The following is a 115,343-nucleotide window of genomic DNA, read 5'->3' on the forward strand; positions in this document are numbered from 1 at the left end:
CAGCCGGACCATGGAGCGAACCCATCTGGGTAGATATAAAAAGCATCGACCCTGATATTTTCTGGGATGAGGATGGTAAAACTTACTTTGTCACACAAGGAGACGAAGGTATCCGTGTGACCGAGATTGATATAAAAACAGGAAAAGTAACAGGTCCCGAAAGACTTGTTTGGGGCGGTATAGGCGGACGTTTTCCCGAAGCCCCGCATATCTACAAAAAAGATGGTTTCTATTATCTGCTTTTAGGCGAAGGCGGAACGGAATATATGCACAGCGCAACAATCGGGCGAAGTAAGAATATATATGGCCCTTACGAATCTTGCCCGCTTAATCCCATACTTACACATGCCAACCGTTTAGGACAATCAAATCCAATTCAGGGAGTAGGACATGCCGACCTTATACAAGCCAAAGATGGTTCGTGGTGGATGGTATTTCTCGCGTTTCGAGTTACCCATCAATGGGCATATTATCATGTTCTGGGCAGGGAGACGTTTCTCGCTCCGGTAGATTGGCCCAAAGGAGGTTGGCCTCAGGTTAACGGAAACGGAACTGTATCTCTGAATATGGAAGTCCCTATCCTACCCCTTCATCCTTTTGAACAATCTCCCGTGCGAACTGAATTTAATAATGATAAACTTGGTTTCGAATGGCAGTATTTACGAAACCCTGTACGGGAAAATTATTCTCTAAGCGAGAAAAAAGGATTTCTGAGAATAAGTACATCTCCCTATACTTTAAATGAGACAGAATCTGTATCCATGATTTGCCGCAGGCAGACAGAACACGATTTCACCTCTGCAACTTATTTAGAGTTCAATTCGTCGAATGACAATGAAGAAGCGGGAATCACTTTAATACAGAATAATACACACCATTACGACTTATTCATCAAAAAAGAAGGAAAACAAACCATTGTTCGGTTACGGGCAAATGCCGGCTCACTCAGGTATGTGGTAGCAGAACAAGTTATTCCCGATAACAAAGCATTACTCAAAATAAAAGGAACTCCGTCTCAATATATCTTTTACTATGCTGATCCACAGAACGAGGAATACAAAGAATTGGGAAAATTAGACACCCGCTACCTCAGTACCGAAGTAGCAGGAGGTTTCACTGGAGTTATGATAGGAATATATACTTCATCAAATGGTAAAGTGACCAAAGCTAAAGCTTATTATAAATGGTTTGATTACGAAACCGAAAACAAATAAATCACGGATCATTTGAAAACTCAGGCATAAAAGACATCTATTTATCTTTTATGCCTGAGCTTTTTTATATACTTACCGAATAATATCCAATCGAAAACGCTACATTATTTTTCAGGAAAAGTAAGCAGTGAACAGCCGTAACCCTGTAATTCAAAGGAAGCTGAACGAATGCTCTAAGGTTCCACATAAGCGGTTACTGCTGACTCACTTATAAAATAGACAAAAAGGTCTGAGGCCTTAATACTAGTTTATTTATAATTTTATTACCTTTGTTTCAAGTCAATAAAGAGAGTCTAATACCTATTTTCCACGAAAAGTGGTCTAAATTGTTTTTACAAAATAGATGAATAGCTTAAACACCCTTAACTTCAAGAAGTTTTATCTTGCATACTACAACAAATGTTTCTTGTTTGCCAAATCGTATGTACACAACGAACAGGTGGCAGAAGACATTGCTTCTGAAGCATTGATAAAATTATGGGAGCTATCGAAGACCGATGAAATAGAGAACCCCTCAAAATTGCTATACATTATCCTGAAAAACAAATCTCTCGATTATTTAAAACACGAAAAAATAAAAAACAATGTTCTGGAATCCATTTCAGTCCATTCGAACCGGGAACTCGAAATCCGTATATCGACATTAGAAGCAAGTAATCCCGATAAAATCTTCGCCACCGATATACAAAATATAATTTACTCAACTATATCTGCCTTACCCGAGCAAACAAGAACTATTTTCGAAATGTTGCGGTTCAAGAATATGTCTAAGAAAGAAATCGCGGAATCTTTCAACATCACTATCAAAGGCGTTGACTACCATATATCTAAAGCGCTATCTCTCTTACGCGAAAACCTGAAAGATTACTTTCCAATATTCCTATATTTATTTATTAACATATTTTAACTATAACAATACTAGTAACCTTGCCGAATGAATCGTTTTTAATATTGTAAAGGGGAAATTATACCTTTTTAAATATTAAAGTAAAACCATGAATCACGATATCTTACAACGATATATAGAGGGAAATTGTACTCAGCAAGAAAAAGAAGATGTATCAATATGGCTTGATGCAGATGAGAAACATATGGAGGAATTCTTACTCTTAAGAAATATCTACGACGCTTCTATATGGACCAACAGCAACTTTATGCAAAGAAAAGACGATGAACAAATCTTTGAAAAGAAACGTTACAATATCAGAAGAATACACTTACTAAAAGAGGTAGCCAAATATGCGGCTATTTTCTTACTGGCACTGGGTTGTTATCATCTATTTCTGTCCCCGGAATCGGATACAACAGCCAATACAACATTACAAACAATTTATACACCTGAGGGACAAAGAGCTGAAATCGTACTATCTGACGGAACTAAGGTATGGCTGAATGCAAATTCGAGTCTGACCTTTCCCGACCAGTTTGCAAAGGCAGACCGTACCGTAAAGTTAGACGGTGAAGCTTATTTCGAAGTGACACATGACGACACTAAAAAGTTTATTGTACAAACCGGCCTATATCAAGTTAAAGTACATGGGACAGAATTTAATGTCGATGCATATAGTAGCAGTAATAATTTTGAAACAGCACTTATAAAGGGTACAGTCGAAGTAATCTCCAACTCTACACACGAAAGTATAATGCTGGCACCTAACAACAAAGTTCATGCTGAAAATAATAAACTGATATTATCAAATATCGAAACACAAGACCAGTTCTTATGGAAAAAGGGCATCTTATATTTTGAGAACCAAAATGTTGAGGAACTTCTAAAAAAACTCGAACTTTATTATGACGTCAAAATCGAAGTCAAAAACAAAGAAATATTACAGCATCATTACACCGGTAAATTCTGGACCAAAGATGGCATAGAACATGCCCTCAAAGTTTTACAGTTACGACACAATTTCAAATACACTAAAAACATGAATCATATAACCATTTATTAAAATATGTAAGAATACACCAACAATCTAATCCTGATTTTTATAATTGAGTAACCTAAAATCCCTAAAATCCAAAAGCCTATGTAAAAAAATAGTTTATAAAAAGACAGAAGATGGTGCGAACATCTTCTGCCTGAGAGTCAATGCATGACAAGAAAAAACCGGAAAGTGGTGCGAACACTCTCCGGCTATAAGTCAATACATGACAAGATTGAGTAAATCATTTAGTATTAACTTCATTTACATTACAAATGTATGAAAATAAAATTAACCGGGAAAAACCGAATACTATTTAAGCAGCTGCAAAAGAGCACACTACAAGCAAGATCTGTCTCTTTGCTATTTATTATAGCAATAAGCTGCTTATTTTCATTAGGAGTCTACTCCCAACCGTCCTCAAAAATCAATATTGACGCACAAAATGTCAATTTAAAAAATGTTATCAGCCAGATTGAACAGCAAACCAGTTATCTGTTTGTCTATAATCCGACCGAAGTAAACTTGAATCAGGTAACGTCTTTAAACCTAAAGGGAAAATCTGTTAACGAAGTTTTAGCTGCCGTTTTTAATAAAACCGATATCTCCTACCGTATCGAAGGGAATAATATCATGCTTATGAAACGCTCTGCCAATACGCAAACAGATAAAAAGATGGTTTCGGGTATTATTGTCGACGAAAATAATGATCCTCTGATCGGAGCTACCGTCAGTGTAAAAGGTACGACAGAAGGTACCATGACCGACGTAGACGGTAAATTTGAACTAAATGCTCCAAGAGGAAGTACATTGGTTGTTTCATTTATGGGATACAATCTCGAAAACATAACAGTTTCTGCACAAGACAAATACGACGTTAAATTAACTCCTATATCCAGAGAGCTCGATGCGGTAATAGTAACTGCATTAGGTATCAAACGTTCTCAGAAAGCATTGAGTTACAATGCTCAGGAGATAAGTCAGGACGATCTTACACGTGTAAGGGATGCCAACTTCGTAAATGCACTTTCCGGTAAAGTTGCCGGAGTACAGATCAACGCCAGTTCTTCGGGTGTCGGAAGTGCCAGTAAAGTGGTTATGCGTGGTGTAAAAAGTATTGACCAATCGAATAACGCCATGTACGTGATAGATGGTGTACCGATGTTCAATACTACATCTATGTTTAAAACAACTAAAGATGAGCTGGGTAGCAAAGAGTTCGGTTCATCCGGAAGTTCGGAAGCTGCTGCCGATATCAACCCCGAAGATATTGAGTCTTTAACCGTACTGAACGGAGCTGCCGCTTCTGCTCTTTATGGTAGTAATGCTGCAAATGGGGTAATTTTGATTACAACCAAAAAGGGAAAAGCAGGCAAAACAACTGTTTCTTTTACTCAAAACACAGAGTTTCTGACACCTTTCGTGTTACCTAAATTCCAGAATTCGTATGGAACAGGTTCCGGTGGTGTAAACACTACCAGCACCGATCTGAGCTGGGGGTCTAAGCTCAACTCAAGTAATTACATGGGATACGATCCGCAAAGCGATTATTTCAGAACCGGTGTAGTTACAACCGAAGCCGTGACTCTGTCTACGGGTAATGACCGTAATCAGACATATGCCTCAGCCGGAGCCGTTAATTCGGAAGGAATTATACATAATAATACATATGACCGTCTAAACTTTTCGATTCGCAATACGACATCAATGTTGAATGATAAGATGACTCTTGACGTAGGAGCAAGCTATATCAAACAGAAAGATAATAATATGACCAACCAGGGGGTATATCAGAACCCGTTGGTATCGGCTTACCTGTTCCCCAGAGGAGGAGACTGGAATGATGTTAAGATGTACGAAGAATGGAATCCTTCGCGTAAGATCAATACACAACGCTGGGACTACGGTATCGAGACATATAATGCCCAGAACCCATACTGGATCAATTACCGTAACCTTCGTAAAAACACGAAAGACCGTTATATGATCAACGCCAGCTTAAGTTACGACATATTAGACTGGTTGAATATATCGGGGCGTGTACGTTCAGACTTCTCTCAAACTAAATACACCGAAAGATTATTTGCATCGACCAATACAACTCTGACTGAAGGATCTAGCACCGGTTACTATGGCGAAAGATCGACAAGGGACAGACAAACATACGCCGATGTATTGGCAAACATAAATAAATCTTTCTCTGAAGACATCGTTCTTTCGGCTACAGGAGGAGCATCTATTTCTGATGTAATGCAAGACTACTTGAATGTAAGAGGCCCACTTATGGATGGGACTTATGAAGGCGCTATTCCTAATGTGTTCAATGTAATGCAAATAGACAGAAATAAACTAAAACCGGAACAAAATAAGTTCCAGGATCAGACACAGTCTGTATTTGCAAGTGCCGAAGTTGGTTACAAAGGGGCTTACTACCTTACACTGACAGGACGTTTCGACTGGCCGTCACAATTGGCAGGGGAGCAATCTTCTAAAAGCGGATTCTTCTATCCTTCAATAGGAACATCTTTCATCCTGTCCGAAATATTTACGATGCCTAAGCAAGTCAATTATCTGAAATTAAGAAGTTCATTTGCGTCGGTAGGTTTGCCGTTCGCCCGCCATCTTGCACAGAGATACCACACATGGGATGAAGATACCAACGGATATAATCCTAACTATGACCACTTCCCCATTACGTTTCTCGATCCTCAAAAGACCGATTCGTGGGAAATTGGACTAACAACTAAAGTCTTCAAAAACTTCAAATTAGACATAGGTCTTTATCATGCCAAAACGTACAATCAGGTTTTCAACGCCAACCTGTCGGCTTCATCAGGATATGACCACTATTATGTACAATCAGGTAGTGTGACTAATAAAGGTATCGAAATGTCTTTTGGTTATGAAAACACTTGGGGAGCATTCTCATGGTCTTCGACCTATACCTTAAGTGCAAACAGCAACAAAGTAAACGAACTGGCTAATAACTATGTGAATCCTACAACAGGCGAATTGTATCCTGTAGAAAGTCTTATTCTCCCAACATTAGGAGACGTTAGATTTATTCTGAAAAAAGGAGGCACATTAGGTGATATTTATTCTCTATCTGATCTGCAAAAAGACTCTAACGGCAATATCTATGTAGATTCTAACGGTAATATAAGCAAAATAAGTGTAGCCGATAATCCTATAAAGCTGGGAAGTGTACTCCCCAAAGCCAACATGTCGTGGAGAAACGATTTTTCTTGGAAAAACTTCAACATGGGATTCATGATATCTGCACGGTTAGGTGGTGTGGTATACTCCGCAACACAGGCAGTTTTAGACAGTCAGGGTGTATCTGAAGCCTCAGAAAGTGCTCGTGACAATGGTGGAGTTGTAATTAATGGAACTGATGTGATCGATGCCCAAACATGGTATTCCAAAATCGGAACAAGTTCCAATATCGCCCAATATTACACATATAGTGCGACCAATGTGCGCCTGCAAGAAGTATCGTTCGGATATACTTTCCCTAGAGCTCAATTGTGGGGAATAGCAGATGCTACTATCTCTCTGGTAGGACGTAACCTATGGATGATCTATAATAAAGCGCCATTCGATCCGGAAGGTGTAGCTACAACTGGTAACAACTATCAGGGTATCGATTATTTCATGATGCCAAGCACCAGAAGCATGGGATTCAATGTCAAATTAAGATTTTAAATAATCTAATAATAGAGCAATAATGAAAGCACATAAATATATAACAATCATACTATTGTCGTTTACGACTATCCTCTTCACACAGTGCACCGATGCTTATGACGATTATAATAAGACCGGTGTTAACGATGACGAAGGAGAAAGGGATGCCTACTTCCTGAGGCAGCATATGGTTAATATGCAGAACTGGGTTATACCCAGCGTAGAACATGCCAATCAGTTTACAGAACAATTGCTTGGAGGTCCATATGGTGGCTATTTTGCAGATGCAAGCCCCGGATTCAACAACCGTAATTTTTCGACCTATACTCCGGAAAATGCATGGATCGTTCCAACCTTCGATAATGCATTGAAAAATTCCATAACATCTTACAATACCATCGTTTCGATGACCGAAGACCCGATATTCCTTTCTGTAGCAAAAATACTGAAAGTGATGACAATGTCTAGGGTTACAGATGTCTATGGACCGGTACCTTATTCTCAGCTAGGATCAACCGGAGCTTTAAATGCAGCTTATGATTCGCAAGAGAAAATCTACGAGACTATGATTTCGGAACTCAACGAGGCTATTGAAGAATTAACACCCAACCAGACTTCACTTTTCTCTTCCAAAGCCGATCGTTTTTACGGAGGAAAAGTATTGAATTGGATCAAATTAGCTAATTCTGTAAAACTCCGTTTAGCCATAAGAATGGCAGACGTAAAAGCCGATTTAGCTAAGTCAACCGCCGAATCTGTAATCAACGACCCCATCGGGCCGATTACCTCTAATGCCGACAATGCTGTTTTATTACTAATATCGGGACAATCGAACCCATATCAGACCGGAATGGTTGAGTGGAACGGGGGCGATAGCCGCATAAGCGCCGATATTACATCGTACATGAACGGATATAACGACCCACGCAGGGAAAAATATTTCGACGTATCGGAAGCATTCGGAGGTATTTTTGTAGGATTCCGTTCCGGTGTTACAATTCCAAGCCCTCAGGCTACAGTCCAACAGTATTCGAATATGAGCGAAAGTATGCGTAAAGAATCAAGCATGCGCATCATGTGCGCTGCCGAAACCGCATTCTTAAGGGCTGAAGGTGCTTTGCGTGGATGGAGCATGGGTGGAACAGCGAAAGAACTATACGAATCGGGCATTACCCTTTCTTTTGAGCAGAATGGCGTATCCGGTGCGGCCGCTTATATCGAGAATAATACTAATACACCGGGCAGATATATAGACCCATTGGATAATTTCACCTTCTCGGGAGCAACTTCTACCGTAAAGATCGCTTGGGACAATGCAACATCTGCTACAGCTAAAGAAACTAATCTCGAAAGAATTATTACCCAAAAATGGATTGCTATTTTCCCTAATGGAATAGAGGCATGGACCGAGTTCCGCCGTACAGGATATCCAAAACTGATGCCGGTAATAACAAACAACAGCAGCGTGGTTAGCACTTCACGTATGGCCAGAAGACTGCCTTACCCTCAAAGCGAATATACCGGTAACCTGACCAATGTTCAGTACGCTGTTTCCAATTATCTGAATGGCGCTGACAACATGGCTACAGACCTATGGTGGGCTAAGAAAAACTAATTTAATTACAATCTATTAAATTATGGAAAAGAAAAACTTAAATAAAATACTCATATTTCTGTTATCGTTTATAGCGGGAGGTTTCTTACTTACCTCATGCAGCGATTGGACTGAAGATAAAAGCGTAGACATTAACCAGCCTACACATCCGGCATATAGCAAATATCTGGAAAAACTGAGAGCATATAAAAGTTCAGACCACAGCTATATATATGCATGGTTCGACAACAGCGAAAAAGCACCTTACAGCCGTGGGCAGCACATGTACGATATTCCTGATAGTGTAGACGTTGTAATTCTGATGCATCCTGCATCATTAGCCGATTTTGAAGTAAAAGAAATGCAATCGCTAAAAACCGACAAAGGAACGCAGGTTGCATATTCGGTCAGCTACGATGCAATTCAGAAAACATATGAGCAAATGGTAAAAGACGAAACCGAGAAGAATGAAAACTACGAAGCTCCTGCATTTCTTTCTTACCTGAAAGAAAAGGTAGACGATTTGTTAGCCTTATCTTCAACTTACAGTTACGATGGAATTATTGTCAGCTATAAAGGACAAAGTACTGTCTACATGACTAATGAAGAGAAAGCTGAATATACTAAAAATCAGGAGGCTTTCCTTAGCCAAATATCAACATGGTACAACGGCAATAAATCCCGATTTATAGTATTCGAAGGTAGTCCGCAATTCCTTCTGGACAAAACACTTTTAGCATCATGTAAGCATATTATATTCAATAATATGAATGAGACATCGGCCAACGACCTCTCTGTCGAAGTTCTGGAAGCAATGGATACAGATGTACCTACCGACCGCTTCATTGTTGCAGCCAGTGCAACATCTCTCGATCCTTCCGATAAGAAAACAGGATATTATGGCGACAATCGTGCTATCATAGAAGCAGCTTATTGGGTAACTGAAAAAGGAAACGGATATACTAAAGCCGGACTGGGTATTTATAATATTCAGAATGATTATTACAATATCACAAATGTATATCAGTATGCCAAAAAGTCAATTAATATTATGAACCCTGCTCCCATAAATTAAACAGAATATGAAACAGACAATATTATATATGATTTCTCTGGCATTAACTGCAAGCCTTTTTTCCGGTTGCAGCGACAGTGAGGAGTCTTTTGATAACAAAATCTATATAGCATCCACTGCAAAGACAAGCAGTATCCTGCTAAAAGGGAATGATACCGATCAGGCCAGCTTTCATGTAGCAATGCCTAAGACCGAAACCAAGAATATATCTTTCTCGATAACAGCAGAATCCTCGTTGGTTAAGACCTATAACGAAGCATACTACGACAATGCGATTTTACTACCCGGCGAATATTATAAAATATCAGATTCGGAAGTCGTTATAAATGCAGGAAGTGTTACTTCTACCGATATAACCGTATCATTTAATAAACTGACCGAACTCGACCGCCAGTTGAAATATGTGCTTCCGGTATCGATCAACAGCTCTAATGTGGGTATTTTACAAAGTGCACGTACCATGTATTATGTGATCAAAGGTGCGGCTCTTATCAATGTTGTTGCAGATATTGAAGAGAACAACGTATATGTAGACTGGAAAGATAACAGTGATTTTACAGCTATGCGTAAATTTACGGCCGAGGCTCTGATCTATCCACGTAATTTTGACAGAATGCTTACCACTATAATGGGTATCGAAGGTAAATTCCTGATACGTGTTGGTGACTCAGGCATACCGTCCAATCAGCTACAGGTTGCAACATCGGAAGGTAATTATACAAATTCGGATTTGCTTATCCCTACAAATACATGGACACACATAGCGGTGACATACGATGCTGATGCTAAAGAAGTAACTGTATTTATCAATGGTAAAAATATGCTCACGACTTCGGTTAGTGCTAATATCGGCGCAGTAAACTGGGGAGTGCCACATTCCGACGAATCTGATGGAAAACCCCGTTGTTTCTGGATCGGTTATGCATATGATAACAACCGTTATCTGGCCGGACAAATAAGTGAATGCCGTATTTGGAACAAGGTTTTAACAGCTACTGATTTGAATGCTCTCAACCACTTCTATTATGTAGATCCTGCCTCGGAAGGATTGATCGCCTACTGGAAATTTGACGATGGTGGCGGAAATACCGTTAAGGACCATTCTATAAATGGGAACGATGCAACAGCATCCAACGATCTGAAGTGGACGAAAGTAGAACTTCCCGTAGAATAATTGTTTCATTTTTTTAATATCTAAAAAACAAAATATGAAATATTTAAATCATATAAAATATTACCTGCTGACAATGTCGGTTCTGTTTGTTGCATCGTGCTTTACAGCTTGTAACGATGATATTGACCTGGCAACTAATGGCAACTACGATAATATAGAAGGTATATACGGTACCGTAAAAAACGTCTCCGGTGCGCGTGAATTATCTACCATCACCATTTTCGGAAATAATACAGGTACCGGTCAATTATACTTTGAATTGACAGAGAAAGCTTCGGATGCCGTTAAGGTTCAGCTAAAAATAAGTAAAGAAGCTCTGGAGGCTTATAATACAGCGAACGGAACATCTTACGAGATTTATCCCGAATCGCAAGTTACTTTCGCAAACGGAGGTACACTGAATATTGCTGCCGGTGCGCAAAAATCAGAAACTGTAGATATTACTGTCGCTTCCAATAACGGTGTAGGTAAAACATATGCCTTACCTATATCAGCAGAAGTCACAGTAGGTGGAGTTGCTGTTTCCAAAGCAAATCAAAGTTACATATATTTGATCAAGCCATATGGAGCAATACCTAACTCAGACAAAGGAACAGGTATAAAATCTATTCTTTATATCGAAGTAAATGACGAAAACCTGCTGAATGCCGGTGAATACATGATGGTCGGCAGCGGAAAACCATTCTTCGATGTGGTGAACATCTTTGCTGCTAATATCAATTACAATAGCGAAACCAAGAGAGCCTATGTTAATTGTAATGAGAACATTTCCTACCTGTTGCAACATGCCGACGAATACATCCGTCCATTACAGGCTAAAGGAATCAAAGTATGCCTTACCATTTTAGGAAACCACGACGAAGCAGGAGTTGCAAACCTTTCCCGCGAAGCCGCAGCCGATTTTGCACGTGAACTGAAATCGTATGTAGATGTATACGGGTTAGATGGTATCGACTTCGACGATGAATATTCGAAATATAATTCGGAGAACCCAAGCCCAGGATTCGAAGCACCTTCCGGTTCTGCTGCTGCGAATCTTGTTTATGAGTGCCGTAAAATCATGCCCGACAAAATTATCTCGGTTTATGATTATACCAACTACCTTCCCTCAGGAAGCATAGAAGGCAAAGAAATAGGAACCTTGATAGACTATGCTTATTGGGGAGCCTACGCCAACTGGTCTGATCGTCACGAAAAGATTACAGGAATGACAAAAAAACAATACGGACCATCGTCATTCAACCTAAATCTCTCTGCCAGCAATGGCGGTTACAATCTGGAAGACGTAAAAGCAGTCAGAAAAGACGGATACGGAATCCAAATGTATTATAACCTGAAAGTAGGTTATGACTATAGCGGAGCTTTAAACCAAATGGCAAAAGTACTTTTCGACGATGAAGTTGAATGGACAGGGGTTACTTATACTAAAAACTCCACCTCGGGTATTAAGAACTCTCCATCCTATAGTTCATACTTGGGAGAGTGGAAAACTACCTCAGCCAACAGTCTGTATTACTACTATCCGGGACCTTGGTGGGACTGGAGCGGAAGTATGTCTACAACTCTGAAATTCGAGCAAAAAGTTGCAGGAGAAAGCTACAATGTTTACGGTTGGTATGGAACTGAAAATGATTTGCCGCTGGTCATAAATTATAACAGCAAAACAGGCTGGATAGAGATGCCTCTTCCTCAAAAAGCAAAAGATACCAAAACCGGAGAAGAATGGCTGTATATGGGAAGATACCAATATCCTTACAGTTCTGCGTACTGGATGAATTATCCGGAACAATATGTTGCCTATTCCGGTGTTCTGAACAATGACGGAATCAACATTCAGGCTACTCCGGTTTCGGGTTACCGTTTAACCCGGACGATGTCTGCTGTACAGTTGAATACTGCCGGTACCGAAATTGTCGCTGTGAAAGGCGAGTTGGACAAAGGCGTCGTATGGCAACCATACAGCCTCGGAAAATAGTTATCACATAACATTCAATAATTCTTACCATGTGCAACGTTTGTTGCACATGGTATTGATAACGATAATTTCGATTTTATAATCTCTGTAAAACTCTGATTATCGAGCTAATTGTTATTCTCCATCACTTTGTGATAATATGGAGTCAGATCTCCTCTTATTACAGAAAAAACATTATCTATGAAGGGAAGTTTGTTATTGTTAGCAGCTATATTATCCTTATTGCCGATACAAGGGCAAAATAAAGATTATACAACCTATGTCAATCCATTGGTTGGCACACTGAGTAAATACGAATTATCGTCAGGTAACACATATCCTGTTATAGCCCGTCCATGGGGTATGAACTTTTGGTCTCCCCAAACAGGAAAAATGGGAGACGGCTGGGTATACACCTACGATGCCAATAAAATAAGGGGATTCAAACAGACCCATCAACCAAGTCCGTGGATAAATGATTACGGACAATTCTCTATAATGCCGGTCACAGGCAAACCGGTCTTCGATGAAGAAGAGAGAGCCAGCTGGTTTTCGCATAAGGCAGAAAAGGCTCAACCTCATTATTATTCAGTATATCTGGCTGATTATGATATCACAACAGAACTATCGCCTACATCACGGGCAGCCATGTTCCGTTTTACTTTTCCTGAAAATGAAAACTCATTTGTCGTTATCGATGCCTTCGATAAAGGCTCTTATATAAAAATCATTCCCGAAGAAAATAAAATCATAGGCTATACCACAAAAAACAGTGGTGGTGTACCCGATAATTTCAAAAATTATTTTGTCATTATATTCGACAAACCCTTTGAATATAAAGCCACTGTTCAATCGGGCAATATATCCGAAAATAACATCGAGGTCACCGGAGATCATGCGGGAGGAATTATCGGATTCTCTACAAAACGGGGCGAGCAAATACATGCCCGCGTAGCGTCTTCTTTTATCAGCCACGAACAAGCAGATAGAAACTTGCAAGAACTCGGAAACATGACTTTTAGCTCATTAGTTGATCAGGGACACCAAGAATGGAATGATATACTTGGCAGAATCAATATTGAAGACGATAATCTGGATAATATCAGAACATTTTACTCTTGTCTTTACCGCTCTGTGCTTTTCCCCCGTTCGTTTTACGAAACGGATAAAGAAGGAAAAACCGTACACTACAGCCCTTATAACGGCAAAGTATTACCTGGATACATGTTTACCGACACAGGATTCTGGGATACATTCCGCAGTTTGTTTCCATTTCTCAACCTGATGTATCCGGAGATGAATGTTAAGATGCAGGAAGGATTGGTCAATACATACAAAGAAAGTGGTTTCTTGCCGGAATGGGCTAGCCCCGGGCACAGAGACTGCATGGTAGGGAACAATTCCGCATCAGTAGTAGCAGATGCCTATCTAAAAGGATTAAAAGGGTATGATATAGAAACACTATGGCAGGCCGTCATTCACGGAGCTAACAGCGTTCACCCCGAAGTCAGCTCTACAGGACGTAAAGGTTTCGAATATTACAATAAACTGGGATACGTGCCCTATGATGTAAATATAAATGAAAATGCTGCCCGTACACTCGAATACGCTTATAACGACTGGTGTATCTATCAACTGGGAAAAAAGTTGGGAAAACCGCAAAAAGAAATAGAGGTATACAAACAAAGAGCCTTTAATTATAAAAACCTCTTTGACAAGGAACATAAATTGATGCGCGGAAAAAATAAAGATGGCTCTTTCCAATCTCCATTTAATCCGCTAAAATGGGGCGACGCATTTACCGAAGGAAATTCGTGGCACTACACATGGTCAGTATTCCACGATCCACAGGGGCTCATCAATCTGATGGGTGGTAGGGATGGCTTCAACCAGATGATGGACTCGGTATTCAATGTTCCCCCATTGTTCGACGACAGTTATTATGGACAAGTTATTCACGAAATACGAGAGATGCAGATCGTTAATATGGGTAATTATGCACATGGCAACCAACCATTGCAACATATGATATACTTCTATAACTATTCGGCCGAACCATGGAAAGCCCAATATTGGACACGGGAAGTTATGGATAAACTTTACAATGCCAACCCCGACGGTTACTGTGGAGACGAAGACAATGGTCAAACATCCGCTTGGTACATATTTTCGGCACTCGGGTTCTACCCTGTATGCCCGGGTACAGACCAATATATTGTAGGCTCTCCCCTATTCCGTAAAGCAACTTTATCACTTAGCAACGGCAATAAAATAGAAATATCAGCAGATAATAATAACAAGAACAGCCGCTATATAAAATCGATGAATGTCAATGGCAACATCTATACCAAAAACTATTTGTCACATGACATATTAATAAACGGGGCTACTATTAATTTTCAAATGACAGAGACTCCTAACAAAGAAAGAGGAACAAGCGAAACTGATTTGCCATATTCTTTCACCAATGAAGTAACCGACAAGAATATCTCAAAAATAAAAAAATAAATTATGAATAACTTAATCTCCTTAAGAACAGGTATCATAAGCATATTTACATTATGTACAACAGCTGCATTTGCTGGGCTATCTCAACCAGAAATAGCTTCTATACAAGACAATACAACTGTAAATAATACCGATTATAAATATAAAGACCAACGTCCGGCAAAAGCCGAAAGGCTATTTACATCTAAAGCAATAGAGAATGAAATCATCCGGGTAAAAAAGCTGCTGAAAAACCCGAAACTTGCATGGATGTTCGAAAACTGTTTTCCTAATACACTGGATACAACTGTACGTTACCGCAAAACTGATGGTAAAGATGATACAGTTGTTTATACCGGTGACATTCACGCCATGTGGCTTCGCGACTCGGGAGCACAGGTATGGCCCTATGTACAACTGTCTAATACCGACCCTGAATTAAAAGCGATGCTTGCAGGTGTAATCCGCCGCCAGTTCAAGTGCATTATAATTGATCCGTATGCTAATGCCTTCCTCGATCCGTATGATCCAAATCCCGATCATCAGTGGCAGTCGGACCTGACGGATATGAAACCCGAATTACACGAGCGTAAATGGGAAATCGACTCACTTTGTTATCCGCTGCGCCTTGCCTATCATTACTGGAAAACGACAGGTGACGCAAGTATATTCGACAACGAATGGATTGCGGCCATCGAGAATATATTAAAAACATTCAAAGAACAACAACGCAAAGAAAATCTGGGACCGTACAAATTTCAGCGTGAAACCGCCAGAGCATCCGATACAGTAATGAACGATGGCTGGGGCAATCCTGTAAAACCGGTAGGGCTAATTGCCTCTACCTTCCGTCCGTCTGATGACGCAACTATCTATCAATTCCTGATACCGTCCAATTTCTTTGCAGTAACATCACTTCGGAAAGCCTCGGAAATATTAGCCGAAGTTAATAAGAATAAACCACTGGCTGATGAGTGTACGGCTTTAGCTAACGAAGTTGAGGCCGCACTGAAAAAATACGCCACAGTTGAACATCCTGAATTCGGAACTATCTACGCATTCGAAATCGACGGTTACGGAAGTGTAAACCTTATGGACGATGCCAATGTGCCAAGCCTTCTGGCAATGCCTTATCTCGGAGACATAAATGTGGACGATGCTATCTATCAGAATACCCGGAAATTTGTTTGGAGCGAAAACAACCCATACTTTTTCAAGGGAACTGCCGGAGAAGGCATAGGCGGCCCTCATGTATCGCATGTCAGCCTGAATATGATCTGGCCGATGAGTATTATGATGAAAGCTTTTACCTCGCAAGACGACGAAGAAATAAAAACCTGTATAAAAATGCTGATGGATACCGATGCCGGTACTGGTTTTATGCACGAATCATTCTATAAAGACGACGCAACTAAATTCACCCGCGAATGGTTCGCTTGGCAGAATACCCTGTTCGGGGAGTTAATACTTAAACTCGTAAACGAAGGAAAAACAGATTTGCTGAACGACATACAATAAAAAAGACAATATATGAACTTAAATAAAATATCAGGTTTTATAGTTGCTTCCGTAGTGCTATTGGGCGCCTGTTCAGGTAAAAACACAGAAGACTCCGGCCTACAGAATCTCACCCAATATGTCGACCCTTATATCGGAACCGGCGACCACGGGCATGTATTTATGGGAGCAAATGTTCCTTTCGGATTCGTACAACTCGGACCTACAAATATCACAGAAGGTTGGGATTGGACATCAGGCTATCATATCACAGATTCTACAATCTGGAGTTTTACACATACACACCTGAATGGTACAGGCATAGGTGATCTGCTTGATATAGCTTTTATGCCCGTTATCGGAGATGTAAAATTGGGTAGAGGCGTAATCGAAGACCCCGCATCGGGCATGTATTCACTTTTCAGCCACGAACGGGAAACAGCTAAAGCAGGATATTATGCCGTACATCTCGACAGGTACAATATCGATGTAGAGCTGACCGCAACAAGCCGGGTAGGTTTTCACAAATATACTTTTCCTGCATCTACCGAATCGAAGGTTATAATAGACCTGAAAAGTAAAATGAACTGGGATAAGCCAACCGATACTTATCTCGTATACGAAAACGACACTACAATATCCGGCTATCGCTTTTCCGAAGGATGGGCTAATGATCAGCGAGTTTTCTTTACAGCTCACTTTTCTAAACCAATCAAAAAGTTTCTCTTATCTGAAAACGAAGATCCGGCAAGTGCTAAGGAAGGAACAGAGCTAAAAGCAGCAGGTGTATATGGACAGGTTCTGTTCGACACAAAAGAGAAAGAAGAAATATATATCAAAGTGGCTCTTTCTCCTGTTAGTATCGAAAACGCCAAACTCAACATGCAGACCGAACTACCGGGATGGGATTTTCAGAAAACTATTGCGAATGCGGATAAAGCATGGAACGAAGAGTTGAACAAAATTCAGATAAAGGTTAGCGATGATAAGGTGAAACGAACTTTCTATACAGCTCTTTACCATACGATGATAGCACCTTCAGCGTTTTGCGATGTAAACGGAGACTATTACGGTTCTGATCATCAGATGCATAAAAAAGGAAATTTCAAGAACTATACAACCTTCTCTTTGTGGGACACTTATCGTGCAGCTCATCCATTGATGACGATAATACATCCCGAAAAGGTCAACGATATCATCAATACAATGCTTACCATCTATCAGCAACAAGGAAAACTACCGGTATGGCACCTGATGGGTTGCGAAACCGATTGTATGGTAGGTAATCCGGGAATCTCAGTTGTTGCGGACGCAATACTCAAAGGTTATGACGGATTTGATAAAGAACTGGCATATGAGGCTATGAAAAATTCTGCCATGCTTGATGAAAGAGGCTTGAATTATCTGAAAGAATACGGATATATCCCCTATGATAAAGAACCGGAAGGCTTGTCTAAAGCAATGGAATATTCTATTGCAGACTGGGCATTGGCACAGGTTGCTAAGAAAATGGGCAAAACCGAAGACTATGAATATTTCAAGAAACGGAGTACAGCTTATACCCATTACTTTGATAAAGAAACCGGTTTTGTGCGGGGTTTATCTTCTGAAGGAAAATTCAGGCCAAATTTCAACCCGTTCGAATCGGTACACCGAGACAACGACTACACCGAAGGTAATGCCTGGCAGTATACATGGCTTGTGCCTCACGACTTGCAAGGATTAATGAATTTATTTGGAAGCAAAGATGCATTTGTTACAAAACTCGATTCCCTTTTCCTTGTAGAAGGAACTTTGGGTGAGCATGCATCTCCTGATATCAGCGGACTCATCGGGCAATATGCGCACGGAAACGAGCCCAGTCACCATATCCTATATATCTATCCGTATATCGGCCAGCCATGGAAAGCTGCTGATCTGATACGTAAGGTTATGTCGGAACTTTATCATGACCAGCCTGCCGGATTATCGGGTAACGAAGATGTCGGACAAATGTCGGCATGGTATATACTATCAGCTATTGGATTTTATCAGGTCGAACCGGCCGGAGGAAAATATATTTTCGGTAGCCCGATAGTTGATGAAGCCACTATAAGAGTAAAAGATGGAAAAACATTTAAAGTAATCACTAAAAATAACAGTCCCGAAAATAAGTATATACAGGACGTATCCTTAAATGGAAAACCTTATGATAAATATTATATATCATTCCAAGACATAGAAGCAGGAGGTATACTCGAATTCACAATGGGTAATACCCCTTCCAAAACATGGGGTACAACTGTAGACATTCTGGATATCACAAATAAATAACAGTATAAGGACTTTATAACCAATTTATAAAATTCCAACAGCAGGTCGACAATCCATAGAGTCTTACTTTATAAAGAATTTGGAAATAGGTATAAAATTCGACTCACACAAATGCTCTTTTAGATGATGTTTGTCCGACCGGTTGGAAATATTAGGGGCGAATAGCTATTCGCCCCTATAAAAATAAAAAACTTATACTCCTGTTATTTCTTAATTGTAAATAACAGTCAGTACTTAATCTCACATTTTCGAAGCATAGCCGGTTATTGTTTTTTACTTACAAAACCGACAAAAAGGTCTGAGACCTTAGAACGTTAATAATATAATTATGATATGAGAAAACACATAGTATTAATACTTATATGTTTGGTCACTGCAGGCTGGTTACCGGCACAAAACCGTTACGAATTAAATTCGGGCTGGAAATGCCACCCCCTGAGCCAAACAAAAGACAGAGGAGAAAACATTTCCAATCCGTCCTATTCCATATCCAAATGGAAAAATGCGGTTGTCCCGGGAACGGTACTTACTTCTCTACTGGCAAATAAAGAGATACCCGATCCTTTTTATGGAATGAACAACGAAAAAATTCCGGATATATACGACACAGGACGGGATTATTATACCTATTGGTTCGTGAAAGATTTCCAAGAAAACACACCGGTAAATGGCGAACAAATATGGCTGACATTCAGAGGTATAAATTATAGTTGTGAAATTTATCTGAACGGACAAAAAGTAAATAAAGAAAAATACGAAGGGATGTTCCTTCGCAAAACTTTTAACATCACCGGTCTCCTGTCTAAAAACGGGAAAAACCGTTTAGCTGTGATTGTTTATCCACCTGATCCTGTTGGTAAACCCAATGGAGGGCAAGGCGGAGATGGGCGCATCGCTAAAAACGTAAGCCACCAATACGTTGCAGGATGGGACTGGATACAACCGATACGAGACCGAAATACTGGTATATGGGATAAAGTTTATATAGAGAAGACAGGATTGGTAAACCTTAAAAACCCGCATGTAATAACCCTTGTTCCGGGAAAAAGAATTCCGGGTGATAAGCAAGATGAGGCTGTTTTAAAAGTGTCAGCAGAGCTTCAGAATGCAGGTAATGCCAAAATATCCGGGACTCTGAAATATGAAATAAATGGAGATATAGTAACTCAAAAAGTTAGCGTCGACGCTAATTCGGAAATTGAGGTTTCAATGCCTGATTATACAATCAAAAATCCAAAACTCTGGTGGCCATCGGGCTACGGTAATCAGGATTTATACAAAATAAAGATCGAATTTGTTGATGAGAGTAATCAGAAAACTCAGGATTTCGAAATCGTACAGTTTGGCGTTCGTGAGATACAAACTGAATGGAACAGTCATACGAGAAGTAAAGAAATTTACGTCAATGGGCAACGTATCTTTATTAAAGGCGGTAACTGGATCATATCCGATGCTATGCTCCGTTTCAGCAATGAGCGCTACGATGCCGAAATACGTTATCACAGAGACATGAATCTCAATCTTATCCGTATTTGGGGTGGTGCGTTGACCGAACGTCCTGAATTTTACGAAGCTTGCAATAAGTACGGAATGCTTGTCATACAGGATTTCTGGTTTTCGGGCGATTGTAATGGACGCTGGCTCGATCCGTTGAAGGCTGAAGACCAATGGACCAGGCGCAAATATCCCGATAATCATGGCCTGGTATTAGAGTCGGCCATCGACATGATAAAAATGATCCGTAACCATGCATCACTCGCGATGTGGTGTGGTGGCAATGAGATAAAACCGCCTGTTGATATACTGCTACCATTGCGTGATACCATTCTCCCTAAATTGGACGGTACACGCTGGTTTATAGACTATTCCAACTCGGACGAATGGTCATACAATTTCCTTGGAGGAAATGGAGACGGCCCGTACACCATACAGCCCATAGAATCATTCTGGGAGAAACAAACCTGGCCTTTCAATTCGGAAGTCGGCTCTGTAGGTGTTGGAGATTACGAGTCGCTGTTACGCTTTATCCCTAAAGAAAACCTTATAGCTCCACGTTATAATCCGGATGCAAAGTTCAAGGAGGATGTTGACCCTGTCTGGACATACCACACATACTCGGGTGTGGGGTATGAGAACCATATCCTACCCTACGGCGAACCAACGGATATAAAAGACTTCGCGATGAAAGCCCAACTTGTAAACTACAACCAATACAGGGCTTTGATCGAAGGGTTTAGCTCTCATATGTGGGAGTGGTACACCGGTACTATTATCTGGAAAACCCAGAATCCATGGACATCGATGCGCGGACAGATGTATGATTATTACCTCGACCCGAATGCGTGCCTTTTCGGTTTACGTAAAGGAAGTGAAATGATACATATTATGTGCAATCCGGTAACCAAACAAACGATGGTAGTGAACAACAGCTTCGAACCGTTAAATGATATGATGCTGGTAGCCAAACATTATGACTATGCAGGAAATGAAACCCTTCTGACTCAGGAAGTCCTTTATATGGAAGCTTCCCACAGTAAGAAAATCATTCCATTACAAAAGCAATTAGAAGAAAAGCTGAAAGAAGACGGAGGATTTCTTTATCTACAACTGCTTGACAGAAATCAGAAATTGGTAAGTGACAATTTTTATTGGTATCCGAATGCTAAGGGTGAATATACCGGATTGAATAAGATGAACAAAACAGAGATCAAGGTTACTTCCCGAATCGCTGCATCAGGTAAAATGGAAATAAGTATTACAAATGCAGAAAAAGGCCCGGTTGCTTTTTTCAATCGTATCGCTATAGTCGATTCGAAGACAGGAGAGCGCATACTTCCGGCATTTTATAGTGATAATTATATTTCTGTAGTTCCCGGAGAAACAAAAAACATAACTGTTGAATATACTCCACAACCGGATGTAACCCCCAAAGTAGTAGTTTTAGGTTGGAATACAGAAAAGTGACAAAGTCTCCTTCTTACACACCTTCTGTATATTGAAAGAGGGCTGGCAGATTGATTTCTGTCAGCTCTTCTTATATTATAACTGAAGAAACATCACTTTGAAATAACAAAAGTTTTCTTCTCTTTCCCAATATTACTGATAACCAGCTTTTTCCAATGAGACGGCATCGCAGTTTTTTGTTGTACAATCTTTCCATCAGGCAGAATATCGATCCCACCAAATCCCATTATCACAGTTTGTAAAACCCCTCCGGCTCCTGTAATAAAATAAGGATTAGTGCCACCTTTCGTTTCTGCCATTACCCGGAAGGGAGGTAACAGATTAGGCTTGTACGAATCGTTGAACCATTTGTTTGCGCTATCAGCATCTCCCAAACGGCTATACAATAGAGAAAAGATAGCCTGAGTCATTGCCGGGGTATCTTTTTCCGGAACCTTTGCCTCGTAATACTTCAAGTCCCGTCTTATCTGATCTTTGTCTGCTATAACTTTAAGCGGATACGCCAGAAGATTAACATCTGCCTGTTTTATGTTTTGACCGGTATAAGTATCATGTTCGCGGGTAACACCATTTTCCATTGTAGAAAAAACTAAGTTACTGGCAATATCCAGCCACTCATTTTGTTGCGGCAGATCTAATACTTTTGCACACTCATATGCATACAACAGGTTTAACTTGGCAATAGCATTTGTATAGGCATTATTATCAACATTCTCAGCCCATTCATCTGCACATACCACATTTTTTATCTCGTATTTCGCACCCTTACGGCTAACGCGGCTTACCCAGAAATCCGCTGTATTTTTAAGTATAGCCCACCCTTTTTCTCTCAGCCACGTCTTATCTTGTGTTGCCAGATAGTAATGCCACGCGGCAAAAGCGACATCGCCGGTGATATGATGCTCGTAAGTACCCGACAATGCCCATACCGGAGTCTCCTCCTCTCCACTCGAAGCACTTTCCCACGGATACATTGCTCCTTTATATCCATATGACAAAGCATTCCGCTTTGCTGCATCAAGCCTATTGAATCTGTATTCAATCAACTCTTTAGCCATTTCGGGTTGAAGTACCAATAACGGAAGAAACATAAACATCTCTGTATCCCAGAACACATGTCCGTTATATCCCAATCCGCTAAGCCCCATCGGCGACAATGAGAAACCCGAACCCGCCCGTGTAAATGAATACAAATGGTACATCATATTATGTATATCTTGTTGAGCCTGATCGTCTCCTTCTATAATAATATCACTCTTCCAGAGTTTTTCCCATTCGGCGCAGTGCCGTGCAAGCAGATCATCGTGTCCCTGCAATCCTGCATATATGGCTAAACGCTCAGCCTGATTATACGGATCATTTATATGTTCCGAAGAAATGAGCGTCCCAACCAAAGTAAAGCTGTAAGGTTTGTTTGCTTTTACTTCTTTTACAAATTTCATCAAATGCGAATCATTATCCCGTATCTCATGCAAGACCCGAGGTTCTTTACTATGTTCTTCATTGAACAAAAATGTATTCGTGGCGGCAATCGTAATTTTCCCCGACGGGCTTTTGGCTATCGAGGTAAGTAACGGGAGATATGCATGCGACGGATTTATCTCATTATAATATAGTTGATTGTCACGCAAAGCTGATGGAGTTTTCAGCACATTCTCCACAACCAGATGGGTATCCTTCAGCGAAGTCACTTTCACATCCATCATTACATTGTATGGCAAATGACGCAAAGCATAATAAGAATATTCGACCGAAGCGATATCCTTGAAATCAAAAGAAGCTGTGAACATTCCGGTTTTCATATCCAACCTTTGCTTAAAATTAGATATGTTCGATCCATTTACATTTTCCCAGCCTATAGATAAATTCAGATCGAGTAAGTTAAAATTAGGCAGAAAATTACTTGTACGCCCTCTCCCATAATAGTCGTATACTCCTGCTAATATAACTTCCTTTACTTTCAAAGGTTCCGGAGAAGATACAACTCCTATCATACCATTAGAAACGCTTATTCCATAATAGTTTGCCGGATCTATTTTATCGGCTTCTATTACCCATGGATTCTGAGACTTTATTGAACCCAGACCAGCCAGTATAAGTAGATATATTAAGAGAGTCTTTTTCATTTTATTTCTTTTATACTGATGGCAATGCCTCCACCCGGAGCTAATCTCTGTTTCAATTTCGTTTTACTATCTATCACTTTCTTCGAGATAGTATAACTCTGGGGATTCGTTTTCCAGCTGGCATCCTTTCCGTCAGCATAGATTATAGCCTCGTATTTCTTATTTACAGGCAAAAAAGAGCAATCGATAATAGCTTCCCTGCTATTTTCGTCAGTGATACCCCCGACAAACCATTCGTTTCTATTTCTTGCTTTACGGGCAATAGTTATATAATCGCCCGGCTCTGCTTCCAAAATATATGTATTGTCCCAATCCACAGCTACATCTTTAATGAATTGGAAAGCATCGGGGAATCTTTCGTAATTTTCTTTCAGATCGGCAGCCATTTGCAATGGACTATACATCGTTACATACAATGCCAGTTGTTTAACTAATGTAGTACTTAATTTCGCCTTATTGGAGCCATATACAGACAAATCGCCCTGAAAAATTCCGGGTGTATAATCCATAGGCCCTCCCACAAGCCTTGTAAAAGGTAGTATTGTTGTATGATCGGGTGAATTTCCGTTAAACGATTCGAATTCCGTTCCACGAGCTGATTCCTGAGCGAGCCAATTCGGATAAGTCCTGCATAATCCGGTCGGACGAGCAGCCTCATGCGAGTTTACCATGATTTTATAATCAGCGGCTGTCTTTACCACATAGCTATAATGATTTACCATCCACTGCCCGTCGTGATATTCGCTACGTGGAATTATAGGGCCTACATAACCTGTTTTCACCGAATTGTATCCATTATCAACCATAAACCTGAACGCATCGTGTAATTGGCGTTCGTAATTAATTACAGAGGATGTTGTTTCATGATGCATTATCACCTTCACGCCTTTTTCCGCTGCATAACGATGTATTTCTTTTACATCGAAATCAGGATAAGGCTTTGTAAAGCTGTAAATAGATTCTTTCATGTAAGCTGTATTATCTTCCCAACCTTCATTCCAACCTTCGACCAGAACCGCGTCAAAACCATTTTTCGAAGCAAAATCAATATAGTCTTTTACATGATTTGTATTTGCACCGTGATGTCCGTTCGGTTTTAGTTTAGAATAATCTGTTTTACCTATAACAACATCCCAATAACTGGTATATGCCCACGTAGAACCACCTCCCGTAAAGTACTCCCACCATACACCAACGTATTTCATAGGCTTAATCCACGACACATCTTCAAAATCGCAAGGTTCATTCAGGTTTAATATCAGATTAGAACTTAAGATATCGCGGGCATCATCACTTACAATAATTGTGCGCCAAGGAGTAGTCGCTCCGGTTTGAAAATATGCTTTGTTCCCGTTCTTATCGGGAGTAAGATGTGCGCTCAATGAGAATGTTTTATCATCCACATTCAGGTGCATTGCCGGATAGTTAACCAACGCAGCTTCGTGTATATTGATATATAAACCATTATCCGTTTTAATCATCAAAGGTGTCTGGACGGCAAGGCTGGACGATGGGGCTTTAGCTGCCAGAGGTTCTTTTCGTACGTTATCTATCAACCCCGCTACTTCCGTAAGTTTCGATGTTGTTACCGGAAACTCATTTGTATCATAATCAGCAGGTATCCAAAATGCTTTACCATCGCCTGCAAGGTTAAATTCTGTTTTCTCGTCTTTTATAATAAAGTGACGTAGTTGCTCCTGAACCGGAAACTCGTAACGGAATCCGAGACCATCATCAAACAAGCGAAAGCGAATATCAAGCTTCCAATTCGTCCCTTTTTGAATAAGTGACACCAACATTTCGTTATGATGATCTCTTATCTCTTTATTCTCTCCCCAAACAGGATTCCAAGTTTGGTCTGACGATCCGTTACTAACACTTATAACAGAGAATCCTTCGGAAAAAGGACGGGGAGCATTGTTAATAACAAACCCCATCTTACTTTTTTCCATGACAGTCTTTCCTTTATATCGAAGATTGTATACAGGAGTTCCATTATCATTCAGTTCGAATGTCAAAATAAGATTATTATCAGGAGACGTTAAGACCTGAGCCGACAATGTACTTCCGATGAAAAAAAACGCAAATAACAGAGAGAGATACTTATTCATAGTATGTTTTTATTATTGTTTTATAGATTACCTAAAACAAAGAAATAAAAGGATCGCATCAAAAACGACTGATTAACCCGGAATAAGAAATGTTAAACAGAATACATTCCTACAAACAAACAACTTACGCACAATATACAAAATAAAAATTAAGATCGAATCAGACCATAAAAGGTTTCTAAAACGGTCTTCTACTCTCCTTTCTTTATACGCATTATTTTATATTCAAACTCTTCTTTAGGCACAATGGATTTACTCTTTATTCTAGCTTTATAGACATAAATAGTATTTACCGATAAATTTAGGAATCTGGCAATTCTTTCATTTTCATTTATACCCAACCGTATTAATGCAAAGATTCGCAGTTCGGGGGTAAGTATATAAGGATCTTCTAACCGGATTTGTTCCTCCAGAGGGAAAAGCTCATTAAAGTCATGTATAAAATGCGGAAACAGCTTTAAGAATGCAGAATCAAAAAATGAAAAGATACTCTCTCTTTCCTTCTTCAAGTCATACTCGATACGAAGCTTGTAAATATCTTCATATTGACGCGCTTTAAGTTTATTCTCAAGTTTTTTGAAAAGGCTTTCTGTTTTATCTAAAAGCTCGGATTTACCATATAGCGATTGAATTATATACTGATCTTTTATTTCATTCGACTCTTTCAACTGGCTATTTACCGTATTCAGTTTTTCGTTGAACACCGATAATTCGTCCAACTGATCCTGAATAATCCTTTTTGCGTCCTTCAGTTTTTTCTTTTGCTTATAATTTACTACTAATAAAGCCAGAAATAACAGGGACAACACACTGACGACAAATAAGGATAATGAGAGGCGGTCGCGCTGTTCTTCTATAGCATTCAGCCGTTCGTTTTCGATAATAGGCAAAATCGAATTTATATCCATTTTACGATGGCGCGCATTATAAAAATTGGCATCTTCGAGCGCTATTTGTATATACCTGCTTGCATTTTTAACATCCCCTTTTCTATACAGATATCTGGCCAGTGATGTTTTAGAAGTTGTCTCTGTAGTTGCTGTTCTTATATCCAATATCGAAGATAGGGCCATATAATATACAGCATTCTCAATATCATTCTTAAACATATAAAGATTACCCAAATGCGATGCATTTATTGCTAACTGATGCTCGTCAATACCAGGCATATTAATCAGACTGGAGTAATTAGTAATTTTTTCATCTATACTAGAGTTGATCTCCTTCATAGAAACAATATTACGATATTCGTATGAGTCGGGAGAAAGATGCAAAAGAGCAGAATCGCAATATTGTACACTTTTATTTTGATAATCGGACTTATATGGTTGAGACGTATTATAATTGACCAGATCGAGGAATAACCTTGCACACTGCGAGTAATATACAGCCTTCAACTCATCCGATACAGACTGTACATTGGTCGAGTTTATTATATCTACAGCTTCTTTAAACAAGCCCGATGACATAAAGCAAAACAATAAATTGCAGTTTGCTTTAACTTGCAACTCATTGTTATTTAATCCATCAGCTATATATTTTGTTTTACCGGCATATACATATGCCGAATCATACTGATACGACTTATATTCATTATAGATCTCATTATTCAGAAAAAACTTGTCATTATCGCTAACTGCATTGAATAAGGATAGCTTTAAATTTGTTATTCTGTTCTCTTTTGCCGAATAATAAATACTTCTGTTTTTAATCTCCTTATCTAATACATGTAATATAGAATCACTTTTTGTTTGCGTATAAGACGAACAGGCAAATAGTGATATAAGAATTAAGAAGATAAGTCTTTTCATTACAGGGTATAAGATTATATTCAGTACAAATTTAATATTAAAAAGCAGAGGAATATATATCACCCGTAGTATTTGAAAGAGTACCTATAGAAAAATTATTCTTGACAAATCTACACTATATAGAAAATACAATTTCATAAAAGCCCAACAAACAACATATTAAAGTAAACCGATCGAATTACAATATATACAATTCTAGAAATCAACAAAGAATCTTCTTTCCATTAGAAAAAGATATCCATTTCAAAAAACAATGCTTATATTCTTTTTTTAAAAAGAATAAGTAATACCTCCGTTTAGTCTCACTCCAGACCAGTTAATATTTGGAGAATAAGGAAGCTCCTTAAATTCTGATCCTGAAGAAATATCATACCCCAACACGACCTGTAATCCAATATTTGAAGTAAGATGATACTTAAAGCCTGCTTGTAATAATACACTTATTCCATTAGCATTAAATTTATCATCTTCTGAGTCTAGAGTGTTTTCTTCAACAATTAAATATCCAGTATGTTTAACCTGAGAGAATGTTACACCTGGCGCAATCTCACCAAAAAGAGAAAATAATTCTTTGCCCTTGTTTGAAGTAAACGTATAAAAATAGTTTCTGTAATAAAAACTGCCCTTATAACCATTTAAGATGAATTTCATTTCATAGCTACCAGAGTAATCAATTTTAGATAACTTACCACCTGTTGTGTGATACTCCCCTTTGATTCCAAATTCATGTTTTGCTATTCTATACCCAACATTAATAGAATTATATATGTTTCCTGGAAAATCATCCATATTCTTTGCTCCAATTGTTGATGCAGGAGGTGTAGTTTGGATACTATTCAACATATCCTTCATCTCTCCCATATTATAAGTCGCATATCCGAAAGAATATCCAACAGTTAACTGAGCTTTCAGAGTTGAACAAATAACAATAAGTACAGATAACAAAACTATTTTCTTCATTATTCTTAGCTTTAACATTGCATAAAATGGTTATAAAAAGTTTTTCTAAATAATACAGTTTAATTTTTGATGTAGGGTTTCAAGTCTAAATAATAAAGAGCTCCACTAAACGCATTCAACAAAATATTATCGTATAACCTCGGCTGAATATTAGTTATGGCAGGCAAAGTCAATAGAGTTCTATCTAGTTGAAAGTTCATAATAGTCACCATCTCATTTTCTCTCTCCAATACAATATTTCCGGTAAATGGGTCTTCAGTTATAAATTTTCCATTTATTGGCCCTATTCTTTCTCCCGTTACAATATTTAGTTTATAAAAATTATCATCCTCTATCATATACAAAATCTCATTTTGAAACTGACTAAAGAAACTATCTTTATATTTAGAGAGATCTACTTTTGTTTTACTTATTACTTGAAGTTCTGTTTGTCCCACTTTATATCCAATAGCTAACCCTGCCATACTACAAAGTATATCTCCATCCTTAGATAAAAAAGCAGGACCATATCCAAGTTGTTCACTATACATAAACTTATTAGTAGAAATATCATAAATCTTCAATGTTTTACCTGAATTTCCCGATTCACAAGTTACAACTCTATTATCTTTACTTAAACATAGAATAGAATAAACAGTAACTTGCGTTCCCTGAGTCAATTTTGCATGAACAGTAGATATTGAATCTAAACCCTTATTCAGAATCATAAATTTTTCATGTTCTGCAAAAACCAGTTTTTCTAAATAATTAGAATAAGCAAGATTTTTTTTACCCCAGTCCCACAGAGTCAACACAGATCTACTCCTTAATATCTGCATTTCTTTTAGATCAACAGATAAAAGTTTTCCTTCGTCATAAACATAAAGTTGTGAATCCTTCAAGTTAAAATCAAAGTCCATAGGATAACGAATATTTCCTATCTTTTTAGATGTAATATTTTGCATAGAGTATGGGGTTCTTTCTATAGATCCTGTAAAATCAAGTGGAATAGTGTGTAATTTCACATCCAGATGGACGGGAAAAGAATAATTGTGTTCAATCTCAATCTCAGTTTTTTCTCCACAATCTATTATAGTACCATCTAAATACTCCAAAGCATATCGGCATCTGTATTTGTTATCACCCCATGTCACTTTTATTTTATTAAGACCTATCGGTTCAGAAACTATATTATATGATGGATAATCGTCCTGTTTTGTATAATAATTATACTGCCATACCATTCGGTCATTTTTAAAATAAGGCATTACCAGATATCTCCTATATCCGGATGTATAACTTTCGTCAATAAAGAAAGTCTGAGTAGGATCTGTAATAGTAGTTACCTTTTTTTCAGTACCATTTTCATCACGATAAAACACATCATAGTAATCTACCTCAACTTGCTCCAGAGGAGGCAGCGCCCAGAATACCTTTAAATATCTTTCATCAGTGATCTCGTCTTTAAAGTCCAATGTAAAGCTCGCATTTTTAGATATTTTGATCTTATAATTATAATCTCCAACATATTTCTCATATCCTAATTTCTCAGCAATACTATTACTTCCTGTTGCTAGCTCTACTTTTATCGTAAGCTGTATCTCTTCATTATCCGAGTATCTCTCTGGATTAATTTCTATTATTCCATCCGAATCCGGCTGTATTATCTCATTACCTAGCTTTATTTCATGCTCCAATATATTTTTAGACTTAAAGTCGTATAAATAATGCAATTTTGTTGGCGCATATATATAAATGGTCTGCCCATTGGATATCCCATCCAGATTTATATCAATTGTAATATCCTCAGGCTTCTGAACATCATTATGATATGACTCTTCATTATTATATTCACAGCCTCCCAGCAAAAAGAGTATAACAAAGCTGGTTAGAACAAATATGTTTCTCATTGACATTATTACTTTATATAATTAGTAAGATCGATATAATATGTTTGAAAATCAGCATAAATCAACCGATTATTTAAAAAATACCAAGATCCATCAAATTTATTTAGGGGCAACCGTCCCATAATCCTTGACAAATCCTTATCATATATATTTGCAATAAAGTTTTCAGTATAATCTTTATCTAAGATAACCATATTACCATTTACCGGATCTTGGGCAACAAAATCACCTTTTACATTAACCTTTTGAGTAAGAGATGGAATGTCAAATACTAAAAAATTATCCCCCCCACCTAAAAGCAGTTCGTGAGGGTTTACAGAGCTAAATTGACATAAAGAGTACCTGTAATTATCATTAGTATAGTTATAAATTAACTGAGCAGAAGATTCTCTTAACTCATAAATTTTCAAATGTCCTTTATAAACTTCACTCAAATATTTTCCATCGCGGGATATACTTATATTTGATTCTCTCCCCATTAATTCAATAGAATAAATTAAATCCCCATTCTGCGAATTATAAGCATAACATTTATTTATTAATTCTGTTAAATCACTATTAAACTCCAATTCTGTAAAAAACAATCGATAATTATCTGTTAAATAAAGATTATCTTCTATCAGTTTATCTGCCAGGACAAACGGTTCTTCATAACGGTTATTACTGTATATATAAATATTATACGTGGAGGTAGGAGTAGGCCATGTATATTTATAGATAGCTATCTGTGAGGTTGTTTCATTAGATGCAATGGCAGTCTTATTATAACCATTAATTTCAGGTAGAGTATAACGCTTTTTCAGGCTAAAATTGGAGATGTTATATACTATAAGCTGTCCAAAATGATCATAGAAATAATATTCATTTTTCTTCATATTCAAGGCCAAAGGTGCAGTCATTTGCCCCTCAGCATAAGATAAATTAACCCCAATTGCAATACCTTTATCATATTGTTCATAAGGCAGATCATAAGGTAACATATAAAATGTAAATCTATTAGCATCAGCCGGAAATCTGAAGCGCTGTATAACAATACTTTTTTGATTATATGCAAGTTGGTTCTGCTCTCCATTTGCATCTATTAGTAAATATTTACAATTATAATTAGTCAAATCCCAATACACACGCATCGTCTCATTATCTATAATCTCATATTTAAATACAGGATCTTCCAACTCTTTATATTTAGGTATAAAGTAAAATGTCTCCGAATTAATATAGTTTACATCTTTATTTTTATATTCGACTGATAGAGTATAGGTTCGATGTCCCCAGAAATAGCTCCTATCAATAAAACTAGTTATATCAGGGTCAGCTATTTCTATCTGATCATATTCTCCTTTTACATCATTCAAAAAAGAAAGAGTATATTTCAAAATATATGCGTTATCAAGTATTGGTTTTTCCCAATGCAGTTTCAAGAAACCTTCCTCCGAAAATCCTCCTTGAAGATTAACTTCAAATTCCTCTGTTAACTTTATAAATTTAACATAGTATTCATATTTTCCAACATATTTTTCATATCCGAGTAAATCACTAATACTTCCCGTATGACTTTTTAATTCAACATCAACAGTTAATTTATGAACCGAGTTATCATAAGCCTTCGGATATAAAACTATATAGTCTTCCACATATTCAAATTCCGAATCTATACTTATTACATTCTTCAGAATATTCTTTCCCTTAGAATCAACACGATAATATAGCTTGGTTCTTTCATATATGATAATTGTATCATTCGGATTAACATTTGCAAGATTTATATTTATATCTATACTATCAGACTTCTGCTTTATATCAACGTTATAAACATCATCACTAACATATTCACATGAATAAAAAACGATGAAAAAAGAAATAATAAATAAGATGAAAGTTTTAGATTGTGCTTTCATTTTCGATTAGACATTATGTTAATTAGTAATTGTAAATATTTACAAATATATGTAAATATTTACAATTACCTAAAATTAAGCAAAATTAACTCAGTGTGTGAGCATGGCAAGAAATCACAAGACGAAATCTATTCTTTAGAATGGCATTATCCAAACCCCTGAAATACATGTAGTAAAATTAGTCATCAACATCCTTTCGTAAGAATTAGTAATAGGTAAAGAAAAAAAATCGATTTCTGTAGATGATATTCGAAATGTTTGGCTCAAGTATAGCTTACAGAGCTCTCAATTACATATTAAGATACTCTAACACAGTTATTTACAAGATATACACATCTTAACAGTCCTTAATCTTGTAGTATTAGAGAAAACTAAGGAAGAGAATAAAGAAATCTGGTAATCATAGAGATAATCTACTAGTTTAGTTTAAATCTTTGCTATTTCAAGCTATAAATCTTCTGATTTCTTTCCGGCTCTTCAATATAACCAGTTTTGCTTCTTTATTTATATCTAATAGATCATACACACGAGGTCTTATCTTTCTGTTATAATTCCACACATATCTGAGAAATTCTGTATCCAGCCTCTCTTTGCAACCGATAGTCATATCATCTCGCGTACCACTGCTTTGTATAATCCGTTTCAAGACACTGAACAAGCAAGTCCATTTATCTATATCTAAAAAGACAATCAAATCTGCTTCTTTTAGTCTTATTTCCATTGAACTTATATAATTCCCATCCAGTATCCACCTTGGTTTAGAAATTAGGGACAACACTTTATCATTCCATTTCTCTTTTTCCGGACACTTCCAATCGGCTTCATAATACTCTCTATCCAGATGAATTAAGGGTAAGCCGGTTCTATAGGCCAGTTGCTTAGCCAATGTACTTTTTCCGGCACCGCAATTACCTATTATCATAATTTTATTCATCATTCACGACTTTCCGGTAAACCACTCTTTAAACTCTTGTACCTTGGCTTTACTAACCAATATCTTTTCGGTTTGATTCCGCTTTAAATTGACAGACAAACGGTTATTAAACCACAAGTCCATATCTTTAATAGAATTTCTTGAGATCAGATACTGCCTGTTTATACGGAAAAACTCTGCGGGATCTAAACTTTCGGCCAATTCGTCCATAGCAAGACTGAATGTGTACTCTTTTCCGTCCGTCGTCACAGCCTTAACAATACCTTCCCTGATATAAAAGTAAAGTATATCTTTTACAGGCATCGGTAAGAGTTTGTCACCTTTAACAGGTACAAGAAAATGTGTTCTAAAGCTTGTTTTTGTCAGCAACGAGTCTATAATACCTTTATAATCGGCGAACGGTTGTTGACCAATATTAGAAAAGCTCTTTAGCTTGTCCAGCGCCTTCCGTATATCTTGCTTTCCAATGGGTTTGAGTAAATAATCGAGACTATTAACTTTAAAAGCTTTTAGTGCATACTCATCATATGCTGTAGTGAATATAACCGGGCATTTAATATCTGCATACTTAAATATCTCAAATGCAGAACCATCTGCCAAATGTATATCCATAAAAACCAATTCGGGACATTCATTCATCTCAAACCATTCCAACGAATCTTTGATACTGTCCAGAACTGTTATAATCTTTAATTCGGGGATCTCGTCCGCAAGAAGTGTTGTAAGATTACGTACAGCTGCTTTTTCATCTTCTATAATAATAGCATTCATATTATATTAAAGGTATTGCTACAGAAAAAAACTGATTATCCTTTTTTATATCGATCTCTTTCCGGAACATCAACTGATAACGTTTATCCAAATTAGACAGCCCTATCCCCAAGCCGTTATAAGGTGTACGTTTGGGTTGTATCCGATTACTTACGATAAGATGGTCTTCTGTTGTTTCGATATTTATGGATAAGGGATTACGGTTACTTATCTCGTTATGTTTTACAGCATTCTCTATTAATAATTGTATAGCCATAGGTGGTATAAGGCAGTCTTCGTATGCTCGATCAATTCGTACATTGAATATCAGATTATCTTCATAACGCATCTTCAATAAAAAAATAAAAGACTGTACAAATTCCATTTCTTCCCGTACAGTCACGCTTTGATTCTGGTTTTCCTGTAATGTATAGCGTAACACATGAGATAATTCCTGTACATAATCCTGTGCCTTGGAAGGAGAATCGGGTATTAAAGACTGTAAGGTATTTAGCGAATTAAACATCATATGAGGATTCAATTGATTTTTTAGAGCCTCATATTTATTGATAAGGCTTTCAGCCTGCAAAGCCTGGTAGTCGGCTTGTATCCGCTGATTATGCCTTATCAGGAAAATAATATAGCTACTGCCCACAACAATTAGAGCAATAACAAAATCGCGCAGAGGGTGAAGATAATTATGCGCGATAGCCTCCACCGCAGGAAAAAGTCCTAATGTATGCATATAGAAAAACAACCGCGAAAGCAAACCACTCAAAAACCAAACAAGGATCAAGGTATAACAAGTCTTTTTCCAACTCATCAGTTTAGTTATACCGTTAAGATTAAATATAAATATACTCAACCCAAATAACAGTAATAACGATACAATAGTAAAAACAACTTCGCTAAACACATCAACCCTCGACATTCCGTAAAAAAGATTATCCGGATCATTGTCTATCAGGGTAATTATCTCCGGTAAATGCATCAAGATGGCTACTATCAGCGATATACCCGCTAATAGCAAAACATATTTATTTTTACTGATAAGTTGCATTAAACAAAGATAGTTTTTATTTCTTTTTTATCTGTGCCGTAACATACATACCGGGGCGAAATCCTGTATTCGAATTATTTACCTTAGCATATACATTTAATGAGCGGCTTACCGGATCAATTTCCTGCCCTATAGATATCACTGTGGCATCAAACATGATATTGCCAAGGCTATTAGCCCGAAATGTAACCGGACTTCCAGCCGAAAGATATTCGAGATCTTTTTCATAAGCTGTTAAACAAAGCATGGTCTGGCTCTTGTTCACGATCTCACAAATAGCTTCTCCCGAATTAATATATTTACCCAGATTCGCTTTAGTCCCGGTAATATATCCGCTAATCGGCGCTGTTATCAATAGAGATTGTATGATGCCGCTTTTTTCAATATTTTCGGGAGATATTCCTAATATTCTTAGTTGTGCGGCAGCAGCGGCTTTCTTTGATTTCATCGAAAGATAATCCGCTTTACTCTCCTGAAAGCGTTTCTTTGATGCAGCTTCCTGTTCACTTAGTGTCTTCTGCCGATTATACTCAGTTTCTAAAAATTCTAACTGTGCTGCCGATTCCAGATAATTCTGCTGCAAATTTATAAATTCCGGATTTTCGAGCTTAGCGATCACACTTCCCTTATTGACATACTCTCCCGGTAAGAAACTGATAGACCGCAAAGTTCCTCCCATCATTATAGTCACAGAGGCATGATTTTGAGGAGAAACTATAATAGTTCCGTTCAGAGATACATTTTCAGGTGATACCATTTTTTCTGCTGTTTCATCCTGATCTGCTACTTCCTCTGTTTCAGCAACCACCTCCTCTTTTACTGTTGACAGAGCTTTATTGTCTGTTGCTTTTTCATTAGATTGGCAAGCCAGAAGTATCAGACATATTACGGGCAAAAGTTTATATTTCATTTTCATATGATCATATTTTAAGAAATTGTAAGTATTAAATGATTTCAAAACAGATAAAAAGCACTGAATCTTCTTTCTATTTTGTATATAATTCCAATTCGAGCAAAGAGACATTATAATTGTATAAAGCTTCCAGATACCCTAATTTTATGTCTCTTACGGTATTAAAACTCTGAATAAACTGCATTATGTCAGTATCACTTTCATAGAATTGGAGTGACGCACTTTGCATCAGAGCATCGGCTTCGGGTAACGCACCCTTCCGATAATAATCGACACTCTCTTTCTGCTGTTTAGCACGGGCTAAAAGTTCGTCTATTTTGTTCGAAAACTCTTTCTTTTGATACTCATTTTCAATTGTAGAAATATAATAATCTATCTTCGCCTGTTTGATACGGCTTTTCTGCTGATTGAAAAACAAAGGAATTGATATCCCTACAGTCCACGAATCAAGACCTGTCAGCGGAGCAATTTTTTGCCTTGAATATCCTAAAGAGATTTCCGGAAAAAAACGACTCTTTTCTATGCTTATCTGAGCCGCTTTCTCTGCGGATAAACTTTCAAGATAATTTATATGCGACAGAGAAAGGGATTTTATCGGAAACATATCCAACGGAACTTCTACAAAAGCCGTATCTGCCGGTATTAAATCAGTTTCCGAATAACACACCCATGCAAGACGACGGGTTGCAATACGTAATTCTTCCTGTGTCTGTAGCAAACGTGTAGACATATCTGCGGAAAGTGCCGTAGCCGAGTTTCTATCCAGCAAGGTAATATCTCCTTGCTCATATCTCAGTTGTGTAGCTTTCCGTAGCCGTTGAATCCATTCATTCTGCTCCTCGTACAACGATAACTGATGAGTTACATACAGATAATTTACCCAAGCACGTTTTACTTCGGCTATAATTTCTTTTTTTACAATTTCTTTATAATTCTCACCTGTTGTTACCTGTTTAGATACCAAAGCATTCTTATAATAAGGAGTTAATAAAGAACCGAATGACTGATTAATCTGAAATTCATTATCGTTCTTATCAGTCCCATTCAACTGCCCCCATGAGTAAGAAAAAGACGTGGCAGGAATTTCCCAAGCTTCTCCCCGCATTGCCTTTGTCCGCTCAATGGAAGCATTAGCCGATGTTAAGCGAGGATGATTTTCCAAAGCCATAGAAACAGCCTGATCCAATGTTACCTTTACCTGAGCATTTATTCCTAAATAGGGTAATATCAGCAAGATCAAACCGGCAAAAATCTTTTTGTACCATCCTTTTCTTTTCCATACTACCGTACTGTTTACTGTACGATAAAGAACCGGTATAATAATTAGGGTCAACAATGTTGATATAATAAGTCCACCGATTACCACTGTCGCCAATGGGCGTTGCACTTCAGCACCTGCGGATGTGGCTATTGCCATAGGCACAAATCCTAGTGAGGCTACAAGACCGGTAAGGAAAACAGGACGCAGCAAATGAGGGCAGCCCTTCTCTATTATTTTGTGAGTAGATAGTGCATAACGGTTTTTCATACGCAGGGCATTAAAGTGATTTATCATCAAAATACCATTCAAAACTGCAACACCAAAGAGAGCAATGAATCCTACCCCGGCAGATATACTGAATGGAAGGTCTCTTAACCATAGAGCCAATATTCCCCCAATTAATGAAAGGGGTACAGTTGTAAATATAACGAGTGTATACACAATACTCCTGAATGCAAAAAACAGTAAGAGTAAAATCAGCATCAGCGCTACCGGTATTACTACGGTTAATGTAGATATTGCATTCTGCAGATTTTCGAATTGACCGCCATATTCGAAATAATATCCCGGCTTAAGTTTCATATTCTCATCTAAAGTGGTTTGTATTTGTTCTACGACATTCTGGATATCGCCATCGCGGACATTTACCCCTATAACAATACGTCTTTTGGTTGCATCCCTATTGATTTGCAATGGTCCCGAACGGTATTCAACATCCGCAACCTCAGTAACAGGGATCAGGCTGCCTTCTGCTGCCCGTACATATAATTTGTCCAGATTCAATTCGGGCACTTTATCATTATTCAAACGTACCACAAGGTCGAACCTCCTTTCATTCTCAAAAACAACACCTGCTGCTTCTCCTGCATATGCAGTTCTTATTATTGTATTTAATTCTTCAATATTCATTCCATACCGGGCTATTTTAGCCCGGTCATATTTCACTATCAATTGAGGTAATCCCATTGTCTGTTCAACTAATACATCGGCTGCTCCGGGTACTTGCTCTACAAATCGTGCCGCTTCTTTTGCTTTCTTATAAAGTTCCTCAGTATCTTCTCCATAAAGCTTTATGGCAATATCGGCTTTTGTTCCACTCATCAACTCATTAAATCTCAGCTGAATCGGTTGGCTGAAATTAAATTCGACATCAGGAATAATATCCAATGACTCTTTCATCTTTTCTACCATTTCGGCCCGGCTATCTGCAGTAGTCCATTCTTTGAAAGGCTTCATTATAATCATAATATCTGCATCTTCTACAGCCATAGGATCGGTAGGTACTTCAGCTGTTCCTATTTTAGAGACCACATGCTTTATCTCAGGAAAATTTTTCAAAAGTATTTTTTCAGCCTGGTCTGCAATTTCAATGCTTCTAGAAAGGGAACTTCCGGCAGGTAAAGTCATCTGCATGGCAAAATCCCCCTCATCCAATGTCGGAATAAACTCTGCCCCAAGACGATTGAAAAGAAGAAGAGAAGCCCCTAAAGCTGTAAAAGCTATAATTACGGTTAATCCTGCAAAACGGATAGACTTATTCAGTACCCGTTTATAAATACTATTCAATTTATTGAAAAAACGATCTGCAAAAGTCAGCTTATTGTTGATAGTACGTTTTAGGAACAGAGATGCCATCATCGGTACATAAGTCAGAGAAAGAATCAGCGCGCCGATGATGCAAAAAACAAGAGTCTTTGCCATTGGGGTAAAGTATTTCCCTTCAATTCCTGTCAAAGTAAGAATCGGGAAAAACACAATAAGTATGATCAACACAGCAAACGTTGCACTGCGTACAACCTCTCCGGCACCGGCTTCTACTTCCGCATCCATTTGTTGCGGGGTCAGTGTGCGCCCTGCTAACCGGCTACTGTATATATAAGCGAGTATACCCTCTACTATTACAATCGAGCCATCCACCACTATACCAAAATCTATAGCCCCTAGACTCATCAGATTAGCCGAAACACCGAACAAGCGCATCAGTATAAAGCCAAAAAGCATAGAAAGAGGTATCACGGAAGCAACAATCAGTCCGGCACGTACATTTCCTAAAAAAATGATAAGTACCAGAAACACAATCAACGCCCCTTCAATAAGATTAAAGATAACGGTAGAGATATTTCGGGTTACTAATTCGGAACGGTTAAGATAAGGTTCTATAGTAACTCCTTCCGGCAGTAGTTTTTGAACTTTCTCCACTCTGGATTCCAATTCTTTAGTAACTGCACTTGCATTTGCCCCTTTCAGCATCATGGCTATACCGCCTACACATTCTCCTTTTCCGTCTTTTGTCATTGCGCCGAAACGTTTCGGTGAGCCAAACCTTACACTGCCTATCGCATCTATATGTATAGGTATACCTCCACGATTAGCAACAACAATCTGCTCTATATCGCTTATATCCTCGATCATACCTTCGCTCCGGATATAATAAGCTCGATTGACCTTTTCGATATAGCTGCCACCTGTATTTTGATTATTACTTTGTAGGGCAGTATACACATCACCTATAGTTATATCCATTGCATACAAAGCATCCGGATCAACTGCAACTTCGTACTGTTTCATATATCCCCCGAAGCTATTGATCTCGACAATACCGGGAATACCTGATAAATGTCGCTTCACAATCCAATCTTGTATCGTACGCAATTCCATTGCATCATACTTGTCTTCGTAACCAGGTGCTACATTTAACACATATTGATATATCTCCCCCAGCCCTGTAGTTATGGGCATAAGTTCAGGTGTACCCAACTCTGACGGAATTTCATCGATTACTGTCTGTATCTGTTCGTTGATCAACTGGCGTGCCGCCAGAGTCGGAACATCTTCTTCAAACACGACTGTTACAAGAGATAGCCCGAAGCGCGACACCGAACGGATCTCCTTCACATTCATGATATTACTCATTGCTATTTCTATAGGAAAAGTTATCAACTGTTCGACCTCTTGCGGTGCCAAAGTTGGTGAAACCGTCACTATCTGAACCTGATTATTGGTAATATCGGGAACTGCATCTACGGGCAAAGTAAGCATGGCATAAATTCCCCCCAGTAACAGAAAAAAAGTAGTTAAGGCTACAAATAACTTTTTACGTATTGAGAACCGGACGATAGATTTAAACATGTGTGTCTTATATTTTGTATTTGTATAGACACAAAAATAAAGCCTATCTTCAGCCGATGACTCTTAAATATACCGAACCGGAAATTTTAAGGGGTGAACGGAAGAAAATAGATTGTGAGTAGTTTGCAAATATATTTTAGTATATTTGTATCGAAATCGCAACAACAACATTTTGGGAACAATCCTTTTATATATACTGGCATAAGTCAGCTTCAACATACCACAAGCTGATGTTTTTCATTCGGGACAACTTCATCCGAATCGGTATATCATTTAAATCATTCAAAATATAAATTATTTACGGTGTCACCGGCATCCGTAAAATCCTGTATTAATTTAATGCGGCGTACACTGCTGTGTTGAAGCAGGATATAACTCCGAAAGGATTGTTCTTATATGAAAACCGTTAAACATTATACATGGGAAGTTACCGCCTTAACAACTCCCCTAATAAAGAAAAAGTGCAGTAAATGTAACAAAAACACCCTTTTTTATTGTAGTGATAAGTTCCGGCTAAACTCACAAAAGAAGTATCTGGATGTATGGCTTATTTACAGATGTAATGATTGTGACACAACTTATAATCTGACCATCTTATCGCGTACAAAACCTGATATGATAGATAGAGTTCTTCTTCAAAAATTTATGCAAAACGATGATCAGCAGGCATCGCAATATGCGTTGGATTCGGACGTGGCAAAAAGAAATCAGGTAGAACACGATTACAGTCAGATGGAGTACAATATTATCAGAGAAGAATTATCATTGTCGCAGATCGCAGAAATCGACTCCGATTTTGTTGAGTTCGAAATAAAACTCGACCATAGCCTGCCTTTGAAACTGAATCAAATTATCAGAACGGCATTGGATATATCGGCAACCCGCTTGGATAAGATGTTAAGCCTGGGCATTGTTTCTGTATTGCCAACTGGTACCAGCCAAAAACAAAAGGTAAAGAACGGTATATCAGTTATTGTAGATACTCTCAAACTAAAATCACTTTTGCAAGAAATATCTAATGAGTAACACTTAACAGATCATGTAGGGATAAGAGTTATTCCTACATGATTATTTCCATATTTCATTTGCAGTAGATAAAACCTGTATATTGTCGAAACCGCTTGTCGATATGCTCAATACACTTGTAAACAGTTAACAATTTTCAATAAAATATACAAAAAGAAAAATAAAATTGTTTTTTTTCATTAAAAGCATCCGATATGCTATTTTGTTAAAAAATGAATTGCTAATTTTATAAAATATAGAATTTTGCTAATAGCCAATAAACACTTTTACTTAACATCAGACTTACACTATATGGAAAATCTTCTTATGAAGCTTCAATGTAGAATTAAGGGATCCAGAATATATAATGCATCATCAGGGGAAAGGCTATATATTCCATATTACATTGACCGCACACATCCGGTTAAAGTCAAAGTTTTTTTTGAGGTAATCAATGCGCGTCTAAAACTTTTCGTCGAGATACAATCTAATACATATAGTAAAGACTGGTGCCTTTGCAAAGCCGAGCAAATCGAAGATTCTCTGAAAAGTCAGTTACACGAAATAATACACGATTGCGAAATTAAACGTAATCAGTACTGTTTGCATAAGCAATTGGAAGATGATATCGAGCCCGAACTTTCGGATGTTTCGCCAGTCGAAACAAAAGCAATTCGTTTCTTATGTCAGCGGAAAGTAGGCGCTTTGATCTCAGATTCGCAATCAAGCCGGTGGCTAGTCGCAATTAGGTTAGTACAGAGCCGTTATCGGGCAATGCAGTTGGAGAGATTGATCGTTTTCATGCCCAAAGAAGACATCAGACAATTTAAAGATTTATATTCTTCGATTTGGAAAAACAAAACATTTCCTGCCCTTTTTATCAGTATCGAGAGCCTCAGCCGTAATTTCCAATTATATGAGAGACTGGCGTCTTATGCAAACTCTGCGACAATGATACTGATCGACAGTTGTCATTTATTTAAATCTCCCCTATCCGTCCGGTCACAGAGAATGGAGAATATAGCTAATAAATGCAATTATAAACTGATTATGACAGACTCTCTGATCACCAATCAAATACATGATGTATACATGCAATACAATATACTGGATAGCCTAATCCTGCGGTATTACCGTTGGGAAGATTTTTCCAGAATGCATATCATATTCGGCGGATTAGATAATAATCATATATTAGGATATAAAAATATAGGTTATCTTGTTGATAAGATCGAACCTTATACTTTCAGCCTTGAAAATGAAAAAACAAACAAATGTAAAGCGAAGATAAAGACATATACTTACTATTGCGACCTGACTTCGAGGCAGAAGTATCACTATTCGAAGAAAAAAACAGAACTACTACTACTCATCGAGAAAAACGAATTAACTATACACGATGTTTTCAGGACTTTTATCTCCCTCCAAAAAATCGTCTGCGGATACCCGCTGGGAAAAGACAATATTCCGGGATCTTCGGAAACAAATAAGCTCCTCCTGTTTAAAGAAAACGTAGAAGAAAATAGTATTATCTTCTGCAAATATCTGTTCGAGATAGATATACTATTGTATTTTCTGGGTAGGAGGAATTGCGCTGTTATAAGAAATAAAGAAGATCACAGTCTGGAAAAGGATTTGTTTCTGCAGAAAAAGAAAAAGTATCTAATTTCCACATTGTATTCTCCGGCAACTAAGCTAAGCGGTATAGCAAATTGTCACAATATAGTTTTTTTCAGCTTATCTTTCCATTATGCCGATTACCGGCGTTGCTTTACATATATAGCAGATTGCGGTATATCCGGTGTAGTTGTAAAACGCTTTGTTACCAATTCGGGGATAGACAAGATTATTGTAGAGAATCTGAAACGGAAAAACAAATTAGCCAAAGAATTACACAGCTTACTGGCAGATAAAAACAGACTTGCCGAATTTATAAAATGTTTATAAACTTAAGACAACACATACGATGAACGCACCTGATATTAAAGCACAAACTTATCATATCGAAAAAGTATGGGGAACCGACAACCGTTTATATAACCTTATCGGACCTTTTGTTATGAATCCCACTGTTATCCGGTTGAATGGTGGCTATCCTTTCAAGAATACCGAAGATCATATCTGGTATATAGCAATGAAAAATAAGAATATGGTAATCGGCTTCTTATCCGTTCATAACAAGAATATTTGTAATGATTTTACCTGGCAGGATAATAATGTGTTAAGAATACTGATAGACAAAGCTCTTTCGGATATGAATACGGGAACTATGGTCTCTTTTACTGCAGTCGAGCGCGAACTCGAACTTCTCGAATCCCTCGGTTTTTCGCTCGAACAAAAATATACCCAATACTTCAAGATGGTTAAGACCGTATAATACCCAAGAGTTATGCTGTATAAGAATGTATATCAGAAAACGATGGAGCGCATCGAGTATATTTTCAGCCACTTCGATAACATATATGTATCTTTCTCGGGTGGTAAAGATAGTGGGGTATTGCTCAACCTGACTCTCGATTATATGCGTACCCATCATATAACTAAAAAGATCACGGTATTGCATATCGATGTAGAAGCGTCTTATCAGACAACGATGAATTTTGTAGAAAAAATGTATCTCGAGAATCTCGATCTGATTAATCCATATTGGGTATGTCTTCCTCTTATCACAACAAACGCTGTTTCAATGTACGAACCTTACTGGATATTCTGGGACTCGAAGAAGAAAGACAAGTGGGTACGCCCTATGCCGAACCATCCATTTGTTATAAATGAAAACAATAATCCTTTCGGGTTTTACAAAGAGAATATGACTTTCGAAGAGTTTGCTCCTAATTTTGGAGTCTGGCTCAATAAACATACCAATTCGAAAAGAACGGCTTGCCTGATTGGTATTCGTTCGGACGAAAGCCTGAACCGTTATTGGGCTATACACAGAGAGGACAAATCTCTATTCGAAGGGAAGAAATATTCTACACAGATTTCCGAATCCTGTTATAATTTTTATCCGATCTTCGATTGGAAAGTATCTGATATCTGGGTATACAACGGAAAGTTCAATAAACCATATAATCAGATTTATGACTTATTTTATAAGGCCGGAGTACCTCTTTCGAGGATGCGAATTTGCGAACCATACGGAGATGAGCAAAAAGCGGGATTGAATCTGTTCAAGATACTTGAACCCGAAACATGGGTACGCCTCGTAGACAGGGTCAGCGGAGCCAACTTCGGAAATATATATTGTGGCACCAAAGCCACAGGCTCAAAAAAAATTATACTGCCTGAAGGACATACTTGGAAAAGCTACTGCAAATTCCTGTTAAAAACTTTACCGGAGGAAACCCGTAAAATATATATGACCAAGTTTATCCGCTTTATCCGTTACTGGAATAAAACAGGAAGTCCTGTTGCTAATGAAGATATAGAACAGTTAAATCCGGATATGATTGTTAACACATACACTTTCAGTAATCGCGGGAAAGGAGATAAATACGTTGTCAGATTCAAAACAATACCGGATGTATTGCCTGGTCTGGATAACAAAACCGATTTCCTATCATGGAAACGTATGTGTATGGCTATTCTAAAGAATGACATTACATGCCAGTCTCTCTCATTCTCTATAACCAAACGGCAGATTTTACGCCAGCAGGAGCTACTCGAAAAATACAAAATACTATTATGAAACCAGATACAACCGACATAAACAAGACTATACAATCTCTTACTAAAGAGATTTGCACGCTTATCGGACAACTATCCGATTTAGATTATAAGATTGACACCCTCAACTATATACGTCTGATGTTACATAAGGTCAGCCCATTAAAGCACCAGCCTGTTGATTTTGTGGCTTGGGAAAAAACAGCGAATATAGAAGGCAACGACTATAACCCCAACAATGTAGCCCCTCCTGAAAAGAGATTATTAATAACCTCGATAGAAGAGGATGGCTATACGATGCCAATTGTTACTTGCCCCGAAGACGGATTGTTCAGGATAGTAGATGGTTTTCACCGCAGGCAGGCTGAGAAACATTCTTTAAAAATATCGCAAAACACTTACGGACGTTTGCCTGTCACCTTTATACGCGAATCGAAACGTGAACTCGACGACCGGATGGCCTCAACAGTACGTCACAACAGGGCCAGAGGTTCTCACGATATTGATATGATGGCTAATATCGTCAAAGAACTGATATCGATCGGCAGGTCTCCGGGATGGATATCCAAACATGTGGGAATGGATCTGGACGAGATTCTTCGCCTAAAACAAATAACAGGTATTGCATCGCTGTTTGCAGATAAGGACTTTTCTTACAGTAAAGAAATCGGAGATTAGCCCGGGCTTACTTTCCTTTTCAGCCAAGTATGTTTATCTAATTATTTACAGATTACCTGTAATATCATAAATATCTTTTATCTTTTCGAGCTCTCCATCTAAATCGAAATGCAAATCATGGAGCCGGGCGTCTTTGATATCGAATACCCATGCGGCAACTTTAGGATACCCTTTTTCGTAATATGACTTCTGTACTTCTCCTATTTTCAGAATGTTGCGACATTGTTCATAGGTATTAAGCTCGACAAGGCGGCGATGCTTAGCATCTTTGCTTTCAATAGCATCGAGCTCTTTTTTGTGAAGATGGTAAACATCCCGTATAGTTCTTAGCCAAGGGTTGAGTATACCGTAGTCCGATTTTGCCATAGCAGCTTGTATACCTCCACATCCGTAGTGACCACAAACGATGATATATTTAACTTTCAGATATTCCACACCATAGTTGATAACCGAGAGAGCACTCAGGTCTGTGGTTATAACCATGTTCGCAATATTACGGTGAATAAAAACTTCTCCCGGTTTTAACCCCATAATCTGGTTTGGATGAACCCTGCTGTCTGAACAGCCGATATATAAAAAATCGGGATGCTGGTCTGCAGCTAATAATTTAAATAATCCGGGATTATCTACTTTATTCTTTTCAATCCAGCTATTATTAGACTCAAATATTTTATCATATTTTTCCTGATCTGTCATCTTTTCATCTTTTATTTGCGTCAAAGATAATATTTGTAGAATAAATAGAAACTTTTTTTTAACGTACGAAGTCTCCTTCTCTATTTACCCGAAAACGTCCGAAATAAAAAACTCCCGAAGAATCCGGGAGTTCGTTTTAAGTATTCTTAATTTTCTTCTATTATACAAATTCTTTTTTTCTAAAGTCAGATGACTCTCTTATTCTGATAATTCTAAGCTATTTTTAAATAAAGAATGTCAATCAGCAGTTGAAATGCGATCTTTTTTCAGCTGTGGCAGTCTTTATAAAAAGGTGACAATGACTAAACAAAGGTGACATCTGTCTGTTACCTGAATGTCACTTTTGTCACCTATTTATTCTATTGTTTATCAGTGAATTACTCCTCATAAAGTGACAAAGGTGACAAAAGTGACACCTTTGTCTCATTTTTTTTCTCCGTACTTTTTAGTTTTTTTTCTCATTTTCAGTATTTCAAAGAACCTCCTTTATATATAGATAAATTTAAAACTGACTCTTAATAATTGAAAGAAGTTCTTTATTTTTTGCTCATTTACCAATAAGCCTTCGGTTGACAGGCAGAAACGAAATTGTGTATATCAAAGAACGTTTTCAACTACTCATTCACATTAATAAGAAATTGGTTTGTATATATATCGTAGAAAATCAATAACCTCCCAGTTTCAACCACACTGACATATCATAATTTCCACGGTTATTCCATGCATAATAAGGTATCAGGGAAATATTTATATCCTGCATGCCGGATTTAACTTCATGGTACAGTCTATTATTCCAATCCGTACTTTGTTTCTTTTTAGCGATTCCTTCTAAAGCTACAACTTTGGAACCTTCCATATAAATAGGCTTTGGCTTAAGTTGAATATTAGCAGGAATTACGACATCGTAAATAGAAGTATTGGCAGGCAAATCTATCGATTCCAAACAATAAACCATGGGTCCGTACATTACAGCTGTTTGATTACGGGTTTCTTCTACCAACGGATTTGATTCTACCAAACGGGCGTGCAAAGGCATATCCAATACAATTTCGTCTCCTTTTTTCCAAGTTCCTTTTATCTCGGCATATGTACCGGATGTAATCTTAGTATCAGATTGTTTTCCATTGATCAAAATGCTCGCACCTTTTGCCCATTCGGGAATTCTCAGGAAAAAGGAATAGGCCTTTTCCGGAGCTTTGTCTATAATCAGTTTTATAGTACCATCCCAAGGATAATCCGTATCTTGAATAAGGCTTATTTCATTCCCGTCAGTTGTTTTTGTATTTAGCGTATTACTTCCATAAATATTACAATACAACCCCTTATCTGATACAGCATAAGCATAACTGTTAGCTTCTGCGATAGTACGAACTGTATTGGGCGGACAACAGAAACAAGTTATGTATTCTTGTCTGAAATTACCCCAACGTAAATTGTAAGGAAAATCAGCTGTTTGGCTCAAAGGGTTTGTATAAAGATATTTCTTTCCATCCAGACTAATTCCCGATAAAATACTATTGTAATAAGTCAGTTCCATTATATCCGCATACTTGGAATCGCCCGACAACTGTAGCATCCTGAAATTCCAAAGCATATTTCCGATATTGGCACATGTCTCATTATGTGCTGTTTCCTGAGGCAGTTGATATGCCCGTCCATACGATTGGTGCACTTTTTGTATACTGTCGGGCTCATAAGCTGTACCATCAGGAGATGTTCCGTCATACAAGGCTCCACATCCTCCTGTAATATACATTTTCCGGTAAGTAACATCGTCCCATATCGGATTCAGGCAATCCAGTAATGTTTTATCACCTGTTTCCAGATATACATCAGCTACACCTGCATACAAATAATTGGCACGCACGGCATGCCCCATTGCTGTTTTCTGTTCACGGAAAGGGATCCGATCCTGATTATCGTCCGTTCCATTCTCTACCATTCCCCTGATATCTATAAGGCTTTTAGACAATTCCAGATATTTGGGGTCACGGGTAGTACGGTACATCTCCACCACTCCCATATAATGAGAAGGGCAAATAGCACTACGTGCCAGTTCATTGGTTGCAGTTTTATAGAAATTATACAGAAAATCGGTCGTTTTAATAGCGATATCGAGCAAAGACCTTTTTCCTGTAGCACGAAAATGTACACATCCGGCAGTCATTAAATGTCCCATATTATAGGTCTCGAAATGAAGACGTTCTTCGAATCCTTTTTTAGCTCCGGGATTGTTCATATCGGCAACGATGGTTGCAGTATGGATATATCCGTCCTCACGTTGCGACAAACGGATAGTTTCGATAAACTTGTCCATCAACTGGTCCAGTTCGGGATCTTTGGTGATAGCATAAACCGCAGCTACACCTTCGAGCCATTTATACATATCGCCATCAAAGAATGGAGGGTCTTTGTGTTCACCTTTTTCAAAACCTGCCGCAATCTCAAAGTTGCGGTATGCATGGCTTAATTCCGGATCATCAAAGATTCGCCACATATTAATCAACATTGTATCTTTACAGACATCGAACCGTTCCGCCCAAAAACCTTTCGTCCATGATACATCATTCAGATTTAAGTTATGCATCTTTGCATAAGGGCTTTTCATAGTATTAGTTAACCCGCTTGATTGAGAGTTTACCGAGATAACAAAACTCCCGATTAATAATAAGGCTAATATATTTTTTATCTTCATACCAATAATTTATAGTTTACACTCAAAGTCGTGCTTGCCTGAGCTTACTGTTCTTTTACTTCCATCAGGCAAGATTACATTTGCTCTGGTATTTCCGGGGACTTCTACCGATAAGAGAAATTTTCCATTCTCTCGTTTCCAGTCAACTACGATCTTACCGTACAATGTCTCATGAGATGTTTTTAGCCACTTAAGGTCTCCAACTGGCTGGGGCTGAATATTAAACTCCTTAAACCCGTCTTTTACAGGCTCTATCCCTGCCAGACTTCTGAAAAACCATTCATCGATCTGCCCCATCATAAAGTGATTCCACGAAGCGCCTTTTCGGGGATCCCATTGTTCAGTCAGGGTCGTAACACCGTATTTTACCTGAAACCCATAGCCCGGTGCATCCGTATGATTGTGCATCAGATACATCAGTTCATTCTCTCCGTTCAGAGCCAATACCTGAAAAAGATAACGGTTGCCGACGTCGCCTGTTGTCAGGCGATTACCATGTTTACGTATATCAGCTTTCAGGTTTTCCATCACAGCCTGTTTGTATTCCGGTTCCACCAATCCCATATATATAGCAACGGCATTACAGAACTGGCTTCCCGTACCGTATTGCTTTGTTTCTTTATTAAAAAACTTTGTATTGAAAGCATTCCGTATATGATTTGCCAGTGCACGGTATTTCTTTTCATCACCCGATTTACCTAACATCTTTGCTGCTTCCGCAACAAGATGTGCAGCATAATAGTAATGTGCAGTTGCCGAAACTTCAACCGGACTATTCTTCGAAAAACCAGCCCGATGTTCACCATAATCATACCAATCGCCTAACCCATGGGATACGATATAACCGGTCGAACGAGAGGTCATATGATTCACATACCCTTTCATCACATCGAAATAATTTTTTATCAATGAATCATCGCCATAAAATTTGTAATACAGCCATGGATCAATAATAGCAGCAATCCCCCATTCGGGCGAATCGTGAAAAACATCGAGGCTCTCATCAAATACAACATACTGAGGTACGATTGTCGGGATAAAACCTCCCGCATCCTGGGCATCTCTGATATCCTGCATGATTTTAGGATAGAATTGTGTCATATCCCAGTTATAAAGAAGACCGGGGCCATTCAGGTGTGTTTCTTCGAGCCATCCTAATTTTTCGCGGTGAGGACAGTCTGTAAATACAGAGTGCATATTGCTTCTTACTGCATTTTTTATAATCTCATGAGCTTTATTGAATATCTCATTCGAACATTCGAAATGCCCTCTCTCGGGTGTCGAGTTATAAACGAAATGAGATTTAATATCTAATACAACAGGCCTGTCGGATTCGGTTGTCAGCATATCCGCTCCATCAACTTGTATATATTGAAAGCCATAATAGGTAAACTCCGGATGCCATTCTTCAATTCCTTCACCTTTCAGCGTATATGAATAGGTATGAGGCCCTCCCGACTGTTTTTGCGAAACTTTACCTGTTTCCGGATTGAGGAGCTCCCCCACCGTGAGTTTTATTGTCTGGCCTTTTTTGCCCTTTACTTTTATGGCCGGATACCCCGACAAATTCTGTTTCATATCCAACACATATGAAGTGTCTATCTTTGACATGGTAACAGCACCATATTCTTTCATTTTCCGCACGCTTGTAATTTGCTGCGGACGCAATGTTCCCTTAGGTGCCCCTTGCATAACTACCGGACTCCAGTTAGAATCACTGAAATCGGACTTGTTCCAATTCTTTTGTTCTAAACGGGCATCGTAGTCTTCCCCTCCGTAGATATCGTTAAACGTAATAGGACTTAATGCATATTTCCACGACTCATCCGAAACTATTGTATCGGAAGTCCCGTCTTTATAATAAATGTGCATTTCCAAAAACAAAGTGGGTGGGCCGAAAGATATCCACAATTTACGATACCGATTCCCCATCGCATTATAGAAGCCGTTACCTAAAACTACCCCTATTGCATTGTTACCTTTTTCTAGTAATGTATCTACCTGATAAGTATTGTAGTAAACTGTCTTATCATAATCGCTCCAGACAGGAGTAAACACATCTTTACTTACTTTTTCTCCATTAATAGATAAATTGTAGTGTCCAAGTCCGGAAACATGTACAATAGCTTTGTCTATTTCTTTCGGGGTATTAAATGATTTCCGCAGCATTATACTTTTCAATGCTAACGGATTGACTCTATCGAAAACGTCTTTATTTTCTTTATTCTTGAAGGATGGCCCGTGAAAGTCGCGTCTCCCTATAGGAAGATTAGAATCTTCGCGTGTTATCGCACCTATCCATTTTGCTTTGGTTTGAGATAAGTCAGGAGCCATATCGAAGTAAGAAGAAGCCTCGTCTGTACCGTTACCTTTCATATTCCAGACTTTCACCGTCCAGTCATACCGTTTTCCCTTTTCCAAAGGTTTTCCCGTATAAGGGACTAGTTGGCTTTGACCGGAAGCCTTCTTCCCTGAATTCCAAATCGTTTTACCATTTTGCAGAACTTCTATCTGATAGAAAGCCTGGTACTCTCCATCTGCTGCCAATTTCCATCCGAAGCGGGGAGTAAGATTTTCAACATTCAGTGGCTCATGCCGCATTTCACAATAAAGATTTTGAATCTTCACGGGAAATGCGACCGTCGCACACAATAGTAAGCATATACTTGCTATTAGTTTTTTCATACTTGTATTAGATATTATAAACTAATCTTTCGAGTTTATTTGATTTAGCTACAACTTTGCCATCCAGTAAGATATAAAAACCCTGTCCTCTCTTGTATTTTTCGCCGGTTTTATCCCAAACAACAGTAACAGTTTTTCCCTTATACGGAACATTATCAAGACAGAACCAATCCCATTTATCCTGAGGAACAAGTGGGTTTACCTCCAATACATTATCAAGTCTGGGTTTTAAACCTATCAATCCCGAAATAATCAAATCATTAAAAGTCGAATGATTATAATAACGGCTACGCTCCTGATCTCCTTTTAGCCAGTATCCGGTGACTTCATCCAAATATTCACCTATATAAGGTCTTCCGCGATGATGTTGACTTTCGACATACAACTCCATGTGGTGGAAATATACGCTGTCGTTTACTACATTTTGTTTGTAATTATTCAGTAAATTAGCCATAGCTGTCAACGTCTGCGATGTAGCAAAAGGCCATATAGCACCGTCCCATTCACATTTGCAACAGCCATGCGTACGGAACTCAGGATGGCGACGTTCGGCTGTAGTCAAACCATAAGGAGCAGAAAAACCTCCTTCGTCCTTCACTTGTCCCCATGCCTGCGCATAATTGGCTTTGTCATCCGGCAGATTGAAATACCATGGAAGATATCCGATAGCCTCACGTACCAAAGCAAACTCTCCGGGCTTTCTCAATGTCTCGAAAAAGAGACTATCATTATTCCAGAGTTGGTTTTGAACGAGAGTTTTTATTTCCAAGGCTTTTTCGTCGTATTTCTTCGCTGTGTTTTCATCTCCTTTTACACGGGCAATTGCGGCCAGAGCTTTCGCATTTCCGTACATATAAGAATTAATTGTCGGACGGGCATATTGTTTGCGGCGTCCACCACTGATAGTTTCTTCCATACCGTCCTGCACATCTCCCTGCCAATACAATCCGCTTGGCAAACGATGGTCTCCTTCCCATAATGCATATTCTTTTTCCAGATCGGGGAACATATCCAACAAATAATTCTTATCGCCATCAACAAGGTATTTATTGTAAAGAGCATTTGCTGTCCAACTACTGAAGTTTCGCAATTTCTTCATCGGTTGCCCTTCATTTCCCCTGAACCATACATGTACATACTGATTCAGATACTCAGGATTCCGCAACCAGCGGCTTTCATATATATGGTGTCCCAGAGCGCAGGATATAAGATTGTATTTATCTGCATAAGTCCGGTTAACCAGAAACTCGGTCATAACATAACCGGCAGGTGTTTCCTTGATATGTTTCCTGAGCGACCACCAACGGTAATAGAACATTTCTTCGAAGTTCTCCTGCGGACATTCAAATAATGGAATATTAGCTTTCATCCATTCCCATGACTGAGAATTAGGAATTGCCTGTGCAATATTTTCGTCTTCCATTGTGTTGAAATAATCAACATAATGTTTGAAATTATCCACATCTAAGATTGCCGATTTTTTAGAAGAATCGGATGTTTTCAGATAAGAAATATAATACTCGGCACGGGGTTCGTCTGTCCCTGTATCAGGCATATCCGTAAACCGGTCGGCCGGCGTATTAGGTGTAGGTTCGATTGGTAAATCTCCTGTACGAAACACCACTCTGGTGATAGATTCTACCGGATTGAAAAATAGTCTTGCAGGTATATTTTTGTCATTGATCTTCATAGTCAGGCTACGTGTTGCGGTAGTAAGGGATACCGAAATATCATAGACTTTTCCTGCCTCATACGGAGTCAATGTATTATAACGTGAACCTGTTTTCAGTTTCATCAGACCGTCATTATCAAATATAATGCGTGTACAAGCCTCTCCTTTGGAATTCTGAAATTCGATCTGCAAATTTCCTTTATCATTCTGAGCCGGTAATACAGCGAAAGATGCATCTAATGTTTTAGATTCGGGAACTATTCTTTCCGCTTTGGCGTAATCGAAATAATCCCAGTCTTTCAACGATAGCCAGCGTTTTCCATCATTCCATTTTTCAATTTTCACAGGAGCCCATAGGGGACTATATATATTCCAGACATCCAATTCACGGCCTTCAGGCATCGTGTCAAAGGTTTCATCAGCGTGACTTATTGCTTTGTCTGTAATAGGAACAGGAACACGGGCCACCCACATATCTTCCTTATTCATACTGTAAGTCACCCACATATCGCCATTGGGCGGAGTTCCGTTATTCTCCTGAATACCTCTTACATACTGGGGGCCTCTCGATTTGTAATTTCCGCCATAACGCATAGGAGTAAGATCTCCATGCACCAGATAAAGTGTATTATAATTCAATCCGTCTTCGCTGGTAGATACAGCCAACGGCCAACGGAACTCCGAAGGATTATAAACAGTCGCGTATTTACCATCCGAAGTCTTTTGTCCCCATATCTTAGCGTTGCTATTTACAAATCCGGGAGCACGGTATGCATTTTCGGGCCAAGTTTTTCCCCCGTCCTGACTGATCGCCGTAAGTGCATGTTTCCACAATGCTGCGATACGTCCATCTGGTAAAGTATAATAACTGAATGCCTTATACGGTTTTTTCAGCGGAATAAGCGGATCGTTGCGGTCTGCCTCTTCGACCCATTGCATCATATACAATGGATTGGATAACAGCTCGTCACAAGCTTCAATAAACCCTTTGTCTTTACTCTTTTTATAGAATTTATAATCTGTATTCTTCTCATTGAAATTATGACTGTAACGGATAAAATAAATATCTCCGAAAGAACCGTCTTTTTTGATTTCGCGCACAACACGCCCTATTCCGTTGCCATCATTGGGATCGTCTTTCATATCCAGACAAACTCCATAGTAACTCATAGCCAACAGACGTCCTTTAGCAGATGTAAAGAAGCCTACTCTTTGGTGTGTGATAGCATATAAATCTTTTGCCACTCCCTCATAATCGGGCTTGGTATATCCATCGGGAACTTTATATTTCGGAAAGAGCGGTAGCGGTTTAGACCAGTTATAACCATCTTTCGATGTTTGCAGCATAGTTTGCCCGGGGGGCACGTGCTCGCCCACAGGCGCATTCAAATATTCGAGATAAAATGTGCCGTTCCAATATGCCAGCATGGGAGCATGATTGTATGTCCATCCCAAACCGTCGCTACCCTCTCTGTCCGGATGCTCGCGGCTTGCCCTCAATGTCTGAATATTATGGGTACCGACCGCAGGACTTAATTGCCCATGATGGTAATCAACATTCGATAATGTTTTCCCTGTATAATGTACTCCATCCTGAGCCTGTAATTGCAACAAGCTAAAAATACAGAATGAAGAAAGTAAAATCGCTTTTTTCATAATTAGTTATTGGCTTTAGCTGAGATAAGTCCTTTTAGAATGCTTTCTTTAGCTTTAAAAATTGTTCCGTGCTTATGTCCTTCGGGTACGGATATTTTATCGTTCACATCGGTAAATGTTTTGAAATCTTTGGTAGATACGGCATCGTATGATTTCTTTTCGTAAGCATCGAAGTAGATCAGCCATTCGTCTCCGACTTTTACAACCGAAGGACCTTCGGTGAAATTAACTGTAAACTTCTCTGTCGGATTTTGGTATGGCCCGGTTGCTGATTTTCCGAAGGCAGCGTGCATATTTCGTTCGGGACGAGTATTATCCTTGAATACCAGAACATAGTCGGCAGGGGCCTTTTTCACAATAATGGCATCGATAGAACTGTAACCCGGATCATATAATAATTCTGCCTTGGTAAAATCTTTGAAGTCTTTTGTCTTCGTGTAATACAGGCGATGGTTATTGTATTCGTCTTCTATACCTTTCTCAAATTTGAAGGGAATAGTAGAAGACCATACAACGACGAAATCTTTGTTCTCATCATCATAAAAAAGTTCGGGAGCCCACACATTTACAGTCGTTGTATCAAAAGCCATCACGGGAATGTACTGTTGAGGAGACCAGTTAACCAAATCTTTGGAAGACGCGTATCCAAATCCGGGATCGCCTTTCCAGCTGCAAGTCCATACAAGATGGAAAGTTCCATCGGGACCTGCAACAATACTGGGATCGCGCATTACCTTTTGGATACCTGTTTCAGGTTTCAGAAATACACCGGGGATACTGTCCCATTTATAACCGTCGTAGCTATAAAGAAACCTCAACCCATCTGTCGCAGGCTCTCTGAAAGAAGTAAACATATATACTTCTTTATCCTCAGTCGTGGTTACATCCCTACTGTTTTTTTCTTTTTTATTCGTGTTACATGCCAACATCATAAGCCCTATCAGCATGAATAAAAATGTTTTTCTCATATGGTTTTTATTTTTTCACCAGCCAGGCTACACTTGCCTGCCCTGTAGGACTTGTCAGTTTTATAGTATTATTGCCTTTTATTTGTTGTTTAGCCTTAATTACCTCTCCTGATTGGGGATTAATCCAAAACAAGTCAAACTTCGATTTTGCATTTAGATTCAAGTCTATGTTTCCGGTTTCGGCATAAATGATATAACCTCGATCCGGATTGCCAAGTACATATTGATTTTCTGTATTCAATTCAGTGAGGACAGACATAGAAGATGCCTGTTGTAAAAAAGCGTCGTCTTTGATAGCAGGTAAACACGCCAGCGAACCACCTGCCATAAAGGAAGCCCAAGCCTGTGAAGGATATGTATCGGCATAATAAACAACAGCTTTTTCAGGATATTTGGTTCGGTACTCATTAACGGCTCTGTAAACGGACGCAAAAGAATGCTTGCCTGTTTTTGTCAAACGCGCATGTTGACGGGGTGCCAGGTTTTGCCCTCCTTTTGGTTCATAAGTCGTATTATCATCTCTATAAAACCAATAACGAATATCTATTATATCTACAATTGCAGAACGGACAGGGTCAGCCAAAATCGCATCCTGTACATCTTTGGTTGTACTAAGCGCTATCAATTGTTTTTCACCTGTTTCTTTTTCCCATTCGGCAATAACATCCAACCAAAATTCAACAAAATGCAGAGGACCAGTATACTCGGCGCTTATCAGTTGGATAACACCATTTTGTCCCCTAAAATTATCCAAACATTGACGAATATATTTCCGATGAAGTTCTCTTCTCACCGGATGGTTTATATCGTAAAACTGCTCAGCTAAGAATATCCGTTTGTCCCCTGCATATGGAGCCGGTTCCGGAAAACCTGTATTGTTAATGTTATTCGCCGGACGCCACGGACTGTCAGCCCAGTGCGCTCCCGCCTCAATGATATTATGTTGAAAATAGTTCTGGTGCATCAAAATTAAACCTTCCCGGTCTGCTACTTCTACAAACCTGTGAAGGCGCCTCCAATACCAATCGTTATATTTTGTCAGGTCATATTTGCTCAATCCATCATAAGCAGTACCCTCTCCGCTACGGGCAAAAGGTTGCTCATAGAAAGGAGCCCATACATCACCATTGATACGTCGGATACGTTCATGGTCGTCCCTCCGGCGTTCGTACCACAAGCCATAGTTATGATCTAATACTGCAATGTTATTCCGTTTCATTATTACAGCAACAGAGTCAATATCGTCTGTTAAGCCTGTTCCTGTTCTTCCCGGTACAAAACGTGTCACATGCGGTGATGCCGATTTGTTTAAATATGCAGGTTGAACAGTACCGTTCCACCACTGGATAGTATGTTTCAAACCTGTTTGTACTTCATTTCCTCTTACCAGCCATCCGTTTTTTATCATTAACGGAGAAGTTTTAGCTGCAGGTTTGTATATCTGCTTCAATACTTTGGTATTGCCTTCCTTATAAAGGAGAGATTCGTCAAAAGAAACAGGTATATTATTGCCAGCCTGAAGTTTGTCAATCCATTCAAATAGGGTCAGAGCTGGAGTATACGCCTCTTTTGTCAATTGCATAGCAACCTCTATCGGGGGAGAACTGGAGGCCTCTCCGCTGAAAGGTAATAAATTCGCCCTATCCGTATATTCGTTTCCTAACCGTTCTGTTAATTGCTGATAGTACAAACTTCTGGGTTGGATATGATTGTTGCTTTCGTTCCAATATCCATTTCCCGAAAATTCCGACCAAGATCCGATAGCCCAGTTTTGTGCAGTTGGCGGTGCAAAATTTTCAATCAGAGAAGCCGAACACTGCCAGAACACACTATTGGCTGCCGTCCATCCGGCACCCTGCCCTTCCTGCATCCTGTTTTTATAGCTTAAAGCGTTACCGTCTATATTCACAACATCGAATAATACACCCGATGCCCAACTGTCGATAGCGCCGCTAAAGCTATATGGCAGTCCCGAATAACATTGTACAAAGGCATTCGGCCCTGCTGCACAAAATCCGACCGCAAAATCGTGATAACCTTGTTCTGCATATAATCTTTGAAACAGGCATTGTTGCCCCATTGTGAAGAATGTATACCGACGTTGTCCTCCAATTTCGGATACGGGTTCCTGCGATTTACAATTTTCGACTGTAATACGTTTCGATGTTTCGAGGATCATTACTGCTGAACCTGCAAAATGCTTGAAATTTGTATTCCTCACCCAGGCATCCGATGTATTTTCAATAGTAATAGCCATCCACGAATGTGCTTCATCTTTCAGGTTAAGTTTATCATATTCCGATACCAGTGTCAAATTCTCAACACCAATATTAGAAATACGCCCGTCCCAAAAATAAGGGACGATATATCCGCCGCCATATTGAGCATCCAATGCTGTCGTAATAGGGGCGTCGATTGTTATTTTATTGTTATTGACGGATGTTATAGTCCTGTCCCAATAAATGTTATGTTCATCCGCTTTCCAGCCCAAAGCTGTTATACCTCCACCAAAATGTACTGTACCAAGCTTATCGATCCATTCTTTAGTAGAAGGTCTTTTTATTAATATTTTATCTCCTGTTTTTAAGTTGTGATTTGCCGGTAATGTAACGGACATAGAGTTTACCGGAACATAAGTATCATTAACTGGAATAGCCTCTTTTATAACTCTGTCATTCTCTCCCAATATACGTATCAATGTACGACGATCTTTACCCGTTGCAGTCAGCCTTGTTCCCTTATCACTTGTTCCACTTCCTCTTAGAATAACTCCCGAATTTCGAATTAGCAAACTTCCCGATACTTTATATTCTCCGCTTTGTAGTAATACCGTACCTCTGAATCCGTTTGTATCGGGGTTCAACGAACCAACGTAATTCAACGCTTTTTGAATTGCTTCTGTTGCATCCCCGTTCGTAAGGGGTACAACAACCTTTACTTCAACATTCGGGATAGGTTTTTCTCCTGCCATATATCCTGCATATGAGAAATCAGGAATACGGTTTCCCAAACTATCAGGTTGATAAGAAAGCTTTCCTTCCTTAAACTGAATAGGAGGAATCGGAGTGGGAACATTCTTTTTTTGGGAAAAAGTATTTGTTCCTGTTAAAAGAAAAATAAGAAAACAAACGGATATTTTTTTCATAGCGCTTAAGTTATATATACTATATCAAACAATCAAAAAACGAATGAATGTATTATAGTGTACCACCCGCAGCTTTAACTCTTTCTTCCCACGCCGCACGCTCTTTTTGTATATCGTATCCTTGTTTTGACAGATAATTATTAATTCGTCCTTTATATTTACCGAACCAGCCATGTTTATCTTTCGACGACGATGCACTCATCGCATGCTCACGAGCCTCAACCAACCATGCATACAACTGTCGCTTCTCAAAGTCTTTTAATGAAGGAACCATATCGCAATACGATTTATAGGTAACCATAAGCACCCCATAAGTCATGCCATCTTTCACCTGATCAATTTGCTCATTTGTCAGGTCTGCCGATAAATTCCCTAAAAATGCACACTGTGCATTATATAATTGAGTCATTTTCTCATTAGACAAAGCTTGAGATGCTTCTTCTAATTTTGCTTTATCTGCTATTTTCCCTTTAGCTGCTTTGATGTTATTATCATATCCATCATTTATTTCACCTAAAGCTTTATATTGATTTACCAGAGTTTCTATAACCCTGTTATATTTTTCCGAATCAGTGATACCTAGTGTCTTTACAATTTTATCTGCTCTACCTGTCAGTACTTTTGTATATTCTGCATCATTCTGAGAGAAGGCAGACATACAAATGAAAAAACCTGCTATAATACTTAATAAACTTTTCATATTTTTCTCCTTGACATATTTTCTAAAAATGATTAACGGTACACGGTTAAATCATGCACCGTCAATCATAGAAACTAATCTAAAAATGCTCAAAACAAACTTTTCTTACCTGTTAATGTGTCGTAATTATTATCAGGATTTGTCCAATCTACTTTTTTTGTAGGATCAATCCCATTAATATATTTTTCGATGTTAGTGTAACCATCTCCATTCATATCTTTGACAGCATCTGACGGGTCATTTGGATTTAATCCGTATTTAACTTCCCATGCATCAGGTATTCCATCACCATCACTGTCTTTATATGGAGTTCCTTTATATTCGGGATATCCTCCTACCTGAGATATATCGGTAATGACACCGTGTTTATACGAATCGGCAGGCAGACGGCGATGTTTAAACTGATAAAAGCTATTAGGATCAAGCCCTTTTTCATAATAAACATTTCCGGTTTTCACCTGTTCGATAACGCGTTGGTCTACTATATCACGTTTAGGGAATGTAGCACCTACATTATCCATCACAAAATTATATGCTTCTTGGGCCGACATTATAGGGAATGGATTCTGAATAGGGAAAGGCTTATCCCATTTCATGTTTTCAGTATATCCTTCGGTATCTTTCTGTTCTTGTACCTGAATACCTCCTGCCCAGTTATCTTTTGTAACTTCAGGAAAACCTTCCATAATATTACCATTAGCATATACACGCCCGAAAACATAATAACCTAATTTGCTACGTCCCGATTCCGGTTTTAATATTCTATGTCCTACGGGCGAATCTTTCGGAGTGAGTGGACCCGGTTTATAGTAATTGTTGATAATATTATAAAGGGCTGTATAGTCACCTCCATCCACAGAGCGGTGTACCCAGTTATAAATTACATTATTCACGAAGTTGAAAACTCCGTTCCAGCCAATAGAAGGATTACGTCCTGCATTATTAGCCCAAAGGTTACGCATAAAAGTACAATTTTCGCCACCAAGAGTACTACCAAACGCATGATTATAAGTATCCAGTGCCTGAGAAGATATTGTATTCTGGATAGTAACATTTACAGTGCCCAATTTCAGGTGTTTTGATCCATCTCCCGGATCGAACATATGGCGATAGAAAGAAATGTTTTCGTCCAATCCCCAACTTGTCGAGCAGTGGTCTATCATAACATTTCCTATCGGATTCCCTCCAAAAGAGTCATCGCGGCGACCTACATTAGTCTCTCCACGACGGAAACGCATATGTCGCACAACGATATCATGTGTATCTGCCCAAATGGTTTCTCCGGCAATACATATTCCATCTCCCGGAGCTGTTTGTCCTGCAATAGTAATATAGGGCGCACGGATAATAACCGGCGTTTTTAATCTGATTATTCCCGCAACATTAAATACAATAATACGGGCTCCTCCTTGTTCACAAGCTTCACGGAAACTTCCGGGGCCACTATCGTTCAGGTTTGTCACAACTATAACTTTTCCGCCACGACCTCCGAAACTATAAGCACCACCACCCTGAGCACCCGGAAATGCAGGAATATCTGCCTGAGGTAAATCGGTAGGACGAGCAGCCCAAGGAATATAAGGTTTCCCTTCTTTAGCCTCTTTCTGTATAATCGGCAATGCTTTTTCCCAGGCTATGTCAGAAAGACGTTGATTTTCTTTCATCATTTCGTCCGTTGCCTTTTTTACATCATCAGGAACCTGAGGATACTGGGCATAAACTAATGTTGTAGACGCACACATTAGCAAAGTAACACATGGAATAAATAAATTCTTTTTCATTATTAAATATTTATGATATACCCTGTGGTCTAAAGATCTCAAAGTATTGTTTTACTACTTTTTAGTTTGAGATTGTTTCAAACTTCTGCGGAATCAAATCCGCAGAAGTTCATTATGTTATAGTTTTTTATTCCTGATATCTGGATGTTCCGTCTGCACTGTTAGCATCCAACCAACCAATGGTTTGAGTTAACCATGTATTTTGCGAAAGCGCTGTTCTGTCAAGACCATATATATAATAGCGTTGACGCCATAAAATATTAACAGGTTCATTGTTATAGTTATCCATCGCAACCTCAGGTTCAACTAAAACAAAATGATCTTGATAAAACTGAGCCAGAGTTTTCAAATCCGCATCAAAGGTACCGGCATCAGGGTTTACTGCTGTAGGACGTATGCTCAATAAAGGATCATCTCCTGATGTTGTACTTACATTGTATTGCAGATAATGTCCTGTCCGGCATGTACTGTTAAGAGGAGTCACGCCCAATTTAGCACATGTATTGTTTGCGCTTACAATTGCAGTACTATTATCGTCATTATAAAGCATCCAGCGTTGAATATCAAACCAACGTTTTCCCTCATAAGCCAATTCGACTTGTCTCTCATATAAGCAAGCTCTTAGAGCATCGTATTTATTAGAGAATGTACCGAGCCCATAATTCGCCGAACCTTCAGGGATACCAACACGTTTACGAATACGTTTCAAATAAGCCAAACTGTTAACTTTATCATCTTTAGCAGCATAACACTCTGCAATATTCAATAATAATTCAGCATAGCGGTATTCCATTATATCTGTTGTTGAATATTTGAAATCGGCATTATCCGCTTTCGGATCTGACATCTTACGTACAAACGCCGGACTATTTACTCCTGTATTTCCATCACTGTAACTAAAGCTGCCATTATCACCCCAACGATATGCCCAAACTTCATCTTCTGTTCCTTTATAATCCCACTTGCTTCCGGAGAATGCAAATGTACGGTAGAAACGGGGATCGCGGTTCAGGAAGAATTTGAATTCATCATAACCTGAAGTCGGATCATCGGGGCGTTTTCCGTCTTTCATCGGGAATAGGTCTATCATTTCTTTAGGAGCCTTCAAGCCTCCGCTTCCGCCTTGGCTTAGCAAACGAATACTGTTTTCCCAGCCATTATTTTCCGCCGCACTTGTATTTGACGATAATAATTTAACCATAATTGCTTCTTTACAGAAAGTAGCACCTTGGTCTATCAAAAACATCTCGCCCCAAGCCTTAGCATTATTTCCAGGATTATCTTCTCCATATAAACCATATTCGGTACCAAGAGCCTCTTCTGCTTCTTTTCCTGCGGCCAAAGCAGCAGCCCAACGTTCGTTGTTTGGATTGTCCCAGTCTTTATTGAAAAGAGGACTAGCATAAGTAAGTAAAACACGGCTCTTCATCGCCAAAGCAGCAGCTTTCGAAAAACGTCCGCGATTAGCTGCATCCCAAGTCATCGGCAATAAGCTGGCAGCTGCATCCAAATCTGCAATAATCTGTTTCACAACTTCAGAAACAGAAGCCCTTGGGTGTTTGATCGACTCATCGATAGACGAAGCTATTTCTACCTCGGTCACAATAGGTACCTCACCATACATTCGCATCAAATCGAAATATTGTACTCCCCGTAAGAAATACATCTGCCCTTTGGCAAGGTCTTTTGCGCTCGTTGTTACAGTGCTTCCTGCTAATTCGTCTACCCTTTCCAGTAAGAAATTGCAATTCCTTATTTTTGTATAGGTATAATTATTTGTACCGCTGGTTATTGCGCCTCCAAAATAATTAGGACATTCGTCTGTTTTGGTTTTTTCCATTTTAGGATTGAGCAAATCAGTTATGCCACCCTTTTCCTCTGTCCATGAAGTACGGTCTTCCCAAAGTCCTACTATATTCTTACCGGGGCTATTATATCCATAATAAAAGTCATAATATATTCTATCGACATACCAACCAATAGTCTGATCGGTCAAGAAAACTGTTTTTTCATCAAATTTACCATACTGCTTCTTATCTTCGAGAAAGGTATCACTACACCCGCTAAATAAGATAAGGCCGCTTAGTAATGTTGCACATAATATTTTAGTTGTTCTCATGTTCTATTCTTTGTTAGCGATTCTTAAAAAGTTAGATTTACTCCTAATGACCAAGTTCTCAATGTAGGATACATAGATTTTGAGCTATCATACATATTCCGGTATTTTTTAGGATACGGATTATAGAAATCCCAAAGGTTTGTTCCTGTCAGACTTAACTTGGCAGATTCTATTCTCAAATTTTTAATCCACTCTCTAGGTAAAGTATAGCCTACACTCATATTTCTGATATAACAACGGAAAGTACTTACAGTCCAGAAATCGGATTGAGCAAGCTGGTTTACATCGCTATATCCTATATTAGGATATTTTCCGTTAGGGTTTAATTCTTCATCAAACATATCAGACCAGTAAGATTCGGGAGACCAAATCATCTGATTACTACTGGTCAGCAATTTATAGTTATCGATTGTACGCACCCCACCCCATGATGTGGAAATTAGAGCACTAAAACTGATTCCTTTCCACGATGCACCTATCTTTGTATTAAAACCATAAGTTTTGTCGTTATTCTTTAACTTAGCTAAATCTTCTTTATCTGCAATTTGTCCGTTTGGAGCAGCCAAATTACCATCGGCATCTAAAGCTCCGCTAATATCCTGATAAGCTAACATACCCGGTTTTAAACCCGATTTGTCTGAAATATTAAAAAATTTCGGTGTAGATCCTGCAGCCGTTGCATTCTCTGTCAGATAATTCCAGTACGCATCGATATCCGCCTGATTACGTAAAATACCGTCACCTGTAGATGTTCCACGCCATACTTTATATCCCCATACAGGCATAAATGTTGAAGATCCTACCCGAAGAGTATTAGCTGAAGGATAACTAGGTGGAAGATCAGGCCATTCCTTTACTTTACTTCCGCTAAATCCAAAATCAACTCCAACATTATAGTTTACAGGTCCTACCTTATCACGCCAATTGATAGATATTTCTGTACCATAAGCATCGATTCTACCGAAGTTTTCTTCAGCATACGAGCCTCCCACTGTGATAGGAACACCTATGATAGAAGCCATTTGTTGATTAAGGATATCATCATTGATATCATAGTAATAATCTATACCTGCGCTCAAACGTCCGTCAAGGAATCTCATATCCAAACCGACGTTCCACTTATCAGTTTTGTCCCAATGGGCGCTACGGTTGGGCACTTTATCCGGAGTAATACCGTTACCAAGTGTTCCTCCGGCAGTACCAAATTGAAATCCTTTGTCTGTGTTATTTGTATATTGTTGTATCCACGCCCAAGCTTTGATATTGTCTTTACCTGTGCGCCCCCATGAAGCTCTTAATTTCAAATAATCAAACCAACGGCTTAAGTTGGCACTTTCTTTAAACCAAGGTTCTTCAGAAATAATCCAACCTGCTGAAATACCTGGAAAGAATCCCCAATAATTTTCAGGAGCAAACTTGGTAGACGCATCCGAACGGAACATAAACTGAGCCATATAACGGCCTTCGTAATTATAATTTACACGTCCTAAATAAGAAAGAGACCCTGATTCGCTTCTATAATGATAGCTGTTGGAAGATAGTGTACCTGCAGTAGCATTAGTTCCTAAGTACGGAATACTTGGATTTTCGTATAATTGTCTGTCGCTTATCCATTCTGAGTCTGTACGCTCTATAGAAAACATAGCAGATACGTCATGTTTTCCGAATGTACGGTCATAGTTTACATAAAAGTTCATTTGACGATTGCTGTTTACTACGTCATCATAAACTATACGCGATTGCTTGTCATTTAATTTAAATGCATAATCGTCAACACTGGTCCACGCACTATAAAGGTGTTTGTTTTCCTTTGTCATCTTACTACCCAAGAATGCAAGAGTAAAAGGTAATTGATTTTGTTCAGCTTTATGATTGCTTCGCATTGTAGCGTAAGAAGCCTTTACACTTAATCCTTTGACAAAAGGAATTTCGTACGACAAAGAGAAATTGGCTGAATAACCGAAATCTTTATTCTCTTGCATCGAACCATCTTCCATTATACTGAAATAGTTCCATGATGCAACCTGATTATTAGATGTGGCATTCCCTGAAGATGCATGAGAGCCTAATGCCGGAGACGTAAAATAGGTATTACCATCATCCAAAGTCACTTCCCACGGAATATATTGAGGCATATGCAGTAACAGGTTATAATCGCCCTGCTCACCGGCATTCTGTCCATAAGCAGCGATAGAACTACCATTCTTTGTAAAGGATTTTTCCTGTGAAGTCTGATTTGCAGATACCGAAGCAGTAAATTTCAGATTAGAGGCTAATTTAATTTCTGATCCGGCACGGAACGTCCATTTTTCATAATCCTGTTTTCCTAAGTTAGCACCTTGTGTAAAGTAACTACCTCCCGCAAAATAAGTAGCCCGGTCCGACCCTCCGTTTACATTTATAGAGTGAGTCATTGTAGTTGCAGAAGACCATGCTTTATCTAACCAATCATAGTTAAGCCCTTTCATCTCTTCCAGTTCAGTCTGGCTGAATAACTTATCTACTTCGCCAGCTTTAACCTTACCAGCTGCAACCAATGCACTGTTTGACCAAACGCCATAATCATAAGCATTTAGAGTTTTAGAATGACCTACAGCATCATTATAACCAAATTTACCGGAATAACTAACTCTGGGAACACCGGGTTGACCGCGCTTAGTCTTAACCAATATAGCTCCTTGAGAAGCACGTGTTCCATAAATTGCCGCACTGGCATCACGTAACACTGTAATACTTTCTACTTCCGAAGCATCCAAGAGATTAAATTGTTCCAATGTTGGCTGTCCTGTATTAGGGTCAATTTGCATAACATCATCAATAATGATAAGAGGAATAGATGTTCCTCCATCTTTAGAGTATGAAAATGATTGACGGACACTCAAACTTGCTGCATCTCCGGGACGTGAACTACCACCGGTTACCGATAGTCCGTTGATTTGTCCTGCTAAAGCCTCGGCTAAATTCGAAACAGGTAATTCTTCGATAGTACTGGCTGATATCTGGGTAATAGCTCCGGTTACGTTTTTCAATTTTTGAGTACCGTAACCTACTACCACTACTTCATCCAGACTCTGAGTATCTTCTACTAATGTAATAAGAACAGTAGATTTACCTCCAACCTTTACACTCTGGGACAAATACCCGAGGTAAGAAACATGAAGTGTGGCATCCGATGGTACCGACAATGTAAATTTTCCGTCTAAATCTGATATAGTTCCCGTAGTGCCGCTTTTGACAGAAGCTCCTACGATGGGCTCTCCGGATTCATCTGTCACAGTACCTTTTACGTTCAATTGTTGCGCGTATATAGCAGGAGCAAATACTACACAACAAAAAAGCAACATGATTGCTTTCGCGTAAAGGTTCTTAGACAAAATCTTTGCGTGTTTGTACAAATTTGAATAAGTGTCTCTCATGATTTTAATTATTAAATAAATACCTACATTTTTAAGGATACATTAATTGTTTTTTCATAAAAAAAAGATTCCTAGATGTTCAAAAGGAAGGATAGTGATATAAAAACTAAAGTTTCAATCATTCAAACTATCCTGTCCTGTGCTAATTGCGACAAAACTATTAAAAAAAATAGTTAAGAAGGGAAAATAAATTAATGTTTAATAACATATTCACTAATAATTTGTAGATAATAAAAAAATTCCTTTCTTTGTTAGTCAGGATAGTTCAGGATAGATCACTTATGGTCTGTTGCAGGACTTCAATAAAAAGTAAATGTATGATTGTTGAATTTGATCAAAACAAGAGTAAGGTTAGACAGGTGGCAGATGCTATACGCACAGCCATTTCTAACGGAGAGTTTAAGGAAGGGGATATTCTTCCCTCGATTAATAAAATAAGCAGTAGGTATAGTATAGCACGGGATACGGTATATAAAGCTTTTCAGGACTTAAAAGAAAAGGGAATTATCGAATCTGCCCCGACTAAAGGATACTTTGTGTCTAATACGGTAAATAACATCTTCGTACTATTAGATATTTTCAGTCCTTACAAAGAAGATTTATATAAAGAATTAACAGCTAATCTGCCGCTCAATTATAAATTAGATTTATACTTTCATCATTACAACAAAAGGTCGTTCAATAATATTATACTGGATAGTCTGGGCCGGTATGATATGTATTTGATTACAAATCTGCAAAACGATGTTTACTCGGAAGTATTGGACAGACTGGATAATAGTAAAGTATTATTATTAGACTTAGGTAAATTCAAGAAAGATAAATTCTCTTATGTTTGCCAGGGTTTTGATACTACACTATATGATTGTCTGACATCAGCTTTAGATAAATTTAAAAAATACAAAGAAGTTTGCTTCGTTTTCAATTCAAAATCGGAGCATCCAAAAAGTTGTATTCCATACTTTGAGAAATTTTGTAATGACAATAACTTAAAATATAATATAATCACACGTGACCTGAGCCCTTTTGATATTACACCCGAAACAGCTTATCTCGTTGCCCGTCATATCGACATGATACAAATAGTAAAAACATGTAGATTACAGAATTACGAGTTAGGAAAGGATGTAGGACTAGTGACTCTAAATGATGCACCTATGCTTGAGGTAATAGAAAACGGCATCACCTGCATCTCCACAGATTTCAAAGAAATGGGAAAAGTTGCTGCTGAATATATTAAAACAATAAGTAAGGTTCAAACTTATATACCTACAAAACTTATACTAAGAGGTTCTCTTTGATATGTAAAGATGTTCCTTAAATATAATGCCTGAAAATCATGAAACGCATATTTTTATTTGTCTTTTTCATTTGTGTGTGCGTCTACAGCACGCAAGTTGTAAGTGCGAACAATTATCAGCCGGACTTTTCTGTTGCCGGATTTTTTGACCTCAAAAACTCCGGACGTGAAGTATACAACTTTAATGTCGGATGGCGGTTTCACAGAGGAAATGTACAAGGCGCTGAAAAAATAGATTTCGACGATTCCGGATGGGATGTTGTCTCTACACCGCATACTGTACAGCTAATGCCGGCCGAAGCAAGTGGAGGCCGCAATTATCAGGGAATCGCTTGGTACAGAAAACATTTCACATTAAGCGAATCGTTGAAAGATAAACAGATTAATATTTATTTCGAAGCTGCAATGGGCAGGTCTATCGTCTATCTGAACGGTAAGAAAATAACTGAACATTTAGGCGGATATTTACCTTTCAGCATTAGTTTGACGGAACACGGTATTAACCCCGGCGACAAATGTCTGATTGCTGTTGTTGTCGATAATTCAAATGACAAAAGTTATCCTCCGGGAAAACCTCAAACAACGCTCGATTTTGCATATCACGGAGGCATATACCGTGATGTATGGATGATAGCCACATCTAATGTTCACATTACAGATCCTAATAAAGAGAACAAAACAGCCGGAGGCGGAGTATTTGTCCAATATGGAGAAATAAGCAAGAAAAAAGCGGAAATTATCATTTCGACAGATGTTGTCAATTCTTCCAATAATTCACAAACACTTATTGTTGAAAATATAATAACCGATAAAAACGGTAAAGCACTAAAGACCGTAAAAAACAATCTTCAATTAAAGCCAAACGAATCGAAACAAACACAGCAGAAAATAGCCCTCGACAATCCTGTTCTATGGTATCCTGACGCTCCCTATTTATACAATGTAGAAACCCGTATTTTAGCCAAAAACGGGAATCCGTTGGATGGAGGCATTACCCGGATCGGAATCCGCAAAGTAGAATTCAGAGGAACGGATGGTCTTTGGCTGAACGGAGAACCTGCCGATAAACTGATCGGAGGAAATCGTCATCAGGATTTTGCTTATGTGGGGAATGCAGTACCTAACAGTCAGCATTGGAAAGATGCCAGGAAGTTGAGAGATGCAGGATGCCGTGTAGTCCGTGTGGCTCACTATCCTCAAGATCCATCCTTTATGGATGCTTGTGATGAATTAGGCATATTCGTTATCGTGGCGACTCCCGGATGGCAATTCTGGAATAAAGATCCCCAATTTGCAGAACTGATATATGATGATATTCGCAATATGATCCGTCGCGACCGCAATCATCCCAGTGTATTGATGTGGGAACCTATATTAAATGAAACATCTTTTCCTTTAGAGTTTTCATTAAAAGCCCGGCAAATAACTCATGATGAGTATCCGGGTTCGTTTTGTGTGGCTGATAATCATTCGAAAGGTGTAGCCGATAATTATGAAGTAGTCTACGGATGGCCCAAAGATGTCGGAAACTTCAAGCAATGTATTTTTACCCGTGAATTCGGGGAGAATGTTGACGATTGGTATGCTCATAATACCAACAACCGGGCTTCGCGCAGTTGGGGCGAAAATGCATTATTAATTCAATCTCTACAATTGGCTAAAGCATACAATGAGATGTATCCCGAGAGCCGCCAGTTTATAGGCGGTGCGTTGTGGCATCCTTTCGATCATCAGCGTGGATACCATCCCGATCCGTATTGGGGGGGAATAATGGACGCGTTCCGTCAGCCTAAATATTCCTATTATATGTTTAAAAGTCAGGTGCCGGCAAATTTACAGCACCCATTGATGGAAACAGGGCCAATGGTTTTTATTGCCCATGAGATTTCCCCGTTTTCAAGTCCGGATGTAACTGTATTCACCAATTGCGATGAAGTCCGCCTGATTGTTTATGGCAAAGATACACTTACGCAAAAAGTACCGAGAGAAAAATACGGAATGCCTAATCCTCCCGTGACTTTCAAGGATGTGTATTATTTCAATGAAATGCGGGTATATCCGTATGTAGAGAAGCAATGGCAGAAAGTGTCATTTGTGGCGGAAGGACTGATAGACGGCAAAGTAGTATGCAGTACCAAGAAAATGCCCTCGCGAAGATCTACCAAGCTTCGCTTGTCAATAGATAATACAGGACAACAGTTAATAGCCGACGGTTCGGATTTTATACCTGTGATCTGTGAAGTAACAGATGACGAGGGTAATGTCAAAAGATTAGCTAAAGAACGTATATTCTTTACTATAGAAGGACAAGGCGAGATAATCGGAGATGAAATAATCGGGGCAAATCCAAGAGATGTCGAGTTTGGTTCTGCTCCCGTGCTTATCCGTTCGACTATTATCCCCGGAAGAATAAAAGTAAAAGCCCGTGTACTTTTCGAAGGAGAACACGCTCCTATTCCGGCTTCTATCGAATTTGAGAGTATAGCTCCAAAACAGACATTGGTATATTCCGAGAAACCGCAGGTGAATCAATCAACTGCATATACAAGTTCTTACAAAAGACAGTTGAGTGAAGAAGAAAAACAAAAAATTCTGAATGAAGTGGAAATTCAACAAACCGAATTCGGAGAAAAGAAATAAGATATAAAATAAATAAGACACAATTACAATGAAAAGTAACCATTATCCCAAAATCGGCATACGCCCGATAATAGACGGACGTAGAAAGGGAATCAGGGAATCTCTGGAAGATACAACTATGAATATGGCTAAAAATGTAGCCAAACTATATAGTGAGAATTTGTTTTATCCTGACGGTCAACCGGTCGAGTGTGTGATAGCAGACACTTGCATCGGAGGTGTAAAGGAAGCTGCCGACTGTGCAGAAAAGTTCAAACTGGAAAATGTCGGTTTGACTGTGTCGGTAACCCCTTGCTGGTGCTACGGCTCGGAAACCATAGACATGGATCCGATGATACCTAAAGCTATCTGGGGATTCAACGGTACAGAACGTCCGGGAGCTGTGTATCTGGCTGCTGCCCTTGCTGCTCATAATCAGAAGGGATTGCCTACTTTCGGTATCTACGGAAGAGATGTACAGGATATGGGTGATCCGCAGATTCCGGCTGACGTGAAAGAAAAATTGCTACGCTTTGCCAAAGGAGGACTAGCTGTGGCTCTGATGAAAGGAAAATCATATCTGGCTATCGGTACGGTTTCCATGGGGATAGCGGGTTCTATAGTAGATGCCGATTTTCTTCAGGAATATTTAGGAATGAGAACCGAATATGTGGATTGTTCCGAAATATTGAGACGTGTCGAACAAGAAATATATGACAAGGATGAATATCAAAAAGCCTTCGGATGGACTAAAGAAAAATGTGTTGTAAACGAAGGTGAAGACTATAATCCCGAACATCTGAAAAGAAACAGGGAACAAAAGGATAAGGATTGGGAGTTTGTCGTGAAGATGACCATGATTATGCGTGACCTGATGAAAGGAAATCCTGTACTCGGTAAGATGGGTTACGGAGAAGAAGCTATGGGACATAATGCTATCGCCGGAGGATTTCAGGGTCAGAGACAATGGACTGACTTTATGCCGAACGGAGACTTTTCGGAGGCTATCCTCAATTCGTCGTTTGACTGGAATGGCATTCGTGCACCGCACATTTTTGCTACCGAGAACGACCATTTGAATGGAATAAGTATGCTTTTCGGAAATCTGTTGACTAATACGGCTCAGATATTTGCCGATGTCAGGACATATTGGAGCCCCGATGCGATCGAACGGGTTACCGGCTGGAAACCTGAAGGCTTATTAGTTGACGGTGCTATCCACCTGATAAATTCCGGTTCGTGCACTTTGGATGGAACAGGGAAACAGAGTAAAGACGGAAAGCCCGCAATGAAACCTTTCTGGGAAATAGATAATAGTGAAGTAGATAAAATGCTGGATGCTACACATTGGTATCCGAGTTCTCTCGAATATTTCCGTGGAGGAGGTTATTCTTCCAAATTTTTGTCGGAAGGCGGTATGCCTGTAACTATGTGCCGTTTGAATATTGTTAAAGGTATTGGCCCTGTCTTACAAATAGCAGAAGGCGTTACAGTCGGATTACCCGATCATGTGTTCAATACCATTGACAAACGCACCGATAAAACATGGCCCAGTACATTCTTTGTACCTCGTGTTACCGGAAAAGGGCGTTTCAAGGATGTGTATTCGGTAATGAATTACTGGGGATCCAATCATGGTGCGATAAGCTATGGACATATTGGCGCCGATTTAATATCTTTGGCATCTATGCTGTCCATTCCCGTATCGATGCACAATATCGACGAAGATAAAATTTTCCGTCCGGCTTCCTGGGCTGCTTTCGGTCCCGAAAACGATAATGCTGATTACAGGGCTTGCGCAGCTTACGGTCCACTATACAAATAAATAACAACTTTAGTATCATGATTCAAGATTCGAAAAAGTACCCGTGGCTGGTAGTTGCCATGTTATGGTTTGTAGCACTTCTGAACTATATGGACAGGCAGATGCTATCTACTATGCGTCCATTCATGGAAGGTGACATCAGTGAACTTGTTTCTGCTGCTAATTTCGGACGGCTGATGGCCATATTCTTATGGATATATGCATTTATGAGCCCCGTTTCGGGACTTATTGCTGACCGGCTTAACAGGAAATGGCTCATTATCGGAAGTTTATTTACATGGTCGGGAGTCACCCTGTTGATGGGATATGCCCAGACTTTCGATCAATTGTACCTCCTGCGGGCTGTAATGGGTATCAGCGAAGCTTTCTATATTCCTGCGGGGCTTTCCCTGATAGCGGATTACCATCAGGGGAAAACACGTTCAATAGCAGTCGGATTCCATACTACAGGTATCTATCTGGGACAGGCCTTTGGTGGTTTCGGCGCAACAATAGCCGGAAGTTTCTCATGGCAGTCAACTTTCCATACTTTTGGCTTGATCGGGGTCCTTTATTCTATAATACTGATCCTATTCTTAAAAGAAAAGAAAGGATATACAATTGATAAGACGGAAAAAAAATCATTTACCGCCGAACTACAAGGAATGTGGAAAGCACTGATCGTGCTTTTCGGAAACATCTCATTCTGGGTTATCCTGTTCTATTTTTCGGCACCGAGTCTACCGGGATGGGCTACCAAAAACTGGTTGCCTACCCTATTTTCCAATAGCCTGAATATAGAAATGGAACAGGCAGGTCCTATGTCGACTATAACCATTGCAATAGCTTCATTAGTAGGAGTACTGATCGGAGGATTCTTATCCGACAAATGGGTACAAAAGAATCTGAGAGGACGCATCTATACCGGAGTTATAGGGTTGGCCTTCACAATTCCTGCTCTATTCTTATTGGGATTCGGCGATAATCTGGTAACGATAGTATCGGGAGCACTATGCTTTGGTTTGGGATTCGGCATGTTCGATGTGAATAGTATGCCTATTCTATGCCAATTCGTTTCGCCCCGTTACAGGGCAACAGGATACGGGCTGATGAATCTGGCAGGTATTTCCGCCGGAGCGGTTATCACAAGCGTGTTGGGCAAATCGATCGATGCCGGGAACTTAGGGAAAGATTTTGCGATGCTGACAATAGTTGTTGCAGTAGCTATCGTGCTTAACCTGATCTTCCTGAAACCGACTACTGTAGACAAAACGGATTAAACTAAATATATAATAAAATATTCTAACCTAATATGAACACACCTAAAAAGACACTTAGGGGAATTGTCCCCCCCATGATCACACCTCTGATAGACACAGATACTTTAGATACAAAAGGAGTTGAAAATCTGGTCGAACATCTCATAAAAGGAGGTGTAAGCGGAATTTTTATTCTAGGAACAACAGGTGAGGCTCAGCATCTGAGTGTCAAAATCAAAACAGAACTTATAAAAAAGACTTGTGTTTGCGTAAACGGCCGGGTTCCCGTCTTGGTCGGGATTACTGATACTTCTGTATATGAGAGTATAAAATTAGCGGAAGTAGCAGCAGAATATAAGGCGGAAGCGGTAGTTGCCGCTCCCCCGTATTACTTTGCTTTGGGACAACCCGAGTTAATCGAATATTACACACTTTTAGCTGATAAATGCTCTTTGCCACTCTATCTGTATAACATGCCCTCGCATACCAAAACCATGATAGAACCCGGTACAGTGATGGCATTATCCAAACATAAAAATGTAATAGGACTGAAAGACAGTTCGGCAAACGGAGTTTACTTCTGTAAGCTATTGTCCATGTTTAAAGATCAACCCGAATTTGAATTGTTTGTTGGACCAGAGGAAATGATGGCTTCTGTTGTGCTGATGGGTGCAAGCGGAGGTGTATCGGGAGGAGCGAATGTTTATCCCGAAATCTTTGTCGATGTGTATAATGCTGCGGCGAACAAAAATGTAGATAAAACTATCGAACTACAAAATAAAATGATGCTTGTCAGTCAGGAATTGTACGGTATAGGGCGATTCGGTTCGAGTTACATCAAAGGAATAAAGACAGCACTTTCGTTGAAAGGTATTTGCAGCGACTTCCTTGCACAGCCGTTCAATCTGTTCAAAGACCCAGAGAAAGAGAAAGTAAAAATTGCCGTAGAAAAACTAGACAAATTACTGAAATGAAAAAACACTGTTTATTAAGTCTTCTTTTATGCCTTTGTACACTTACGAAAGCAGAGGTTATCAACCTGAAAACCTTCGGAGGAAAAGCGGACGGGAAGACATCAAATACAGCTATTATAAAGAAAGCAATCGAAAAGCTTTCAACCGAAGGAGGAGGGACGCTTTTCTTTCCTGCGGGGACATACCTGACAGGGCCTATTGTCCTGAAAAGCAATATCACTCTTGATATAGAGGCTGGAGCAACTATTAAATTCTCGGATGATTTTTCAGAATATACTCCTTTTGTCGAAATGCGATATGAGGGGGTAGTGATGAAAAGCTTCTGCCCGATGATTTATGCTTATGAACAGCAGAATATTACCATAAAGGGTGAAGGTACCATTGATGGGAATGGTAAAAAATGGTGGTACGGTACTTTCAGTATCGAAGGAGCTCACAAAGATGAGGACTTCAGAAAAGAGTTGGCCGGCTATCAGGACATGTGGAGTAAAGAGAATCCAAACTTCACTATCGAAGAACAATCAGATTGGAAGCGAACTCTGGGAAAGCGATTTTTCCGTCCACCTTTGATGCAACCTTATAAGTGCAAAGATTTCAAGGTAGAAGGAGTGACGATTATTAACTCTCCGTTCTGGACTATCAATCCCGAATTTTGCGAAAATGTAACTGTACAAGGTGTTACTATCAATAATCCCGATGCGCCTAATACGGATGGTATAAATCCGTCTTCTTGTAAAAATGTGTTGATCTCGGACTGCCATATTACTGTGGGAGACGATTGCATCACCCTCAAATCAGGACGTGATTTGCAGGGCAGAGAATACGCGACACCTTGCGAAAATATCACTATCACTAATTGTGTGATGCTGGCAGGACACGGAGGCGTTGTTATCGGTAGCGAAATGTCGGGCGATGTGCGTAAAGTAACCATATCCAACTGTGTATTCGATGGTACGGACAGAGGTATTCGTCTGAAATCAACTCGCGGAAGGGGCGGTATTGTAGAAGAAATCAGGGTTAGCAACATTGTAATGAAAAACATTGTGGGAGAAGCTATTACTCTTAACCTTTTCTATTCTAATGTTCCTGCGGAAGAATTCTCGGAACGCACACCTGTATTCAGAAATATACATATTTCGGGATTAACCGGTTCGGAAGTCAACACAGCATGTACGGTTCTTGGAATAGAAGAAGCTCTTATTTCTGATATTTCTTTCAGTGACATAAATATCGACGCCAAAACAGGTTTTGTAATCAATAAAGCAAAAGATATTACCTTGGATAATGTACGGGTAAATACCGAGATTGGTGCAGCTTTCAAAATCAGCGATACTGAAAATATCCGCATCAATAATGTTTACAGCCCTAAACCTTTGGCCGGTAAACCGGTGATGGAGGTAACGGATGTGAAAGATATGTTTATACAGGGATGTTTTCCTGAAAAAGGAAGTTCTTCTTTCATCCAGTTGGACGGACAACAGACAGACAATATTATCCTTGTCAATAATTATCTGAACAGATTATCTAACCCTATCGTGAGAGCTGCAACACTAAATAATTCAGCTAATATTATAGAAAAATAAAAGTCACAGACCTGTTTGTAATTTACACATAACTAGAGGTTTACTTATGAAACGGATATTTTTGACCATATTGGGAATTTTCCTTTTATCCGGAGGTTTTGCTCAGGACAGGCAAACTGCGGATAGTGCTTTTGTACGCCCTCTGTTAGACGTACTAATGGATATTGAAAAACAGTTCGATATAACGATCAAGTACGATAAAAAGATGATCGACGGCAAGATGCTGAAATATGCGGACTGGCGTATCAAACCATGGAGTGCCGAAGAATCTTTGAATGCAGTCCTTGCTCCGTTCGACTACAAGTTTGTAATGGACAACGGAAAATACAAGATCAAGGAATTTGAGTATGCAAGGTCAAACGAAGCGGAAGGAAAGAAATTCCTCGATTATCTGGAAACGCTTTATTCGGACAAAGCAGGCTGGGAAAAGCGTAAAGCTGAACTAAAGTCGTGTTTACCTAAAGCCTTGCACTTATCTCCGCTTCCTGCAAAACCGGACTCCAAAGTAATACTGACCTCAAAAAGAAAATACGATGGTTATACAGTCGAAAATTTTGCGATAGAAACACTTCCCGGTATTTATGTGACAGGCTCTGTTTACAAACCCGAAAAAATAAAAGATAAATGCCCTGTGATGCTGAATCCTAACGGGCACTTCGGCAACGGGCGCTATCGTGAAGACCAGCAGAAACGCTGTGCGATGCAGGCACGAATGGGAATTATCTCAGCAAGCTGGGATATTTTCGCATGGGGCGAGAGCCTGTTGCAATTCGACGGGACACTTCACCGTTTGAGTGCGGCTAATACTATCCAGACTTTAAATACATTGAGAGTACTCGATTATTTGCTATCCCTGAAAGAAGCAGACCATACAAGAGTCGGTATAACAGGTGGTTCGGGAGGCGGCAGCATGACTATGATGATAGCTGCTATCGACGACCGTATTACTTTGAGTATTCCTGTAGTGATGCTGTCTTCTTATTTTGTGGGTGGATGTCCATGCGAAAGCGGTATGCCTGCGCATCTTTGCGGAAACAGGACAAACAATGCCGAAATCGCTGCAATGTTCGCCCCGAAGCCTCAGTTGGTACTTTCGGATGGTAAAGACTGGACAAATGTAGTTCCCGAATTGGAATACCCATTTCTAAAAAGGACTTACGCATTTTATAATGCTGAAAATAATATTGAGAACGAACATTTTCCGACCGAAGGGCATGATTACGGACTATCGAAACGTAAAGCAATGTATCGTTTTGTAGCAAAGCATTTCAATCTGGATTTGAATAAAATTCTGGATAAATACGGAGAATTTGACGAGTCGAAAGTAACCGTTGAAAAAGAATCACAGATGTACGTTTTTGGAGATAAAGGCGAAAAACTTCCCGTTAATGCCATAAAAGGTAAAGATGCCCTGTTGAAAGTTTTGAGAGATGTTGGAATATTAGATAAATAATAACCATGATAAAAAAAACCTTACTAATCTTTGCTGTTATTTGTTTCTCTACCCAATTATCCGCTCAGGATAATCTGAAACTTTGGTACGACAAACCTGCTTCGGACTGGAACAGTGCATTACCGTTGGGTAATGGTCGTCTGGGGGCAATGGTTTTCGGAACGCCTGCCGTAGAACATTTACAGTTAAATGAAGAAACCATTTGGGCAGGTTCACCCAATAGCAATGCCCATAAACTGGAAGATGGCGTATTAGAAAAAGTGCGTCGGCTGATTTTTGAAGGGAAATATGAGGAGGCACAGGATATGGCAACCGCAAAAATCATGTCTCCCAAAAATCATGGAATGCCTTATCAGACTATGGGAGACCTTTTTATATCGTTCCCCAATCATAATAAATATGCGGACTATTACCGCGATCTGGATATCAGTAATGCGATAGCAAGTGTGTCGTATAAAGTGAATGGGGTGACCTATAAACGGGAGATGTTTACATCTTTCACTGATCAGGCGATAATTGTAAGACTAACAGCTGACAAGCCTAAAAGCATCACTTGTAATGTATTCCTGACTACTCCACAGGAAAAAGTAGAAAGAGCAATAGATGGTGACCAGCTTGTACTTACGGGACTGACTCCTGCCCATGAAAAGCAAAGCGGAAAAGTTCAGTTAGAGACCCGCGTAAAGCCAAAGGTAAAAGGTGGAACATACACTACTTCCGATGATATTATTTCTATCGAAAATGCGGACGAAGCGATTTTGTATATTGTCATAGCAACCAATTTCGTGAATTACAAAGATATTTCGGGAGACAAGACTCAGAAATGCAAACAATATATTTCGCAGTCTTTTGCGAATGACTATGAAAAAGCGAAAAAAGAGCATACAGCATTTTTCCGTCAGTATATGGACAGAATGTCGCTTGACTTGGGAAAAACCGAAGCATCTAACAAGCCTACTGATGTAAGAATTAAAGAGTTTTCTGAGACTTTCGATCCTCAGCTGGCTGCGCTTTATTTCCAGTTCGGGCGCTACCTGCTGATATCTTGCTCACAACCTGATACACAACCCGCTAATTTACAGGGGATATGGAATGACCGTTTTCTCCCTTCATGGGACAGTAAGTATACATGCAATATCAATCTGGAAATGAACTACTGGCCTGCCGAAGTGACTAACCTTACCGAGATGCACGAACCTATGTTGCAGTTAGTCCGTGAAGTAGCTGAAACAGGTGAGCATACCGCAAAACTGATGTATAATACACGCGGATGGGTGCTTCATCACAATACGGATATCTGGCGGATAACGGGACCTGTAGACAGGGCAGCATCGGGTATGTGGCCGACTGGTGGCGCATGGGTTAGCCAGCACCTTTGGTACAGGTATTTGCAGACAGGAAACAAAGAATATTTGAAATCTATCTATCCTGTGATTCGTGGTGCAGCGATGTTTTTCAATGACTTTCTGATAGAAGAACCCGAACACGGCTGGCTGGTCGTATCACCTTCGAGCTCTCCCGAGAATACGCATTCGGGCAGTAATAATAAAGCGACAATAAGCGCAGGAACAACCATGGATAATCAGTTGGTTTTCGACTTATTCTCAAACGTGATTACCGCATCGGAAGTTCTAGGAATAGATAAAGACTTTTGTGATACACTTCGGACGAAGCGCGATAAACTGCCTCCTATGCAGGTCGGGCAACATAATCAGTTGCAGGAATGGATGTACGATTGGGATCTACCCGATGATAAGCATCGCCACGTATCTCATTTATACGGATTATATCCCAGTAACCAGATATCTCCGATAAGAACACCCGAGCTGTTCGAAGCCGCTAAAAACTCGCTTATTTATCGCGGCGATCCTTCCACAGGTTGGTCTATGGGCTGGAAAGTTTGCCTGTGGGCGAGACTGTTAGACGGAGATCATGCGTATAAGCTGCTGACCAATCAGCTCGATCTGGTTACCAACGAGAAAAAGAAAGGCGGGACATACAGCAATATGTTCGATGCTCACCCACCTTTTCAGATAGACGGCAACTTCGGATGTGCCGCAGGTATCGCCGAAATGTTTATGCAGAGCCATGACGGTTTCATCTATCTGCTACCTGCTCTTCCTTCGGTATGGAAAAGCGGAAGTATAAAGGGGCTGGTTGCCCGAGGAGGTTTTGTTATCGATATGGATTGGAAGGATGGAAAAGTAACCGATCTGGCTATACAATCACGTGAAGGGGGTAATTGCCGCCTGAGGATCGGTGTTCCGTTGAAAGGTAACGACATCAGGAAAGCAAAAGGAGAAAATCCGAACCCATTGTTTGCTGTTCCCGAAATAAAAACTCCTTTAATTTCCAGTAAAGCTACCTTAAAAGTTCAAGATTTAAACCTGGATAAAAACACCCTGCTTTACGATCTGAAAACAGAAAAAGGGAAGACATATAATTTCAAAATTTCAAAGTAAGAACATACATTATGAAAAAATACATAAAATTCTCTTTAATAGGTTGTTTCGGCATTTTATTGTTTCTGAGTGCTTGCAAACAGGAACAAAAGAAAACCGAAGAAACAAAGGAAGACGACAGATGGTCTGTCAGAATGGCTCAGTCCGAAATGAAACGTTTTCCCGAAGCATGGATGATTGAGAAAGCGAAATCTCCACGATGGGGATATACACACGGATGTGTTGCCAAAGCTATGCTCGATATGTTCGATTATACACAGGACAGCGTATATTTCAATTATGCCAAAGGCTATGCCGATACGCTGATCACGCAAGACGGTCAGATAAAAACATACAACATGGCCAAGTTTAATATCGACAATATTAATCCCGGGAAAATATTATTCCGCCTATATAAATCGACAGGTGACCAAAGATATAAAACCGCCATAGATACACTTGTGGCACAGATGAATATTCATCCCCGTACCAAAGAAGGCGGATTCTGGCATAAGCAAATCTATCAGCATCAGATGTGGTTAGATGGCATTTATATGGCTTCTCCGTTTTTGGCGGAATATGCCAAAGACTTCAATAAACCCGAAGTGTTTGATGATGTAGTGAAGCAAATCAAGCTGATGGATAAAAATACCTATGATGCGGAGTCAGGTTTATTCTATCACGGATGGGACGAAAGCAAAGAGCAAAAATGGGCAGATAAAACAACCGGACACTCTCCGAATTTCTGGACAAGAAGCGTCGGTTGGTATGCGATGGCTCTGGTAGATGTTTTGGATTATTTACCGCAGGAACATGAGAGTAGAAAAGATATTCTGGAAATTATCGACAGGGTGGCCAAAGGTACGGTAAAGTGGCAGGATAAGAAAACAGGTGTATGGTATCAGGTTACCAATATGGGAGATAAGGAAGGTAATTATCTCGAATCATCGGGTTCGTCCATGCTTGTATATTTTCTGTACAAAGCCATGAACAAAGGCTATATTAACAAGGAATATAAGGCTGCTGCAGATAAAGGCTTTGACGGATTAGTGAAAGAATTCATCAAAAAAGAAGCAGACGGGACTTATACCATTACTAATTGTTGTGCGGTTGCCGGATTAGGCGGGGATAAAAAATACAGGGACGGTTCGTTCGAATATTACATCAGCGAACCAATTATCGAAAACGATCCGAAATCTGTACCCACTTTCATTTGGGCGGCTATGGAGCATGAAAAAGCAAATTAAAAATTAAAAATAGAGAATGATGAATTATCTGAAATTGAATTTTTTATTGATAGCATTCTGCATGATAACAAGCTCTGTAAATGCACAGGAAAGTTCGAACAAAATAGTAATTCCGTGGGAAAACGGAAAGCTGAAAGTCAGTGACAATAAGCGTTATCTTCAGCACGAAAACGGAAAACCATTCTTCTGGCTGGGAGAAACGGCATGGCTGTTACCTACCCGTTCCAACCGCGAGGAAGTAGATTACTTTATGGGCGAAACCCGTAAAAACGGTTACAATGTGGTGCAGATATCCACACTTCATTCAATCCCTGCAATGAATGCATACGGACATTGGGCATTGCCGAATGGTTTCGACTTTAAAGATATAGATAAAGCCGGCGAATACAATTACTGGCAGCATGTCGATTATATTGTGGAAAGGGCACAAAGAAGCGGCATGTACATTGGTATCGTTTGTGTATGGGGAGGTCCTGTAAAATCGAAACAAATGTCGGTCGAAGATGCTAAGAAATACGGACAATTCCTTGCCGAACGCTATAAAAAATATCCGAATATCATCTGGATAATCGGAGGTGATGAGCGTGGCGATACACAACCTGAAGTTTGGCAAGCTTTAGCGACTACCATCAGAGATATCGATTCGGATCACCTGATGACTTTCCACCCTCGCGGACGTACAATCTCAACCACTTGGTTCAATAACGAACCATGGCTCGATTTCAATATGTATCAATCAGGGCATCGCCGTTACAATCAGCGTAATGGGGATGGCGATTATCCTATCGAAGAAAATACAGAAGAAGACAACTGGCGTTTTGTAGAACGTAGTCTAGCAGTCAGCCCGTTAAAACCGGTTTTGGACGGTGAGCCTTCCTACGAGGATATACCTCACGGGTTACACGATGCCGACGAACGCCGCTGGCAGGCGGAAGATGTCCGCCGGTATGCCTATTGGTCGGTATTTGCAGGTTCATTCGGACATACTTACGGGCACAATTCGACCATGCAAATGCTTCGTCCCGGGTACCCACCTGCATTTGGTGCAAAAAAACCATGGTGGGATGCGATTCACGATCCCGGATGTCAGCAGATGAAATATCTGAAAAAGTTGATGCTGGCATTCCCATATTTTGACAGAATACCCGATCAATCGGTAATCTCAAATGCCAACGGAAGTCAATACGAACGGGTAATAGCCACCCGTGGCAAAGATTATATTCTGGCTTACAATTACACCAACCGCATAACAGAAATCGATATGACTAAAATATCGGGTACTAAAAAGAAAGCATGGTGGTATAGCCCGGTAAACGGTTCGGTCAGCTATATCGGTGAATTTGATAACGGTAAACAAACATTTGCCCACGATTCGGGATACGGTTCGGGTAATGATTGGGTACTTATTATTACAGATGCAAATGTTTCGTACGTAAAAGATAATTTGTAAGCCTTCGTAACCATCCCCTCCGGGGGATCGGACGGAGCTTAAATTTAGAACTAAACCATTATGAAAAAGACCTTATCAGCCTTCATCGCCTTACTTATATCTTTCGCTTTATTTTCGGCAGAAGTTACAGACCTTCGCTGCGAAATGTTCGATAATCCGGAAGGAATAAACACGACCGTTCCCCGCTTAAGCTGGATGATCAACTCAAAAGAGAGAAACGTACAACAGGTTTCTTATCATATACTTGTAGCATCTTCTTTAGATAAATTGAATAAAGGAGAAGCCGACTTGTGGGATTCAGGCGAAACCAAAAGTAACCAGTCTGCATACATCCCTTACGCAGGAAAACCATTACAGGACAGAAGCCAGGCTTACTGGAAAGTAACTATACTGACAAACAAAGGAGAAACAGTATCCAGTAACACGGCAAAATTCAGTGTCGGTTTACTCAATGATACAGACTGGTCGGCGCAATGGATAGGTTTGGATAAGGCTTTTCCCTGGGACAGTGAAACACAACATTCGAGATTATCGGCACGTTATTTCAGAAAAGAATTTGCCAATACAAAAACCGTTAAGTCTGCAAAGGCATATATTTCGGGTCTGGGATGGTACGAATTGTATATCAATGGCAAAAAGATAGGAAATCAGGCATTGGCACCTACTCCAACCGATTACACAGAATCTTTGAGATACAACACTTTCGATGTAACCTCCTATCTACAATCAGGTAAAAATGCTATCGGTACAATATTGGGTAACGGGCGTTTTTATAATATGAGGCAAAACTTCAAGCCACATAAGATAAAAACTTTCGGTTATCCTAAAATGCTTTTTCAGCTCGAAATCGAATACACCGATGGCACAAAACAAACTATAGTGAGTGACAATACATGGAAAGTAACATCAGACGGGCCTATCCGTTCCAATAACGACTTCGACGGAGAAGAATATGATGCAACGAAAGAACTTGGCGCATGGAACACTACCGGATACAATGATCGCAAATGGATGAAAGCCGAGTTGGTAGAAGCCCCGAAAGGCATACTTTCTGCCCAGACGAACGATAATATGGCAGTGATGCAGATAATGAAACCTATCGGCATAAAAGCGCTTACTCCCGACACATTTATCGTGGATATGGGACAAAACATGGTCGGATGGGTACAACTGAAAGCCACCGGAAAAAAAGGTGATAAAATCACCCTGCGTTTTGCTGAGACGCTGGACGAAAACGGACGGCTCTATACCAGAAATCTCCGCAGTGCCAAAGCAACGGATATATATACGATGAAAGGTGAAGGCGTAGAAACGTGGGAACCCCGGTTTGTTACGCATGGATTTCGTTTTATGGAAGTGACTGGCTATCCGGGAACTCCTGCCGCAACCGACTTTGTGGGTAAAGTTGTATATGATAATATAGAATCGACAAGCACCTTCGAATCGTCTAATCAACTTCTCAACCAGATTCACAAAAATGCTTATTGGGGGATCAACGGCAATTATAAAGGGGTGCCTCTCGATTGTCCCCAACGTGACGAACGTCAACCCTGGCTAGGCGACCATACAACAGGCTGCTTCGGCGAAAGTTTTATGTATGATAATGAACGCCTGTATGCCAAATGGATGGACGATATGAAAGATGCGCAGACAGAAGAGGGAACTATTCCCGACATCGTTCCACCCTATTACATGACCTACTACAGCGATAATATGACATGGCCGGGAACCTACCTGTTCGTAGGGGAGATGCTGTACAAGCAGTATGGGAACACAGAGCCTATCATCAAGCATTATCCTTATATGAAAAAGTGGCTCAAGCATATGAAGGATAAATATATGACCTCCGAGTACATCGTTACCAAAGATAAATACGGAGACTGGTGCGTGCCACCCGAATCAAAAGAATTGATCCATACACAAGATCCTTCGCGTAAAACCGACGGACAGCTAATAGCAACAGCATACTATTACAAATTATTGCAGATGATGATAAAGTTTGCAACCATCGCAGACCAAAAGCAGGATATAGAAGAATATACAGCTTTAGCTGAAAATATACGGGAAGCATTCAACCAGAAATTCTATAATCCCTCAACCGGGCAATATAGCAATCATACCGTTACGGCAAATTTACTTCCTCTTGCTTTCGGTATGGTAGATAACGAAAATGAAGAACGCGTTTTTCAGAATATGATAGACCGCATTATCAGAAATGACAAACTTCATATCAGTACCGGAGTTATCGGAACACAATGGCTGATGCGGGAACTTACTAAAAGAGGACGTACAGATGTCGCCTACACCATTGCCTCTCAACCGAATTATCCGGGCTGGGGTTATATGGTAAATCAGGGGGCAACCACCATCTGGGAACTTTGGAACGGCGATACAGCCAATCCTTGGATGAACTCCCGTAATCATGTGATGATATTAGGTGACCTGATTATCTGGATGTACGAAGACCTTGCGGGAATTAAAAGCCATACAACATACAACGGATTCAAATGGCTGTGGATGGAACCCAAACCAACAGAAGACCTGACCTACGTAAAAGCATCACACAAAACCCCATACGGATGGGCAAAAAGCGAATGGAATCTCGAAAACGGAATATTCACATGGAAAATAACCATTCCGGCAAATACGCGAGCAAATATACTTTTACCGGCAGAAGAAGTTACAGATATCACCGAAGGAGGTAAACCTGTAAATGAAGTGGAAGGATTGAAATATGTCCGTAAAGAAGACGGACGTATCAATCTTGAAGTTGGTTCGGGCGAATATGTATTTACCTGTAGATACGGTGTGGCTCAAGACCGTTGGAAAAAAGGAGTAATCACTCAGGAATTTATCAATGCCGATGCGTCCTATCCCGAAAGCCATGCTTCCACTATTGCCGAAACAAAAGAAGGGCATCTCGTTGCAGCATGGTTTGGAGGTACAAAAGAACGCAATCCGGATGTATGCATATGGGTAAGCCGCCTGATAAACGGAAAATGGACACCCGGACAAAATGTAGCCAACGGCATCGTCAATGATACACTCCGCTATGCAACATGGAATCCTGTATTGTATCAGGTTCCGAACGGAGAATTGCAATTATACTACAAAGTAGGGCCGAACGTTGCCGGATGGGTCGGTAAAATGATTACTTCGAACGACGGAGGTGTTACATGGTCTGCACCGAAAGATCTGCCAAAAGGATTTTTAGGTCCGGTTAAAAATAAACCTGTTTTGTTGAAAGACGGAACATTACTTTGCCCGTCGAGTACAGAAGGCAACGGATGGAAGGTACATTTCGAGGCAACAAACGACTTTGGTAAAACATGGAAAATGATAGGCCCTATCAATGAGGGTAAGAAAATGCATACTATACAGCCCTCAATTCTGACTTATAAAGACGGCAGTCTACAAATCCTATGCCGTACGCAGGAACGGGCTTTAGGTGAATCGTGGTCTTATGATAATGGTAAAACCTGGACGCCTATGACTAAATCATCTTTACCGAGTACCAATTCGGGGACAGATGCAGTGACCTTACAGGACGGACGCCAGCTGATTGTATACAACCATGTATTGCCTAATGATACCCTACCGAGAGGTAAAGGATTCCGGACTCCTTTGAATGTAGCTGTTTCGAACGATGGCAAAACGTGGTATGCCGCACAGATTCTGGAGGACTCGCCTATCGACCAGTATTCGTATCCTTCCGTTATCCAAAGTAAGGACGGTATGGTACATATCGTTTATACATGGCGCAGAAAAGGTATTAAATACGTAGAAGTCGATCCAAGCAAATTAGTCTTGTCCAAAATAGAAAACATGCAATGGCCTTCATCGAAGGAAACTAAAGAAATACAAGTGGTTAACAACAATCGTTATAAGATTTCGGTATGTGACTGGATGATGCTCAAACGTCAGAAAGTAGGAGCAATGGAGCTGGCTAAAGAACTGACTGCCGACGGTCTTGAACTCGATATGGGAGGACTTGGTAAACGAGTATCATTCGATAATAAATTCACCGAAAAGCATTTTCAGGAATTATTCATATCCGAGTGTAATCGTTTAGGTATACAACTCAGCTCGATTGCTATGTCCGCTTTTTACGGACAATCCTTTGCCAAACGTGATAACTATGAGCAATTGATTGATGAATGTATAGCTACTATGAAAGCTTTAGGTGTAAAAGTAGCCTTCCTTCCGATGGGAAACCAGAGCGACATAGTAAAAGAACCCGGACTATACCCTATAGTTCTCCAAAGGCTGAAAGTAGTTGCAAAGAAAGCCGAAGCAGCAGGAGTAGTGATTGGTATAGAAACTACCTTAACAGCAAAAGAAGAAGCAAAATTACTCGATAAAATAAATTCGCCTGCTATCAAAAGCTATGTAAACTTTTCATCGATACTGAAGCGTAACGGAAATATTATCAAGGAACTGGAAACTCTGGGCAAAGATCGTATCATTCAGATTCATGCAAGCAATACCGATGGATTCTGGATCGAAAACGACCCCGCCCTCAATATGCCAGAAGTAAAAAAGACATTGGATAAAATGGGTTGGAGCGGCTGGCTCGTAGTGGAACGTTCGCGCGATACAAACGATGTTCATAACGTAAAGAAAAATTACGGTGCGAATGTCAGGTATCTGAAATCGGTATTTCAATAATTCAGTTGTCAATTTTGATATGAAGAATCTTATAATAATATTGTTTTTACTTCTTTCTGCCCCGATTTTTGGAGCAGAAATATATGTCTCCCCTAAAGGAAATGATTTTAATCAGGGAACACAATCCGAGCCCAAAGCAACGCTTCACGCAGCAATAAGGGAAGCCCGCGAATTACGCCGATTACAGAAAGTAGGCAAAGACGAATCTATACGCATTCTGATGCAGGGCGGAACATACAATATGTATGAACCCGTTTTCATACGTTCCGAAGATTCGGGAACCGAGACAAGCCCGACAATTATAGAAGCCATACAAGGGCAACAACCAATCTTAAGTGGAGGAATAAAGGTAACAGATTGGAAAAAAGAAGGTAAGTTCTGGGTGGCAGATGTACCCTCTTTCAACGGAAACAGAATCCGGTTTCGTCAATTCTGGGTAAACGGACAAAAGGCCGTCAGGGCCAGAAATGTTTCCGATTTTGAAAAAATGGACAGAATCAGGAGCAATGACAAGAAGAACGAAATATTATGGATTCCTGCTTCGGCAGTAAAAGGCTTAGCCAAAGCCGAAAACCTGGAACTGGTTATTCATCAAATGTGGGCAATCGCTAACCTGAGGGTAAAATCCATAATAGTGCAAGGCGATTCGGCAGGCATACAGTTTCATAGTCCCGAATCACGTATTCAGTTCGAACACCCTTGGCCTCAGCCGATGGTGAAGGAAGGATTTAATTCGGCTTTCTATTTTACCAACGCTATTGAATTACTGGATGAGCCCGGTGAATGGTATCATGATACAAAAACGAATAAACTCTATTATTTCCCTCGCAAAGGCGAAGATATGAGAAGTGCCGAAACTATAGTGCCGGCTTTGGAAACACTTATAGAAATCACAGGAACGCTCGACCGCCCTGTACGGCATATCCAGTTTAAAGGAATATCTTTCCAATATACTACATGGACACGCCCATCCGAAAAAGGGCATGTACCCCTTCAGGCAGGAATGTACCTGGTGGATGGCTATAAGCTAAGACCTCCCGGCGTCCCCGGAAATTTTAATAAAGGAATCGAAAACCAGGGATGGATAGGGCGTCCACCTGCCGCTGTAATGGTACAGGCTGCTCAATATACACGGTTCGACGAATGCCGTTTCGAGCAGATGGGTTCATGCGGGATCGATTTTCTATACGGAACCCAATATGATGTTGTGAACGGTTGCCTCTTCAGGGATATTGCAGGAAACGCGATGCAAATAGGTAAAATGTCGGATACCGCTATGGAGACACATTTACCCTATGACCCTTCGGATGACAAAGAAATCTGCTCATACCAAACTATTTCAAACAATTACATCACCGATGTGACTAACGATGACTGGGGAACCGTAGCTATCTGCGCCGGATTCGTAAAAGATATAAATATCGAGTATAACGAGATAAGCGAAATCTCATATACAGGAATCAGTTTGGGATGGGGATGGACCAAGACTGTTAATTGTATGCGCAACAACCGCATACATGGTAACTACATCCATCATTACGCCAAACATATGTATGATGTAGCAGGTATCTATACCCTTTCGGTTCAGTCTAAATCGTACATTACCGAAAATGCCGTAGAAAAGATATACAGTCCGTCTTATGTACACGATCCGCACCATTGGTTCTACTTATATACGGACGAAGGGAGTTCGTTCTTTACAGTAAAAGATAACTGGTGTCCCGAAGAAAAATTTCTTCAAAATGCCAATGGACCCGGTAATGAATGGACTAATAACGGTCCTATGGTAAACGATACTATCCGGCAAAAAGCAGGATTACAGCCTCAATATAAATGGATTAAGAATTTAGAATAAAGATATTATCATGAAACATATACTTTCAATACTGTTGGTTATGACATTCTTTACAACAAGCTTTGCCCGGAAAGCCACATGGATATATTATCCCGGCGATTACGAAATATGGCTCGGCAATGAAATGCAGAACCGCAGAACCGAACGTGGCGGATTCTTCCCTCCTTTCTGGAAAATGGACAGCCACTATGTTGCTGTTGAGTTTTCCACAAAACTCGATTTACCGGCCGCCGAAGAAATTGAAATATATGTAGAAGGAAAATACAATATAAAACTGGATGGAAAGATACTGCCCGCATATGACAGGATGACCATTCCGGCCGGAAAGCATAACCTGAATATCAAAGTATATAATCAGGCAAATGTACCTGCTATTTACGTAAAAGGTAAAACGTTTGGCTCGGACGAAACATGGAAAGTTACTTTCGAAGATAAAGAATGGATAGACGAATCGGGTAAAGCTTCGGATACATCTTCGGGGACTACTTACCTGAATGCCGGAGCATGGAACTTCGATTCGCCGGATACTCCTCCTTCCAAGTTCAAACTAGCTACTACTCCGATGGATGCCGTCAAAATAGAAAATAAGGAAAAGGGCATCTTAGTCGATTTCGGAAAAGAAACATTCGGGTTCGTTAAATTTCATAACCTGTCGGGAAAAGGGAAATTGTCCGTTTATTACGGAGAATCACCCGAAGAAGCTTTGGACAAAGAGTATTGCGAAACGCTGGATCATTTTGACTTCGGTAATGATTCCCGGGATTTCGTAACACCCGATTCTAAAGCGTTCCGTTATATCTATATCGAGAAAGACAATAATTTATCTTTCGATAATGTTTCTATGCTTTATGAGTATCTGCCTTTGGAATATAGGGGCAGTTTCAAATGTAATGATGAACTTATCAATAAAATATGGGATGTATCGGCATATACGATGCACCTCACTTCCCGTGAGTTCTTTATAGACGGTATCAAGCGCGACCGCTGGATCTGGAGCGGCGACGCTTATCAAAGCTATTTGATGAACTATTATTTGTTCTTCGATTCTCCTTCCGTATCACGCACAATGTTGAACCTTAGAGGTAAAGATCCCGTAACCAGTCATACCAATACCATTATGGACTATACATTCTACTGGTTTATGGGTATCTATGACTATTTGCAATACACCGGTGATTATAATTTTGTACAGCAGTTTTATCCACGTATGCAGAGCCTGATGGATTTCTGCCTGTCGAGAAGGAACAGCAACGGCATGATGGAGGGATTGGCTGGCGATTGGGTATTTATCGATTGGGCCGACTTCAAAATGAGCAAAAGCGGAGAGGTAAGTATCGAGCAGCTATTATTTTGCCGTAGCCTCGAAACAATGGCACTTTGCGCAAAGATTATGAATGATCCGGAAAATGAAAAAAAGTATTCTGCTCTGGCTTCCGACCTTCGTGAGAAACTATTCACGGCTTTCTGGTCTGCGGATAAAGGTGCATTTATTCATAACCGCGAAAATGGAAAAATGAGTGAACAAGTAACGCCATACACCAATATGTTTGCGGTACTGTTCAATTATCTGGATAATGAAAAAACCGAAGCTGTAAAAAAGAACGTGTTATTGAATCCCGATGCATTGAAAATTACAACTCCCTACATGCGGTTTTACGAACTGGAAGCCCTTTGTGCATTGGGTGAACACGATTATGTGCTGAAAGAGATCCGCGATTATTGGGGTGGTATGCTTAATTTAGGTGCAACTTCTTTCTGGGAAAAATACAATCCGGATGAAAAAGGGACGGAGCATCTGGCTATGTATGGCCGCCCCTATGGCAAAAGCCTTTGCCATGCATGGGGAGCAAGCCCGATATATCTGTTGGGAAAATATTACATAGGAGTAAAACCCGAAAAAGAAGGTTATAAAGAGTTTAGCATTCGCCCTGTTCTCGGAGACCTGAAATGGATGGAAGGATCGGTTCCGACTCCCGATGGAGATATCAACGTTTATATGGACAAACAACAAATAAAAGTATCCGCAACAGAAGGCGAAGGATATTTATACTTTACCTCTGTATCCAAACCAAAATCCAATACGGGAACAATAGAACAGATTGAAAAGGATAAATATAAAATTAAAATAACTTCATCGGCAAACGAATATATAATAAAAGGGAAATTCTAAGATTTTGTTTTGACTGTCCAGTAAATTCGGTTATACAAAGGGTATCTTTGTCGTGGAATAAGCAACTTTACAGAAATTCACGATTGATAAGGATGGGTAAATGCTTCAATATTAAAAAACAAAGATATGACACTTGATATATTCCATATAGACTCATTTACAGAAACGCTGTTTCAGGGTAATCCGGCATGTGTAATACCTCTTGAAAAATGGCTACCCGACGATCTGATGCTTAATATAGCAAAAGAAAACGGCGTTGCGGAAACAGCCTTCATTGTACGACACAAAGACTCTTTTGATTTACGGTGGTTTACTCCCGATCTGGAAATGGATCTTTGCGGTCATGCAACATTGGCCGCTGCACACGCAATCAAAACGATTCTGGGATTTGATGCCGGTAAGATCCGGTTCAATACCGAGAGCGGCATACTCAACGTGGATATTTCGGGCGAAAGATACATACTGGATTTTCCGTCCCGTCCATCGGAGGGTATCTCTTTTCTGCCCGATGAACTAACCTTTTCGTTGAGTATTCAACCGCAGTATATATTTAAAGCCGAGAGAGATTATATATTGGTGTATGAATCCGAAAGTTTAATCAGGGATATTGTTATCGACAGGGATGAATTTGATAAAATAAACTTAGGGCAAGGTGGTGTGGCTGTGACCGCTCCGGGGGAGAATTGTGATTTTGTATCGCGGTTCTTTACTCCTCAAGCCACAATATTGGAAGACTTTGTTACGGGATCATCCCATTGTTCATTAGTTCCTTATTGGAGCAAACGCTTATCGAAGAAAGAACTAGTTGCCCGTCAGATTTCGGCTCGCCCGGGAACATTATACTGTACAGACTCCGGTAATCGCATTCTTATTGGTGGCTATGCGGTTACTTATTCAACCGGTAAAATTTACATGAACAACTGATATATGACAAAAATAGCAACATTCGCCCTGTTCATTCTGTTGGCAGTAAACTCATATGCACAGAATGACAGTATAGATAATCCGGCTATTTATGCGGTAAAAGCAGAGATTTCGGAATTAAAAAACCGCACATTGGAATGCAAGGTGCGCGATCACACAGTATTTGTAGACCAACCAAAAGTATTCGGTGCGGATGATTTGGGACCGACTCCCCCTGAGATGCTTGCCATAGCATACGGAAGCTGTGTGGTTTCAACCATGCAGCTTTTAGCATTACAACGCAACCTGACTATAACGGATATATTTGTGGAAGTCGAAGGTCATATCGATTTCTCAAAAGCGTTGGGTATCAGCAATACCAATCGCGCAGGATTTTCAGGGCTGAATCTTAAAATACGGTTCGATTCGGATATGATAAAAAGCGAAAAGGAATCATTTATTAATGATGTACTAAAGATTGGGGCAGCCATTGATAATGTGGATAATCCGACTCCGGTCAAATATGAAATAACAGATTAATATGAGCGGGTTATTTTTATCTATTATATATAAAGAGGGTTCTTTGATATATTGAAAATGATAAAAATGAAAACTAAAAAGGATGAAGAAAAAAAATGATAAAAAAGATGTCACTTTTGTCACCTTTGTCACTTTACCGAGCATAATCTATTGATTTAAAACAGAATAAAAAGGTAACAAAAGTGACACCCAGGTAACAAACGGATGTCACCTTTGTGTAGTTACTGTCACCCGTCTATAAGGATTGTAATAGCTGAAAAAAGAACGTTTCCTCAACTACTGATTGAGATTATACATTAAAAGAAAACGATATCTTTTTTCCGTTCTTTCGGAAGCACTTTCAATAAAGTTACTTTACCCTTTTCAAGCTTGCACTCTATTGTAGTATTATGTGGAGCATGAAGTTTGAAATGAACGTCCCACGATTTATCCCAGCATGGGAGAAGCAATATCTTCTCTCCGGCTGTTTGTAATAACATTTCCTGTAATGCTATCATTCCGCTTCCACCCCAGTTATGGTCGGGAGTCCAGTCATATCCGGGCCCCCAGAATGCAGGAAACCGGGTGTCTGAATTTTGAAGCTTTTCAACAACCAGATCCTTTGCCTCATCGACAAGTCCTAAACGGGCAGCCCATATAGCATCCTGTTTCCATCCGATATGACTACGGAACTTTGCCACGTCCTTATCATATTTCCATGTATTCAGGGCAATATCCAGACCGGGCTTCCCTACCCCATATATTCCCCATGGAAAAACAGGGTATAATTGTGGAGTTTCCACATTGTTTATCCTTTCCCAAAGCCATGCCGGAGAAATGGCTTTATGCCCGTCGATCTCTCTTACCTCTATATCAGGTATTTTATTCACAAACTCGGTGAAATATCTCCTTTTCGTTGTATCAGACTGTATTTCCTGCAATTTCAACAAACAGTTGCCTACTGTTTGTAAGGCAGCAATAGTTGAACTTGCATTGTATGCCATTTTATAAGTCTCGCAAGCCGAACCCGGATAAAGGACGAGTTTTCCCTCCTCATTCAGAGCTTTCCGACCACGTTGTTTTGCCAGATATTGATAATGCTCGTCAAAAAATTTCAGTGTATTTTCTATCAAGGGTAAATATTTAGAGATATCTTTTCCTGTATAGCGATTGTCTTCCAATATCATGAAACAGAATTCGAGAGCCGTATCCCACTGATACTCCAGCCATGCATTATATTCCATTCCTTTATCGAAATCGCCGGGACGCTTCCATCCGTATTCACTCGGATTGGGTAAGCCGAAGTTTTCTATCTGCTCTGTAAAGCATGCGCCGCCATGTCCCCAATATACCTTACTCCGCAATTCGGCTGCAGGTAAAATCCGGTTATAAAATTCGAATTGGGATGTCATCATATCCGTATCTCCGCTTTTCAACATCGGAAAATATACCAACCTTTGATTCTGTGCAGTATGTGTTCCCCCACCCCATTTCCGGAAATCGGGAGTAAATGCCAATGTGCTGTCTACATGTACCGGATCGTAAGTGAATAATCCACCATTGAATTTAGTCGGATATTGCCCGTAAGCATTGCAAGCCAACATATAACGGAAAAGCTGGTAATTACGGGCTATTTCAAAACCCTTATCTGCTTTATCCGTTGGTTGGATACAGATAAAACTCCTGTTCCAAAACTCTCTCCACCAAGCTATGTTCTTTTTAAGATCAGATTGTACAGGTTTGTAAAGTGTCTGTTTCCAATTGGCGGGATTTACAGTCTGTTCAGTATGAAGCTGAATTTTTAAATGAATATCCTTTTGCGGTTTTATGCTTTCCAGCTTCCATGCTTTGTAATCGGTATCGGCATATTCGCCGGAAGAAACTCCTCCCGGTTTCAAGCCTTTAGCTTCAATGATACCGCCGAAAGTAAGATTTTCTAACGGATTATATATTTGCTCTTTTACTTCTTCGAGTCCTTGCAGCTTAACCGTAGCATCAAAAACAGTTTCCCCCTGATTCCGGTGATAAAAAAGTATATTATTTCCATCGAAAGATATTTCATCCTTTTTTGCAGCCAAGTCCTTAGGTGCCGCCCATTTATAAGAATTCTGGTTACTTTCGCTTTTTCTCAAAAGCCTGTCCTGATACCGCCAGTTTTCATAAAAAACTTCCGCCTTTAGATTCTTGTTATTTGCAATATCAACATTTATAACCGGATTGAAAACATCAGCCCATATCCGTATATCCGATGATATATCGCCGTTTTTTCCTTTAAGAATAACATGTCCATCCTCCAATTGCAGTTCCTGTCTGAAAGATTCTCCATCGAAAGGATTTGGTGATAACCTGATACGGATACGGCCTAGTCTCAGCAGAGTATTACTCTCGTCAAAAGTTCCGCTTCGGGAAAAATAGAATAGTATATCTCCATTTTCAGCCCATACATTCATCCCGATATCACCACCGCCGCAAGGCATACTCTCACTCGAATTCTTGCTTTGAGTATCCCAGACAATATTATAATCGGAAATATTCTGTGCAATTAAGGAATAGTACATTCCGCAAAATACCAATAAGAACAAACCAAAGCGAAATAAGCATCCGCTATGGTTCAACATTCTTTTATCAGTCTTCTTTCCAAATTCCTGACAGACTTGTTTAATAATTATGTCCATTTAATTTTCTATAAGATCGCACCCTCATAAACACTTTATCAAGGTTACAATGCTATACTGTCTTTAACGTTTTCTGTTTATTCCTCAGCATAAGTAATGCTTTTTCTGCCCGTGTTTTTCGTGTGGTTTCATTTTTTGCACCGCCAACCCAATCACAGTATCCTCTCTTGTAACCGTCTGACAGACTTTGGAAAAACTCCAATGCTTCTTTTTCGTTTTCCAAAATATCGGTCAATTCCACAGGTACGATAATCTCTCCTTTACTACTTGCTTCCATCGTAATGTAAGATTTTATTACTTCGTATTATTTACTCATTTTCTTCTTTTTTAGAGCATTAACATACTCTTTATAAATAGCTTTCCAGTTATGTCCATTCTGATAAAGGTACAATTCTATTTTGTTTTTATAAATCTCAAATATAGCGGATATTTGCTTCATACTCTTATAATCTATAGCCTGTTCACGGGCTTGTTTAAGATTACTCAATATAAACGCTTCTTCTTCCGGGGTCATGTCAGGTACTATTTCTTTATATGCTTTCATCGTGAAAGCCACTTTGCCTATGGTATATTTATCCAGAATGGCCTCAACCTGTTCTTCCGTCAAGTCTGCCCGTAACCCTGACATTAAAGTCTCGTGGACTTCTTTAGGCAAAGTTGAATCTACTATTATCTGCTTGTCCAGTTGACTTATTTTTTCTCCGGTCTTGGGATTAATCCCATCAGGGATTATAACATCAAGATGGCTGTTGTGCCAGTCGTTAACAGTCTGAAGATGCGTTGATATGACTTTAATCAGGCGCAATTCTTTTTCCGAATCATTTAGATTCAGGGAGGTAACCCACAAAGTTGCCTTCTTCTGTATATCATCCACCTCTTGTGCCTGTGCATTTGTAACGAAAACAGAAAAAGCAAAAAGCAATAATATATATGTAAATTTTCTTTTCATAAGAAATACTTTTAATTTATTCGTTCCAATCATCTGTACGGAATGAAGATAGCGGTAATCCTTCCGTACTAAACAGGTCACCCATCACAAAATCTTTAAATGCATAACGAACAGCAACCGGCGCACTTACCTTGTCGGACGAAACCTCCACCTTGCTTCTTTTTATCTCGGCTTTAGCAGGATAGAAAACTTTGTCTTCACCTGCTACTTCGAACTGTTTTAGTTCCTTTCCGAAAGATGTCAACCACATAGGTGCATTTTCAAATGAAAGGATGGCCTTACCATCTTCCACTGTCATTTCTTTAAAAGTCGGGCTTTCATATGCATAGCCTGTCATTCCGTAAGTCTTAGCTAAAGCCATCATAGCCAAACGGTCGCCTCCTGTTTTCTTATCTCTGGGGTGAATACATTTTTCTTCGCCAATATCCATCAAAACGACCATTCCCGAATTGGGTATCATTTGAGCCGACTTGTATTGTGCTTCACGTAAGAAAGCCGCATTAAAATGGCCATGTTGCTCAGCCGGATTATCGTAAGGAGCTATCTGGCAATAATAGAACGGAAATTCTCCTTGTCCCCATAAGTTACGCCATTCGCTGACCATTCGCTGAAAAAGTTTGGGATATTGTGCCGCCCTGTCGTAATTAGATTCTCCCTGATACCAGATACAGCCTTTGATAGTATATCCTGCAATGGGATTTATCATACCGTTGAAAAGAGTAGTCGGAGTACGGTTCTTCTCTTTGACGTCTTCTTCTGTTTTAGGTAATTTTACCTCATTAAAATCACTAAGCATATCTTTACTCATCCACGATTCTATCCACGAGCCCCCCCAAGAAGAAAGTATCAATCCGACCGGAACATCCAGCATTTCATTCAATAACCGACCATAATAATAGCCTGTCGCACTGAATTCTTTGACACTTTCGGGGGTAGCTTCTTTCCATTCTCCGACAAAGTCAGCTTCCGGAGTAAGAGAAGAGGTTCTTTTAACAGTAATCAGGCGGATATTCTTATTTTTAGATTTAAAGATAGCTTCGTTTCCTCCCGACACAGGCTGATTCTTAAACCCTTTCATCGGCATCTCCATATTCGACTGACCGGAGCAGAGCCATACTTCGCCAATCAAAACATTATCAAAGGTTATACTATCTCGGTTATCTGAAACCGCGAGGTTATAAGTCTGATAAGACGCCGCAGGTGTCTGGATTTTGATTATCCATTTTCCCGAATTATCCGCTTTAGCAGTATATTTACGTTGTGTCCACGAAGGTGAAATAGTAATTGTTTCACCTTTATCTGTCCACCCCCAGATTTTAACTTCCGTATCTTGCTGGAGCATCATATTATTTCCGAATACAGACGGAAGCTTAAGTTCTGCATGTACCGAAAAAACGATACTAAGCAATAATAATAGAGAGACTATCTTTTTCATATCTAATTGATAATATTATTTTTATTCAAAAGCCAAAAGCTAAAGCCCTTCCAACGAATATAGTTCTTCAATTTTACTATTCATATCCGGCTAAATTTCAGTCAATACCGAGTCGTTGAAAGTAAAACCCCAACCTGCTCTATCGTGGGGAGATGCACAACCGTCTACTATTTTCAACGGATTGTCAATCAACGGATCTATCCAATCGAACGATTCCGCTCCCGCTCCGTTGGGTATGGTACAAAGCAAAGGTATATCATAGTCTTTATAATAATGTGGCAATACAGGTATATTGAAAGCCTTTGCCAAAGCAGCACTATCGCGCCAAGCCTCCACTCCTCCCAAACGAAGAATATCGGGCTGCCAGATATCAAGTGCATTTCTCGAAGCAAGTTCGCGCAAAGGTAATGTCGAATATTCACGTTCACCCATTGCCAACGAAATGCCCGCCTGATTCCTCAATAATTGATACCCTTGAAAATCGCTATGATTTATAGGTTCTTCAAACCAATGAATGCCCAGTTCTTTCGCACTTCTCGCCAAAGCTAAGGCCGAAGCGACATCCAAGCCCTGATTAGCATCCATCATAATATTCACATCGTTGCCCACAGCTTCCCTGACCAGGCGCAGGCGTTCGAGGTCTTCTTTCCAATCCGGCTTTCCGACCTTTATTTTTACGGCTTTAAACCCTCTCGACTTATAGTCTTTCACTTCGGAGATCAGCTCTTCTATACTGTACGATATCCAACCACCACTTCCGTAAATAGGTATTTTGGTCGTATATGTTCCTAGCACTTTCCAAATAGGTTGCCCGAGTGTTTTACACCATGCATCCCACATAGCGATATTGAATGCAGCCTGTGCCCATCGGTTAATACCTTCGAGCCCGAAATATTCATTAGCATGGTCTATCTTATCAACCACCTTTACTGTATCGCTTACTTCTTCGCCTAAAACCATCTCGCCAACATCTTTCAATGCTCCCGCAATTGCTTTAGGGCTGTACTGAAAACTCAAAAGATAAGACTCTCCTATTATTCCGCTTTCGAGTTGCAAACGCAATACTATAAACGATATTTCGGTCAATGTATGTGTAGCATCCGCAATAGGTCTTTCCAACCTGCTTTTTGCTGTATATACAGAATATCCTTTTATTTTATTCATCTTTTATTTAGCCTTTCGATATCTTGTTATCTTCACATTTCCTACTAGCCCGCTTTTTACAAGAGTTTTTTCTCTCATGTTATAATAACGGGAATTTGTCCATATCTTTTTGCTTTCATCCTTTTCGATTCCAAGTTCATCTCCTAAAATACGGTTCGCCCATGTATTAGCAACCGTTATTTCGAGGCTGTTATCCCCGTTCTTTACAGCATCAGTAATCTCTACTCGATACGGCTTTGTCCAAATAGTTCCGCACGATTTTCCGTTTACCTTTATTTCTGCCAAATTATATACATTATCTATTTCGAGATAATAACGCACATTATCCTCGGGCTTAAGATTAAAACTATTCTGATAGACAGCTTCTCCCGAATAATATTTGATCCGGTCATTATCGTTTTCAGACCAATCTGTCAACTTATTAAAAGTAATAGTTTCTTTTGACCCGCGCATATTTTCATCGAAGTTTACAGTCCAAGGAGTATTTATAGTAACAGGGGACAAAACCTGTGTTAATCGTGCCTGATTACTTCTCTTTTCTGTCGGTGTTTGTAATACTATAAAAACAGATTCTCCCTCATCCAGATGTAAATTGAGATTAGTTCTATTGTTAACCACTTGCCAGTTAATATCTGTTTTTATCTCGCCGGTGACAGGATTCCACAGTTCGGGGATACGCCCTACCGCACGTAAAGAAACTTTTACATCACGAGGCACTTTTTTTTGATTGGATATAAAATAAATATCCACCCCATTGCTCTGCCTGTGTGCATAAGCAACATCTTTGGCATATCCGTTTGAATTTTCAGTAACAAGAAGATCTCTTTCCAAACCTATTTTGTCAAAGTTCTCATCCGTATATGGTAATGATATGAACTTGTCTTTATCTATTTCTAGTTTATTATTCTTTTCTCTATAGCCGAGTGTTTCGGTTGGTAATTCTTTCATCAGAATAGTTGCACCCTGCTCCGAAAACTCCTGCAATTTTTTGGCTACTTCCACTGACATACGTTCGGGATTAGGTTGCATAGCATGTTTTGCAGGAATGACCAACATGCCATAACTCATCCCATCGGGCAAAACGATACGCCCGTTTTCTACTTTTACCAGATTGAGCAAAGCATCCGCATTAAAACTATCATAAGCATATCCCCTCAAAGGATTTACCCAGTCTTTCGGGTCAAAAATATTCGCAGAATGGGTTACACCTACAGGCATTACCCGTGTCGGTTCTCCGACATTCGCCATACGCCGTTTTTCCCATTCTACTTTTTCTTTTCCGAATATACCCGGAAGATAAGGAACGAGCCTGTCAGGCAAAAGCGAACGGCGGGGAAATTCCTCCCCCGTGAACACGGCAATATCTACAACAGGTTTTCCGAATTGCAATAGAGCATGGCAACGCTGCGCATAATCCACCCACGCTTTCCCTAGCCTCCACCATGTCTGATCGCGCTGAAAATAAAGACCGATGCCATCCAAAGTCATACCCGGTTTGCGGTCTAACCACGGATTAAGCCCATAAACATGGTAACTCAGACGATTGATTCCGAACGAATAATTCCTGTCCTGCAAAGTTTTCAACATAGCCGGATGTTCGTCAAACAGCATACGTAATTGCGTGAAAGCTTCTGCCGGAATGATATTCTTTCCGTAAATATGTGCTCCCGAAATAGCATCGAGAACATCGTTCATCTTATCGTGCGTAGGGCTCTGATACCAGTATTCACCCATGGGTATATCTGTATTCCTGAAATGCATCATACCATCGCTCATCATTGTCGGAGAAACATTTTCCGCCGAAAACTGACAACCTTTGGCGTTTGCTTCTGCTTTCAGAGTCGCATAAAATTTATCTACAACAAGTTCCGATATGGTCTGGCGAACATCATATAATACTCGCTCCGACACTTCTGCACTCTCTACGGGAATACCTGCCATCACAGGCAAGAAATCATATATATCATATCCCCTGCGTTGCCGGAATTCGTCACGGAAATTGGATGACCAGTTCTGGCTGCCGCACTCCCAGCTATCCACATGAAAAATCTTGAGAACTCTCGAAGCTAAATCTTCTCCTGCCACTTCTACGGCTTTACCAAACCATGAGTCGAATTGCAATTTGATAGCTTCGGGATTGAATTTATCACATTCTAGTCCGGAGCCTTTTCCTCCTGTTCCATTATCATATCCGGTAGCAGTATGTCCCATCCGAAGGATAGTCCAGTTACCTTTAGGGGCTTTCCAATTCAGATTTCCGTTTTTATCCACATATTGGGAGATATCGATCACTTCTTTCGGATTAAGACACAAATTTTCAGCAATTTGCTGTTCCGTTGTACGAGGTGCGATTCTCCATGTCGAACCGTTTTTTGCCTCATACTGATGAATACGTGTTTCTGATGATAACCGGATAGCGGTTATTTTAAGAGATTGTTTCCATTTAGCCGCATCCAGATCTTCCACACCCGGTTCTGTTCCGGCTTTGTCATACAAAAAACGAAAATAACGGGCAGTCGTTTCGGGCAGAGTATGTGTAATCAGAAACTCTCTGCCTAATTTTTCAAAATCGACTTCCTGCCATCCCTGACGCGGGGGCTGTAACCTCATTACTTCCCTGAAATTTACCCCATCGTCACTCGCCTGAACGACCAGACGCTGGGATTGAAAGTTATTACCCGAACGTTCTATCTGTATTGTCCTTGCCGTGAAAGGTTTGTCGAACTCATATTGTATCCAGCAAGGCGACTCACTTCTGAAAGTACCTTCCAGATTTTTATCTGCTAAAAACTGAGGGTTTATATCTTTTATATCGGTCGTGACTTTCGGTATAATGGTTTGTGAAGAAACACCTTCTCCCTCCATAGTTGGATAAGCAAATACGGCAATATCTTTATAATATCCCTCCCAGCTTTGAGGTTGGGGTAAGGCTTGACTGATATTCTTCCCTCCCTGAATATTCACCTGACTCCACACCACTTTCTGCATGGATAGTTCGGGAGTGATCCAAGGACCTCCTGCCAAAGCAAAACCATCGCATACATGGAATCCTATCTTTATCCCTATACGATCCGCTTCGTGAAAGGCATAATCGACCATTTCCCACCAAAGAGGGCTTAACTGTTCTACAATAGGTTCAATAAAAGGCTTTTCGGGTACTCCTCTAATGGGCATCAAATAAGCACCGGTAATACCAACTTCTTTCATCGCTTCCAAATCGGCAGTAATACCTTCTTTAGATACAGCACCCCGCATCCAGTACCAAAATACCCAAGATTTAGCTTCTTCGGGCGGAGATTCCCACGATTGTCTCAGATTCTGGCTAAAGCCTGATTGCAGAACCAGAAAGAAAGTTATAATAAATAAACCCAGTTTTTTCATGTTGTATTATTTCTTTGGTGTAGGGGCAGGTATATCTCTGCCAATGGGTAACCACAAGGGTTACCCTTAGATTATTTCGCTTTAAATTTCAGATAAATACTACCCTGCTGTAATCCTTTCACCCATTTTGCCTGCGATGAAGGTCCAACTAAATCAGTCGTATTTACTTTATTCCGAACGGCAGGAATTACCTTCAATATTGATATTCCGGTTTGGGGGAACGTGTACAGTAAAACATCACGTCCATCACGGGGAGAATAGATTCCCAGATAGTTATCTTCGCAAGTATTACCCAAACTAATAACACCTTCTGTAGTATTGACATCCGTCCAACGCCAGTTACTGAAATATCCTTTAAACTCCGGATAGATAAACGATTCGCCCGGTATAGGGTCATTGTAATCGTTTTCCCAGATACCGAAATTAGTGCCGTGCAAACGATTCTGCCATACACGGTAAGGTCCTTCACCCAACCAGCGTTTCGATACCACTTGATTTTCGGGATAGTCGAACATAATTCCCATCAGTTCAACTGTGCCTTCATATTGGTAACTATAATCTAACCGAACCGTACCATCATTTTTAATTACCCAACGCGCTTGTCGCATATTTCCGAAATAATCGGCTGTCACGACAATACTATCATTCATTGAATTATAAGAGAAATTCGTCAGCTTATTTTCGCCCGAAATATCTGTATAAATACGTTCTTTGCTACGGGCTTCATTATCATCGTGATTGTAAAACATATCCATAGATCGGTCACCACGGCGTAAAGCTATAAATCTTGGACCGTTTCCGAAAGATATCGTTTTTCCGTTTTCTTTTACGGAAGCCAGTTCTCCTGATTTTCTATTAAACGTAAGAACAGTAGAACCCGAATTCACCACTAAATTACCCCCTTCTTCTTTAGCTGAAATACTTGTATTTCCTTTGGTAAAAGAATAGAACTCAGCAGGCTTTTTCCATTGCCAGTCCCATGTCCATAACTCTTCGTTGGTTGGACTATACGCAGTTACATATAAAGCATCAGCATTTTTCCAATCGGAAGAAAGGTTGATTTTCAATTTTCCCGAAGCGTGGGGAGCAATATCGACGCCTTTTATTTCTCCTGTTTTTATTATTTTTTCCTGATTTCCGAATGTTTTTAATGTCCATACGAAACGACAGTCTTTCAGGTTAGTGAAATCATACCGGTTCTCAATATCGAATGTTCCGTCAAAATTTTCAGGCAATGCAGTATTCATTATCTGAACAGGCGACCAAACCTGCTTTACCGTAAAGAAACTTCCTTCTTTTTCGTGATGAGGCCCTACGATACCATCGGCACCATAATTACCGACATTATCGATACGTCCGTTCTGATCGGTACGTACAACACCTTCGTCGGCAAACATCCAGATAAAGCCCCCTGCACAACGGGGATGTTTACGCATCGCTTCCCAATAATCCCATAGGCCTGCACCTGCGCCCCCATCATACAAAGCATGAAGAAATTCCGTAGGCATCCAGATTTCGGGTTTACGCATGTACTCCTGACTTTCGCCATACGAACGGTAGTGCATAGTTTCAAATCCTCCGAAATTCTTTTGCGGATGAAGCAAAGGGCGTTTCTGCGGATCGAGAGGAGCAAATTCTTTATCTATCTCATGATTGTGCCCTCCTTCATTTCCATTCGCCCACCATGTTACGCTAGGATGATTCACATCTCTGGTTATCATCTCTTTGATAAGTTTAGCCCCGACATCGCTGTCGTACATGCCGTGCCAACCAGCCAGCTCGACCATCACATATAAGCCCAGTTCATCGCAGGCATCCAGAAACTCAGGGTCGGAAGGATAATGCGAAAGACGAACGGCATTCATATTCATCTCTTTAATGAGTTTTACATCGTCATAATTAGCCTGTTTATTAAGGGTACGTCCTGTTTCGGGACGGAAACTATGGCGGTTCACTCCTCTGATACTCACTTTTTGTCCGTTAATATATATCCCGTCACTCGGTTTCACTTCTATTGTACGGAAACCGAAGCGCTCTTTAACCGTATGTCTGACCTGATTTCCTTCAACTAACGAAAACTTTACGTAATACAAGTTAGGAGTTTCGGGAGTCCAGTTTTTAATATTATCGAATTTCCCTTTGATAATTGCTTTATCCGAACCGTTAGAAACAGATACTTCAATAGCATTTCCTACAGTTTTTCCGTTTATATCGGTTAACTCCGCCCTTACTTTGGCATTATTACCCATGGCTGTTCCCAAAAAAACATCTGCATAAAAACTACCGTCCGCATCCGCATCGATAGCAATACGGTCGATAAATTGTGCAGGTAAAGCCTCCACAAATACAGGACGGAATATCCCTCCGAAATTCCAGTAATCGGCACGCCTTTCGGCAAGATTTACGCTTGGATTCGAAGATTCTTTACTCACAGTAACTTCCAATACGTTCTCTTTATCTCCAAAGAAAATACGGTCACTCACATCATTCTTAAAGCGATAGAATGCTCCCTGATGGGGATATCCGCAACGTCGTCCGTTAATCTGCGCTTCGTAATCGGTCATCACTCCATCGAAAACAATACGTACTACACGACCTTCCCATTCCTTAGGAAGTTTGAATTTATATTTGTATTTCCCTTGTTCATTGGCGATACCGGGAGGATTGGCTTTTCCGTAGAAAGGCATTCCGTATTGATAAGTGCCAAAGCCCTGTAATTCCCAGCAGGAAGGAACGGGTACAGTAGTCCATTTTCCGCTGTTTCGTCCGTCGGTACAAAAGAACTCCCAATCGACAGCATCGTCCGAGCCTCTTCCCGACAGATATTGTATTCCTGTTTCTGTATTGCTAAAAGCCTGTTTGTAATTTTGAGCATCCACATTCAGTGAAATAAGTATTCCACAAAGCAACAGAAAGGATAAGAAATTATTTTTCATTTTTAGTTTTTAACTTTTAATTTTCAACAGGTTGTATTACAAATTTCAATTCATGCGTTTTCTTTTCGATGGCATATTTTTTCAATACTCCGGGACCGCAACTACTGTTTCCTAATCCCAACATAGCGGCATCCAGAGAAAGGATTACTTCTTTTCGCGGTTTCAGTAAATAAGCATGTGTCGCTTTATCTAAATCTTCAGCCGTAAAATGCAGGGCAGAACCCGACATTTTTTCGGAGTAACAGGTAAAGGAAATGCCTTTTCCCTTCGTATCGGTCAGATTTATCCATCGGATATTTTCTTTATTTCCCGTCTCCTGCGGATGAGGATATGGAACATATTGAGCAGTAACTGTACTTTCATACACGCCTATAGGACAAGAAGTTTTCCGGTCTATATAATTTTCGTATGGCCCATGTCCGTACCATTTTACATTTTCTAAATCCTGATTTAAAGCCATAACAACTCCCAAACGTGGTAATTCGGGTAAATCGCCTGTGGGAATAAACTTATTATCAACTTCGATGCTACCGTCGCCATAAACAGTCCAGATACATTCATGAATGAATTTTCCATTTTTAGCACTGCTTTCAGCTACTGTCTTTATGGTTATTTTATTTGCTTCTTCTTTAATTACTTCGGCTTGCATCACATTTCTTTGAAGGCTATCCAGACTATGTTGTTTCCAGTCTTTTGCCAGCCAGTTACCGAAACCTTTATCATTATCGACAGGTGCACGGTATCCCTGAAATATGGGTGCAGAAACAATCATTTCTCTGCCATTGTATTTTAAAGAAGACAACGAGCCTTTTTGCATATCGAACACGGTAGAAAATCCTTTTCCCTGTATTTCGACTGTCGAACTATTCTTCGTAACTTTTTGGAATGGAATATTTTTAGATAAGAATGTTTTTTGTTCTCCTTTTTTCAACAATAGCTGTTCGAAACCTATTTCATGACCTTTGTTTGCCCAAAGTGCGCTTTCTTTCAGATGAAAGCTGATACGCAACCAGTAATCGCTATTCGGATTTGCTTTAAAATGCTTTACAGGAACTTTCACTTCCTGCTGTTCTCCATATGGAATATCCACATTTGTCAAAATTCCTTTCTGTAAAGTATCTCCCTCAGCGATTAAAAACCAACGGGTTTCGTATTCATTCAAATTCGTAAAATGATTGTGGTTTGTAATCCAAACTTTAGCTTCATCCTGATTTAAAACAGAAGGTTCAACCCTCATCGGTTGATATACTTTCTTTACTTCGTAATATTTGGGCGTAGTTTCGCGCTCTGCAAAAACAACCCCATTGAAACAGAATGCTTTGAGATTGGGCTTATCGCCGAAATCGCCTCCATAAGCCATAAAACGGGTTCCATCACTTGCCGTTTTATACAATCCCTGATCTACCCAATCCCAGATAAATCCGCCCAACATTCTTTTATTGGAATAAATTTCATCCCAATATTCCTTGAAATTTCCCATCGCATTTCCCATCGCATGAGCGTATTCACTGGTAAGGACAGGGCGGTTATCGACCGGATTCCGGGCAATACTTAACAAGCGCTCCCAACGGGCATTTTCGGCACGCTCTTTGTCTTCGCCTTCCGCAATATTCGGGTTAAGATATTCATCCTGTACACGCGGATAAAAACGGCTGATTACATCTACAGTCTTCGGATCGGTAGGTGTTCCCTGTGCCCCTTCGTAATGAATAAAACGTGTCGGGTCGAAGTCTTTTAGCCAAGCTGAAATAGCGGCAAAATTAGGACCATACCCTGCCTCATTCCCCATCGACCAACATATAATGGAGGGGTGATTTTTATCCCTTTCAGCCATACGGACAGCCCTGTCCAGAAAAGCGGCATGCCATGCAGGATCACTTGCAAGTTGCCCCCTTAGTCCGTGTTCTTCTATGTCTGCTTCGTCCATTACATACAGTCCGTATTCGTTACACAATTCATACCATTGCGTATTGTTCGGATAATGCGCTGTCCGCACGGCATTGATATTAGCCTGTTTCATCAGAATGATATCCTGTTTCATACGCTCATAACTTATGGTGCGTCCGGTAGCAGGGTCATGTTCGTGGCGATTGACACCACGTAAACGGATAGGATTGCCATTGATTAGCACCTGACCGTCTTTTATATCAATACTGCGAAACCCAACCTGACAGCGCACACTTTCAATTGTCTCATTTTTACCATTAACTAAACTCAATACAAGTATGTACAGGTTGGGCGTTTCCGCAGTCCATTTAAACGGATTATCTATTTTCTTCTCTAACCACGCAAATTTTGCAGCCCCACGTTGCGGAGCGCGGTCATTCATTACGGATGCTTTATAATCTGCATTTAATACGGGAAAAGCATCTTGTGTCAATTCTTCGAAAAAGACAGGAGTGTTTTGAGAATCATACAATTGAGCCTGAATACTCCAGCCTTCGAGCTTATTTCCGTGATATGATTTCAATTCGGGTTTTATCTGTAAGGTTGCATCCTTATAATCTTCATCCAATATCGTGCGGACTGCGAAATCGGATATCCTGACATCAGACGTGGAATAAAGAAAAACATCACGATGAATACCGCTTGTCCGCCACATATCCTGATCTTCGAGATAGCTGCCATCGCACCAGCGATACACTTCCACTGCCAACTGATTTTTACCCTGTTGTATATAATCGGTTATATCAAATTCCGAAGACTCCATACTACCCTGACTATACCCTACTTTTTTACCGTTTATCCATACATAGAATGCACTTTGGACTCCTGAAAAATGAATGAATACACGCCGGTTTTTCCAATTCGCAGGTAAGTCGAAATTATGTCGATACGAGCCGACAGGATTTCTTTCCTTAAATGATGTATAATCCGTTTTTGGTTCTCCCATAACCCGAGGAGGATCTATTTTGAACGGATAACCTGCACTCACATAGATAGGTGTTCCATATCCCTGCATTTCCCAATTGGATGGAACAGGAATCGTTTTCCACGATCTATCGTTGAAGTCGGTACGGTAAAAATCCTGCGGACGTTCTTCGGGACGGGAAACCCAATTGAACTTCCAGTTACCATTTAACAACAAATAATAAGGCGATTTTTCTTTATCGCCCTTTAATGCCTGTTCGACAGTAGCAAAGGGTATAAAATCAGCCCGGGCGGGCTCCCTGTTTATTTCCAATACGGACAGATTCTCCCAATCGGGCTTATCGTATTGAGAATAAGCCGATACCGTCGAAATAATGAGGGTTATTATTAGTAAGTATTTTTTCATTATGTTATTCTTAGTAGGGATAATCCTTGTGGTTACCCAAAGCGGGTAGAGAGAAACCCTACCCCTACATTATATTTTATTACTGCATATCCAAAGCATCGAACCATAAACCGTTCAGGTTGTCTCCACTGATAACTACCGTATAATGTCCGGCATTGATATAAGCACCCGTTGTAGTACTTACCATGCGCCATTTCTCGGGTGCGGACGGAAATTGGATCTTATCTTCACGCATTACCCGTCCATCGGAAGCCAGCACCTGAATATTCGCTATAACAGGCTCTTTATTCACATTCATATACTTAAAACGCAAAGCATATACACCTGCCAGTCCGGGCGAAATAGTCCAGGATATAGAATGAGAACCGCCTTTGGTTATCTTCATTCCGTCCTTTTTCCGGTGATTCACTTTCTGCCAACCATTACCTGTAGTATGTGCGCCTTCTGCCTCATAAGTTATTTCAGGGCGAAGGTTCGGCTCTTCAATCCAATCGATTTGAGGAACTGCGACTATATACTTATTAGCTTCGATAGTGACAGGCTGATTTTTCGGATATGATTTTTTCACAAATCCGGTATCTGCTTTCACATATACGTCTGCATTGTCTGTCAAAGTGAAACTTATTTCTTTAGTATCTTTATTTGGAGAAATCCACTCCGCACCGTAAAGTACAGGAGGAAGTTTCGAAAACTCTTTTCCTGTATCTAACCAAGTATTTAATTTGCCTCCTTTTACATCGGAAATCAATGTAGGAGAAGCAGGCGCAGGTTGTATACCTGAATTTTCGGAAGCAATGGCAATCGCCGAAATTACCGCCTGACCGGCAAGGAAGTGAGGAAACGATATTTCGAGTATTCCGTTTTTAGCATACCCTTTTACCGTTTTTTTCAGAAGCCTGTCATGTCCTGCCTCTTTCCAGATGTCCAAATTCTTAAGAACTGTATCATTACTGATAGCTACATCAAAAATGCGGTATCCTTCACAATCCATACTCCGATCTGTTCCCCACCACGGTTCGATAAAATACAATTCTACCAGATATTCACCATCGGGCAGAGGAAACTGGTATTTCAGTTTATCCCTTCCATACCGGAATGTCTGAAACAGTTCCCAATCCTTTGTTCCGGCTATCGGGTCTTTTGTCTGGCGTTGAGATGCCAAGAAGTTCGGTAAGTTACCCAATTCATCTGTCCATGATAGGGAACCCCAGAAATTGCCTTCCTTTTTATGTACATCGGCAGACCAAACGTTTCCGTTCTCGTCCGTATATTGGGCACCTCCGCAATTCACACGGTATAAATAATTATATCCTTGTAGAGGAAGTGTCTGGTTCGAAACATCTTTATATAGTTTTTCAAAATCGGGAGATTTCGGAAGATTATCCATAACTATATAATCTTCTGCAACGGCTTTACCATTCACATATCCAACTGCATAAAGCACATTGTAACGAATATCTACATTATCCCACTTGAAATGTGTGCCAATACCACCTCGTTTCTGTTTACCTAACGAAACGGATTTCACATCATTGAAAAGTTCGACTTCGTCACAATTCGAATAAACGATAATGTTATCTTTTTTACCTGCTTCTGTCCAACGGTTATTCCATGTATGAGAAACCAGATAAACCATCGGTGCTTCCTCTTTCGGAACATAGTTTGAACGATACATATAATACACATCCAAAGGTTCTTCCCAAGGCGTAACCAAACCTTTGTAATTGAAAGGACCTATGCGGTCTATATCCCGAAACGCTTCTTCATTCTGAATCCTGCCCGGATTGTCATGCGAACTGTATATCCATTGAAATTGTCCGCATACACTGTCGCGGGCTTGCTCTGCCAGACGGATTTTCATTTCCATCAGAAGAGACATACGGTCTTCACTAAAGAGTCCGTTCTGTACATAGCCTCCCTCTGTATGCAGGTCGATGCTTCGCCATGCTCCGTATTCTCCATTGAGTAACTGTTCTTTTTTACTCAGTTCCTGTGCGTATCTATAAGGGTCACCGCCATATGTACCCGACCAGTTCTGAACTACATTCCAATCTGTTCCCGTACCTCCGTTACAAGTCGTAACCAGACGTTGTGAGGGAGAAGTCGGATCCATTTCGCGGATTATCTCTGTGCATTCTTTTGCAAAATCTTCGGGAAGCGTACTTTCGTTCTGCAATCCCCAAAGCACTACGGAAGGACAAGTCCTTCTCTCTTTTACCCACTCACGCAGATTATTTTTGAAGTTTTCCCTGAACTCGGGAGTATCATACCATACATGGGCTGATAATTGTGTCCAGAAAAGCATCCCCAATTTATCCCACATCTGCTGATAAACCAGATTGTGAGGTTGGTGAGCATCACGGAAAGCATTGAATCCTGCCGCTTTCATCTGACTGACACGGGATAGAATCTGCTCTTCCGAAAAAGCATGGCTTTGTCCCAACATATGTTCGTATTCGCATACACCGTTCACGAAGACAGGTTTACCATTCAGATAAAAACGCTGGTCTCCATCATTACGATAAATTGGCCACGAAATCCATTTGAAACCGTAAGACGTCGTTTCCTGATCTATGGTCTTTCCGTCTTCCTTTATCATTGTAATTAACTTATACAGATAAGGATTTTCCGTATCCCAAAGATGAGGATTTATCATATCTTTACTTTTCTGTTTGATAACCCTGATCTCGTTTGCCTTGAGAGTAACTTTATCCGTAATGCGCTCTACCTGAGTGCCGTCTTTATTGACCAGTTTTTGTATAATCTCGAAAGTCCGTTCACGCGAACTATAATTCTTTACTTCGGTATTGACATTCAAAGTAAATACCTTTTCGTTGTTTGAATTTGTTTGTGGCTCATGGTTATACGCGTGTACTCCAAACGGTTCGATCCGTACTTCATCCGTAACCACCAAAGTGACAGGACGGAAGATACCCATCGGCTGAGAACCTTCCGAAAATCCCCACTCTGACGAACAACCACCACACACCCATGGCGAATCCGCAATCATGGAGGGGTGATCGGCACGCACAGCCAAAACATTCGGGCGGTCGAAACGGATAACATCCGTTGCATCGAATGTAAATGTAGTCCGCCCTCCTGCATGATAACCAATCTCTTTACCGTTTAAAAACACTGTGGCATAAGAGCCTACCCCTTCGAAGAATAAAAAGTATTTCTTATTCTCCCCTTGTTTTTCTGCACCGAATTCCTTTCTGTACCAAGAATATCCGTGCTTATTTCCATGTTTCAGGCGACGTACGCCTTCATATTTATCCCAATTATGAGGAACACTTACCCGCTCCCATTTACTATCGTTATAACTCACAGCCTCAAAGCCATTGTAAGCCTCTTTATCTGTTTCGTGCGCAATCGTTTTCCAACCTTCATTCAGTGAGAATTCTTTGCGGAAAGTTTCCTTATCAGGCTTCGGAAAACGGTCGAGGCTTTTACCCATATCTACCGAAGTGGCTACGGCAATCCCACGTTGGTCATGCTCGTTTACCGCACAATAGAAATGGTAAACAACACCGTTCCATTTTACTACATACGATTTATGGGCAAACAGATTATCGTATTTTTCGGTAGGAATGATAAGGTCGTCACCGTCCCAATCCGTCCAGTTAACCAAATCGTAAGAACAGGCAAACGTGTTGAATGCCTTATACGGACGGTCTTTGCGGAATGCCCCGAAATAGAACATCACATATACATCTCCAATTTTCTGGATAACACCATCACCTGTTATCCCTTCCTCATGATTGACTATCGGATTGCCTTTATAACGTTTCCAGTTTACCATGTCTTTAGACAAAGCGATACCGATACGCTCCGCCTTTACATTATTGGCAGGGTTAACTCCGCCGGCATTGTAATACATGACAAAAGGATAACCCAGAGTTTTTTTCTTATCCCAAATAACCGATGATTTGTATTGCGTAATATTTTCCCACCATCCTTTATCTTTATCCATTGGCGACAGTCGCGGCTTGTCAAAAGTTTTCCATTCATGGGCTTTGGTGATGTCTCCTTCGGTATAAGCCATACCTTCTTCGAGCCGTCCTTGCTCATAACCTTGTCCTGTTCCTCCAAAATAGGACATCCAATATTTATTATTGAATTTTTGTGCTTTGTAGCTTCCGCCCCATTCGTAATCGATAAGGGCAACGTATCCTGCACGCTGATTTTCGTCCCACCTGTCTATACCTTGTTCGGGAAAAAAGAGTATTCGCCCTAATGTTTTCCACTTCAGTAAATCGTCGCTTTCTGCCAGCCATGTTTCATAGCCACGTCCGTCTTTACCCGACTTTCCGTTGTAAACCAGATAAGACATATACCACTTTCCGTTTTCCCTAAAAACAGTAGGACAATCTATTTTGTGCTTATTATCCGCAGGAGTTACAACCAAACCATATTTGTAGGGTGTCTTTACTTCCTCGTATATTCTTTGCATCACTTCTTTCGGCACTGTTTTTTGTGCCGAAAGAGAAGTAATACCCGAAAAACAAATTAATATTACTAAAAACAATATCCTTTTCATGGTTCTGTTTTAAACTCAAACGCTAAGACACAATGACACTAAGAGAAATACTTATATTAAAATTCTTGGCGGCTTACTGTCTTTGCGCTGATTCATTATTTCTGAAAATTAATAAAATAACCAGTCGATTTTACTGGAAGGATCATCTCCTCCGAAACCTGCATTATGTGGTTGTATTTTCTGGCTGGCATCTATAAAACCGAATACCATCAAGGCGCCTTTACCCAGATTCAGGGTGTGCTTCCCTACTCCGAACGTATAGGTATGGATATTTACCGAACCTCTGTCGGGAATATCAAGTGCATTAGCGATTTTCACATCCCCTTGTCCGTACTGATTAGCACTTGCATCTGTTTCTAATGTTGGAGCTTTAGCATATTCTTTACGCTCGGTATTCAGATAACCGACTAATAGACTAACAGGTTGTTTCGCATCGAAAGTCAAAGTCGTACCTTCTCCATACTGTTTATCCTGACTGAAACGCAAAGGTTTCATATTTTTCAATTCCTCTGAGAATCCTTTTATTATAAAGTCTTTATCGGAGAATACTTTTTCTCCATTCTTTATAGTATAAGCCGGAACACTGATATTTTCGAATTTAATGTCGATAGGCTTCAATATCTCCGGTGTTTGCCTTGTACTACCATGTTTTTTCAAAAATTCGATATTCTTTTTGAAGTTGGCAAGTTCAGCTTCGTAATGAGGAAGCAATTCTTCCCAAGTCTTGTTTTTAGCATCGTCTCCCCCGATCGGAATACGCCGTTGGGCAGTCTGCATACTATTCGCATACAGGTAAGTATCTTTAGTCAGGTCTACCAGTTGTTTGTAATATTCCACGCTTTTTTCTACATGGGGTATAGCCTTTTCCAAGTCACTTATATTATTCGAATGGGTGTAGCGAAGTATCAGCATAGCCGCTTCCACTTTCTCGGAAAAGAAATTAGCAAATGCCTGATAACAATACATATCATTCTTCAAACGATTGAATTCGTCCTTATTTTTCTTCACTCCTGCCGAGGCTTTATCTATTGCTGCAACGGCCGCATTTCCATGAGCAACAGCTTCTGAAATCAGTTGCGGAGGAGTTTCACCCACGTGAGGTTGCTTATTCCATTCCTTATTCATGTATTCGA

The 115,343-nt window shown here is 39.8% G+C and carries 61 protein-coding genes and 3 pseudogenes (2 of these 64 cut by a window edge); 33 read left to right on the top strand and 31 right to left on the bottom strand.

Annotation, left to right across the window (positions count from 1 at the left end; genetic code table 11):
• The 12 genes from BUC12_RS03475 to BUC12_RS03530 all read left to right on the top strand — a co-directional run.
• On the top strand, positions 1 to 1,214 hold the 3' portion of the coding sequence (locus BUC12_RS03475) for a glycoside hydrolase family 43 protein (protein WP_062176888.1). 385 nt of this gene lie to the left of the window's left edge; 1,214 of the gene's 1,599 nt are visible here — the last part of the coding sequence; its start codon lies off the left edge, out of view; its stop codon occupies positions 1,212 to 1,214.
• A 343-nt stretch (positions 1,215 to 1,557) separates the two neighbouring features.
• Entirely contained in the window at positions 1,558 to 2,121 is a 564-nt protein-coding gene (locus tag BUC12_RS03480) for an RNA polymerase sigma-70 factor (protein WP_062176885.1), read from the top strand.
• A gap of 88 nt (positions 2,122 to 2,209) precedes the next feature.
• Positions 2,210 to 3,166: a FecR family protein gene (locus BUC12_RS03485; RefSeq protein ID WP_062176882.1), complete on the top strand. Its 957-nt coding sequence runs from the start codon at positions 2,210 to 2,212 to the stop codon at positions 3,164 to 3,166.
• A gap of 252 nt (positions 3,167 to 3,418) precedes the next feature.
• Complete coding sequence (locus BUC12_RS03490) at positions 3,419 to 6,844, top strand: SusC/RagA family TonB-linked outer membrane protein (RefSeq protein WP_087880241.1); 3,426 nt, start codon at positions 3,419 to 3,421, stop codon at positions 6,842 to 6,844.
• A 22-nt stretch (positions 6,845 to 6,866) separates the two neighbouring features.
• The gene (locus BUC12_RS03495) at positions 6,867 to 8,441 is read left to right on the top strand and encodes a SusD/RagB family nutrient-binding outer membrane lipoprotein (protein WP_062176879.1); all 1,575 of its coding nucleotides are present in this window, start codon (positions 6,867 to 6,869) and stop codon (positions 8,439 to 8,441) included.
• Positions 8,442 to 8,463: 22 nt separating this feature from the next.
• Positions 8,464 to 9,495 (top strand): glycoside hydrolase family 18, encoded by a 1,032-nt coding sequence (locus BUC12_RS03500; RefSeq protein WP_062176876.1) that lies wholly within the window; start codon positions 8,464 to 8,466, stop codon positions 9,493 to 9,495.
• A 7-nt stretch (positions 9,496 to 9,502) separates the two neighbouring features.
• Positions 9,503 to 10,669 carry a DUF1735 and LamG domain-containing protein gene (locus BUC12_RS03505; protein ID WP_062176873.1) on the top strand — a complete coding sequence of 389 codons (1,167 nt, stop codon included), beginning with the start codon at positions 9,503 to 9,505 and terminating at the stop codon, positions 10,667 to 10,669.
• Between the two features lie 34 nt (positions 10,670 to 10,703).
• Positions 10,704 to 12,644: a BT_3987 domain-containing protein gene (locus BUC12_RS03510; protein WP_062176870.1), complete on the top strand. Its 1,941-nt coding sequence runs from the start codon at positions 10,704 to 10,706 to the stop codon at positions 12,642 to 12,644.
• Positions 12,645 to 12,824: 180 nt separating this feature from the next.
• The gene (locus BUC12_RS03515; RefSeq protein ID WP_062176866.1) at positions 12,825 to 15,131 is read left to right on the top strand and encodes a GH92 family glycosyl hydrolase; all 2,307 of its coding nucleotides are present in this window, start codon (positions 12,825 to 12,827) and stop codon (positions 15,129 to 15,131) included.
• Between the two features lie 3 nt (positions 15,132 to 15,134).
• Positions 15,135 to 16,628 carry a glycoside hydrolase family 125 protein gene (locus BUC12_RS03520; RefSeq protein ID WP_062176863.1) on the top strand — a complete coding sequence of 498 codons (1,494 nt, stop codon included), beginning with the start codon at positions 15,135 to 15,137 and terminating at the stop codon, positions 16,626 to 16,628.
• A 12-nt stretch (positions 16,629 to 16,640) separates the two neighbouring features.
• Positions 16,641 to 18,920, top strand: a complete 2,280-nt coding sequence (locus BUC12_RS03525) for a GH92 family glycosyl hydrolase (RefSeq protein ID WP_062176859.1) — start codon at positions 16,641 to 16,643, stop codon at positions 18,918 to 18,920.
• A 333-nt stretch (positions 18,921 to 19,253) separates the two neighbouring features.
• Entirely contained in the window at positions 19,254 to 21,884 is a 2,631-nt protein-coding gene (locus tag BUC12_RS03530; RefSeq protein ID WP_062176855.1) for a glycoside hydrolase family 2 protein, read from the top strand.
• A 92-nt stretch (positions 21,885 to 21,976) separates the two neighbouring features.
• On the opposite strand, the gene BUC12_RS03535 is transcribed toward BUC12_RS03530, so the two are convergent.
• The 11 genes from BUC12_RS03535 to BUC12_RS03585 all read right to left on the bottom strand — a co-directional run bounded on the left by BUC12_RS03535 (position 21,977) and on the right by BUC12_RS03585 (position 40,726).
• Positions 21,977 to 24,010, bottom strand: coding sequence for a glycoside hydrolase family 65 protein (locus BUC12_RS03535; RefSeq protein ID WP_062176852.1), 2,034 nt, complete (start codon positions 24,008 to 24,010; stop codon positions 21,977 to 21,979).
• Positions 24,007 to 26,121: a glycoside hydrolase family 97 protein gene (locus BUC12_RS03540; protein WP_062176849.1), complete on the bottom strand. Its 2,115-nt coding sequence runs from the start codon at positions 26,119 to 26,121 to the stop codon at positions 24,007 to 24,009. The genes BUC12_RS03535 and BUC12_RS03540 overlap by 4 nt, the downstream gene beginning before the upstream one ends.
• A gap of 191 nt (positions 26,122 to 26,312) precedes the next feature.
• On the bottom strand, positions 26,313 to 27,932 hold the full coding sequence (locus BUC12_RS03545) for a DUF6377 domain-containing protein (RefSeq protein ID WP_062177056.1): 1,620 nt from the start codon (positions 27,930 to 27,932) through the stop codon (positions 26,313 to 26,315).
• Between the two features lie 270 nt (positions 27,933 to 28,202).
• Positions 28,203 to 28,892 (bottom strand): hypothetical protein, encoded by a 690-nt coding sequence (locus tag BUC12_RS03550; RefSeq protein WP_062176845.1) that lies wholly within the window; start codon positions 28,890 to 28,892, stop codon positions 28,203 to 28,205.
• A gap of 59 nt (positions 28,893 to 28,951) precedes the next feature.
• The gene (locus BUC12_RS03555; protein ID WP_073357282.1) at positions 28,952 to 30,781 is read right to left on the bottom strand and encodes a hypothetical protein; all 1,830 of its coding nucleotides are present in this window, start codon (positions 30,779 to 30,781) and stop codon (positions 28,952 to 28,954) included.
• A gap of 8 nt (positions 30,782 to 30,789) precedes the next feature.
• Entirely contained in the window at positions 30,790 to 32,679 is a 1,890-nt protein-coding gene (locus BUC12_RS03560) for a hypothetical protein (protein WP_062176839.1), read from the bottom strand.
• A 442-nt stretch (positions 32,680 to 33,121) separates the two neighbouring features.
• A complete protein-coding gene (locus tag BUC12_RS03565; protein ID WP_157257497.1) occupies positions 33,122 to 33,601 on the bottom strand; it encodes a P-loop NTPase family protein in 480 nt (159 codons plus the stop codon).
• A gap of 15 nt (positions 33,602 to 33,616) precedes the next feature.
• On the bottom strand, positions 33,617 to 34,384 hold the full coding sequence (locus tag BUC12_RS03570; RefSeq protein WP_062176834.1) for a LytR/AlgR family response regulator transcription factor: 768 nt from the start codon (positions 34,382 to 34,384) through the stop codon (positions 33,617 to 33,619).
• A 1-nt stretch (position 34,385) separates the two neighbouring features.
• A complete protein-coding gene (locus BUC12_RS03575) occupies positions 34,386 to 35,423 on the bottom strand; it encodes a sensor histidine kinase (protein ID WP_062176831.1) in 1,038 nt (345 codons plus the stop codon).
• 16 nt (positions 35,424 to 35,439) lie between these two features.
• A complete protein-coding gene (locus BUC12_RS03580) occupies positions 35,440 to 36,333 on the bottom strand; it encodes an efflux RND transporter periplasmic adaptor subunit (protein ID WP_062177052.1) in 894 nt (297 codons plus the stop codon).
• Between the two features lie 76 nt (positions 36,334 to 36,409).
• Complete coding sequence (locus BUC12_RS03585) at positions 36,410 to 40,726, bottom strand: CusA/CzcA family heavy metal efflux RND transporter (RefSeq protein WP_062176827.1); 4,317 nt, start codon at positions 40,724 to 40,726, stop codon at positions 36,410 to 36,412.
• A gap of 396 nt (positions 40,727 to 41,122) precedes the next feature.
• Here BUC12_RS03585 and BUC12_RS03590 point away from each other — a divergent pair, with 396 nt between their 5' ends.
• The 5 genes from BUC12_RS03590 (at position 41,123) to BUC12_RS03610 (ending at position 46,075) form a co-directional block, all read left to right on the top strand.
• On the top strand, positions 41,123 to 41,752 hold the full coding sequence (locus BUC12_RS03590; RefSeq protein ID WP_062176824.1) for a DUF1062 domain-containing protein: 630 nt from the start codon (positions 41,123 to 41,125) through the stop codon (positions 41,750 to 41,752).
• Positions 41,753 to 42,043: 291 nt separating this feature from the next.
• Positions 42,044 to 43,678 (top strand): hypothetical protein, encoded by a 1,635-nt coding sequence (locus tag BUC12_RS03595; RefSeq protein ID WP_062176821.1) that lies wholly within the window; start codon positions 42,044 to 42,046, stop codon positions 43,676 to 43,678.
• Positions 43,679 to 43,697: 19 nt separating this feature from the next.
• Positions 43,698 to 44,108, top strand: coding sequence for a hypothetical protein (locus BUC12_RS03600; RefSeq protein WP_062176818.1), 411 nt, complete (start codon positions 43,698 to 43,700; stop codon positions 44,106 to 44,108).
• Positions 44,109 to 44,120: 12 nt separating this feature from the next.
• Positions 44,121 to 45,419, top strand: a complete 1,299-nt coding sequence (locus BUC12_RS03605) for a DUF3440 domain-containing protein (RefSeq protein WP_062176815.1) — start codon at positions 44,121 to 44,123, stop codon at positions 45,417 to 45,419.
• Positions 45,420 to 45,538: 119 nt separating this feature from the next.
• On the top strand, positions 45,539 to 46,075 hold the full coding sequence (locus BUC12_RS03610) for a ParB N-terminal domain-containing protein (RefSeq protein ID WP_201780482.1): 537 nt from the start codon (positions 45,539 to 45,541) through the stop codon (positions 46,073 to 46,075).
• 45 nt (positions 46,076 to 46,120) lie between these two features.
• On the opposite strand, the gene BUC12_RS03615 is transcribed toward BUC12_RS03610, so the two are convergent.
• From BUC12_RS03615 to BUC12_RS03660, 10 genes are all read right to left on the bottom strand, one after another.
• Positions 46,121 to 46,771 (bottom strand): carbonic anhydrase, encoded by a 651-nt coding sequence (locus BUC12_RS03615; protein WP_062176812.1) that lies wholly within the window; start codon positions 46,769 to 46,771, stop codon positions 46,121 to 46,123.
• A 664-nt stretch (positions 46,772 to 47,435) separates the two neighbouring features.
• Complete coding sequence (locus BUC12_RS03620) at positions 47,436 to 49,460, bottom strand: aceric acid hydrolase (protein ID WP_394333924.1); 2,025 nt, start codon at positions 49,458 to 49,460, stop codon at positions 47,436 to 47,438.
• A gap of 15 nt (positions 49,461 to 49,475) precedes the next feature.
• A complete protein-coding gene (locus tag BUC12_RS03625; protein ID WP_062176805.1) occupies positions 49,476 to 52,151 on the bottom strand; it encodes a glycoside hydrolase family 78 protein in 2,676 nt (891 codons plus the stop codon).
• 7 nt (positions 52,152 to 52,158) lie between these two features.
• Positions 52,159 to 55,479 (bottom strand): MGH1-like glycoside hydrolase domain-containing protein, encoded by a 3,321-nt coding sequence (locus BUC12_RS03630; protein ID WP_062176803.1) that lies wholly within the window; start codon positions 55,477 to 55,479, stop codon positions 52,159 to 52,161.
• A gap of 2 nt (positions 55,480 to 55,481) precedes the next feature.
• On the bottom strand, positions 55,482 to 56,408 hold the full coding sequence (locus tag BUC12_RS03635) for a glycoside hydrolase family 43 protein (protein ID WP_394333925.1): 927 nt from the start codon (positions 56,406 to 56,408) through the stop codon (positions 55,482 to 55,484).
• A 46-nt stretch (positions 56,409 to 56,454) separates the two neighbouring features.
• Complete coding sequence (locus tag BUC12_RS03640; RefSeq protein ID WP_062176797.1) at positions 56,455 to 59,592, bottom strand: DUF6298 domain-containing protein; 3,138 nt, start codon at positions 59,590 to 59,592, stop codon at positions 56,455 to 56,457.
• A gap of 52 nt (positions 59,593 to 59,644) precedes the next feature.
• On the bottom strand, positions 59,645 to 60,292 hold the full coding sequence (locus tag BUC12_RS03645) for a DUF3826 domain-containing protein (RefSeq protein WP_070808545.1): 648 nt from the start codon (positions 60,290 to 60,292) through the stop codon (positions 59,645 to 59,647).
• 89 nt (positions 60,293 to 60,381) lie between these two features.
• Positions 60,382 to 62,073, bottom strand: a complete 1,692-nt coding sequence (locus tag BUC12_RS03650; RefSeq protein ID WP_062176795.1) for a hypothetical protein — start codon at positions 62,071 to 62,073, stop codon at positions 60,382 to 60,384.
• A gap of 127 nt (positions 62,074 to 62,200) precedes the next feature.
• On the bottom strand, positions 62,201 to 64,192 hold the full coding sequence (locus tag BUC12_RS03655; RefSeq protein WP_062176792.1) for a RagB/SusD family nutrient uptake outer membrane protein: 1,992 nt from the start codon (positions 64,190 to 64,192) through the stop codon (positions 62,201 to 62,203).
• Positions 64,193 to 64,215: 23 nt separating this feature from the next.
• The gene (locus tag BUC12_RS03660) at positions 64,216 to 67,566 is read right to left on the bottom strand and encodes a SusC/RagA family TonB-linked outer membrane protein (RefSeq protein WP_244893469.1); all 3,351 of its coding nucleotides are present in this window, start codon (positions 67,564 to 67,566) and stop codon (positions 64,216 to 64,218) included.
• A 359-nt stretch (positions 67,567 to 67,925) separates the two neighbouring features.
• Here BUC12_RS03660 and BUC12_RS03665 point away from each other — a divergent pair, with 359 nt between their 5' ends.
• From BUC12_RS03665 to BUC12_RS03735, 16 genes and pseudogenes are all read left to right on the top strand, one after another.
• Positions 67,926 to 68,909, top strand: coding sequence for a GntR family transcriptional regulator (locus BUC12_RS03665; protein WP_062176789.1), 984 nt, complete (start codon positions 67,926 to 67,928; stop codon positions 68,907 to 68,909).
• A 38-nt stretch (positions 68,910 to 68,947) separates the two neighbouring features.
• Positions 68,948 to 71,548, top strand: a complete 2,601-nt coding sequence (locus tag BUC12_RS03670) for a glycoside hydrolase family 2 (protein ID WP_062176785.1) — start codon at positions 68,948 to 68,950, stop codon at positions 71,546 to 71,548.
• A gap of 28 nt (positions 71,549 to 71,576) precedes the next feature.
• Positions 71,577 to 73,352, top strand: coding sequence for an L-fucose isomerase (locus BUC12_RS03675; RefSeq protein WP_062176781.1), 1,776 nt, complete (start codon positions 71,577 to 71,579; stop codon positions 73,350 to 73,352).
• 20 nt (positions 73,353 to 73,372) lie between these two features.
• The gene (locus BUC12_RS03680; protein ID WP_201780481.1) at positions 73,373 to 74,611 is read left to right on the top strand and encodes an MFS transporter; all 1,239 of its coding nucleotides are present in this window, start codon (positions 73,373 to 73,375) and stop codon (positions 74,609 to 74,611) included.
• A 32-nt stretch (positions 74,612 to 74,643) separates the two neighbouring features.
• The gene (locus tag BUC12_RS03685) at positions 74,644 to 75,564 is read left to right on the top strand and encodes a dihydrodipicolinate synthase family protein (protein ID WP_062176775.1); all 921 of its coding nucleotides are present in this window, start codon (positions 74,644 to 74,646) and stop codon (positions 75,562 to 75,564) included.
• Positions 75,561 to 76,871, top strand: a pseudogene (locus BUC12_RS03690) (glycoside hydrolase family 28 protein); the annotation flags it as partial. The gene BUC12_RS03685 and the pseudogene BUC12_RS03690, both read left to right, overlap by 4 nt.
• A 322-nt stretch (positions 76,872 to 77,193) precedes the next feature.
• Positions 77,194 to 78,600, top strand: coding sequence for an alpha/beta hydrolase family protein (locus BUC12_RS03695; protein WP_062176769.1), 1,407 nt, complete (start codon positions 77,194 to 77,196; stop codon positions 78,598 to 78,600).
• A 5-nt stretch (positions 78,601 to 78,605) separates the two neighbouring features.
• Positions 78,606 to 81,062: a glycoside hydrolase family 95 protein gene (locus tag BUC12_RS03700; protein WP_062176766.1), complete on the top strand. Its 2,457-nt coding sequence runs from the start codon at positions 78,606 to 78,608 to the stop codon at positions 81,060 to 81,062.
• A gap of 11 nt (positions 81,063 to 81,073) precedes the next feature.
• Positions 81,074 to 82,288, top strand: coding sequence for a glycoside hydrolase family 88/105 protein (locus tag BUC12_RS03705; RefSeq protein WP_062176764.1), 1,215 nt, complete (start codon positions 81,074 to 81,076; stop codon positions 82,286 to 82,288).
• 19 nt (positions 82,289 to 82,307) lie between these two features.
• Positions 82,308 to 83,738, top strand: a complete 1,431-nt coding sequence (locus BUC12_RS03710; RefSeq protein ID WP_062177046.1) for a glycoside hydrolase family 140 protein — start codon at positions 82,308 to 82,310, stop codon at positions 83,736 to 83,738.
• A gap of 60 nt (positions 83,739 to 83,798) precedes the next feature.
• A pseudogene (locus BUC12_RS03715) lies at positions 83,799 to 87,542 on the top strand (family 78 glycoside hydrolase catalytic domain); the annotation flags it as partial.
• 147 nt (positions 87,543 to 87,689) lie between these two features.
• Positions 87,690 to 88,406 (top strand): annotated as a pseudogene (locus BUC12_RS20310) (sugar phosphate isomerase/epimerase family protein); the annotation flags it as partial.
• 19 nt (positions 88,407 to 88,425) lie between these two features.
• Entirely contained in the window at positions 88,426 to 90,261 is a 1,836-nt protein-coding gene (locus BUC12_RS03720) for a right-handed parallel beta-helix repeat-containing protein (RefSeq protein WP_062176761.1), read from the top strand.
• 10 nt (positions 90,262 to 90,271) lie between these two features.
• Entirely contained in the window at positions 90,272 to 92,431 is a 2,160-nt protein-coding gene (locus BUC12_RS03725) for an alpha-L-rhamnosidase-related protein (protein WP_062176758.1), read from the top strand.
• Between the two features lie 126 nt (positions 92,432 to 92,557).
• Positions 92,558 to 93,355 (top strand): PhzF family phenazine biosynthesis protein, encoded by a 798-nt coding sequence (locus tag BUC12_RS03730; RefSeq protein WP_062176755.1) that lies wholly within the window; start codon positions 92,558 to 92,560, stop codon positions 93,353 to 93,355.
• A gap of 3 nt (positions 93,356 to 93,358) precedes the next feature.
• The gene (locus tag BUC12_RS03735; RefSeq protein ID WP_062176752.1) at positions 93,359 to 93,874 is read left to right on the top strand and encodes an OsmC family protein; all 516 of its coding nucleotides are present in this window, start codon (positions 93,359 to 93,361) and stop codon (positions 93,872 to 93,874) included.
• Between the two features lie 296 nt (positions 93,875 to 94,170).
• On the opposite strand, the gene BUC12_RS03740 is transcribed toward BUC12_RS03735, so the two are convergent.
• From BUC12_RS03740 to BUC12_RS03785, 10 genes are all read right to left on the bottom strand, one after another.
• Positions 94,171 to 96,411 (bottom strand): DUF5703 domain-containing protein, encoded by a 2,241-nt coding sequence (locus BUC12_RS03740; RefSeq protein ID WP_087880245.1) that lies wholly within the window; start codon positions 96,409 to 96,411, stop codon positions 94,171 to 94,173.
• 169 nt (positions 96,412 to 96,580) lie between these two features.
• A complete protein-coding gene (locus tag BUC12_RS03745; RefSeq protein WP_062176749.1) occupies positions 96,581 to 96,805 on the bottom strand; it encodes a YdeI/OmpD-associated family protein in 225 nt (74 codons plus the stop codon).
• A 27-nt stretch (positions 96,806 to 96,832) separates the two neighbouring features.
• Complete coding sequence (locus tag BUC12_RS03750; protein ID WP_062177041.1) at positions 96,833 to 97,477, bottom strand: DUF3826 domain-containing protein; 645 nt, start codon at positions 97,475 to 97,477, stop codon at positions 96,833 to 96,835.
• A gap of 16 nt (positions 97,478 to 97,493) precedes the next feature.
• Positions 97,494 to 98,912 carry a sialate O-acetylesterase gene (locus BUC12_RS03755; protein WP_062176745.1) on the bottom strand — a complete coding sequence of 473 codons (1,419 nt, stop codon included), beginning with the start codon at positions 98,910 to 98,912 and terminating at the stop codon, positions 97,494 to 97,496.
• A 90-nt stretch (positions 98,913 to 99,002) separates the two neighbouring features.
• A complete protein-coding gene (locus tag BUC12_RS03760; RefSeq protein ID WP_062176742.1) occupies positions 99,003 to 100,076 on the bottom strand; it encodes a mandelate racemase/muconate lactonizing enzyme family protein in 1,074 nt (357 codons plus the stop codon).
• A gap of 3 nt (positions 100,077 to 100,079) precedes the next feature.
• Entirely contained in the window at positions 100,080 to 103,457 is a 3,378-nt protein-coding gene (locus BUC12_RS03765; protein WP_062176740.1) for a glycosyl hydrolase, read from the bottom strand.
• A 71-nt stretch (positions 103,458 to 103,528) separates the two neighbouring features.
• On the bottom strand, positions 103,529 to 106,393 hold the full coding sequence (locus BUC12_RS03770; protein ID WP_082141868.1) for a glycoside hydrolase family 2 TIM barrel-domain containing protein: 2,865 nt from the start codon (positions 106,391 to 106,393) through the stop codon (positions 103,529 to 103,531).
• Between the two features lie 16 nt (positions 106,394 to 106,409).
• Entirely contained in the window at positions 106,410 to 109,670 is a 3,261-nt protein-coding gene (locus BUC12_RS03775) for a beta-galactosidase, LacZ type (RefSeq protein ID WP_062176737.1), read from the bottom strand.
• 79 nt (positions 109,671 to 109,749) lie between these two features.
• Positions 109,750 to 114,210: a beta-d-glucuronidase/beta-L-arabinofuranosidase gene (locus tag BUC12_RS03780; RefSeq protein ID WP_062176734.1), complete on the bottom strand. Its 4,461-nt coding sequence runs from the start codon at positions 114,208 to 114,210 to the stop codon at positions 109,750 to 109,752.
• Between the two features lie 108 nt (positions 114,211 to 114,318).
• Positions 114,319 to 115,343 carry the final stretch of an alpha-d-galacturonidase gene (locus BUC12_RS03785; protein ID WP_062176731.1) on the bottom strand. It continues 1,651 nt past the right edge of the window, so 1,025 of the gene's 2,676 nt are visible here — the last part of the coding sequence; its start codon lies beyond the right edge, outside the window; the stop codon is at positions 114,319 to 114,321.

The organism is Indolivaga macrotermitis (assembly GCF_900128985.1).
In the GTDB taxonomy this organism is placed as follows: Bacteria; Bacteroidota; Bacteroidia; order Bacteroidales; family Dysgonomonadaceae; genus Dysgonomonas_A; species Dysgonomonas_A macrotermitis.

Bases quoted from the DNA above. Each gene is read 5' to 3' on its own strand.
- BUC12_RS03585 (WP_062176827.1), bottom strand. From the start codon at position 40,726: ATGTTTAAATCTATCGTCCGGTTCTCAATACGTAAAAAGTTATTTGTA.
- BUC12_RS03570 (WP_062176834.1), bottom strand. From the start codon at position 34,384: ATGAATGCTATTATTATAGAAGATGAAAAAGCAGCTGTACGTAATCTT.
- BUC12_RS03500 (WP_062176876.1), top strand. From the start codon at position 8,464: ATGGAAAAGAAAAACTTAAATAAAATACTCATATTTCTGTTATCGTTT.
- BUC12_RS03580 (WP_062177052.1), bottom strand. From the start codon at position 36,333: ATGAAATATAAACTTTTGCCCGTAATATGTCTGATACTTCTGGCTTGC.
- BUC12_RS03605 (WP_062176815.1), top strand. From the start codon at position 44,121: ATGCTGTATAAGAATGTATATCAGAAAACGATGGAGCGCATCGAGTAT.
- BUC12_RS03745 (WP_062176749.1), bottom strand. From the start codon at position 96,805: ATGGAAGCAAGTAGTAAAGGAGAGATTATCGTACCTGTGGAATTGACC.
- BUC12_RS03530 (WP_062176855.1), top strand. From the start codon at position 19,254: ATGAGAAAACACATAGTATTAATACTTATATGTTTGGTCACTGCAGGC.
- BUC12_RS03720 (WP_062176761.1), top strand. From the start codon at position 88,426: ATGAAGAATCTTATAATAATATTGTTTTTACTTCTTTCTGCCCCGATT.
- BUC12_RS03775 (WP_062176737.1), bottom strand. From the start codon at position 109,670: ATGAAAAAATACTTACTAATAATAACCCTCATTATTTCGACGGTATCG.
- BUC12_RS03635 (WP_394333925.1), bottom strand. From the start codon at position 56,408: ATGTTGGCATGTAACACGAATAAAAAAGAAAAAAACAGTAGGGATGTA.
- BUC12_RS03600 (WP_062176818.1), top strand. From the start codon at position 43,698: ATGAACGCACCTGATATTAAAGCACAAACTTATCATATCGAAAAAGTA.
- BUC12_RS03505 (WP_062176873.1), top strand. From the start codon at position 9,503: ATGAAACAGACAATATTATATATGATTTCTCTGGCATTAACTGCAAGC.
- BUC12_RS03520 (WP_062176863.1), top strand. From the start codon at position 15,135: ATGAATAACTTAATCTCCTTAAGAACAGGTATCATAAGCATATTTACA.
- BUC12_RS03590 (WP_062176824.1), top strand. From the start codon at position 41,123: ATGAAAACCGTTAAACATTATACATGGGAAGTTACCGCCTTAACAACT.
- BUC12_RS03765 (WP_062176740.1), bottom strand. From the start codon at position 103,457: ATGAAAAAACTGGGTTTATTTATTATAACTTTCTTTCTGGTTCTGCAA.
- BUC12_RS03610 (WP_201780482.1), top strand. From the start codon at position 45,539: ATGTTACATAAGGTCAGCCCATTAAAGCACCAGCCTGTTGATTTTGTG.
- BUC12_RS03710 (WP_062177046.1), top strand. From the start codon at position 82,308: ATGAATTATCTGAAATTGAATTTTTTATTGATAGCATTCTGCATGATA.
- BUC12_RS03535 (WP_062176852.1), bottom strand. From the start codon at position 24,010: ATGAAAAAGACTCTCTTAATATATCTACTTATACTGGCTGGTCTGGGT.
- BUC12_RS03575 (WP_062176831.1), bottom strand. From the start codon at position 35,423: ATGCAACTTATCAGTAAAAATAAATATGTTTTGCTATTAGCGGGTATA.
- BUC12_RS03510 (WP_062176870.1), top strand. From the start codon at position 10,704: ATGAAATATTTAAATCATATAAAATATTACCTGCTGACAATGTCGGTT.
- BUC12_RS03770 (WP_082141868.1), bottom strand. From the start codon at position 106,393: ATGAAAAATAATTTCTTATCCTTTCTGTTGCTTTGTGGAATACTTATT.
- BUC12_RS03625 (WP_062176805.1), bottom strand. From the start codon at position 52,151: ATGAAAAAACTAATAGCAAGTATATGCTTACTATTGTGTGCGACGGTC.
- BUC12_RS03480 (WP_062176885.1), top strand. From the start codon at position 1,558: ATGAATAGCTTAAACACCCTTAACTTCAAGAAGTTTTATCTTGCATAC.
- BUC12_RS03485 (WP_062176882.1), top strand. From the start codon at position 2,210: ATGAATCACGATATCTTACAACGATATATAGAGGGAAATTGTACTCAG.
- BUC12_RS03560 (WP_062176839.1), bottom strand. From the start codon at position 32,679: ATGAAAGCACAATCTAAAACTTTCATCTTATTTATTATTTCTTTTTTC.
- BUC12_RS03685 (WP_062176775.1), top strand. From the start codon at position 74,644: ATGAACACACCTAAAAAGACACTTAGGGGAATTGTCCCCCCCATGATC.
- BUC12_RS03650 (WP_062176795.1), bottom strand. From the start codon at position 62,073: ATGAAAAAGAATTTATTTATTCCATGTGTTACTTTGCTAATGTGTGCG.
- BUC12_RS03565 (WP_157257497.1), bottom strand. From the start codon at position 33,601: ATGATAATAGGTAATTGCGGTGCCGGAAAAAGTACATTGGCTAAGCAA.
- BUC12_RS03615 (WP_062176812.1), bottom strand. From the start codon at position 46,771: ATGACAGATCAGGAAAAATATGATAAAATATTTGAGTCTAATAATAGC.
- BUC12_RS03780 (WP_062176734.1), bottom strand. From the start codon at position 114,210: ATGAAAAGGATATTGTTTTTAGTAATATTAATTTGTTTTTCGGGTATT.
- BUC12_RS03705 (WP_062176764.1), top strand. From the start codon at position 81,074: ATGAAAAAATACATAAAATTCTCTTTAATAGGTTGTTTCGGCATTTTA.
- BUC12_RS03515 (WP_062176866.1), top strand. From the start codon at position 12,825: ATGAAGGGAAGTTTGTTATTGTTAGCAGCTATATTATCCTTATTGCCG.
- BUC12_RS03555 (WP_073357282.1), bottom strand. From the start codon at position 30,781: ATGAGAAACATATTTGTTCTAACCAGCTTTGTTATACTCTTTTTGCTG.
- BUC12_RS03700 (WP_062176766.1), top strand. From the start codon at position 78,606: ATGATAAAAAAAACCTTACTAATCTTTGCTGTTATTTGTTTCTCTACC.
- BUC12_RS03675 (WP_062176781.1), top strand. From the start codon at position 71,577: ATGAAAAGTAACCATTATCCCAAAATCGGCATACGCCCGATAATAGAC.
- BUC12_RS03495 (WP_062176879.1), top strand. From the start codon at position 6,867: ATGAAAGCACATAAATATATAACAATCATACTATTGTCGTTTACGACT.
- BUC12_RS03640 (WP_062176797.1), bottom strand. From the start codon at position 59,592: ATGAAAAAAATATCCGTTTGTTTTCTTATTTTTCTTTTAACAGGAACA.
- BUC12_RS03750 (WP_062177041.1), bottom strand. From the start codon at position 97,477: ATGAAAAGAAAATTTACATATATATTATTGCTTTTTGCTTTTTCTGTT.
- BUC12_RS03545 (WP_062177056.1), bottom strand. From the start codon at position 27,932: ATGAAAAGACTTATCTTCTTAATTCTTATATCACTATTTGCCTGTTCG.
- BUC12_RS03630 (WP_062176803.1), bottom strand. From the start codon at position 55,479: ATGAAAAAAGCGATTTTACTTTCTTCATTCTGTATTTTTAGCTTGTTG.
- BUC12_RS03645 (WP_070808545.1), bottom strand. From the start codon at position 60,292: ATGAAAAGTTTATTAAGTATTATAGCAGGTTTTTTCATTTGTATGTCT.
- BUC12_RS03760 (WP_062176742.1), bottom strand. From the start codon at position 100,076: ATGAATAAAATAAAAGGATATTCTGTATATACAGCAAAAAGCAGGTTG.
- BUC12_RS03665 (WP_062176789.1), top strand. From the start codon at position 67,926: ATGATTGTTGAATTTGATCAAAACAAGAGTAAGGTTAGACAGGTGGCA.
- BUC12_RS03755 (WP_062176745.1), bottom strand. From the start codon at position 98,912: ATGAAAAAGATAGTCTCTCTATTATTATTGCTTAGTATCGTTTTTTCG.
- BUC12_RS03695 (WP_062176769.1), top strand. From the start codon at position 77,194: ATGAAACGGATATTTTTGACCATATTGGGAATTTTCCTTTTATCCGGA.
- BUC12_RS03540 (WP_062176849.1), bottom strand. From the start codon at position 26,121: ATGAATAAGTATCTCTCTCTGTTATTTGCGTTTTTTTTCATCGGAAGT.
- BUC12_RS03655 (WP_062176792.1), bottom strand. From the start codon at position 64,192: ATGAGAACAACTAAAATATTATGTGCAACATTACTAAGCGGCCTTATC.
- BUC12_RS03525 (WP_062176859.1), top strand. From the start codon at position 16,641: ATGAACTTAAATAAAATATCAGGTTTTATAGTTGCTTCCGTAGTGCTA.
- BUC12_RS03735 (WP_062176752.1), top strand. From the start codon at position 93,359: ATGACAAAAATAGCAACATTCGCCCTGTTCATTCTGTTGGCAGTAAAC.
- BUC12_RS03670 (WP_062176785.1), top strand. From the start codon at position 68,948: ATGAAACGCATATTTTTATTTGTCTTTTTCATTTGTGTGTGCGTCTAC.
- BUC12_RS03740 (WP_087880245.1), bottom strand. From the start codon at position 96,411: ATGTACTATTCCTTAATTGCACAGAATATTTCCGATTATAATATTGTC.
- BUC12_RS03730 (WP_062176755.1), top strand. From the start codon at position 92,558: ATGACACTTGATATATTCCATATAGACTCATTTACAGAAACGCTGTTT.
- BUC12_RS03490 (WP_087880241.1), top strand. From the start codon at position 3,419: ATGAAAATAAAATTAACCGGGAAAAACCGAATACTATTTAAGCAGCTG.
- BUC12_RS03595 (WP_062176821.1), top strand. From the start codon at position 42,044: ATGGAAAATCTTCTTATGAAGCTTCAATGTAGAATTAAGGGATCCAGA.
- BUC12_RS03550 (WP_062176845.1), bottom strand. From the start codon at position 28,892: ATGAAGAAAATAGTTTTGTTATCTGTACTTATTGTTATTTGTTCAACT.
- BUC12_RS03725 (WP_062176758.1), top strand. From the start codon at position 90,272: ATGAAACATATACTTTCAATACTGTTGGTTATGACATTCTTTACAACA.